Genomic DNA, 115,343 nt, shown 5'->3' with positions numbered 1-115,343 from the left:
CTGACCGGCGGCGGCAGCAACAGCGAAGAGTGGCGGCAGCTGGTGGCCGATGTGTTCGGCCTGCCGGTGGACGTACCGACCCAGCCCGAAGGCGCGGCGTTCGGTGCGGCCTTGCAGGCGCTGTGGGCCGTCGCTCACGCGCGCGGTGACGCCACCTCGATCGCCGCGATCACCGACCGGCACGTTGCGCTCGACCCGCTGCGGTCCGCGCGCCCGGACCCCTCGCGCAGCGAAGCCTACGCCACGGCCTACGCCCGGTTCCTTCGACATCTCGACGCCATCACGCCGCTGTATCGCGGCTGATTCCTCTTTCCGCGACACCTCGCACAACGACAGGAAGACGCACCATGAGCACGCAACCCTTCATCGGCGCCAAGGAGTACTTCCCCGGCATCGGCCGCATTCCCTTCGAAGGACGGGGCTCGGACAACCCGCTCGCCTTCAAGGTCTACGACGCCGACAAGGTCATCGGTGGCAAGACCATGCAGGAGCATCTTCGCTTCGCGGTCTGCTACTGGCATACCTTCTGCAACGCCGGGCATGATCCGTTCGGCCCGGGTACCCGTCACTTCCCCTGGGAGACCGGCTCGCCGATGGCAACCGCCGAGGCGAAGGTGGATGCAGCGTTCGAGTTCTTCACCAAGCTGGGCGTGCCGTACTGGTGCTTCCACGATATCGACCTGGCGCCGGACGCCGACGACGTCACGCAGTACGAAAAGAACCTGAAGCACATGGTGGGCCTTGCCAAGGCGCGCCAGGATGCCACCGGCATGAAGCTGCTGTGGGGCACGGCCAACCTGTTCTCGCACCCGCGCTACATGAACGGTGCGTCCACCAACCCGGATTTTGCGGTGGTGGCGCGTGCCGCCGTGCAGGTGAAGGCGGCGCTGGAGGCCACCGTTGAACTGGGCGGCGAACATTACGTGTTCTGGGGCGGCCGCGAAGGCTATGCCGCGCTGGCCAATACCCAGATGAAGCGCGAAGTCGACCACCTTGCGCGGTTCCTGACCATGGCGCGCGACCATGGCCGCAGCATCGGCCTGAAGGGCAACTTCCTGATCGAGCCCAAGCCGATGGAACCGATGAAGCACCAGTACGACTTCGACAGCGCCACCGTGGTGGGCTTCCTGAAGGAGCATGGCCTGGACAAGGATTTCAAGCTCAACATCGAGGCGAACCACGCTACGTTGTCCGGCCATACCTTCGAGCACGATCTGCAGGTCGCCTCGGACCACGGCCTGCTCGGCAGCATCGACGCCAACCGCGGCAATGCACAGAACGGCTGGGATACCGACCAGTTCCCCACCGACCTGTACGACACCGTGGGCGCGATGCTGGTGGTACTGCGCCAGGGCGGTCTGGAAGGCGGCTTGAACTTCGACGCCAAGGTGCGCCGCGAATCGACCGACCTGGAAGATCTGTTCATTGCCCACGTCGGCGGCATGGATGCCTTCGCCCGCGGGCTCGAAGTGGCCCATGCACTGCTGAACGATTCGCCGCTGGAGCAGTGGCGCCAAGAGCGTTACGCCAGCTTCGACAGTGGTGCCGGCAATGACTTCGCGCGCGGCGCGCTCAGCCTCGCAGAGCTGGCTGCGCTGGGTGCCAAGGGCGGCGAGCCACGGCAGATCAGCGGCAAGCAGGAGCGCTACGAGAACCTGATCAACCAGTACCTGCTGCGTTGAGCGCGACGGCTCGCATCGATGACACCGAACCGGGGAGGGGCAGGGCAATGCAGCAGGCAATGAGCGGTGGAGAGAACACCCGATTGATCGTACTGATCAGCGTGGTGGCGACGATTGGCGGATTCCTGTTCGGGTTCGACAGCGGCGTGATCAACGGCACCCAGGACGGCCTGCACCAGGCGTTCAGGTCCGGCGAGTGGATGCAGGGGTTCGAGATCGCCTCGATGCTGCTGGGCTGTGCCGTCGGTGCCTTCAGTGCCGGCCGCCTGGCCGACCGTCTCGGTCGCCGCAATGTGCTGATCGTCTCGGCGGTGCTGTTCCTGCTGTCGGCGATCGGCGCAGGCGCCGCATCGTCCTCGGTGATGTTCGTCGCCGCGCGGGTGTTGGGAGGCTTCGCGGTGGGGGCCGCGAGCGTGATCTCGCCGGCCTACATCGCCGAAGTGGCACCGGCACGCTACCGTGGCCGCCTCGCCACGGTCCAGCAGATCGCCATCATCAGCGGGCTGACCGTCGCGTTCCTGTCCAACTACCTGCTGGCGGCCACCGCCGGTGCCTCCACCGAGGCGCTGTGGGGCGGCTATGCGGCGTGGCGCTGGATGTTCTGGATGCAGGCCGTGCCTTCGCTGCTGTTCCTGGCATTGCTGCTGACCATTCCGGAAAGCCCGCGCTACCTGATGGTGAAGCGCCGCAAGGACGAGGCACTGCAGGTGCTTGCGCGGCTGTACGGCGGTGCCGAGGCGCAGGCGAAGCTTGCCGAGATCGACGCTTCGCTGTCGACCGACCACCATCGGCCGCGGCTGTCTGACCTGCGCAGCAAGAGCACCGGCCGGATCCGCTCCATCGTCTGGGTGGGTATCGGCCTGGCCACCTTCCAGCAGCTGGTCGGCATCAACGTGGTCTTCTACTACGGTGCCGTGCTCTGGCAGGCCGTCGGCTTCTCCGAGAACGACGCATTGCTGATCAACGTGCTGTCCGGTGCGCTCAGCATCGGTGCGTGCATCGTCACCGTGCTGCTGATCGATCGCATCGGGCGCAAGCCGTTGTTGTGGGTGGGCTCGGCCGGCATGGCGGTGTCATTGGCGGTGCTGGTGGCGGCATTCGCCAGCGGCTCGTTGGTCGATACGCACCTGCAGCTGCCTGCAGGCATGGGCACGCTGGCGCTGGTGGCGGCCAATGCCTATGTCGTGTTCTTCAACATCTCGTGGGGACCGGTGATGTGGGTGATGCTGGGCGAAATGTTCCCCAACCAGATCCGCGGTTCGGGCCTGGCAGTGGCCGGTGCGGCGCAGTGGACCGCCAACTTCGCCGTTACCGTGACCTTCCCCATCCTGCTGGCCGCCACCGGGCTGGCAGCCACGTACAGCATCTACCTGGTGGCAGCGGTCATTTCGGTGTTCTTCGTGCTCAGGTACGTGCACGAAACCAAGGGCAAGGAACTGGAGCAGATGGAAGGATGAACGCAATGACCCATCGACACGTTGGCCGCGCCCATGCTGGCGTGCTGCTGACCACGCTGCTGCTGGCACTTACGGCCTGCGGCAAGGATGAGAAGGTTGCCGGACCTGCGGCCGCGACGGCGGATCCGTGGCCGCAGGTCGCCTGGCCGTTGGCCGAGGACCCCGCGCTGGAGAAGCGCATCACCGACCTGATGGCCACCCTGACGGTGGAGGAAAAGGTCGGCCAGCTGGTGCAGGGCGATATCGCCAGCATCACGCCCGACGACGTGCGCCGCTATCGGTTGGGCTCGGTCCTGGCCGGCGGCAATTCCGATCCCGGTGGCCGTTACGATGCCGCGCCGGCCGAATGGCTGGCGCTGGCCGATGCGTTCTACGCAGCGTCGATGGACACCTCCGCCGGTGGCAAAGCGATTCCGGTGCTGTTCGGCATTGATGCCGTGCACGGGCAGAGCAACATCATCGGCGCGACACTGTTCCCGCACAACATCGGCCTGGGCGCGGCCCGCAACCCGGATCTGCTGCGCCGGATCGGCGAAGTCACCGCACTGGAGACCCGCGCGACCGGCATGGAGTGGGCATTCGCACCGACCGTGGCGGTACCGCAGGACGACCGCTGGGGGCGTACTTACGAGGGCTATTCCGAATCGCCCGAGGTGGTGGCCAGCTATGCCGGTGCAATGGTCGAAGGCCTGCAGGGCAAAGTGGGTACGCCCGCGTTCCTCGATGGTCGTCATGTGATCGCTTCGGTGAAGCACTTCCTCGGCGACGGCGGCACCACCGATGGCAAGGACCAGGGTGACACCCGGATCAGCGAAGCAGACCTGGTGCGCATCCACGCGGCCGGGTATCCACCGGCGATCGCGGCAGGCGCACAGACCGTCATGGCGTCCTTCAACAGCGTCAACGGCGAAAAAATGCATGGTCACAGGCAGTACCTGACCGATGCGTTGAAGGGCCGCATGCACTTCGGTGGGTTCGTGGTGGGCGACTGGAACGGACATGGACAGGTCAAGGGATGCACGACCACCGATTGCCCGGCCACCATCAATGCGGGCCTGGACATGGCCATGGCCTCGGACAGCTGGAAAGGCTTCTACGAAACCACGCTGGCTGCAGTGAAGAACGGCACCATCAGCCAGCAACGGCTGGATGAAGCCGTGCGCCGGATCCTGCGGGTGAAGATGCGACTGGGCCTGTTCGAGGCCGGCAAGCCATCCGCCCGCGCGGTCGGCGGGCAGTTCGCCCTGATCGGTGCACCGGAACATCGCGCCCTCGCGCGGCAGGCCGTGCGCGAATCACTGGTAATGCTGAAGAACCAGGGTGGTGTACTGCCGTTGTCCCCCCGCCAGCGCATCCTGGTCGCCGGTGATGGTGCCAACGACGTGGGCAAGCAGGCCGGTGGCTGGACGTTGAACTGGCAGGGAACCGGCACCACGCGCAAGGACTTCCCCAACGCAGACACGATCTACGAGGGTATCGCCCAACAGGCGTCCGCCGCAGGTGGCGAGGCAGTGCTTGCCGTCGATGGGAAATATGTGACGAAGCCGGACGTGGCCGTGGTGGTATTCGGCGAGAGCCCGTACGCCGAGTTCCAGGGCGATCTGCCGACCCTGGCGTACAAGCCGGGGGACGACGCGGATCTTGCCCTGATCAAACGGCTGAAGGCCGACGGCATCCCTGTGGTGGCCGTGTTCCTGAGCGGACGCCCGCTGTGGGTCAACCGCGAGATCAACGCCGCGGATGCGTTCGTTGCAGCGTGGCTGCCCGGCTCGGAAGGTGCCGGCGTTGCCGACGTGCTGCTGCGCGGGCCTGATGGCAGCGTGCAGCACGATTTCAAGGGCAGGTTGAGCTTCAGCTGGCCGCGCACGGCCACGCAGTACGCCAACAACGTGGGGCAGCAGGGTTACGACCCGCAGTTCGCTTTCGGCTTCGGACTGTCCTACGCCGACAACGGCGATCTGGCAGCCCTGCCGGAAGTCTCCGGCGTGACTGGCAACGAAGGCGCTACCGGCGTGTTCTTCGCGCGCGGCGAAGCCGGTTCAGGCATGGCCCTGCGCCTGCAGAAGGGCACGGGGCAGGGCGTCACGGTCACCAAGGTGCCGGAGGCCCTGGAGGGCGATCTGCTCAAGGTCACTGGCGTGGACCATCTGGCGCAGGAGGACGGTCGCCGCCTTGCATGGTCGGGCAAGGCTGAGGCAGTTGCCATGCTGCAGTCGCACACAGCGCTGGACCTGCAGCGTGAAAGCAACGGCGACCTGATGCTGCTGACCACACTGCGGGTGGAGTCTGCACCCCGCGGCGAGGCCTGGTTGGCAGTGGGCTGCGGCACCGGCTGCTCGGCCCGCATTGCGCTCACGCCGACGCTGGCAACGCTGCCGGTGGGCCAATGGACGCGCGTGGGCGTGCCGCTGAAGTGCCTGCTGGCCGCTGGTGCGGATGTCGGCAAGCTGGATCGCCCTTGGTCGATCGGAACGGCGGGGGCGATGACACTGTCGGTGTCACGTGTCGCACTGGGCGCTCTGAATGAAGCAGAGACCACCATCGGCTGCGCGGGCGAGTGACCGTGACGCCGCGCCCTGCGCTATCGGGAACCAGGCGGGCGCGCGACCGAGTCGCGTACCACCAGCCGGTGCGGCACCACGTGGTCGATCAGCACCCGCTCGCCGTCGGTGCGGCGGCGGATGGTGCGCAGCAGGATATCGATGGCCGCGTCGGCCATCGAGGCGATCGGCTGATGGATGGTGGTGAGCTCAGGCCAGACCGTGGTGGCCGCCGAGCTGTCATCGAAGCCCACCACCGACAGATCGCGGGGTACCTCCAGGCCACGGCGGTGGGCAACGGAGATTGCCGCCGCGCCCATATCGTCGTTGCTGGCGAAGATCGCAGTGGGCGGCCGGGGCTGGCACAGCAGCTTTTCAGCAGCGGCGAGCCCGGAGCGGTAGGTGTAGTCGCCCTGTTCGACCAGGGCGGGGTCGACCTCCAGCCCGGCGTCGTGCAGCGCGCTGACAAAGCCGTCATAGCGCCGCGCGCTCGCGCTGAGATCGGTACGCCCGCAGATGAAGCCGATGCGGCGGTGACCATGCTGGATCAGGTGTTCGGCCAGTTCCCTGCCAGCGTGGAAGTCGTCGATGCGCACGCAGGAAACGCCGTTGCCAAGGTGACCTGGCGCGATCGCCACCACCGGGATACCGGCCCTGACCAGCTCGGTCACCACGGGCTTCGATTCGCACAGCGGCGGCGGCAGGATGACGCCGTCCACCCGCCCGGCAAGGGCACGCGCGGCCTTGCGCTGGGCGGCGGGGCCCGGCTCGTCCCAGTAGTCGATGACCAGCTGGATGGCAGCGTTGGACGCTACCCGCAGCAGGCCGACCAGCAGTTCGCGCAGGTAGGCACCGCTGGGGTCGGTGTAGATCAGTGCAATACGCGTGTGCTGCGCGGCGGCCAACGAACTGGCGGCGAGGTTGGGCGTATAGCCCAGTTCACGCACTGCGCGCATCACGCGCTCGCGGGTGACGTCGCGCACCTTGCCCTGGTTGATCGCCCGCGACACCGTCATCGGCGACACTCCGGCCAGGGCTGCCACCTCGTCGATCGTCACGCCACTTGTTTTGCGGCGGACCGATTTCTTCGGCTTGTCCAATACGCGCTCCCGTTCTTCTCTGTGACGCTGCTGCATCCAGCGCACGCGCCGAGCTTACAAGGTTTGCTGGCCACCCTGCGGTTCCGTTTCGATGGCGAGCGGTGTCATTGGATGTTCGCCAGCGTGCTGGCGTTGCTGGCCTGCATGGGCAACGCACGCGCAGAGGATGGCTACGCGCTGTGGATGCGTTACGCCCCGCTCGAGCCGACGCTCGCTGCCCACTACCGCATCCGCCTGGGGCAGGTGGTGGCCCCTGATCAGACGGCCACGCAGCGCGCCGCGCGCGATGAGCTGGAGCGTGGACTCGGCGGACTGCTCGGCAGCGCTACGCAGGCACCGGGGACGGCGGCCATCGGTCCCGCGCTGGTGCTGGGTACCCCGCAGTCGTCAGCGTTGATCGCACCGTTGCGGGCGCAGCTGCAGTCACTGGGCGAGGAAGGCTACCTGCTCAAGCGCACACGGGTGGGCGAGCGCGATGTGCTGCTGGTCGCCGCATCACGGGATATCGGCGTGCTGTATGGCGTGTTCCATCTGCTGCGGCTGCTGCAGACGGGCGCGAGGATCGATGCCCTCGATGTGCGTCAATCGCCACGGCTTCGGCTGCGCGTGCTCAACCATTGGGACAACCTGGACGGGTATGTGGAGCGCGGCTATGCAGGCCAGTCACTCTGGGACTGGCAGACGCTGCCGGAGTGGCACGACCCGCGCTACACCGACTACGCACGCGCCAATGCGTCCGTAGGCATCAACGGCACCATGCTCAACAACGTGAATGCAAACGCACAGAGTCTTGCGCCGCAGTATCTCGACAAAGCGGCAACACTGGCGGATCTGTTCCGGCCGTACGGCATCCGCGTCTACCTGAGCGCACGCTTCAGCGCACCCATCGAGCTGGGCGGGCTCGACACCGCCGATCCGCTCGACCCGGGCGTGCAGCGCTGGTGGCGGGACAAGGCCGCCGAGATCTACGCACGCATTCCCGACTTCGGCGGCTTCCTGGTGAAAGCCAATTCGGAAGGGCAGCCCGGCCCGCAGGACTATGGCCGCTCGCACGCCGACGGCGCCAACCTGCTGGCCGATGCACTGGCCCCGCACGGTGGCGTGGTGATGTGGCGCGCCTTCGTCTATGCGCACGACGTTCCCGCCGACCGGGCCACGCAGGCCTACAGCGAATTTGCCGGCCTGGACGGCGCCTTCCGCCCGAATGTGGTCCTGCAGGTGAAGAACGGGCCCATCGACTTCCAGCCGCGTGAGCCGTTCCATCCGCTGTTCGGGGCCATGCCGCGCACGCCACTGATGATGGAAGTGCAGATCACCAAGGAATACCTGGGCTTCGCCACGCATCTGGTTTACCTGGGGCCGCTGTACGAGGAAGTGCTGCGGGCCGACACCCGCGCACGCGGCAAAGGTTCCACCGTGGCGCAATCCCTGTCCGGCATGGCCGGCGTCGCCAACATCGGCACCGATCGCACCTGGAGTGGATCGCATTTCGACCAGGCCAACTGGTACGCCTTCGGGCGCCTTGCGTGGGATCCGCGGCAATCGGCCGGGGACATCGCGGCAGATTGGGCGGCGCTGACCTTCTCGGCCGATCCCGGCGTGGTGCAGCCCATCGTCGGCATGATGATGGCTTCGCGCGAGGCCGCGGTGAACTACATGACCCCGCTGGGCCTGCACCATCTGATGGCGCGGGGACACCACCATGGTCCGGGTCCGTGGGTCGATGGCGGCCCACGCGCGGACTGGACGTCGGTGTACTACCACCGTGCGGATCACAGCGGCATCGGGTTCGACCGCACCGCAGGCGGCAGCAATGCCGTGGCCCAGTATTCCCCCGGCGTGGCTGAGCAGTATGGCGACCTGGCGCGGGTTCCAGCGCCGCTGCTGCTGTGGTTCCACCACGTGCCGTGGGACCACCGCATGGCCTCGGGGCGGACACTGTGGGACGAGCTGGTCGCGCGCTACTCGCAGGGGGTACGGCAGGTGCAGGGCATGCAGGGCACCTGGGCAGGGCTGCAGGGCAGGGTGGATGCACAACGGCATGCGCAGGTCGCGGCCTTCCTGCGTATCCAGCTGCGCGAAGCACAGTGGTGGCGCGATGCCAGCGTGGCGTACTTCCAGTCGGTGAGCGGCAGGCCGTTGCCCGCAGGCGAAGCCGCGCCGCCGCATCCGCTGGCCTGGTACCAGGCGTTGCAGTTTCCGTCCGCACCGGGAGATGGGCGATGAAGCCGACGTCGTGGGTGGGCTTGATGCTGGTGGTCGCCATGGGCGGCTGTGCCACGAATGCAGCGGCGCAGGAACCAGGGATGGCGCTGCTGCATCCGCTGTTCCAGGATCACGCCGTGCTGCAGCGTGAGCAGCCGGTTCCGGTATGGGGCCGGGCCGCGCCAGGTGCCACGGTTTCGGTGACCGTTGCAGGGCGGACGGTCAGCACCCACGCGGCGGCCGACGGCCGCTGGCAGGCAACGCTGCCGTCCATGGCCGCCGGCGGCCCCCATGCAATGTCGGTGCGTGCGGGGGACGCAACCCAGATCGTGCACGACGTGCAGATCGGCGACGTCTGGTTGTGTTCCGGGCAGTCGAACATGGAACTGCCGGTGCGGCGCACGCTGGACGCAGACAGCGAGATCGCCAGCGCCACGCAACCGAAGATCCGCCTGTTCACCGTACCGAAGGCGGCGGCGGTTTCACCTCAGAGTGATTTTCCGGCGTCTGTGGCATGGCATACGGCGGCGCCGGACACGGTGCGCGACTTTTCCGCTGCGTGCTTCTACTTTGCGCGCGAACTGCAGAAGACGGTCGATGTCCCCATGGGCTTGATCCAGGCGGCGTGGGGCGGTTCGCGCATCGAGGCCTGGACCAGCACCTATGCCCTGCGCATGCAGGGCGGCATGGGCCCAGCACTGGACGTGCTCGCCTTGTCTGCCCGCGATCCCGCAGCGGCAAACGCCCGCTGGGGCCAGCACTGGCAACACTGGTGGACAACACGCGAAGGTGCCGCCGCCGATACGCCCTGGCAGCCCGGCACCGACAGCAGCGGATGGCAACGCGCACCGGCCACGCTCGGCGCGTGGGAGCGCTGGGGTGTGCCGCCGCTGGCCGGCTACAACGGCATGGTCTGGTACCGCACCCAGGTGACCTTGACGGCCGCGCAGGCCGGCAAGCACGCGTGGCTTGAGCTGGGTCCCGTCGACGAGACGGACATGACCTGGGTGAACGGCGTCGCCGTGGGCAGCCAGTACGGCGCGGGTGAGCGGCGGACGTATGCGCTGCCGCCCGGGTTGCTGAAGGCCGGTGCCAACACGGTGGTGATCAATGTCCTGGACACCTACGGTGAGGGTGGGCTTGCAGGGCCCGCAAGTGCGCACGCCATCGGCCTGGATGACGGTACGCGCATCGCGCTGGATGCGCACTGGCAGTATCGGATGGCGCCCGGTGTACAGGCGCCGCCGCTGGCACCGTGGCATGCCGCTACAGGACTGTCGACGCTGTACAACGGCATGATTTCGCCACTGGGCGCCTATGGCCTGCGCGGCGTGCTGTGGTACCAGGGTGAATCCAATACCGGCGACGCAATGGCATACCTCGCACGCCTGCGCAGCCTGCGTGACGACTGGCGGAGACGGTTCGGCGCGCACACGCCGCTGCTGCTGGTGCAACTGGCCGGCTATGGCCAGCCAGCCGTGGCGCCGGTTGAAAGTGGCTGGGCGCAGGTGCGCGAAGCGCAGCGGCTCGCTGCGGTGGAAGACCCGCGCACCGGGCTGGCGGTGGCCATCGACATCGGCGATGCCTACGACATCCACCCGCCGAACAAGCAGGAACTGGGCCGGCGGCTGGCGCGGGCAGCGCGTCATGTGGTCTACAGCGAGCGCGGCGTAGCGCCGTCCGGCCCGATAGCGCGCCAGGCATCGGCCACGCGGGCCGGTGTACGCATCGCGTTCGACGACGTGACCGGCGCTCTGGTCACGACCGGCGCGAACGGTCCCATCGGCTTCGAGCTGTGCGACGCCGATGCGCGCCACTGCCACTACGCCGACGCGGTGCTGGACGGTCACGACGTCGTGCTGCGCAGCGCCGAGGCCGGTTCCGCCGCCCGCGTGCGCTACTGCTGGGCCGATGGCCCGGTGTGCACCCTGCACGACAGCAGCGGCGCGCCCGCCGGTCCCTTCGAGCTTTCCATTTCTCCTGCGGAGGTTCCCTGATGCGCCTGCTGCTGGCCACACTGCTCGTGTTGTCTTCATTCCTGCCGCAGGCGTGGGCAGCGGCGCCTGCGCCGCCGGTCTACTTCGACTGGTTCGAGTACCGCGGTCGCGACGCGGCATTCGATGCGCCGTTGCCGGCCGGACACTATCGCAACCCCATTCTTGCCGGGTTCCATGCCGACCCCAGCGTCGTCGCCGCAAACGGGCGCTTCTATCTGGTCAACTCCAGCTTCACCTACTTCCCGGGCATCCCGGTGTTCGAAAGCGTGGACCTGGTGCACTGGAAGCAGATCGGCAACGTGATCGACCGGCCATCGCAGCTGGACTTCGACGGCCTGGGCGTGTCGCGTGGCATCTTCGCACCGGCCATCAGTTACCACGACGGCATGTTCTACGTGGTCACCACGGCCGTCGACAGCGGCGGCAATTTCATCGCGACCGCGCGCGATCCCGCCGGTCCCTGGTCCGATCCGCACTGGCTGCCCGGCATCGACGGCATCGATCCGTCGTTGTTCTTCGACAATGACGGCATCGTGTATCTGCTCAACAACGATGTACCGCCCGGCCCACCACGCTACGAGGGCCACCGTGCCATCTGGATGCAGCAGATCGATCTGGAGCGTTTCACCCCGGTGGGACCGCGCAGGGTGTTGATCGACGGCGGGGTGGAGCCGGCCAGGAACCCGATCTGGATCGAGGGGCCGCACCTCTACAGGCGCGATGGCTGGTACTACCTCTCCGATGCGGAAGGCGGCACCGGCCCGCAGCACTCGCAGGTGGTGCTGCGCAGCCGCGAGGTGTGGGGGCCTTACGTGCCGTATGCGGGCAATCCGATTCTCACCCAGCGCGACCTGCCCGATGGCAGGCCACTGCCGATCACCAATGCCGGGCATGCCGATCTGGTGGAGGGTCCGGACGGCTCCTGGTGGGCGGTGTTCCTTGCCAGCCGCAACTACGACATCCGCCACTACAACACCGGGCGCGAGACCTATCTGCTGCCGGTGCAATGGCAGGACGGCTGGCCGGTGATCCTGCCGGCCAACCAGGCCATTCCGTATGCGGCCAGAGCGCCCTCGTGGATGCAGGGCGAGGCGTCGCAGGCGCCGTCCACCGGCAACTTCACCGAGCGCGACGAATTCGATGCGCCGACACTCGGCAGCGGCTGGCTGCGCGTGCGCGTCCCCACGCAGCCGTGGGCCGACCTGCGCGAGCGGCCGGGGGCGTTGGCCGTGCATCCGCTGGCGGAGAACCTGGACACACTGCGCAACCCCGCGTTCCTCGGCCGACGCCAGCAGCACCTGCGCTTCGAGGCCAGTTCCGATATGACCCGCCCGGCAGCAGGCGTGGCCGCCGGCCTGGCAGCTTTCCAGAACGAGACGCACTGGTACTTCCTGGGCGTCCGCAGCATTGGCGGTGACCGCGTGGCGGTCTTCCTCGAAGCGCGCGACGGCAGCGGCGATGCCCGCACACTGGCAACACGTGAGGCGATGGCGACCGCGTCGCTGCGCCTGAAGATCGCCGGTGACGAAGGCCGCTATGCGTTCGCCTTCGACAGCGGCGACGGGCGTGGCTGGCAGACACTGGCCGATGACGTGGACGGAACGGTATTGAGTACGGATCGTGCAGGCGGCTTCGTCGGCGCCCTGCTGGGACCATTCGCGCGCGACGAGCGTGCCCTGAGGAGCAAATGATGACGCGCACTCCCATCTTCCGCACGCTGGCCCTGTGCGCTGCCATCGCGCTGGCAACGACCGGTCACGCTACCGGGCCTGCGCCCTGGCTCGACACCTCGGCCAGCGTTGAAACCCGCGCCGCCGCCCTGGTCGCACGGATGACCCTGGAGGAGAAGGCAGCGCAGATGCAGAACGCCGCGCCCGCAATCGAGCGCCTGGGCGTTCCCGCCTACGACTGGTGGAACGAGGGCCTGCATGGCGTGGCGCGGGCAGGGCAGGCCACCGTGTTTCCGCAGGCCATCGGCCTGGCGGCCACGTTCGATGTGCCGCTGATGGGGCAGGTTGCCAGCACCATCAGCGACGAGGCCCGTGCCAAGCACCACCAGTTCCTCCGCGAAGGCTCGCATGGCCGCTATCAGGGGCTGACCTACTGGTCACCGAACATCAACATCTTCCGAGACCCGCGATGGGGCCGCGGCCAGGAAACCTACGGCGAGGACCCGTACCTCACCGCCCGCATGGGCGTGGCCTTCGTGCACGGCCTGCAGGGTGACGACCCGGTGTACCGCAAGCTCGACGCCACCGCCAAGCACCTGGCCGTGCACAGCGGCCCCGAAGCTGATCGCCACCACTTCGATGCCCGCCCCAGCAAGCGCGACCTGTATGACACCTACCTGCCGGCGTTCGAGGCGCTGGTGAAGGAGGGGCAGGTGGACGCAGTGATGGGGGCCTACAACCGGGTGTATGGCGAGTCCGCCAGCGCCAGCCGCTTCCTTCTGCGTGATGTGCTGCGCCGCGATTGGGGCTTCAAGGGCTACGTGGTATCCGACTGCTGGGCCGTCGTCGACATCTGGAAGCATCACCGGATCGTTCCCAGCCGCGAAGCAGCAGCCGCGTTGGCGGTCAGGAACGGCACCGACCTGGAGTGCGGCCAGGAATACGCCACGCTGCCAGCCGCCGTACGGCAGGGCCTGATCAGCGAGGCGGAGATCGACGATGCGGTGACCCGCCTGTTCGCCGCGCGGATGCGGCTGGGCATGTTCGACCCGCCCGAGCGCGTGCGCTGGGCGCGGATTCCCGCGTCGGTCAACCAGGCCCCGGCGCATGATGCGCTGGCCCTGAAGGCCGCCCAGGAATCGCTGGTATTGCTGAAGAACGATGGCGTGCTGCCGCTGTCGCGCACCCTCAAGCGCATCGCCGTGATCGGCCCCACCGCCGATGACACCATGGCACTGCTGGGCAACTACTTCGGCACCCCAGCCGCGCCGGTCACCCTGCTGCAGGGCATCCGCGATGCCGCCAAGGGCATCGAGGTGAGCTACGCACGCGGCGTGGACCTGGTTGAAGGGCGCGACGATCCCAGCGCCACGCCCTTGATCGAAGCGACCTACCTGCGGCCCTCGGCCGATTCCCCGGAGCGCGGCCTGCGTGGCGAGTACTTCCGGACCGCTGATCTTTCCGGCACGCCGGCGCTGGTGCGCACCGATGCCCAGATCGGATTCCGCTGGGACCGGGGCTCTCCCACCGACAACCTGCTGGCCCGTGGTGAAGCCGCGCCGGGGCAGGGCATCCCCAGCGATGGTTTCAGCATCCGCTGGAGTGGCCAGCTGCTGCCGCCCGTCTCGGGGCGCTACCGGATCGAGGCGGCCGCCGACGACGGCTTCCGCCTCTACGTGGACGGCAAGCGGGTGCTCGACCACTGGGCCAACAGCGATCGCCTGCGCGGCGATGGCGTGGACCTGGACCTGCAGGCCGGCCGCGCCTATGACCTGAGGCTTGAGTACTTCGACGCCGAGCGCGACGCTGGTGTCCGCCTGGGGTGGCGCATGCCCGGTGCCAAGCCGCCCTTCGAAGCGGCGCTGGAGGCCGCGCGCAACGCCGATGTGGTGGTGTTCGTTGGCGGCCTCACCGGCGATGTCGAAGGCGAAGAAATGAAGGTCAACTACCCGGGCTTCGCCGGCGGGGACCGTACCGACCTGCGCCTGCCCGCGCCACAGCGCACGCTGCTGGAAGCGCTGCACGCCACTGGCAAGCCGGTGGTGATGGTGCTCACTGGTGGCTCGGCGATGGCGGTGGAATGGGCGCAGCAGAATCTGTCCGCCATCCTGATGAGCTGGTATCCCGGCCAGCGCGGTGGCACCGCCGTCGGCCAGGCGCTGTTCGGCGAAGTCAATCCCGGCGGGCGCCTGCCGGTGACCTTCTACAGGGCGGATGACACATTGCCCGCGTTCGACGATTACACGATGGAAGGCCGTACCTACCGCTACTTCCGCGGCACGCCGCTGTATCCATTCGGTCATGGGCTGTCCTATACCCGGTTCGACTACGGCAGGCTGCAGCTTGATTCGGCGCGCATCACCCACGACGGCAAGCTCAGGGTGCAGGTCGAGATAGCCAACACCGGCAAGCGTGCCGGCGACGAAGTGGTCCAGCTGTATGTACGGCGGCTGGAGGCGGGTCCCGGCGACGCACGCCAGACATTGCGCGGCTTCCAGCGCGTCCACCTGGCCGCCGGCGAGCGGCGCACCGTAGCGTTCGATCTGCAGGCACAGCAGGACCTGCGCCAGTATGACGAAGCGCGCGGCGGCTATGCGGTGCCGGCGGGTGCGTATGAAGTGAGGGTGGGAAGCTCCAGCGCCGACATCCGTGCGAAGGTCGGGTTCCGCGTGGAGGCCAACCGTGACTGATGCACGTCGCATGGAAAGCACCGAGCACACGCTGTCCATCCGGGAGAAGCTCGGCTACAGCCTGGGCGACCTCGCGGCGAACCTGATCTTCCAGACGCTGATCACGTACCTCGCGTTCTTCTACACCGATGTGTTCCGGCTGCCGCCGGCCACGGCCGCAACGATCATCTTCGTGATCGGCGTGCTCGGGGCGTTCGTGTTCACTCCATTGATCGGCATCGCCGCCGACCGGACGGCCAGCCGGTGGGGCAAGTTCCGGCCGTGGATCCTGTGGACCGCACTTCCATTCGGGGCGCTGTCGCTGCTTGCTTTCAGCACCCCCGACCTGGCGCCGCGCGGCAAGATCATCTACGCCGTGACCACCTACGGCCTGCTGATGCTCGTGTATGCGGCCAACAACCTGCCGTACTCGGCGCTCAGCGGCGTGCTCACCGGCAGCATGGCCCAGCGCAACAGCCTGTCGGCCTACCGCTTCGTGGCGGTGATGGTCGCGCAGTTCATCATCCAGGTGCTGCTGTTGCCGCTGGTGTTGATCCTCGGCGACGGCGACCGCGTGCTGGGCTTCGAGCGGGTCATGACCGTGTTCGCGGCAGTGGGGACGGTGCTCTTCCTGATCACCTTCGCCACCACGCGCGAGCGCATCGTACCGGCGAAGGAACAGACCGCCGGCGTGCTGCAGGACCTGTCCGACCTGCTGCGCAACCGTCCTTGGAAGGTGATGCTGGCCCTCACCATCCTGGTTTTCATCAACCTGTCCCTGAAGGGCGGCACCTACGTCTACTACTTCCAGTACTACATGAGCGAAACCGCCCTGGCGGGTTTTCTCGACAGCTCCGGGTTCAACCCCTTCATCGCTGCCGTCAACGCGGCGCTCAACGGCATGGGCCTGTCCGGGTTCGCCTGGCCGAAGGACCCGGCAACGTCGGTGTTCAGCCTGTTCAACGCCTGCGGCATCGTCTGCATGATCCTGGGCATCGGCGTATCGCGCCGCCTGGCCGACCGGTTCGGCAAGCGTGATGTCTTTGGTGGTGCACTGCTGGTGTCCACCGTATTCCTGCTGGCGTTCTATTTCTTTCCGCCCACGGCGGTTGCCGTGGCTTTCGCTGCCTTCATGCTGCACGGGCTCTGCTACGGCATCACCATCCCGCTGCTGTGGGCGATGATCGCCGACGTCGCCGACTATTCCGAATGGAAGAACCACCGCCGTGCCACCGCGATCGTCTTCTCGGCAATGCTGTGTGGCCTGAAGATCGGGCTCAGCATCGGTGGTGCGCTGGTCGCCGGCATCCTCGCCCACCATGGCTACCAGGCAGGCGCGCCGCAGCAGCCGCAGGCCGTGGTGGAAGGCATCCGCCTGACGGTGAGCGTCTACTGCGCTATTCCGTTCCTGGCTGCAGTAGCGCTGCTTTTCCTCTACGAGATCAACAAGCGCATGGAAACCCGCATCGAGCAGGACCTGCAGTCGCGGCGACAGGGCAGCCGTCTGGACCAGCTGGCAGTACACGCCATCGCGCAACCACTGGTAACGCACATCTACACCGCCGACCCTTCGGCGCACGTATTCGAGGGGCGGCTGTACATCTATCCGTCGCACGACATCGACAGCGGCGCGCCCTTCGACGATGAGGGCGGGCACTTCGGCATGCAGGACTACCATGTGCTGCGGATGGACACGCCCGACGGCGAGGCCAGTGACTGCGGCGTGGCGCTGCATGTGCGCGACGTGCCATGGGCCAGCCGGCAGATGTGGGCGCCGGACGCCGCCTGCCGCGATGGCCGCTACTACCTGTACTTCCCGGCCAAGGATGCCGACGGCATGTTCCGCATCGGCGTTGCGGCGGCGGATCGGCCGGAGGGCCCGTTCACTGCCGAGTCCGAGCCCATCGAGGGCGCGTACTCGATCGACCCGGCCGTGTTCGAGGACGACGACGGCACGCACTACCTCTGTTTCGGTGGCATCTGGGGTGGCCAGCTGCAGAAGTACCGGGACAACCGCTACGCCCCGGCGCATGAAGAACCTGCCGGCGACGCGCCGGCACTGGGCCCGCGTATCGCGCGACTGGACGCGAGCATGACCCGGTTGGCCGAAGCCACGCGCGAGATCGTCATCCTGGACGGGCACGGACAGCCACTGCGCGCCGATGACCACGCACGCCGTTTCTTCGAGGGGCCCTGGCTGCACAAATACCAGGGCCGGTATTACCTGTCGTACTCCACCGGCGATACGCATCTGCTGTGCTACGCCACCAGCGACAGCCCGTACGGGCCGTACACCTATCGCGGCGTGATCCTCACCCCCGTGGTGGGCTGGACCACCCATCACTCCATCTGTGCGTTCCGGGGGCAGTGGTACCTGTTCTACCACGACGCGCTGTTGTCTGGCGGGGTCACCCACCTGCGTTCGGTCAAGTGCACGCCGCTGCACATGGAAGCAGACGGCAGCATCCGGACCATCGATCCCTATGGCGCCTGAAACATCTCCGCAGGATGATGCGCAGGCCGCGATGCCTGCCGGTCCGCTGCACTGGTTGCGGGCGGGCAGCCTGGAAGTGGCAGTGGCACCGGAGGCCGGTGGTCGCATCGCCCGAATCCGTTTCGACGGTGTGGAATGGCTGATCGGCGAACAGCAGGAGGCGGCCGCCATCGGCTGGGGGTGCTATCCCATGGTCCCCTGGGCCGGGCGCATCCGGCAGGGACGCTTCAGCGTCGACGGCAGGTGCTATCAGCTACCGGTGAACTTTGGCGTGCACGCCATTCATGGCGTTGGCTTCTCACGGCCCTGGCGCATCGACCGCCTTGAATCGGACGGCGCGTCGCTGTCGTTGGACCTTCCCGAGGATGGCTATTGGCCCTTCGGGGGCAGGGCATCGCAGCACATCCACGTGCAGCCCGACTGCCTGCAACTGCGCCTGGCCGTACAGGCAGGCGACACGCCGATGCCGGCCGTGCTCGGCTGGCACCCGTGGTTCCGCAAGCCGGACCGGTTGCTGTTCGCGCCAGCCGCGATGTACCCCCGCGACGGAGAGGGAATCGCCGTCCTGCCCTGCGTCGATCCGGCGCAAGGCCCGTGGGACGACTGCTTCATCAACCATCGCGAGGTCACGCTGGTTTCCGCCGGCCAGCGGCTGCGACTGCGCGCCGACACCGATCACTGGGTGGTCTATGACGGCGCCGCGCACGCCACCTGCGTGGAGCCACAGACCGGCCCGCCGGATGGGTTCACGTTGGCGCCCACCCGGTTGCAGCCGGGACAGCAACTGGAACTGCACTTCGAGTTGCGCTGGGAGATCGACACCGGTGGCAAGCACCGGCCATTGACCTGTTGTTGACGTGCAGATGCCAGACTCGCAGGCAAACGGATGTCTGGGCGCATGGCAGGGGAGATGATCGGGAGAGCCGGCAATGCCGTTCTTCACTGATTCAACGGAAGTCGCGGTCGAGGGCGTCGGCGCTGCACGGCGCATCGGCTGGATGCGGTTCGTGGGAAATGGGTTGGGGGCGCTTCCGATTGCCTCGATCATCCTGGAGCGTCAGGCGGATGCGTCGGCGTGGGTACTGCTGCTGCTCAATGCCGTCGCATGGCCTGCAGTGGCGCTGGTGCTGACACGCCGCGCGCGCGCGCCGGCCGCGGTGCAGTTCCGCTGCATGATCGTCGACTCCCTGCTCGGAGGCGCGTGGATCGCCTTCATGGCCCTCAGTACCGTGCCCAGCGCGTTGTTTGCCGCGCTGCTGGTGGCCGACAAGATCGCCGCCGGGGGTATCCGCCTGGCAACGCGGGCGACCCTGGCATTGGTGGCCGGATTCGTGGTCGCCTGGCTCGCCCTGGGCTTGCCGTTTCAGCCGGTCACCTCGCAGCGCACGATCGTCCTCAGCCTGCCTTTCCTGTTCGTCTATGGCATCGGTCTGAGCGTGCTGAGCTGGCGACTGGCGCGGCGGGTGAAATCACAGAATCGCCAGCTGCAGCGGCTGAGCCGGATGGATCCATTGGTCGAACTGGCCAACCGCGGCTTCCTGATCCAGCGCGCCCAGCAGGTGCTGGAGAAGGGGCCGTACCAGGGCGCGGGCGCGTGCCTGCTGATGCTCGATGTAGATGATTTCAAGCAGATCAATGATTCGCACGGCCATCGCGCCGGCGACGAGGTGCTTCGCCGCATCGCGGCAGTGCTGCGCCAGCTGGCCCAGCCGGGCGACATGCCGGCGCGCTTGGGCGGCGATGAGTTCGCCGTCCTGCTGGGTCAGCGCACAGCAGCGGAGGCCATGAATGTGGCCGAGCAGATCAGGCAGCATCTGCAGGAACCGGGCACGGCCGAGGCCGCCGACATCGACTTCAGCGTCAGCATCGGGATCGCCGCCGCCGCTGGCACAGGCACCGCAGAGGACTGGCTGGCGAAGGCGGACAAGGCGCTCTATCACGCAAAACGGCACGGCAAGAACACCGCAAGCTGCGCCGAGTGATGTGCACCTGGCGGGGGCACTGGCAGGGCAGGTGGACGCCCATTTCACCGGATACCGCAGCGCCAACCGCCACACTCGCCACTTCCCTGGGCCCATCGGCGCTCACAGAATCAACCGATGTTCGATCTTCAACCTCTCCGCGCACGCCTGTCAGCGATGGTGCTGACCGAAGGATGGCGCCGGCGCGCGGCCTTGTGGAGCGGCGCGGTGGCCGTGGCACTGGTTGCCATCGTGTTCGCCAAGGCCAGCGATGCCGCCTTCCATGTCTTCCAGCGCGTCATTGCCCATTCCCCGTGGTGGGCGTTGCTGCTCACGCCGGGCATCTTCGCGCTGCTGGCCTGGCTGACCGCCGGTGCGTTGAGGCCAACCCGTGGCAGCGGCATTCCGCAGGTCATCGCATCGCTGGAACAGCCGGACCCGGAATTCCGGCAGGTCAACCTCTCGCCTGCGGTTTCGGCGGGCAAACTGCTGCTGACCTCGCTGTCGCTGCTGGGCGGCGCGTCGGTCGGCCGCGAAGGCCCCACCGTGCACGTGGGCGCCAGCCTGATGTACCTGTTTGGGCGCTGGTTCGGGTTCAAGGATCCCCGCGAGCTGTCGCATTTCCTGCTGGCAGGGGGCGCAGCGGGCATCGCCGCGGCCTTCAATACGCCGTTGGCGGGCATTGTGTTCGCCATCGAAGAGTTGAGCGGGCGGTTCGAGCACCGCTTCTCGGGCACCCTGCTCACGGCGGTCATCGTGGGCGGCGTGGTGTCCCTCGGCCTGCTGGGCAACTACACCTACTTCGGCCACGTCTCGGCGCTGCTGCCGCTGGGCCAGGCGTGGGGCGCCATTGTGCTGTGCGGCGTGGTCGCCGGCCTGCTGGGCGGACTGTTCGCCCGGGTCGTGCTGCTGACCATGTCCGGTCATCCGCGTTGGCTGGGCCGGCTCAAGCGGGACCATCCGGTGGCACTGGCCGCGGCCTGTGGCTTGATCGTGGTGGTGCTGGCGCTGCTGTTCGGCGACGGCGCATTCGGTACCGGCTACGAGCAGGCGCGCAGCCTGGTGCAGGGCCAGGCAATCGTCGGTCACGAGTTCGGCCTGATGAAGCTGCTCGCCAACCTGGCGTCCTACGTGGCGGGCATCCCCGGCGGTCTGTTCTCACCCGCCTTGGCGGTGGGGGCAGGGCTGGGGCACAACCTGGCGGTGCTGATGCCGGCGGTGGACCCGAAAGCGTTCGTGCTGCTGGGCATGTGCGCCTACCTGACCGGCGTGACCCAGGCGCCGCTGACCTCGGCAGTGATCTCGCTGGAGCTGACCGACAGCGGCGATCTGCTGCTGCCGATCCTGGCCACCGTGCTGATTGCCCGGGGCGTGTCCGGCATGGTCTGCCGGGTGCCGATCTACCGCGGGCTGGCCGAGCAGCTGCTGGCCAACAGCGCCGTTGCTGGCGGCACCACAGCCACAGCGGGAACGCGCCCTGCGGACTAGGCCGCGCTCAGGTCTGCGCGCGCCACTGGCTCATCAGCATCTGCAGGAACCGCTCTGCGGTGGGCGAGAGCAGGGCACCGCGACGGCGCACGATACCGATGGTGCGCGACACCACCGGATTGCCGATCGAACGCGTCACCAACGTCGGATGATCGCCGTCGGGGGTCGCCATTTTCGGCAGCACCGATACCCCGATGCCGGCCTCGACCATGCCCAGTGACGTGGACAGGTGGGTCACTTCGTAGTGCCAGCTCAGCTTGAGGTTCTCGCGCGCCAATGCGCCGTCCAGCAGCGTGCGATTGCCACTGGTGCGATGCACGGTGATCAGCTGGTGCTCGGCCAGATCGGCCCATTCCACCGTGCGCTTGCGGGCCAGCGGATGATCGCGCCGGCACGCCAGCACGAACGGATCCTCGGCCAGCACGTCGAAATCGAGATTGGGGTCATTGGCGCCCATGAAATTGATGCCGAATTCGACTTCGCCGCGCTCCACCGCCTGCAGGCCTTCGGTGGCCGGGATATCCAGGATGCGGAAGCGCACGTTCGGATGCGCCTCGTGGAAACGCGCCATCACGCTGGGCAGGAAATAGAACGCCGCCGTAGGCAGGCAGGCGATGGTCACGGTAGCGCCGCGGGTGTCTTCGCGGCCGCGCAGTGAGAACAGCGACCCATCGAATTCTTCCAGCATGCGCCGCACCAGCGGCAGCAGGTTCTCGCCCACGGCCGTGGTGCTGACGCTGCGCGTGGTGCGCTCCAGCAGCGGCGAGCCCACCGCCTGCTCAAGCTTCTGGATGCGTCGGCTCAACGCCGGCTGGGAAACATGCAGGATCTCGGCAGCGCGATGGAAGCTGCGGGTTTCCGACACCAGCAGGAACGCGCGCAGATCCAGAATTTCGCAATTGATGCTCATCAGGTATCAATCATCCAAAAATCAGCAATTCACAGATCAATTGGGGTCATGCCAGTATCGAATCACAGAGGGGTCATTCATCCCCTATACGCATCAATCTATCACACGTATGTCCAACGATCTGCTCAGCATTCCCTGCGTGCTCATGCGCGGCGGTACCTCCAAGGGCCCGTTCTTCCTGGCCAGCGATCTGCCGGCCGATCCCGCCGAGCGTGACCGCCTGCTGCTGGAGGTGATGGGTTCGGGCCACCCGCTGCAGATCGACGGCATCGGCGGCGGCAACGCACTGACCAGCAAGGTGGCCATCATCGACCGCTCCAGCCGCCCCGATGCCGACGTGGACTACCTGTTCGCCCAGGTGCGGGTGGAGCAGCAGGTGGTCGATACCTCGCCCAACTGCGGCAACATGCTGGCGGCCGTGGGCCCGTATGCGATCGAGCGCGGGCTGGTACAGGCACAGGACCCGCAGACCGAAGTGCGCGTGCACAACGTCAATACCGGCAAGCTGATCATCGCCACGGTGGAAACCCCGGGCGGCAACGTGGTCTACCGGGGTGATACGCGCATTGCCGGCGCACCGGGCTCGGCCTCGCCGGTGCGGCTGTCCTTCCTGGACGCCGCCGGCGCACGCACCGGCAAGCTGCTGCCCAGTGGCCATGCCCGGGAAATCATCGACGGCGTGCCGGTCAGCCTGGTCGACTGCGCGATGCCGCTGATGCTGGTGCAGGCCGAAGACCTGGGCATCCGCGGCGATGCCTCACCTGCCGAACTGAATGCGGATGCTGCGTTCATGGCGCGGCTGGAGGCGTTGCGCATCGAGGCCGGCGCCCGCATGGGCATCGCCGACGCCGGCAACAAGGTCATTCCCAAGCCGGTGCTGCTGTCCGCACCGCAACACGGCGGGCAGCTGCAGGTGCGTTATTTCATGCCGCACCAGTGCCACACCGCGCTGGCCATCACCGGTGCGGTGGGCATCGCGACCGCCGCCGTCACCCCGGGCACGCTGGCCCACACTTTGGTCGGGTGCCTGCCGCTGCCCGGCAGCATTACCCTCGAACATCCGAGTGGGGCCCTGGAGGTGGGCCTCAGTCGCAGCTCGGACGATGCGCCGGTGGTCGCCAGCGTGGTGCGCACCGCACGTCGTCTGTTTGAAGGTCGCGTGTTCGCCACGTCGCCCGCGCCCGCCAGGGCCAGTGCCAATCAAGCCCGCCAATGGACGTCAGCGGCATGATCTGAAACCGGTCGGGCCGGCACAGCCGTGCTTGCCCGCCACCACAACGTAGATGCTTCACTCCTGGGAGGGATGATGTACAAGCAGTTCTTCATGGCCGCGCTGTGCGCGGTCGGCCTGGCCGCGGCCGGATGCAGCAAGCCGGATGCCACTGCCGCCGGTGGCGACAATGCGCCGGTGCGCATCAGCGTCGGTTCCTACAACCTCAACAACCTGCCGTTCTTCATCGCCGACGCCAAGGGCTACTTCAAGGACGTCGGCCTGGACGTGAAGACCGAGAACTTCGCCCAGGGTGGCTCCAAGGTGCTGCAGGCGCTGGTTGCCAACTCCACCGACGTGGCCGTCGGCTTCTACGACCACACCATCCAGATGCAGGCCAAGGGCAAGGACGTGGTCGCCTTCGTGCTGCTCTCGCGCAATTCTGGCCTGGTGATGGCCGGCCGCGAAGACGCCACGTTCGATCCGGCGCGCCCGCAGACCATCAAGGGCCAGAAGGTCGGCATCACCGCACCGGGCTCCTCGTCGGACTTCTTCGTGCGGCATTTCCTGGCCCAGCATGACATCCCGGTCGACAGCATCTCGCTGATCGGCGTGGGGTCCGGTGCCGCCGCAGTCGCCGCGCTGGAGCAGGGCAAGATCGACCTGCTGGTGAACTACGACCCCGCCGCCACCCTGATCACCGAACGCAAGGTCGGCAAGATCATCCTCGACGCACGCAGTGATGAAGGCGCACGCCAGGTCTATGGCGGCCTGTACCCGACCTCGGTGATGTACGCCAACCAGAGCTTCCTGGACAAACGCCCGGAAGCGGCCGAGAAGATCGCCCGTGCCGAGCAGATGGCGCTGAAGTTCATCGCCGACAACAGCGCCGAGGACATCGTCGCGGCCCTGCCTGACAGCTATGTCTCCGGCGACCGCGCCACCTATGCGCGCGCCGTGGAGAACGCCCGCGCGATCTTCACCACCGATGGCCACTTCACCGCGGCCGATCTGGAAACACCGCTGAAGGTGCTGCGTGAATTCAACACGGACGTGGCCAAGGCCAACATCGATCTGTCCAGGACCTACACCAATGCCTTCGTCGAGCGTGCACACGCTGCGGCGCCGGCTGCCCAACGTTAAGCGGAGGTAACCCCATGGCCCTCAATGCCACCGTGCGCCAGCTCAACGGCGCGCCGCAGCTGGAGCCTGCACAGACCATGGTCGCCATCAACAAGGTGACCATGTCCTTCGGCGAATTCACCGCCGTGCGCGATGTCGACATCCAGGTGGGCGACGGCGAGTTCCTCGCCATCGTCGGCCCCACCGGCTGCGGCAAGAGCACCATCCTCAATTCCGTCGCAGGCCTGCTGACCCCGTCGTCCGGCGACGTCGCCATCGATGGCCGCAAGGTCAGCGGCGTGCAGGAATCGGTCGGCTATCTGTTCCAGCAGGATGCACTGCTGCCGTGGAAGACCGCCTACCAGAACGTCGAACTGGGCCTGCGCTTCCGAGGCGTGCCTGAAGCCGAGCGCAAGGCCAAGGCCAATGCCTGGCTGGCCAAGGTTGGCCTGAGCGGCTTCGAGCACCGCTACCCGCACCAGCTGTCCGGCGGCCAGCGCAAGCGCGTGCAGATGGCGCAGGCGTTGATCGTCGAGCCGAAGGTGATCCTGATGGACGAGCCGTTCTCGGCGCTGGACATCCACACCCGCCACCTGATGCAGAACGAACTGCTGCGGCTGTGGCAGGAGGATCGCCGCTCGGTGATCCTCATCACCCACGACCTGGAAGAGGCGATCGCGCTGGGTGACCGCGTGGTGGTGCTGTCCTCCGGCCCGGCCAGCCGCGTCGTGCGCAGCTTCGACGTGGACCTGGAGCGGCCGCGCAACGTGGCCGAAATCAAGCTGGACGAACGATTCACCGACCTGTACCGCGACATCTGGGCCTGCCTGCGCGGCGAAGTGGAGAAGAGCTATGCACGCCAAGACTGACAAATTCATCCAGCTGGCCCTGGTGGTCGCCGTGTTCGGCGGCTGGGAAGGCGGCATCGCGCTGGGCGTGATCGATCCGTTCTTCTTCCCCGCGCCAACGGCGATCGTGCAGCAGGCCTGGACCTGGCTGTCCGATACCTCGTTCTACCAGCACGTCTACATCACCCTGACCGAAACCGCGCTGGGCTACATCATCGGCACCGGGCTGGGCGTGGCCGGCGGCGTGTGGCTGGGCCTGAGCCGCCGTTCGGCACGCATCCTGGACCCCTTCATCAAGGGCTTCAATGCGATTCCGCGCGTGGTGCTGGCGCCGATCTTCGTGTTGTGGCTGGGCCTGGGGCTGTGGTCGAAGGTGGCGCTGGCGGTCACGCTGGTGTTCTTCACCACCTTCTTCAACGCCATGCAGGGCGTGCGCGAAGTGAACCCGGTGGTGCTGGCCAATGCCCGCATCCTCGGCGCAGGCCGCAGCGACCTGCTGCGCCACGTGTACTTCCCGGCGGCGGCCAGCTGGATCCTGTCCTCGCTGCGCACCTCGGTCGGTTTCGCCGTGGTCGGCGCGATCATCGGCGAGTACCTCGGTGCCTCGGCAGGGCTGGGCTACCTGATCGCCCAGGCCGAAGGCAACTTCAATGCCGTGGGCGTGTTCGCCGGCATCATCATCCTGGCCGCCTTCGTGCTGGTCATCGACGCAATGCTGGATGTGGTCGAGAACAAGCTGATCACCTGGCGCCCGAACGCGCAGACGCAGGCCACCAGCTGAGCGCGGCCGCCTGAGCCCGCTTGCCGCGCCGCCGGGCTGATCCGGCGGCGCGCGCCTCCTTCCCCGATCTTCCCCCGCACCACCGCAACAGGCCAGCGCCCGGCCAGGGGGCCGGCTGGCCGGAGAGAGAGAGACCATGAACCATTCCACCGTGCTGCCGCCGGCAGCGCTGTCGGTCGCGCTTGGCCTGCTGTTGGCCAGTGGCCATGCCGGCGCCCAGTCCACTTCGCCACCGCCTGCGCCACTGAGCCAGGCCCAGCTCTCGCAACTGGTGCAGCAGCAGGCCGTGCAGATCCAGCAGCTGGAGGCGCGCCTGCGCGCTGTCGAGGGTGGGCAGGGCACTGCAGCCCAATCACCGGAAACGGCAACGCCCGCGGCTGCGCTGGAAACCCGGGTTGCCGCGCTGGAATCGGGCCAGTCCAAACAGCCCAAGGTGTCCTGGTCGAAGGGCGCGCCGGAGTTCAGCAGCGCCGACGGCAACGTCACCTTCCGGCCGCGCGGGCGCCTGTTTGTTGATGCCTCCAGCACCGACGGCTCCGCGGTGAACGACCGCAATCTGTCCGGCACCGAAATCCGTTCGGTGCGCCTGGGCGCCGAAGGGCGCTACGGCATTCTGGGCTGGGCCGTCGAAGGCGATTTCGCCGACAACGACGTGGCCTGGAAGTCGGTCTATGCCACTGTCGATCACCGCCTGTTCGGCCTGCCTGCCGATCTCACCGTCGGCAACCGCCTCAACGATCGCGGCATCGACGGCTCCAGCAGCACCTCCAACACACCCTTCCAGGACCGCAACGTGGTGGGCACCTTGATGCTGCCGCAGCGCGGGCTGTTCGGTGTCGGCCTTACCGAGCGCGTGTACGGCAAGGGCTGGCACGCCAGCCTTTCGGTGGCGGGCAATGACCTCAACAACGCCGGTACCGACAACGACAGCCAGACCTGGGCCACGCGCGTGCACTGGAACCCCATCGAGAGCTCCACCGCGACGGTGCATCTGGGCGCATGGGCCTTCCACGAGGAAATCGCCGCCGGCGCCAGCAGCGTGGTGCGCAGCTCGGCCATCGCCGGGCATTTCAACGACCTGGTCAAGATCACCCCGGGCACGCTGCTGGGCGCCGAGCGCAGCACCGGCTATGGCGCAGAGCTGGCGGGCTTCTTCGGCCCGGCCTGGGCGACCGGCGAATGGGGCACCCGCAACCTGCGCGGTGCCGATGCCAGCGGTCGCTACGACCTCGACCACCAGGCCTGGGCCGTCTCGGCCGGTTGGTTCCTGGCCGGCGCCACGCCGGCCTATTCGGGCAAGGCCGGCACCTGGGGCCGGGTGAAGGTGGCCGACCCGGTCACGCGCGGCGGCAGGGGCGCGTGGGAGCTGAAGGCACGCTATGAAGACGTGGATTACGCCGAACTGCCCAGCGGCGGTACCGGCCACGCGTGGACGCTGGGCACGAACTGGTACCTCAACGATTTCAGCCGCGTGATGTTCGAGGCCATCCGCTGGCAGACAAACAACCGCAGCGGCACCGGGCCAGGTAAGGACGAAGGCACCACCTTCAACACCCGCCTGCAGGTGGCGTTCTAGGCCAGCGCTGCGCCCGCGCCCCGATCAGAGCAGCAGCAACGCTCCGATCAGCGCGGGTGGCATCACCAGCGCGCCGACCCGAAGGAAGTCGAGCGCGCTGACATGCTCGCCTTCGCGGCGCAGCGCCACCAGCCACAGCATGGTGGCCAGCGAACCGGTCACCGACAGGTTCGGGCCCAGGTCCACGCCGATCAGCAATGCCGCACGCGTCTGCGCCGGCAGCTCGGCCATCTGCCCCAGTGAGCCGGCCGCCAGACCCACCGGCAGGTTGTTGGCCACGTTGCTGAGCAGTGCGGCTGCGGCGCCGGCCAGCCAGCCGGCCTGGTGCGGCGAGGTCTGCGCCAGCACCTGCAGGTTGCTGGCCGCTGTCTGGATGACACCGGTCTGCGACACCGCTTCAACCAGCACGAACAGGCCGGCCACCAGCGGCAGCACGCCCCACGACACGTGGCGCAACAGCGGCAGCGGGCTGTGGCGCTGGCGGATCGCCACCACCGCGACGCTCAGCGCGCCTGCACAGAAGGTGGCCAGGCCCAGCGGGCCGTTCATTGCCGAGGTCACCAGCAGCACGGTGCCGGTGAACAGCACGCCCAGCGCACTCAGCCGGCCACCCTCGGTAAGCGGGCGATGCTCGGGCGCGGCGGCCAGCGGCTGTGCGATCTCACGCCGATGCACCCAGCGCAGCACCAGATACGTGGCGCCGATCGCAGCCAATGAAGGCAGCGCGAACTGCGCCAGCCACTGCAGCAGCGAGGGCATGTGGTTGCCGTACACCACCAGGTTGGCCGGGTTGGAAATGGGCAGCACGAAGCTGGCCGCGTTGGCGATGAACGCACAAACAAACAGATAGGGCAGGGGGTTGGCGCGGGCCGCCTTGCATGCTGCATAGACAGCGGGCGTCAGCACCACCGCCGTGGCATCGTTGGACAGGAACACCGTTACTACCGTGCCCACCAGGAACACCAGATCGAACAGGCGCCGCCCCGAACCGCCGGCATGCCGCACCGCATACAGCGCCAGCCAGTCGAACAGGCCCTCGCGCCGCGCCAGCTCGGCCAGCACCATCATGCCGATCAGGAACAGATAGACGTCGCGCCCTTCGGCTACTGCATGCCAGGTCGTGCCGAGCGACACGGCGCCGAGCAGTGGAAGCAGCGCGGCTGCGCCCAGCGCCCACACGTATTCCGGAATGCGGAAGGGGCGGAACAGCAGGCCGACGGTGGCAACGGCCACGGCCGCCCAGATGATGATGGGGGAATAGGAAGCGAGCATGGAGTAAGTGGGGTCTCAGCTGCACCGGCACGTAGCCAACAGCAACGCGCGCGCTGCACCGCGGCAAGTGCGAGAAAGTCGGCATCATACCCGGTCGATGGTTCACGCCATTCACCGTGACGCGTCACGGTAATTGCGATTCCGGACTCCCGCAGCGCAAGGGATATTGCCGGCCGCTGGCCGGCAAGACGCCATGCGATGCCCGCCGCGAGTCGAATTTCCCCGCATCCTTTCTGCCCGTTGGATTCAGAGCAAATTCACTCGCAGTCCAGCGTAATCCGGCCACCCGCCACCTCTCTCGATCACCATCCTATGCAGACGTTCTCAGTGAACCAGCGGAGATCTTTCGGTGGCTGAATTCCTGCGGACAGGCGCACTCCTGGCATCACTGCTACTGATCTCGGGCGCGGCAATATCCTCGACGCCTCCTCGTATCGCAATCTATCGTGGCGACGCCGGATGCGATGACTGCTCAGAGACCGTTCGACGTTCGATCGAAGCATCGGGAAGGTACCAGGTGGAGTACGTCGGGCCGGATGAGCCGCTGGACGTTACCCCTGAAAACCTGAAGCGCTTCGACCTCTACATCCAGCCTGGTGGAGGCCAGAACATCCCAGCGGCGCTTCGAGCCTTAGGTGGGCAGCGTTCCAACGCCATCAGGGAGTACGTAGATCAAGGCGGTCACTACCTTGGCTTATGTATGGGCGCGTACTTGGCGGACGCGAACAATCTCGGCTTGATTGACGAGGACCTGGACAGTGCCGTCGGCCGTCCCGGCTTCCCGGTGCATTCGATTGACGACGCTGCCGTTGCCGTGGAGTGGCTTGGGCATCAGGATCAGATGTTCTTCCAGGACGGGCCCTATTTCCCTGCATCCCCCTCAGCTGGGTTCAAGGCGCTTGGGCACTATGAAAATGGCGACATAAGCGCCGCCTCGTATCGCTACGGTTCGGGAAAAGTTGTTCTGACTGGCCCGCACCCGGAGGCAGGCCGGGCGTGGTTTGAGCAATCCGAAATCCCAGTGCGCCGAATGCCAAAGTCTGACGTGATGGGGAGCGTTCTAGCCGATGCTCTGGCGCGATAGCTTTCGTTACTCACAGCGCTCCTCCTCAGGCACGCCGCCAGCGACCATCAGCAATAATCGATCCTGCACGGTTGGCTCCTGCACGCCCGCCAGGAACTGCTCCAGATAGCTCAATGGGTGCAGTGGCCACTGCAGCGTGGCCTGCAGGTAGAAGATCGCAGGCGCCCGTCGCCCGGCCCCAAGTGGCAGCCTGATCAACAGCAGAGGGTGCTGCCTCTCTACGTACAGAACCGGCACACCCCTGCACTCGATGTGGAAGGACGCTGCTGCGTTCGGCCCATCCAGGAACTCGAAACCGTCCCGTGCTCGCGCCTCTGCGAATCGGAGTGCGTGGCGGCGCAGCATCGAGAACACCTCATCGGATACGCCCCGGTACGCGAGGATCTCTGGCTCTTCAGGCTCTGGCCAATGAATCAGCGCTGCAACGACCAGCGCCAGAAGAAGCACCCACATCACCCCGTGGTGCACCTTCACCAGCGGAGTGCGCACAACCAGCGTGCACTTCACCAGGGGAATCCTTCAGCCTTCAGGCTGCAGCCGTTCGCTTGCGTGGGCCGCGAGCCCCATGCCGGCCATGATCAGCCCTTCCATCACCCGGTCGCCGACGTACTGGTCCGGCTCGCCGTTCTGGCGGGTGCGTTCGGCGGCGAGCAGCACTTCCAGCACAACTCGTAGGCCCGTCAGCGAGCAGTCGACATCAGCCAGTGCCATCTGCCGGCCACGCAGTTGATGCCGCTCTGGCCAAGGCTGGCCGTTGGCGGCGACGCCAGAGCCAATGCTGTGCAGCAGCGCGATAAGGGTATTGGGATCCACGGCAGGCCCGGCCGAGGGCGCCTCGTGGATGGGCTGTGGGGCAGGGGAGTAGGGCGTGGTCATGGCAGGGCTCCTTGCGTGCAGGCAGAAGCCGCCACCGATAAAGGTGGCGGACGATGCGTGGTTCGAAATCCGGAACACGACTAAGCCCGGGCGGGCACGAGGCCCCCACGCACCGCCCGCCATAGCCGGCAGACGGATTGCCAGCCGGCACCACGCGGGGTGATGCCGGCTGACAAGCGTAAACAACAGTCGTGTTACCGGGATTTCGAGCCCCGACCACCGGTTCTCGGTGGCGCGGCTAGGATTACGCCCGGTTGCACGAGTTGCCAATACAGTAAGGGCAATGCCGTCACCGTTTTCGACGTTTTCAGAATCGTTGCATAGCAGGGAAGGGTGGGAGACGCTTGGCCTGCAGGGGCTGTCGGCAGTTTCGACTAGGCAGGTGCTTTCTTGCCGCGGCGCCAATAGCGGGAGCAATGGCAGGGCATATGCGTCATGCTGGTGACCGAGCTGAGATCGTCAATGCCCCTGCGAGGCCAAGCTTTGCGATGAGTTGCGGGCCAGGCATGGCTTGGATAGAGTTCTTCTAGCCCCACTAACTGGGCTGAAGAGCGTTCGACGGCAGGGACGGGCACAAAGCAGCCCGTTACGCGCCGAACCTATCGCCAGCATTGACAGCAAAGGAGGCAGTCATGCGCGACAAAATAATATCGGCAATCGAAGGGCGTCGCTTAATTGCATTCACATATGATGGCATCGCGCGCGAGGCGCGACCGTGTGCCATTGGCATCTCACGAGCGGGTAACGAAGTCATGCGTTGTTATCAAGTTCGGGGCGGCCACGTTACGCCCGGTCATGAATGGGACTTCTGCGACCTCTCCAAGATCCGCGATCTAGTGATCACTGAAGAGATCTTCCATGGAGAGCTTCCGGGCTATCGCAGGGGTGATCGTGGCATGACTCAAATATTCGCGCAGCTCTAGGGCGTCTCACCTTCGCAGATGCTCGGGAGGGGGCGAGCCGCCGCCCTCTCCCTTGCCCGGATCGATAGACCTAACCAGAATTCGCCACTCCGCTCGTCTTCTTCAACCATCCTCATTGATTTGATCAGGCTCGCTGCCAGGTGAGCCTTTGGTCTGCAGCTCCGCAAACTTGGCTGCCATCGTCGGGTTTCCTCGAGTGAGCTTTTTGATTGTCACATCTTGTGCCTTATCATTTGCGAGGCGAAGGTTCCGATCCGTTCCTAGTAAAGCATCCTTCGTCTTCTGAAGGTGATCAATCGACTTATCAATCTCCTCAATTGCCGCTTTGAAGCGTCGGGAGGCGAGATCGTAGTTCTTCGCAAAAGCGGACTTGAAGCCCTCAAGCCCGGCTTCGAAATTTGTGATGTCAATATTCTGCGCTTTAACCAGCGCAAGCTCTGACTTGTACTTTAGCGAGTTCATCGCTGCATTTCGAAGCAGCGTAATGATCGGAAGAAAGAATTGCGGCCGGACCACATACATCTTCGGATACCGATGAAATACGTCGACAATTCCGGTATTGTAAAGCTCACTGTCCGGCTCGAGGAGGGATACCAATATCGCGTACTCACACCCCTTCTCATTACGATCCTTGTCGAGCTCTTTTAGAAAGTCCTCATTCTTGCTCTTCGTGGCGGTATGGTCATTCTCATTCTTCATTTCGAACATGATCGATACGATTTCAGTCCCTGAATCGTCTGAGTCGCGAAAAATATAGTCGCCCTTGCTTCCGCTCCGGGCATCATTGTCTTTCTCGAAGTACGCCATAGGGAATGCTGTTGACCGAATACGGTTGAACTCGGTTTCGCAGTGCTGCTCTAGGGTTTCGCCGACCATCTTTGTTGACAAACGCACCTTCATGTCTCTGAGGCGCTCGATCATGTCATCCCGATCTTTAATCTGCGTCTCGTACCTGTCTTTGAGCGATTTTTCGGAAATCTGTTGCTGAAGCTCCGCTCGCTCTAGACCACTCTTCAGTTCGTCGCGCTCCTTTTCAACGCCACTGACGGCCTGAGTAATCGCCAGCCTCTGAGCAAGCTCGATCGCATCGAGTTTAGCCGTCAGCCTCTGTATTTCTGCATCTTTTGTTGACGCAGTCTTATGCAGTTCGCTTGACAGCTTCGCCTCGGCCAGCGCAGATGCGGCTTGCCCGTCTTGTTTTACCCGCGCCAGCTCATTGACTAACTCGTCGCGCTCTTTCTGCACCGCACCAAGGGCCTCGGAAACTGCAAGCTTCTTCGTAACCTCACCTGCATCCAGGCGGGCCTTCAAGTGTTGGATTTCAGCATCCCTAGCTGCTGCAGCACCCTGCAACTCACTGGCAGCCTTTGCTCGGGCAAGCTCAACGGCGTTCCGCTTGTCATGTTCAGCCAGCTCGAGTCGCTCACGAAGCTGCTTCTCAAACTCGCCGTCGCGGACTTGCTTCAAGATGTCAGCGTATCCCGCCTCGTCAATCTTGAATGCCTTTCCACAGTGCGGACAGATGATTTCGTGCATGATTACTTGCCCTCCGCTTTGGTCAAAATATGATTGAATGTTCCCGGGGCGGTATCGTGTTGAGTAGAGCAGGGTAGTGATGCAGGGCTGTTCAAAGTCGGGATATTCGCGACTTGACGCAAGGCATCAGCAGGGATCGTTGGAGCCATCCCGTCAGCCGCCTTCAATTCTCTGGAGCCTTCGTCCATAAATGCAGCGCTCATCCCGGCCCAGCGGCCGAATCCACCTATTTGACGGAATGCTCCCGCTGGCTGCAGAAACGGACATCTTGTAGGTCCGCCGCACTGAATGCGGGCTCTTGTCTCTCGCGTTCCATGTTTCCCCCAGGGCGTCCTTCGCGCATTGTAGCCGGGGCACAGGGGGGGGCGCCTCGGCGGAATCGCCTCCATTGAATCGATACTCTCTCAGACCCGGCGGGCCGTCCTGCCTGCAAAACCGAACCCCGACTCAGGATGGCGGGCACACCTCCAATTAGAACGACCTCGTTAAACGTCCTCGCGAAGCACACTTACCAGCGTCCTCAGCCTATTGCCCGCCTCTGCGAGGTGCCTGCCCGCGTCAACCAGAGGCTCAAGCGGCTCCAGGTCGGCGGGGTCGAAGCTGTCAGGGTCGGACTCGTAGTGAGCGATGGTCGACTGTGCAACGTCCTCAAACTGCATGAGACGAAGCTCAAGCGCACTGAGAGCGTTCAAGGATGCGTCGTCGAGCAAGCTGCGTTCCAAGCCAGCCAAATCGTGGCGGCTGAGCGACTTCCGGATCACATGGAGCATTACCTTCATCAGCTCGAAGGTGGGCTCATCATCACCATCCGGCATGACGAAGTCCTCCATCCTGCTTCCAATCACGCCCGCGGTATTGGCCACTGCCAGAATTAACGCAAGTCTAGCGTTTTTAGCCATCTTCTCTTTGAGCTCTTGTCGCGCCATCTCGTCACGCCGATGCTGGTTGGCTTCGAAGGCGAACCAGCACGCACCGATCCCAACCATTCCCGTACAAATCGCGGCCACCCAATCAGCCGTACTGCCGGTGTCAGCTGCCAAGTCAACGCCTCTCGGCACTCCGAATGCCCACCAACTGGCGATAGCTCCAGCCGCAAACACCCCAATCGTCCACAGTACAACCCCAAGCGTACTGATCGTGTGGTTTACGATGCTTTTCATGCCCCCCCCCCCTGCGGCGCCCCTGTCGTCCGGAGGATTCTCACATGACCGAGCCCCCTCTTGCCCTTGTTGTGGCCGTTGCGTACATCTTGGCACTGATGCTCCTGCTGGCGATTCTGATTGTTTCGGTCGCTCCGATCAGTCTTCTGATTCAGTTCGTATGGGTCGAGACTCGCCAGAGGTGGACCGAGCGTTGCCCGAAGAGCGGGGAGGGCAATCATGGCTGCTAAGGTCAAACCCCGCATCTACGAGCCGGGGCGCTCGATTTCTCCGCTCGAAGCAGAGACTCGCTGCCATATCCCTCGCGGCCACTGGGCCTTGCGGCCCTGGGTGCGATTGCCCTTATAGTCCACCCATGAGCCGACTGTTCGATATTCGCTACTGAGTTGCCCAATGGTTGGATCGAGCTTTTCGGCGTCATAGCCAAGGTTAAAGCCAGAACGTAAGATCAGTTTAAGGGGGGAAGAAGTGATGCTCACAAGGATTGCGGCAGGATTGCTGCTAAGTGCAGTTGCTGGCTCGGTTGCCGCCCAGCAGCAGATTTACAAGTGCGTTACCAAGGCCGGGACTGAGTATCAGTCGATGCCATGCGCCGATGGTGCACCTGCAAAGACGTGGGACGTTGAAGTCGCGCCCAGGTCAGATGCAGTCACTGCCAATGAGCAACGCATAGACGCCATGCGGCAGCAGAATGCGGCGGCCATCCAATTCCAGCCGCCTCAGCAGGTCTATCGCCGCAACAGCCGCAACAACGGCGGCGCCCAGCTTCACCACATTTCGCAGTACCGCGACCCCGGTGCGTGCGAAGTGGCTAAGGCCGAGCGTGCGCGAGCCTACGAGGCGGCAGGCATGAGGCGGTCCTTCGAAATTAGCCGCCGCATGGATGACAAAGTTTGGGCCGCGTGCAAGTAGTCCTTCAACGAGTGGAGTATTGAAATGGAGAGCGCGTACGAGCTCATACGCCAGGCGCAAGAGACCATCGGCCAAGTGATTTCGAGCATCTTGGAGAAGGACTATCTTTCAGCGATCGCCACGGTCGCGGCGTCTTTCTTTGGTGCCATGTTCGCATTTCGGCTCCAGCAAAAGGAGAAGGATAGGGACAGGCGGCAGCAGGAGATTGCACAAGCAGGCGCCGCGCTTCAGTGCCTATTCCGAATGATGGATATCGTTGGTGGCTACAAGGCAAGCTACGTAGATCCGATTCGTGATCGGCGGCCTGCCGCCGGAATAATGCTGGCGCCGAGCCTTCCAGAGGATGTGGATCGAGAGAGATTCAACTTCGACGGCCTCAGCTTTCTTTCCGACAAAGAGGGCCAACAGACAGTCGCTGACTTATGGCTAGAGGAGCGACGCTTCCATAACCTTATGAAGGCAATCGACCGCCGCTCCAGGGTTCATCTGGAGCAATACCAGCCGGCAGCTGAAGCTAAGGCTCTTCACGAGCGACCGGGAATTACCTTCGGGGAATTGCGTAACGAAGTCGGACCGCGCGTGGTTGATGAGCTTGTACGAACTACGGAGTTCATCATTAAAGATGTAGACGACACGCTTGCATCATTGCAAAGGGCCAAGTCCCAATTTCATGCCGTTCTGCGGAAGCGATTCCCCAATCAGAAATTTGTCGATTTTGAGCTGATCAGCATTGCCGGGGAGCAAGATTCAAGCGCTGTTCTTCACGCGCCTGACGTCGAAACTAGCACTAGGGAAAGTGGCCCCGGCCCAAGGGCTGGTTAGATCTATGCGGTCATGGGGATCGATCTTGCTCATGCTGCAATCTCATCCTTGTCCGGGGAGCCGACAGGGAGGCAAGTGGCGGGCCCGAGCCGCAGGCATTGCCATGCAGAGCCGACGAACCCAGTCACGACGGATGTTGCATTTCGCATAATGTATATTATGTTCATAGCAGCGAGGCATCCGGTCCGTCATCCACCCAGCCACTCCAGGACACCCCCAGCATCACCGCAGCTTCTATCCCCAGCCATCCCAGCCACCCAGCTGCTGCACACCTCGGTCTCCGGCAGCATCCAGACTCACCACAACTCGTCCTTACAGCGCACGCCGACCACCGGTCGCACGCTCACCCCCAATCAACCAAGCATGCATCACCGGGCGAACGTTGAATTCTGAGAGTCATCCAAGCCCTCAGCCCTGCAGAATTCACCGCCCAGCAATCCAGTCACCGTGACGCGTCACGTTAATTGACTCCCTAAGACCCATCAGCCGCTTCGGCTTTGAGCGTCCCGTACTCAGCGCCACCCTCAATGCTGGCGTCCTGCCAGCGCCGCGCATTGTCAGCATCCGCTTCACACGCAACCCGCGCACTCCTGCGGACGCAACTCAGAAGCCGGCAGACGCATCAGGCTACTGCACCACACGCACCCCGTGCCATTGCCGACACAACAGTCCAACTTCTGCCAACCACGCTCTAAGAAAAGTCTCAAAAATCGAACGTTTTCGATGCTCGACGCGACAGCAGCGCCAGAATGAGCGCCACGCCACTCGGCGCTGACAACACTCCTGCGCATGAACGGATTCCCTGCACCGCGCCGGCTTCGCCTGGCCCTGCTTGATGACCATGACGTCGTCCGCCGTGGCACGGCCTTTCATCTCGGCAGTGACAGTCGCTTCGAGATCGTCGCCAGCCACAGTGACAGCCAGGCCTTCGTGCTGGGCCTGCAGCAGTGCCACGCGGATGTGGCCATCATCGACATCACCCTGGCGCCCGGCGATATCAGCGGCGCCGAGCTCGTCCAGCATCTGCGCCAGGCGCTGCCGCAGGTAACGCTGCTTGGCTTCGCGGGGCAGAACTCGGTAGCGATCATCAATCACCTGCTGGATGCCGGACTCAGTGGCTTTGTCGGCAAATCCGAGCCTTTGGCCGAACTTTCCGACGCGGTCGTGCGCGTCGCGCAAGGGCTTTGCCGGATACCGCCGACGTGCAAGCTGCTGACACCCTGCGATGCGCTGAGCCGGAACGAGCGCGAGGTCATCCGGCTGGTCCTGGATGGGCTGACCGTTTCCGAGATTGCCTTGCACCGGCACCGCAGCGTCAAGACCGTCAGCACGCAGAAGATTGCAGCCCTGCGCAAGCTGGGCCTGCGCAATGATGCGGAGATCTTCGCGATGCGCCAGCAGTTGGAGGCACTGTGACTGCGCTGTTCAAGCGCGCACGCAGGTTCATGCTGCTGGCGCTGTTTACCCTGCTTCCCTGCACGTCCGCAGGCGATGTCCAGCACGGAGTATGGGCGCCTGGACGCGAGGTCCGGGTGGCCGCGGGCCCCACACTGCATCCCGCCCCCGAAGATGCGACCGACCCCGAGGTGCTGCAGACGCTGGCGCATGGCTATGCTGCGCTCGTCGCCCGCCATTCCGGCCTGGCCTTCGTCGAAGTCCCGTTTCCCAGCACCCTCGCAGCGATGGCAGCCGTCTGTGACGGCCGGGCGGACCTTGTACTGGTGCAGGGCGATGGCGATGGCGCGCGCCTGCCCTGCCCCAGCCTGGCGCCCTCGCGCAGCTTTCATGGTGGCGCGAGCGTGCTGGCTGGCCGCATTGGTGAGCGCTTGCCGCGCCGGGTTGCCGATGTCGGCACGCTGCGGATCGCAGCCGTTGAAGGCGGCCCCTATCCAGCGTGGCTGGCCGAACACCACCCTGCAGTAACCGTCCTGCCCCAGCCCAGCATGCGCTCGGCATTGGCGGCAGTGGATGCCGGCATCGCCGACGTGGCGATCGGCCTGGAATCCACTGCACGCGCGATGACGCGACGGCACTTCTCCCACAGCCTGCGCCTGCAGGTGCTTGATGCCAGTTTTCCAACCCAGCTGCACCTGCTTGCCAGGCGCGAAGACCAGAAGCTGCTTGAGCGCATCGAGGCGGCACTGGACGACATCACCATCGAAGAACATGCCCAGCTGCTGCAGCGCTGGGCCCAGCAGGCGCTGCCGGCCGCGTTCGCGCAGACGCTGCGGTACCAGTTCAGTGCCGCCACACTCTGGCTGTTGCCTGCGGTCGCTGTTCTGCTGACGCTTCCATTGCTGGCCACACGCAGACTACGCCTGCAGCAGGGGCTTGATCAGAAGCAGATCCAGATGGCCGGCATGCTCAGCCATGAGGTGCGCAATTCGGCCCAGGCGGTCATGGCGTCAATCGATCTGCTGGGCCAGGCACCATTGCCGGCTGGCCAGCGCGAGCTGGTGGCCGCCGCTGCAAATGCGGGCCGGGCACTGCGCGGACTGCTCAATCGCACAGTGGATTTTTCCCTTCTGGCCAGCGGCACTTTCCGGCCGAAGCTGCTGCCCTGCGACGCTCATGCGGTATGCGCGCAGGCGCTGCAGGCCATTGCACCCGAGGCGCAGAAGAAAGCGCTGCGCCTGCAGCTGTCCGCGCCCCAGGCGCCATTTCCACTGCTGGCAACGGACCCGGACTGCCTGCGGCAACTGCTCGACAACCTGCTCGGCAACGCCGTCAAGTTCACCGACGTAGGCGGCGTTGAACTGCGCCTGCAGCTGGATACGCCGGCAAAGCCCGCATCACTGCTGATCGAGGTCATCGATAGCGGCATCGGCATCGCGCCAGCGCAGATGAAAGGGCTGTTCGCCCCCTTCCAGCAGGCCGACGCGGGCAGGCAGCGCGGCGGCAGCGGGCTGGGCCTGTCGATCTGTCGCACGCTGGCCGAAGCGATGGGCGGCACTCTGGATGTTCATAGCGTGCATGGCCGTGGCAGTCGTTTCATTCTTCGCCTACCCGTGCAGCGGGTGCGGGAGGATCCGCCGATCCCCGCAGCCGCACCCACCCTGCCCCAGCTGACCGGTACGCGCATCCTGCTGGTCGAGGACCACGCACTGAACCGCCGGGTTATTGCAGCCCAGCTGCGCTGTTGGGGCGCGACGGTGCAGGAAGCTGCCAATGCCGACGAGGCATTGGCCCTGCAGAGGGAAGCGCCCTGCCCGCTGGTGATGCTCGACATCGGCCTGCCGGGAATGGATGGCTATGCGCTGGCCCGGCAATTGCGGCTGTGTGAGACGGAAGGAGCACCTCGCACTTGCCTGCTTGCGCTCTCCGCCTTCACCGGTGTCGACCACGCGCTGCGCTGCCAGGCGGCCGGCATCGACGCGGTGCTGGTCAAGCCGCTGCAGGTCGATGCGCTGCTGGAAGTGCTGGATCAGCTTGTGGCGGCCAGCACCAGCGCGGGTGGTGCCGACGAACTGGTGGTCGCCTACGAAGACGATATCGATCGTGAAGTGCAATGCCTGCTGGAGGTGATCGATCAATGCGATGCCGCTCGACTGCGCCATCACGCGCATCGACTGCAAGGCGTGTTGCAGATGCTCGGCGAGGGCGGCATGGCGGCGCTTGCCGGTGAGCTCTGGGAGTTGGGCGACTGCGTGCCACCCAGGTGGGACGATGCGCGCCAGGCACTGGCAGAGATGCAAAGCTGGCGTGGCTCCCGGAGTACGGAAGCCACGCCGGCGGCCTGAATCAGGCGGCGTTACGGCCCGCCTGGCGGCGGGTCAGGTCGTTGAAGCGACCCAGCGACATCAGGTGCTGGTGAATCAGCGCCAGCCAGCCATTGCGATGCCATTCGACGACGGTCGCGTCCGGCAGTGCAATGAACTTCTCCACGTCGACCACGAAGAAGCCGTTGAGGTTGAACTCGCGGCCATCGGGCAGGCGCACGGTGGCGTTGCGCTCGACCAGCAGGCCGTTGTCGACCAGCGCCTTGGAGAACGCCTGGGTCTGTTCGTGCTCGCGGGTGAACTGGCCGCAGAACTCGAGTGCCTGCTGCACCATGTCGGTGGCCTTGCCATCGACGAACAGCGGCTGACCTTCTTCGCCGCCACGGACGATGCGCGGGCTCTCTTCGTCGATGCCGAGCAGGAAGTCATTGTCCGCGCCGGTGTCGATGAAGATGAAGGGATGGCGGCGCAGGTAGGCCGGGATGTAGGTCTCGTCGTCCCACAGGCCATCGGTGATGAACAGGTTGTCGGTGGTCACACCCACGGCGGCCATCGGCACCGCGCTCGGGCCTGCGAACAGGATCGGGAAGTGGTGCAGCGCCAGCGAGAATTCGCCCAGCACCAGCGGGATCGAGTTGCTGCTGGCAGCGAACTCGAGCTTGCCCGGCAGGATGCGCAGATCGGCGTGCAGATCCGCCTGCAGCGGCACCGGACGGGTGTAGAACAGGGGCGCGCTGCTCGGCGCAGCTTCGGTGGTGGTGTCGCTGGTGGTGGTCATCGTGGAAACCATGTCGATCATGCGCGCCTGCCATCCCGGGCGCGCCAGCGGGAACAACCTGAATCCCGCATTATCAACAAGGCAGGTGACAACGGCCACCCCGCAGCCGACTTATTTCAGCTGCAACGGGTAACGCTGCCACAGAACGTGGACCAGGAAGCCGGCCAACTCGGTGTCGCGCGCACTGACTGCTGCGCGGATCTTGTCCAGCAGGACCATGTCGCTGCAGTGCCGCACGTCGGCGTGGTTGGCCTGCCCTGCGCGGCGCGCCCGATAGCGTGCAGCCCGCTGCGCGTCGCTCATTGCGTACCCGAACTTGGGCGGCCGACCGCGTTTGCGCGGCAGGGGCAGCTCCAGGGTTCCGGGATCATTGTCATCACGCATGGGCAGGGTGCGGGCGGCGGCAAGCAACGGGGGGTGCGCAATTTATCGTGAGGCATCACTTTAATCCAGCTTTTTCTGCAGTTTTGTTGCAATGCAGTGCAGGTGCGTGGCGCACGGATGGCACCCATCCACGCATGGCGTGGATCTACTTCCATGGGTAGATCCACGCCATGCGTGGATAAGCCCCCGCCAATACGCAAAAAGGGGAGCCCGCGAACGGGCTCCCCTGCTCCTTCCTTACGACGCGCGCACCGGCTCGTAGCCGTGCAGATGCGATTCGCTGCTGGCCCGTCCCTGGCTCAGCGAACGCAGCGAGGTCGTGTAACCGACCAGCTGTGCCAGCGGCGCGAACCCGCTCACTTCGGCGCGACCGTCCTGGTCGTCGATGCGGGCCACGCGGCCATGGCGACGATTCAGATCGCCCACCACGTCACCCACCGAGGCGGACGGCGAATGCACCGTCACCGCCATCACCGGTTCCAGCAGCTGCGTGCCGCTGGCCGCCAGCGCGGCCTTGATGCCCTCGCTGCCTGCCCGGTGGAACGCCATCTCCGACGAATCCTTCGCGTGGGTCTGGCCATCCACCAGGCTGACCTCGATGCCGACCACCGGATGGCCCTGGGGGCCTTCCGACAGCGCGGCACGAACGCCCTTCTCCACCGCAGCGATGAAGTTGCGCGGCACCACGCCACCAACGATGCGGTCATTGAACACGACCTCGCCGTCGTCGCGCGGCGCCACGTCCAGCACCACGTGCGCGAACTGGCCCTGGCCACCGGTCTGCTTGACCAGCCGGCCAACCACACCTTCAACGGCACGCTGCGGCGTCTCCTGGTACGCGACGCGCGGCGCACCAATGCCGATGTCCAGCTTCCATTCGCTGCGCAGGCGTTCGACCATCACTTCCAGGTGCAGCTCGCCCATGCCCCAGGCCAGGGTTTCACCGGTGTCGCCATCGGTTTCCACCCGGAACGAGGGATCTTCCTGGGCCAGACTGGCCAGGCCCTGCGCCAATCGGATCAGGTCGGCCGCACGCGCCGGCTCCAGCCGCCACGCCAGCACCGGGGCCTGCGCCTGGATGCTCTCCAGACGCAACGGCTGCCCTCGCCCGCTCAGCGTTTCACCGCTGACCGCATCCTTCCAGCCCAGCACCGCCACGATGTCGCCGGCCACGGCCTGCGCGATGTCCTGGGTCTGGTCGGCCTGCACGCGCACCAGCCGGCTGATGCGGCGCCCTTGCGGGTGCTGCGAGCTGGCCACGTTGTCGCCCACCTTCAAGGTGCCCGAGTACAGCCGCACGAAGCTCAGTGCGCCGTGCTGCTGGTGGGTGATCTTGAACAGCAGGCCCGCCAACGGGCCGTCCGGGTCCGGCCGCAGCAGGACGTCCCCGCCCTCGCCTTCGGCCGTAACCGCAGGACGATCCAGCGGCGACGGCAGGTAATCGACCACCGCATCCAGCAGTGTTTCGATGCCCTTGTCCTTGAACGCGGCACCGGCCAGCACCGGCACGCCGGCGCCAGACAGCGTCGCGCGACGGATCGCTGCGCGCAGCATCGCCGCGTCGATGTCACGGCCTTCCAGCCACGCCGTTGCCAGCACATCGTCATGGTCGGCCACGGCCTCGACCAGCGCATTGCGCTGCGGTTGCCACTGCGCGCGCTCGGCCTCGCTCCATGCCGTCACTGTCGCCGCGCCACCGTCCTGCCAGTGCAGCACGCGGCCATCGACCAGGTCGACCCAGCCATGGAAGTCACCTTCACTGCCCAACGGTACGCCCAGCGCCCAAGGGCGCGCCCGCAGCTTGTCCTGCAGCTGCTCCAGCACGCGCTCGAACGACGCGCCGATGCGATCCATCTTGTTGACGAACGCAATCAACGGCACGCCATGCCGGCGCGCCTGGCGCCACACGGTTTCCGACTGCGGCTGCACGCCGTCCACGGCCGAGAACACGGCCACGGCACCGTCGAGCACGCGCAGCGAGCGCTCGACTTCGATGGCGAAGTCGATGTGGCCGGGGGTGTCGATCAGGGTCAGCTGATGCAGCGGCAGATCGCGCGGCGCCCATTGCGCGTGTACGGCGGCGGCGCCGATGGTGATGCCACGCTCGCGCTCGATCGCCGAGAAGTCGGTGGTCGCGTTGCCGTCGTGCACTTCGCCGACGCGGTGGATCTCGCCGGTCTTCCACAGAAGGCGTTCGGTAAGGGTGGTTTTGCCAGCGTCGATGTGGGCAATGATGCCGAGGTTGCGAAGACGCGACAGAGTCTGGGTATTGGTGTTCATGAGGTGGGTTCCTGCTGGGCCAACTTCGGGGGGCCGCACACCCCGGTTGGCTACAGGGTGTGCGGCTGACGTTCGGTCTCGGCGATCTGGTGCATGGCACGTTCTCCTTGCGATGGAGCGGGTTGAGGGATGGAAGGCGGAAACGAAAAGAGCGCCCCGAAAGGGCGCTCTGTGGATGGTCCAGCGAAGGCCGCGATCAGCGGCCTCGTGGGGCTCCAGGCAGACACGCCCGTTCCGCGCTTGCGCGGGTCAGGGTGAAAAACTTCAGGAGCGGCATCCGGTTCATGCGGCGCATTCTAGACCTGTCTGTCTGGCGTGCAAGTGAATATTGCGCACATGAGTGGAACGATGCGGCGCATCGGGGTGGAAATATCTCAAGAACAATCACTCACAACCGTTGATACGCCGCGCCTCACCCACCGTCGCGGCGTGATCCCCCGTCACCGACACCCAGTCCTTCAGCGGGAAGGCGGCATTGATCTCGCCGCGACGGGGCGTGTCGTGGATCGTCACTTCGGTCCAGCTGCCCACCGCCCCCAGCTCACGCAGGCGGGCCGCCTGGTCATCTTCGGTACTGAAGGTGTCACCCGGCTTCGACGGCTTTGCGTTGTTCACCGTGGCGGTCTTCAGTGCGCGCACGCGCAGCGCACCATTGGGCATGCGCTGACTGATCACGTCGTAGCGTTCAACGCCGTAGGCCCACGACCGCTCGGCCTGGCGGCGGACTTCACTGCCGTCATCGGCAACTTCGATCTTGCCATCCACCAGTCCACCCACGGCAGCGATGCCGCCGTAGCCCGCCATCATTGCTTCGTAGCCGATCATCTGCCGCTTCTCCAGCGGCAGTTCGCTGGCCGCAGGCTTCATGCCCGGCAGCTTCAGATACGCCGACTTCTTGCAGAGCAGTAGCACGCTTTGATTGCCCCAGGCCATCAGCATCGCGCCACCGGTGTAGTAATGCGTGGTGAACAGATCGGAGGCGGCGCCGGCACCCTTCGCATGACGGATTTCGATCGAGGTCGCCTGGTCAGCCACCTTGTCCAGCACAACCGTGCGGACGGGAGCGGCGTGCGCCGTGCACGATGCAGCAATGATCGAAGCCAGCAGTGTCGCGCGCGGGAGGATGTATTTCATGGGGGTCATTCCGTTGAGAAAAACGAACCGCCAATGATACGTCGCGCTGCGCAAGGAAGCTTTACTGCATCAGGTCACGATCAACAACAATCAGTCAGCTGTACTTTCCCGGATTCTGAATGAAGTCCCAGCTTGCCTCTACTTGCTCCCTGACACGACGGCTCCTGTCCTGCGACAGCAACATATGTATTCGACAGGCTAGGCTTTCAGGCATATCCGCAAGATGACACGCTGCACGAAACCTCACTTGTGCGTCGCTGCTAGCGGCGAGTTCGAACCACAGGGATGCTGACGAGGGCTCCGCTCCATTCAACTTAAGAAGCCAACTACCCGCTGATTCCCAGGTCCCAGAGGCACCCTCGATCAATCCATGCCGAAGAGAATCAAGAACAGCCTCAGCTGGAAGCAAGCCATCTTTGTAATCGTGAATAGCATTGATGATGCTGACCAGCAGGCGCGCCTCAGCAGGGCTGGAGGCATGATGCATGGCCCACTTGATCTCGTGATCGCGTCCGAACGTGAACATATGGATTGCCGTTTCGATCAGCTCGCCATGCTGACATCGCCAATGCCCCTGGCTCAAGGAGGCTCTACCGATCCCACTGCTACCAATAAGCATCACACACACGAAAATGGTTGAAGATCGTTGGCTATCCCAGTGCTCACTCAGCCCAGCGTGGCAGAGCATCAGCGTGTGAAATTCATTGTGTACGGCTGAACGACGGGGCATTTGCGACACTTGGCGGCATCAGGCCACCACCACCAACGGCACACCGCGGCGCGGATGCTGCAGCACCACCACGTCCTGCTGGTAGACGCGCCGCAGGTTGGCCTCGGTCAGCACCTCCGAAGGCGTGCCGTCAGCGGCCACCCTGCCCTGTTCCAGCAGCACGATGCGATCGGAGTAGCCGGCTGCCAGGTTGAGGTCATGCAGCACCACGATCACGCACGCGCCCGCTTCGGCGCAGGCACGCACGCTGCGCAGGGTGCGCTCCTGATGGCGCAGATCCAGCGCAGCCGTAGGTTCGTCCAGCAGCAGCAACGGCGTGTCCTGTGCCAGCACGCGGGCGAAGGTGGTCCGCGCCGATTCACCGCCCGACAGCTGCTGCACTTCGCGCAGGCGCAGCACCTGCAGTTCGGCAGCATCGATCGCGCGTTCCACCTGCGCATCGTCCACCTGCGGGTCCGGCGGATGCGGCAGGCGCCCCATCGCCACGACTTCTTCCACGCTGAAGGCGAAGCGCACACCGTGTTCCTGCGGCATCACCGCACGTTCGCGTGCCAACGGCCCGGCCTTGTAGTCGCGCAGCGGGCACCCGTGCAGATGCACGTCGCCACCGTCGGCGCGCAGATCGCCGGCCGCCACACCCAGCAGGGTGGACTTGCCGGCGCCATTGGGCCCCACCAGCGCGGTCACCGTGCCCGGCTGGAACGCAAGGGTGATGCCATGCAGAATCTCGCGCTGTTGACGGCGCACCACCACGTCGCGCAATTGCAGAAAAGCGCTCATGCGACTGCCTTGCGGCGCTGCTGCAGCACCAGCCACAGGAAGAACGGCGCGCCCAGCGCGGCGGAGAACAGGCCCAGCGGGATCTCCGCCGGGGGATCCAGCGTGCGTGCAGCGGTGTCGGCCACCACGATCAGCAGCGCCCCCAGCAGGCCCGACAACGGCAGCAGCCAGCGATGGCCGGGGCCGACCAGCAGGCGCGCCACGTGCGGCACCACCAGGCCGACGAAACTGATCGAACCAGCGAATGCCACCGCAGAGCCCACCAACAGCGCACTGAACGCCACCAGCAGGCGCCGTGTACGCGCCACATCCAGCCCCAGGTGCTGCGCCTGTCGTTCGCCCAGCGCCAGCATGTCCAGCGGCGTGGCCAGGCGCTGCAGCGCGAATGCACCGATGGCAAACAGCGGCAACACCGCGACCACATCGGCCCAGTTGGCGCGCGCCAACGAGCCCATCTGCCAGAACACCAGCGATTGCAGCTCGCTTTCGTTGGCGATGTAGGTGAGGAAACCGATCAATGCCGAGCAGAATGCGGCCATCGCAATGCCCACCAGCAACAACGTGGCATTCCCGCTACCCTTGCCCGGCCGCGCCAACGCGTAGGTCAGCCCGATCGCGGCGGCACCGCCGCCGAACGCCGCCACCGGCACCAGCCAGCCGGCTGCACCCGCGGCACCGAGCACGATCGCCGCCACCGCGCCCAACGCAGCGCCCTGGCTGACACCGACGATGCCCGGATCGGCCAGCGGATTGCCGAACAGTCCCTGCAGGCTGGCGCCGGCCATCGCCAGCGCCGCGCCCACCATGGCCCCCAGCAGCGCACGCGGAATGCGCAGCTGCCACACCACGGCCAGGTCACGACTGCTGACCGATTGCGGATCGAGCAGACCCAGTTTTACCGCCAGCGCCTGCATCACTTCCAGAGGCGGCAGCCGCAGCGGGCCCACGGCGAACGACGCCAGCACCGCACCCAGCAGTGCGACCAGCGCAATCAACAACATCGTCCGCCCGCGACGGCGGCGTCGATCCGCAGGACTCATGCCTTCGGCAGCGCCGCCAGCGCCTTGGCCAACGCCTGCGCACCTGCACCAGAACCGATGCTGGCGTACTTCAGCTGCGCATCCGGCATCACCCAGACCCGGTTGGCCTGTCCGGCCGGGGTCTGCTTCAGCGTCGGGTAGGCCTTCCACAGGCCTTCGGCACCACCGAACAGCTGAAGGTCATGCTCGGTCACCAGGATCACTTCCGGTGCCGCCGCGACCACGCCTTCGTTGCTCAGCTGCGAATAGTTGGCCACGCCGGCCTCGGTGCCGATGTTGATGCCGCCGGCCAGCGCGATCAGCTTGGCCGATGCGCTGTCGGCACCGGCCACGGTCGGTGAACCGCCTGCACCCGTCGCCGACACATGGATCACCCGCGGCGCATGCCCCAGGCCCCTGCCGATCGCGGCCGCCTCATCCAGCTGGCGCTGCACCTGCGTGGCCAAGGTCTGCCCTGCATCGGCCACACCGAGCACGGCGGCAATCTTGCGCACCTTGTCCGGTGCCGGCTGCAGGTCATCGATCACCACTGCGGGCTCGCCCACTTCGCGCAGTTTCTTGGCCAGTTCGGTGTGGCGACGCAGGCTGTTGCCGATGAACAGCGAGCCCTGCAGGCTCAGCACGCCCTCCACGCCGGTGGTGCGGTTGAACAGGAACTGGTGCGGCGCGGCCAGGCCTGCCTGAGTCGTGGTGTTGGTCGGCGCGGCGAACACCTGCTTGCCCAGCCCCAGTGCTTCAATCACCGCGATGATGTCGTCACCGCCGGCAATGATCCGGCTGGTGTCATCCACTTCCACACCGGCGCCATCGTCGGACTGTACCTTGCTCGGCAGAACCACCTGCTGCCCCGGCAGGGTTGGCACGTCATTGCCCGCCACCCGCTGCCAGCCTGCGGGCAGCGCCCCGGCCTCGGCGGTGGCGGCAGTCGGCGCAGCTGCGTCGGGGTTGCCCGAAGACGGCGATGCCTTGTCGCCACAGGCGGCCAGCACCAGTGAAACGGCAAGCGGGAGCGCGCACAGGCGCAGGCGGGAAGCGATGTTCATGCAGGTTCTCCTTGCTGGCAGGGCGACGGGGTGCCGCCCTGCCCTGTGGCTTACGGCTGGCGCAGGCTGATCCGGGTGATGCGGTCACCCTTCGGATCCTCAGCGCCACGCGACTTGTTCACGGCGAAGACATTGCCCTTGCCATCGGCGCGGACGTGATTGGGGAAGGTGCCGCCATCGAGGTTGCCGACCACCTTGCCATCACGATCAACCGCGGTGACCGTGCCTGCGCCGCGATTGGTGACATAGGCCAGGCCGCTCTTCGCATCGAAGGCCACGTTCAGTGCGCCAGCGCCGACCGGCACGTCGTGCACGACCTTGCCGCTGGCCACGTCGACGATCAGCAGGTTGTCGGTGCCCTGCGAGGCCACGTAGAGGCGGTTGCGCTGGGCATCGAACGCCACGCCCGAGGCGCTGATCGAATTGCCCAGGTCGATGACCTTGTCGACCTTGCCGCTGGCCACATCGATCACCGCCGCTTCCGGCGTACCGATACTGACCGTGAACAGCTTGCCGCTGGGCTCATCCAGCACCAGGCTCATCGGCACGAACTTCTCGTCGTCCACGCCGGAGGCCAGGGGGATCGGCGCCAGCGGCTTCAGCGTCTTCGCATCAAACACCGACAGGTGGTCTTCGCCGCTGGCCGAGGCGAACACCTTGCCGTGCGTGCTGTCGACCACGACGTCGCGGGCATGCGGCACGGTGCCGACCGGGAACTGGTGGACCAGCGACAGATCCGCCTGGCGATAGACGGCCACCGTGTCCTGGCGGGTGTTGCTGACCCAGACGTTGCCGTTGGCATCATCCACGCCCACGCCGTACACCGCGAACACCGCACCGTTGGTGCTGCCCGGCACCTGCGCCGGGGTGATGGCCTTGGTCACCTTCAGCGACTTCGGGTCCAGCTTCAGCAGCTGCGACTGGGTGACCGGCGGGCGACCGACGGCCGAGGTCACGAACACTGCGTTGCTGGCGGCGCTGTAGGCCGACTGGTACAGGCCCGGCACCAGCTTGTTGGACTGGGTGGCGAACTGCGCCTGGCCCGACAGCGGCAACTGCGGCGACACGCGCAGCTTCAGCACGGTTGCGGCGGCCGGCTGGCTGGCGCGCACCACCACCGGGTGGGTGCCCGGCACCGCATCGGCCGGAATGGCCAGCTGGGTCTTGAAGTTGCCATCGGCATCGACCACCACCGGCTGGCTGTTGAGCACGGTATCGCCGCGCAGCAGGCTGACCTGCTGGCCCGGCACGAAGCCGCGGCCGGTGACATCGGCGGTGCTGCCGGGAACCACGTTCTCACCGCGTGAGACAACCTGGCCCTTGAAGGTGGCGCTGGCCGGCTGGTCGAACACCGGCTGTGCGGTGGCGGTCACTGCCAGCAGCAGGCCGGCGGCCAGGGAAGTGAGGCGGAAAGACGGACGGAACGACATGGAAGGCTCCTTGCACACGTAGGCCGCGCCTGGTGGCGCGGGATTCATCGGTTGCCTTGGCCGCTGCACATCGACAGTCCGCCTGGGTAGTGGGGTCGCACGGCACTGCCGTGCGGGGGATTCATTCGGCGGCGTTGTCACCACCGGTCGGTTGGCCGTCATCGGCGCTGCGGTCGGTCACGCCATACAGCTCATGCAGGGCCGCGTGGAAGGACGCAGGCAGCATCGGGCCATGGCCGAGGCCGGGAAACTCGCGGTACTGCACGCTCAGCCCCGGCACCTTGTCCAGGCGTTCGGCCAGCTGCATCGCCGCATCCGGGGTGGCGCCACCAATACGGCGCAGATGCGCGACCACGCGCGGATTGCTCATGTCACGCTTGCCGCGGTCGCCGACGCGCTCGGCACCGCCGAGCATCAGCCACACCTTCGCGGGCTGACCGTGTGCGTTCTGCACGAACTGCTGCTCGACGTCACCCAGCGGCGCGCCCTGGCTCCACCACAATGACGGGCTGGCGCTGAGGTAGTACTGGAAGGCGGCCGGACGGGTGTACAGGCTGCTGAGCACGAACAGGCCACCCAGCGAATGCCCCCACAGCGCCTGCTGCTGGGTGTCGATCTTTGCCCGGCGCTCGACTTCGGGCTTGATGCGGCGCTCGATCATGTCGAGGAAGGCAGCTGCGCCGCCGCCAACGGCCTGGGTCTTGCCGCTTTCATCATCGGCGCGATCGATCCAGGCGGTGTAGTCGCGGGTGCGCGCGGCCGAATCGATGCGCAGGTCGTTGTCGTAGCCGATCAGCACCAGTACCGGCGGCGCCTTGCGTGCGGCCAGCTCGGCCAGCAACGGCTGGTCCAGCACCATTGCCACGGCGTTGCCGTCCAGCGCGTACAGCACCGGCGCTGCGGTCGTCGAGGCCTTGGCCGGGATCGCGACATTCACCCGCCAGCGGCGCTGCTGGTCGGGGCTGTCGATCACGAAACGCTCGAAGCGGTAACTGGCCGCCGGCTCATCGAGCACGGTCTGGCCCATCTTCTGCAGCGGATTGCGTTGCTGCGCGTATGCGTACGGAGTAGCCAGGAGCAGGCCCATCATCAAGGCGGCCAGGCCGGACAGCAGCGGGCCACGGCGCGGAGGCAGGACGGAAGACTTCATCAGTAACGGCGAAAGCGGCACACGGCCACCGGTTCACAAGGGACCGCAGTCTACCTTAAACGCGAATGATTATCACATCGATCAAACGTCACGCTGTGTATCACGCGCGCGCCAGCGCTTGCGCCGGAAGTCCGTGTTCATCTACTTTTCCCGCCATCGGGGCGCAGGAATCGCCCCGCCCTCGCGGGCGCCTGCGTGGCCCCTGCCCATCAGCTCCACAACCGCCATGGGATCGGATCCCATGATTGTGAGAACACCTTGAAGCACAAAGCACTGATCGCACTCGTTGCCGGCCTCCTCGCTCCGCTGGCAGGCCACGCCGCGCCAAGCCTTGCCGGGCTGTATTCGGCCTATGAAGAGGCCGGCTATTCCTCCCTTGGGCTGGAAGAGCTCAACCAGACCGTGCAGTTCACGGCGGTGAGCCTGGGCGCCTCCAGCAACCTGCAGGGCGAGCCGGTCCTGGGAGCCGGCGACGAGGATGGCCAGGTGCTGGCCCGCCTGACCGCTTCCGATGACGAGCAGAACGCCAAGCTGGCAGCGATGGAGGAAGGCGTTTCCTTCACCGCCAGCTGCACGCTGCAGTTCAGCTCGGGATCGGACTACCTGGCGTTGGGCGACTGCGTACTGCAGTAATCGGTCCGGCAGCGCTGACAGCAGCGCGCAAACGACGAAGCCGGCTCAAAGCCGGCTTCGTTGTGTGAGGCGACGTTGGCGACATCAGGGGCCGGCGGGCACCGGGCCATAGGAATTGTCCTGCGGCGTACCCGGCAGCAGCGCGAACACCAGGATCACCAGGCCACCCATCGGCACCAGCGCCAGCAGGTACAGCCAGCCCGACTGGTTGCAGTCATGCAGGCGGCGCACGGTCACTGCGATAAGCGGCACGATCGTGGCCAGCCAGAGCAGACCTACCAGCGCCAGTGCCCCGATGGTGATCCCGGCCATCCAGCTGGAATCGGCCTGCAGGAAAACCGCAGCAACGAATGCCACCATCATCGAAATCGCGCCTACCGCGGTAGCCGCAAGCAACAGGAACAGCTGGAACATCCAGTACTCGCGGCGATTGGCGCGGCCTTCGAACTGGGCGTAGCGCTTCAACGGCAGAATCATTTCCTGCACGGCGTCGTTCCTTGAAAAAAGAGCCGCGCAGTCTGCCAAATGCACACGAGCGGGGCAATGTAGAGCCGAGCCATGCTCGGCTGCCTCACTGGGGAGGAGGCCTCCATACGACCCTTTTGATCTTCACAGTGGCATTTGCGTCAGCGCCATTTGACGAGCGCGGCAACACCACTACGCTCGGGCAAATGAAGAGCATCCTGATTGCCTTACTCCTGACGTCCGCACCGCCCTCAACAGAACCCGGCTACATAGAGCCCGGCTACATGATGGGCAGCCTCAAGGCAAACCCGCCTCCAATGCCTGGCGCGCTCAAAGCAATGGGTGCGCGATGGGAAATGGACTACAAAACGCTGCGTCGTGCCCTGTTAAAGGCTGGATGGGTCGCAACGCCACGCGAGTACTCTCACCCAACCGTCTACGGATTCCCCGAGGTCAATTGTGGCCAGGGTTGGCAGGCGGTCTGCTCGTCCGGCTATCGGAAGGGCAAGCAGGAAGTCTTTCTCTGGCTTCATCCCACAGGCACCAACCTGATACTGATCGGCGCAGGTTGACGTATCCGCCACTATGGGGGGGGTGTGCGTAAACGGTGGTCTCGGTCGTCAAAAGCAGTCGAGCATGGCTCGACTCTACAGAAGCGGAGCTCAGCGGCCCTTGGCCGCCCTCGCCGCCTCGCGCTCGGCGCGCAGCCGGTCCAGCTTTTCCTTCAGCTTGATCTCCAGCCCGCGCGGCACCGGGTTGTAATACACCCGTTCGCCCATCGCATCGGGGAAACCGGTCTGGTCCAGCGCTATGCCGCCCTCGGCGTCATGGTCGTACTGGTACTCGGCGCCGTAGCCCAGTTCCTTCATCAACTTGGTCGGTGCGTTGCGCAGGTGCAGCGGCACTTCTTCGGTGCCGCTGTCGCGCACATCGGCCTTGGCCTGGTTGAAGGCCGCATAGCCGGCATTCGACTTGGCGGTGCTGGCCAGGTACAGCACCAGCTGGGCGAAGGCGAGCTCGCCTTCCGGGCTGCCCAGCCGCTCGTAGATGTCCCATGCCTCCAGCGCCATGCTCTGCGCGCGGGGATCGGCCAGACCGATGTCTTCGATGGCCATGCGGGTCAGCCGGCGTGCCAGATACGACGGATCACAGCCGCCGTCGAGCATGCGCGTGAGCCAGTACAGTGCGGCATCGGGATTGGAACTGCGCACGGATTTGTGCAACGCCGAGATCTGGTCGTAGAACTGCTCACCGCCCTTGTCGAAACGGCGAGTACGGTCGGCCAGCACCTGGGTCAGGGTCTGCGGCGTGATACGCCCACCCTCCCCGCCCGCCAGCTCGGCGGCGATTTCCAGCAGGGTCAGTGCACGACGCACGTCACCATCAGCGGCAGTGGCGATTTCCAGCAGCAGCTCCGGTGCGACCTCGATGCGCTCCTCGCCCAGGCCGCGTTCGCGATCGCCCAATGCACGTTCCAGCGCTTCAACGATGTCGGTCGGCGAGACGCCTTCCAGCACGTGCACGCGGCAACGCGACAGCAGCGCGGAGTTCAACTCGAACGACGGGTTCTCGGTGGTGGCACCAACGAACAGGATGGTGCCGCGCTCGATGTGCGGCAGGAACGCATCCTGCTGCGCCTTGTTGAAGCGATGCACTTCGTCGACGAACAGCACCGTGCGACGGCCTTCGGCGAAGCGCTGCGCCGCCTCGGCCAGCACCTGGCGCACCTCCGGCAGGCCAGACAGCACCGCGGAAATGGCGCGGAATTCGGCGTCGGAGTATTCAGCCAGCAGCAACGCCAGCGTGGTCTTGCCGCAGCCGGGCGGCCCCCACAGAATCATCGAATGCACGCGCCCGGATTCAACGGCGCGGCGCAGCGCGCTTTCCGGCGCGAGCAGACGCTTCTGCCCGACCATTTCGTCCAGGGTTCGGGGGCGCATGCGCTCGGCCAGCGGGCGCATGTGTTCCCGATCGACACTCAGCAGATCGGGACCGGGGAATGAAGTGGAGCGATGTCTTGGCACGCGATCATTGTACCGCGAGAGCGTGCCAACCAAGGTTGGCACCTGCCAAGGGCGGTAGCGCCGGGCCGTGCCCGGCGGCCACGATCAGTTGCCGATGACGTCGGTGCCGGCCGGCGGGGTGAAGCGGAAGGTGTTGGCGGCGAAGCTGGGGTTGCGCTTCCAGCCGCTGAAGCTGATCACGGTGCGCTGACCCACGGCGTCGGTGATCTCCATCTTCGCCAGGCCCTGCGCGTTGAAGCCCAGTGCGGCGTACTGGAAGCTGGCTTCGGTATCGCGCTTCGGCGACAGCGACAGCCACTGCAGGCCGTCACGCTGTGCAGCCTCTTCACTGACGTCGTACTGCTGCTCCAGCAGCGCCGGGTTGATCAGCGCGGTCAGCGGGCTGTTCTGCTCTTCCTTGCCCTGCTCGCGCACGGTCGCCTGTTCCAGGTCCGGCTCGAACATCCAGACCTTCTTGCCGTCAGCCACGATCAGCTGCTCATGCGGGCGCACGTATTCCCAGCGGAACAGGCGCGGCGCCGACAAGGCGACGCGGCCGCTGGTGGATTCCTTGACCTTGCCGCGGCTGTCGAACACCTGCTGGCTGAACTGCCCATCCAGGCCCTTCAGGCCGGTGGTGAAGGTCTTCAGGTCATCACGGGCGCCGGCCCAGGCACTGCCGGCGGCGGCGCAGGCCACGGCCAGGGTGGTGGTGGCAAGGAAACGACGGAGGCGAAGGTTCATGCAGGAATCCTGTGGGCGCGCGGCCAGGAAAGTTGGGTGCCAGTGTGCCCGGCAAAAGATGAATGGGCGATCAGGACGCCATTATGACGCCCTGATCGCTGATCGGCGATTCAGCCGCCAGCGCCGGGCAGCTTGCCGTACAGCACCTGGCCACGGAAGCCCCGGCGCACCTCGCGGAACAGCGCGCGGAATGCGGCGTAGTCCTGAGGTTGGCACAGCGCCTCGGCGCCGCGCACCGCGTTCTGCTGCAGGCGGTGATGCACGGTCACTTCCTGCCCCTGCCGGCTCCAGTCGACCCGATACTCGCCGGCCGCATTGGCAAACCGCTGGCTGCCGGGAATCGCGATGATCGGGGCATTGGTCGGGAATTGCAGGCGATAGGTTTCCTCGCGCAGGCTGGCATTGCAGTAGAACGGCGTCTCGTTGTCCGGTGCCGAGGCACTGGCATACAGCCCACGCACCGATTCGCCACCCGGCGGATCGGGTACGGCCATACCGCCGGCCACGTCGAAGTCCACGTAGTCCTCGGCCTGAAACGCCATGCGATAACCGAACGGCCGGGTCAGGTCGACCGGCACCCCCTGCAGCTGCAGCTGGCCGCGGCCATCGAAACCGGACGCGGCCATGATCGATTCTTCAGCGCGCGCGCGGTTCTGCGCATTGAGCTGGGCGAACTGCGCGCGCATGCCGATCTCGGCGTTGTCGCTCAGCTGCGGCACCGTCTCGCCACGCAGATTGCCCTGCGCGTCAAAGCTGAAGCGCACGTCCATCACCGTCGCGTTGCGCTGCGGGTCGTTGGCAGGTGTGCGCGCCAGAGTGGCATCGCGGGTGTGCAGCACCGGCGCGCCGAGGTCGCCATCGGGCAGCTGGCCGAAGCGCGCCCAGGCACTGGTCGAATCCAGGTACAGATCGAACTCGGGCACATAGGTGATGGCGTGGTTGAAGCGGCCCAGCAGCGGAATCTTCGGCAGCGTTGGTCCGCCACCGGCACCGATCAGCACCGGCGAACTGGTGATGCCCTTGGCCGCCAGCAGCGCTTCCAGGATCGTTACGTGGTCCTTGCAGTCGCCGTAGTGGTTGTCGAGGATGCTCTGCGCACTGTTCGGCTCCAGGCCGCCATTGCCCAGATACACCGCCACGTAGCGGATGTTCTGCGCGACCCAGCGGTACAGCGCATCGGCCTGCGCGCGACGGTCACTGACGCCGGCGGTGACTTCGTCTGCCAGCGCCTGGATCTCCGGGGTGACCTGCGCGGCCGGCCCTGCCTTCAGTTGATAGGCGCGGCCCATCTGCGCCCAGTCGCGGTAGGTGCTGGCCATGATGTTCGGCCCGAACTCCCACACCGCCGCCGACCAGTTCTGCGCCTGCATCGGCTCGCGGCGCTGGTAGCGCCAGCGCCACTGCGCCTGGCCGTTCTTCAGCACCGGGCGATCGCTGCCCTGCACGCCACGGCTGTCCACGAACATGGGCAGATTGGCCGGCGCGCTCAGGGTCACCTCGGCGTCGTCGTACTGGGTGAACACATTGAAGGTTTCCCACAGGCCGAAGTAGCCCGGGAAGTACGGCGTCAGCTGGGTCCGCCGCACCTGGTAGAACAGCCGCGTACCCGGCGCCAGGTTGGGGAACACGATCACCCGCACCTTGCGGTCGGCATACATCGCCGCCGAGGCACTGGAATAGCTTTCCTGGGTGTAGATGCGATCGGCCGGGACCTCGCGGCGCTGGCCGTCGGCGGTCAGCGTATAGGCGTTGACCACGTCCAGCGTTTCCATCTTCTCGCTGTAGCTCAACCGCACCTGGCTGAACTGCTCCACCGCTGCCTTGGTCTTGAGCAGGATCTCGTAGGTTTCGGTCTGTACGTTGCCGGCGTCGGCACGCACCTGGTAGTCGGCGCGGTAGCGGACGAAGCTGAAGTTGTTGCTGGCCTCGGCATCGCTGCCGGTGGATGGCGGCGCGACCGCGGGTACGGCTGTCGCTGCGGCATCGGCCAGCGCCGGGCCGGCTGCCAGCAGGCAGGCCAGCGCCAGCGCGCAGGAAACGGGTTGAAGCATGCGTCGGTTCCTTGGACGTCGGGAATGCGGCAGGGCTTACTTCGGCGGCGGCGGTGCCAGCACCGTGCGGTCGCCGTTGTGCTCGGGCGAACTGACCACACCGGCCGCTTCCATGGCCTCGATCAGTCGCGCTGCGCGGTTGTAGCCGATCTTCAGGCGACGCTGCACCCCGGAAATCGAGGCACGACGGGTCTCGGTGACCACACGCAGCGCTTCGTCGTACAGCGGGTCGGACTCATCGCCGCCGCCGGAACTGGTCTCCGGCAGGCCAGTCGCACCGACCACCACGCCATCGCCCATCGTCTGCACTTCATCCAGCACGCCGTCGACATAGTCGGCCGGGCCCATCGCCTTGAGGTGCTCGACCACGCGATGCACTTCTTCATCGGACACGAAGGCGCCGTGCACACGCTCGGGCATCGCCGTGCCGGGCGGCAGGTACAGCATGTCGCCGTGACCGAGCAGCGTCTCGGCGCCGGACTGGTCGAGGATGGTGCGCGAATCGATCTTCGAGCTGACCTGGAAGGCGATGCGGGTAGGAATGTTGGCCTTGATCAGGCCAGTGATGACGTCCACCGACGGGCGCTGGGTGGCCAGGATCAGGTGGATGCCGGCCGCACGTGCCTTCTGCGCCAGGCGCGCGATCAGCTCTTCGACCTTCTTGCCGACGATCATCATCATGTCGGCGAATTCGTCGATGAAGATGACGATGAACGGCAGCGTCTCCAACGGCCGCGGCGCCTCGCCCAGCTCCGGGTTCGGCTTGAACAGCGGGTCCATCATCGGCTGGCCGGCGTCCTGCGCGTCCTTCACCTTCTTGTTGAAGCCGGCCAGGTTGCGCACGCCCACCGCGCTCATCAGCTTGTAGCGGCGCTCCATCTCGGCCACGCACCAGCGCAGGCCGTTGGCGGCCTCCTTCATGTCGGTGACCACCGGCGCCAGCAGGTGCGGGATGCCCTGGTAGACGCTCAGTTCGAGCATCTTCGGGTCGATCATCAGCATCCGCAGGTCTTTCGGCGACGCCTTGAACAGCAGGCTCAGCACCATCGCGTTGACCGCCACCGACTTGCCCGAACCGGTGGTGCCGGCCACCAGCAGGTGCGGCATGCGCGCCAGGTCGGCCACGGTCGAGCGGCCGGCGATGTCCTTGCCCAGCGCCAGGGTCAGCGAACTGGCCGACTTGTCGTATTCCTTCGAGCGCAGCAGCTCGGACAGGTAGATCATCTCGCGGGTGACGTTGGGGATTTCCAGGCCGATCACCGACTTGCCCGGGATCACATCGACCACACGCACCGACTTGACCGACAGGCCGCGGGCGATGTCCTTGTCCAGCGAACTGATCTGGCTGACCTTGATGCCCGGCGCCGGCTCGATCTCGAAGCGGGTGATGACCGGGCCGGGGTTGGCGCCGACCACCTGGGCATCGATGCGGAAGTCCTTGAGCTTGAACTCGATCTGGCGCGACAGCGCGTCCAGGGTGTCCTTGTCATAGCCCACGGGCTGCGGCTTGGGATCATCCAGCAGGGCCAGCGGCGGCAGGTCCGAGCCGTCGCCATTGACGCCGCGGAACATCGGGATCTGGTTGTCGCGCTTGGCCCGGTCGCTCTTTTCGATCACCGGCTCGGGGCGCGGCTCGATCTTCACCGGCTCGCGCTTGGCGCGCACTTCGGCATCGGCCTTGCGCACTTCCTGGCGCTCCTCGCGCATCACGCGGGTCTGCTGCCATTCGGTGGCCTGCTCCTTCTTGCGCTCCAGCAACGGTGCCAGCGACATCACGCCGCGACCGATCTTCTCCATCACCACGAACCAGGACAAGCCTGTCGCCAAGGTGATGGAGGCCAGCAGCAGCACCAGCACGAACAGGTTGGCGCCCAGCGCGCCAAAGCCCACGCTGAGCGAATTGCCCACAAGCTTGCCAAGGATGCCGCCGGCACTGGAGACATCGCCACTGAACAGGCGCACGTGCAGGAAGCCGGTGCCAGCAATCAGGAAGCCGACCAGCCCGACCAGCCGCAATGCGGGGTCCAGATCGTTCTCGCCCTTGCTCTCGCGCTTCAGGCCGAACATCGCAATCCAGGCCAGCGCGCCCAGCACCACCGGCAGCAGGAAGGCGATATAGCCGAACAGCTGCAGCAGCACGTCGGCGATCCACGCACCCGCGCGGCCGCCCATGTTGTGGACCGGCGCGACCACGCTACCGGTGTGCGACCAGCCCGGGTCGGTCGCTGAATAGGTGAAAAGGCTGGCAGCCAGATACAGCAGCGCCGGCGCGATGGCGATCAGACCCAGGTCGCGCCATAGGCGCTGACGGCGTGGATTGTCGGTCGTGGCCGCTGCCGCCGTGCGACGCGATGCCTTTTTGTCGTCGGACTTGGAGCGTTCGGGGACCTGCTTCGCCACCTTAGACCATACCTTTGGAATGCGCTGTTAGTGTTTGATAATAAACGAGACGGCGTCAGTTTTCAGTTATCCGTTGCCGCACAAGCGGGGACAGGGCCCGAAACCGCCCGTGGATGGCGCTGTTCTGTTCATCGGCTTGAATCGCCCTGCCCCAGCCGCCACTCTATGACCAGCCAAGGATGCTGTGCAAACATCGCCGCGCCTTGTCCCATCTACCTTTTCGCGAGTCTACATGAGCACCAGCCTGCCCTCCCGCCACCAGCGTCTTGTCATCCTCGGTTCCGGCCCGGCCGGTTGGACCGCTGCCGTCTACGCTGCCCGCGCCAACCTGAAGCCGGTCGTCATCACCGGCCTGCAGCAGGGTGGCCAGCTGATGACCACCACCGAAGTGGACAACTGGCCGGGTGACGCCCATGGCCTGATGGGCCCGGACCTGATGGCGCGCATGCAGGCCCACGCCGAGCGCTTCGAGACCGAGGTCATCTTCGACCACATCCACACCGCGGACCTGTCGCAGCGCCCGTTCAAGCTGATCGGCGACAGCCACGAGTACACCTGCGATGCCCTGATCATCTCCACCGGCGCGACCGCCAAGTACCTGGGCATCCCGACCGAAGACGAGTTCAAGGGCCGCGGCGTCTCCGCCTGCGCCACCTGCGACGGCTTCTTCTACCGTGACCAGGACGTGGTCGTGGTCGGCGGCGGCAACACCGCCGTGGAAGAAGCGCTGTACCTGTCCAACATCGCCCGCAAGGTCTACCTGGTCCACCGCCGCGACACCCTGAAGGCGGAGAAGATCATGCAGGACAAGCTGTTCGCCAAGGTCGAAGCCGGCAAGATCGAGACCGTCTGGCACCACCAGGTGGAGGAAGTGCTGGGCAACGAGGCCGGCGTGACCGGCGTGCGCGTGAAGTCGACCCTGGATGGCAGCACCCGCGACATCGATGCGCACGGCTTCTTCGTGGCCATCGGCCACCACCCGAACACCCAGCTTTTCGACGGCCAGCTGGCCATGAACAACGGTTACCTGGAAATCCGTTCGGGCCTGGGCGGCAACGCCACCCAGACCTCGGTGGAAGGCGTATTCGCCGCCGGCGACGTGGCCGACCAGCACTACCGCCAGGCGATCACCTCGGCCGGCTTCGGCTGCATGGCCGCACTGGATGCAGAACGTTACCTGGATGCACAGGGCAAGGCCAGCTGAGGCCTGCGTTGCACGCTGCTTGACCTTGAAGGCCGACGCGAAAGCGCCGGCCTTTTCTTTTCAGTAGTGCCAGGCCATGCCTGGCAATCAAGGTCACGCTCTCCGCCCCCCCCCCCACGTTGCCCCACCTGCCCTATCCTTACCCCCATGCCCTCCGCCCGTTTTCTCGACTCTCTGCAGTCCATTCCCGCCACCGACTGGGATGCCCTGCACGACGGCCGCAACCCGTTCGTCAGCCACGCATTCCTTGCCGGCCTGGAAACCTATGGCTGCCTGCGCGAGGACTGGGGCTGGCAGCCGCAGCATTTCACCCTTTGGGACGGGGACACCCTGGTCGGCGCCCTTCCCGGCTACCTGAAGACCAACTCGCACGGCGAGTTCGTTTTCGACCATGCCTGGGCCAATGCCTATGCGCGCCACGGACGCGACTACTACCCGAAATGGCTCGGCGCTGTGCCGTACTCGCCGGTGACCGGCCCGCGCCTGCTGGCCCGTGACGATTCGCAGCGCGCTGCGCTGCTGACGGCACTGCGCGAACAGATGCCCGCACTCGACGTGTCGTCGGCACACATCAATTTCCACACTGCTACTGACGAGACCGCCTTCGGCGACGACTGGCTGCTGCGCGAGGACATCCAGTTCCAGTGGCAGAACCCGGGTGACTGGAGCACGTTCGAGCAGTTCCTCGACGCCATGAACCACAAGCACCGCAAGAACATCCGCCAGGAGCGGGCCAAGGTCACCCGACAGGGCATCAGCTTCCGGGTGGTGCATGGCGACGAAGCGAGCCGCGCCGATCTGCAAGCCATGTACCGCTTCTACCTGCAGACCTTCCTGGAATACGGCAACGCGCCAGCGCTGACCGAGGCATTCCTGCGCCATCTGGCAATTTCACTGGGCCGTGGGCTGGTGCTGTTCCTGGCCGAACAGGACGGCGAACCCATTGCCGGTGCGCTGTGCCTGCGTGGTGGCGACACGCTCTACGGCCGTTACTGGGGCGGCGCCACCCTGCCCGGTCTGCACTTCGAGGCCTGCTACTACCAGGGCATCGAATACTGCCTGCGCGAGGGGATAGCCCGCTTCGAGCCTGGCGCGCAGGGCGAGCACAAACTGGCGCGTGGCTTCCTGCCGACCATCGTGCGAAGCCGGCACTGGGTGGCCGATGCGGAGTTTGCCGAGGCGCTGCGCGACTGGTGCCGGCAGGAGCGGCGGGATGTGCGGCGCTACCAGCAGGAACTGCAGGGGCATAGCCCGTTTCGTGCGGAACCGTAGCGCCGGAGAAGCGTGCCAACCAAGGTTGGCACCTACCAGAGCAGTTCAGGGCACTGCGCTCAGGTGCACTGCCAGAAGTGCCCGCTCACCCGGCACTTGCCGCACCAGAAGCTGTAGAGCATGCCGCCACTCCCCCACAGCAACATGCCTTCATTGGTGGTCGGCAACGTTGAGTCGAGCTGCATCACGAAAGGCATCTGCTCGCCGCAATCGACGCACTCCGGATAGTGCGCGCTCTGCACCCAGCTCGGCGCACCACCCACGCGCGACAGGTTCTGCCGATGATTGGACTGGCCCCAGTCCTGCTGCTGCCAGCGAGGGCTGCCCATCGCAGCAAGACCGACCTCGGCCTGCATCAGGTCGCCGCTGTCGGTGGGATTGATCGGCACTTCGCAGTGCTGGCTTGGGTGGCAGCTCGGCACACCTTCCGCATCGTGGCGATAGAAGCGCACGGGCGGATCTTCCGAGCCGCAGCAGTCCAGGCACAGGCCCAGGGTGATCGAGCCGGCCGCGCCCTCCTCCAGCGCCGCAGTGTCGGTCTGCAGCAGACGCTGCAGCGGTGCATGACAGCTGCCACACACGGCATCGAGCGGGCCGCCCATGTGCCCGGCATGCTGTACCTGACCGCCATTCCAGGTGGGATGCAGCCGCCAGATCCGTTTGCGCCAGCTCGGCTCTTCGGCCACCTGCGCGCGGTGCTGCCTGCTTCCAAAACGCAGGTGCAGCGGTTGCTGGCCATGCAGGCGGTGCAGCCGGGGACCATCGGCCAGGCCCGCCCAGTGCGCCCACACCTCCGCATCCAGGTCGCTCCAGTCGGCCAGGTAACCACGGGCGGCGGCATGGGTTTCCGGCTGGGCGGCCAACAGCAGTGCCTTGGCGCGTTCCAGTTCGCGATCGTCATCGGCGTCGGTCAACCGATGCGCCCAGTCCGCCGCGAGCGGCGGCGGCAGCGCCTGCCAGATCTGCGGGGCCAGTTGGATGTCATCTTCGATGGCGACCGTCAGCAGCGCGTCCCAGTCGTCCTGCAGCACCTGCGGCGCCTGGTAGCTGGCGAACTCCAGCACGCTGGTCAGCAGCTCACTGCGCTCGCCCTCACGATAGCGCCGCCAGGCATCGATACAGACCGGCGCGACAGCTTCATCCGGCAGCAGATCCAGCGCCGTATCGAGAAAGGTGGAGCTGGGCGAGCGGCGCTCCAGCGCCTGCAGCAGCAGCGCGCCAAGTCGGGGGCGGTCTTCGCTGGCCAGGGTCAACAGCATGCCCAGGCTGTCATTGCGTGTGCGCGGCGCATCGTGCGCATCGAGGATGGCGGTGATGGGGTCGCTCATGCGGGGCTCCTTGCCGGTGAAGCGTGATGGTGCCAGACATCGCGTATCGCCACGACGAATACAATGCCGGCATGACCCGTCAGTTGCCCTGGCGCCTGGCCGATGCGCCGGATGCCCCCTTCCCGCCGGCCGAGACCGCGCTGCGCCAGCCCGATGGCCTGCTGGCCGTGGGCGGCGACCTGCACCCGCTGCGCCTGCTCAACGCCTATGCCGGCGGCATCTTTCCGTGGTTCAGCGAGGGCGAGCCGATCCTGTGGTGGTCGCCGGACCCGCGCATGGTGTTCCGTACCGACGGTGTGCACCTGAGCAGCAGGTTCCGCCGGCAGCTGCGCGGCAGCACCTGGGAAGTGACCGCCGACACCGCCTTCAGCCAGGTGATGCGTGCCTGCGCCAGCGCGCCCCGTCCCGGCCAGGACGGCACCTGGATCAGCCCGGCGATGGTGGATGCCTACAGCCAGCTGCACGACCTGGGTTTCGCGCATTCCTTCGAAGTGTGGGACCGGCAGACGCTGGTCGGTGGCATCTACGGCGTGGCCATCGGCGCGATGTTCTTCGGCGAAAGCATGTTCAGTGGCGCCAGCGGCGGCTCCAAGGTGGCGCTGGCGGCACTGGCACGCACGCTGCACGGCTGGGGTTGGCCACTGATCGATGCGCAGGTGGAGAACCCGCACCTGCTACGCATGGGCGCCGAGCACCTGCCGCGCGCGCCGTTTCTGGAGCAGGTCCGCAGCGCGGTGCAGGCGCCGGGCCGGGAAGGTGCCTGGACCCGGCTGGTCGGGCGCGTGCCGGCAGCGGATTTTGCCGGGGAATAACGCAATCTTTGCAAGCTGGGCGTTTGACGCGTAAAATGCTGCGCCTTAGGCCCAACGTGGCCGTTTTCTGAACCGCACAGGACTACATGTCGAAAGACGATTCCATCGAGTTCGAGGGCACCGTCAGCGAGACGCTGCCGAACACCACTTTCCGCGTTCGTCTGGAAAATGGGCACGAAATCATCGCCCACATCTCCGGCCGCATGCGCAAGAACTACATCCGCATCCTCACCGGTGACCGGGTCAAGGTTGAAATGACCCCGTACGACCTGACCAAGGGTCGTATCACCTACCGAATGAAGTAAGCGGCTGGCGCGTTGCGCCACCCCGACAAGGCCAGCCCTGGACGCTGGCCTTTTGTCATGCCTGGAATCCGGCCCTGCCGGACGGCACCCTGACCGAATGCACCGTGACATCGGTCAGCCATCCTTGCGGCAGATTCGCATTCGCAGCGGCGGCGTCATCGTGGCACCCGATCCAGTCCGGATCGCCACCCTGCCCCCGCCATGAACATGTCTTCCCTGCCCGCCGGCTTCGCCGCGCTCGCACTCATCACTGCTGCCCTGATCGCACCCGTCGCCCAGGCCGCCGACACGCCGCCAGCCACCACTGGCGACAGCTGCATTGCCTTGAGCGAGGATCAGCAGATCGTCCGCGCCGGCGCCGATCGCGATGTGCTGCTGCGCAATGGTGACCAGCACTACCGCGTCGTGTTCACTCGCACCTGCAGCAGCGCCGTGACCTCGCGCCGGCTGGCGTTTGAAACCCAGGGCGAGAGCAACCAGCTGTGCGGCGATTCACGCAGCGAGCTGAAGACCGACCGCGCCAGCTGCACGGTCGATCGGATCGAACCTTTGGAAGCCGCTACCTTCACGCGCATGGCCCGCCAGCGCGGCCGCTGAAGGACTGACACGACAAGGGCGGCCTGCGCCGCCCTGTCGTTGCTTCCGCCGCCAGGCAATGCCCGGCACAGCCTTACTCCACCGTGGCCGGCAACAGTCGTTCCGGCTCGGCCTGCGCCTCGACCACCAGCTCGTCGTTGCGCACGTCGATGCTGACCTTGCCGCCGTTGACCAGCTTGCCGAACAACAACTCGTCGGCCAGCGGGCGCTTGACCTTGTCCTGCAGCACCCGCGCCATCGGGCGGGCGCCCATCAGCGGGTCGAAGCCGTGGTGGGCCAGCCAGTCGCGCGCGGTCGGGGTGGCCGACAGGCTGACGTGCTTCTCCTGCAGCAGCATCTCCAGCTCGATCAGGAACTTGTCCACCACGCGCAGGATGTGCTCGAAGCCCAACGGCTGGAACTGCACCACCGCATCGAGGCGGTTGCGGAATTCCGGCGTGAACGCGCGACGGATGGTCTCCATCGCATCGGTGGCGTGGTCCTGCTTGGTGAAGCCGATCGAACGCCGCGAGGCCTGCGCCGCGCCGGCATTGGTGGTCATCACCAGCACCACGTTCTTGAAGTTGGCTTCGCGACCGTTGGTGTCGGTCAGCACGCCGCGGTCCATCACCTGCAACAGGATGTTGAAGATGTCCGGGTGCGCCTTCTCGATTTCATCCAGCAGCAGCACGCAGTGCGGCGTCTTGACGATCTTCTCGGTCAGCAGGCCGCCCTGGTCGAAGCCGACGTAGCCCGGAGGCGCACCGATCAGGCGGCTGATCGAATGCGGCTCCATGTACTCGGACATGTCGAAACGGACCAGCTCGATGCCCAGCTGCAGCGCCAGCTGCTTGGTCACCTCGGTCTTGCCGACACCGGTGGGACCGGCGAACAGGAAGTTGCCGATCGGCTTTTCCGGATTGCCCAGGCCCGAGCGCGCCAGCTTGATGGCCGAGGCCAGGGTGCCGATGGCCGGATCCTGGCCGAAGATCACCATCTTCAGGTTGCGCTCCAGATGCTGCAGCACATCCTTGTCAGTGGCACTGACCTGCTTGGCCGGGATGCGCGCCATCTTGGCGACGATGGCCTCGACTTCTTCGACGTCGATCAGCTCCTTGCGCTGCCCTTCCGGCAACAGGCGCTGGCGGGCACCGGCCTCATCGATCACGTCAATGGCCTTGTCCGGCAGCAGGCGGTCGGCGATGTGCTTGACCGACAGGTCGACCGCAGCCTGCAGCGCTTCATCGGCGTAGGTCACGCCGTGGTGGGCTTCGTACTTGGACTTCAGGCCCTGCAGGATCTCGTAGGTCTCGCCCACGGTCGGCTCGACGATGTCGATCTTCTGGAAGCGACGGGCCAGCGCCCGGTCCTTCTCGAAGATGCCGCGGTATTCCTGGAACGTGGTCGAGCCGATGCAGCGCAGCTCGCCCGACGCCAGTGCCGGCTTGATCAGGTTGGAGGCATCCATGGTGCCGCCCGACGCCGAACCGGCGCCGATGATGGTGTGGATCTCGTCGATGAACAGCACCGCATTGGGCACCTTCTTCAACGCGGTCAGCACACCCTTCAGGCGCTTCTCGAAGTCGCCACGGTATTTGGTGCCGGCCACCAGCGCGCCCAGGTCGAGCGAGTAGATGACCGCATCGGCCAGCACGTCCGGCACCGAGCCTTCGACGATGCGCCGGGCCAGGCCCTCGGCAATGGCCGTCTTGCCGACGCCAGCCTCGCCCACGTACAGCGGGTTGTTCTTGCGGCGGCGGCACAGGACCTGGATGGTGCGTTCGATCTCGTCGGCACGGCCGACCAGCGGGTCGATGCGACCGGCGCGGGCCTGTTCGTTGAGGTTGCTGGCGAACTCGGTCAGGGCATCGCCCTTCGGCTCGCCCTCGCCCCCTTCCATGCGGCCCTCGCCCTCGGACGAGGACGGCTGCTCGCCTTCCTCACCCAGCTTGGCGATGCCGTGGGACAGATAATTGACCACATCCAGCCGGGTGACGTCCTGCTGGTTGAGGTAATAGACGGCGTGGGAGTCCTTTTCGCCGAAGATGGCGACCAGCACGTTGGCGCCGGTGACCTCCTTCTTGCCGGAGGACTGCACGTGGTACACGGCCCGCTGCAGCACGCGCTGGAAGCCCAGGGTCGGCTGGGTATCGCGGCCATCATCTTCGGCCAGGCGGGACACGGAAGCCTCGATGGCCTGCTCCAGCTCCTGGCGCAGGCGGTCGGCGTCGGCACCACAGGCCTTCAGTACGGCCTGAGCGGACGGGTTGTCGAGCAGTGCCAGCAGCAGGTGTTCGACCGTCATGAACTCATGTCGGGCCTCACGGGCGCGCTTGTAGCACTGGCCGATGGTGTGTTCGAGGTCTTTGCTGAACATGGATTACTCCGGCGGCAGTTGGGGACAATATGCGGCCTGACTACGCGATTTCCATCACCCTAGCGGATTGCGACGTTCAGATGGCGTTAGCAGTGCGAACCGCTTGATCATCGTTCACTCCAGGACAGCACCCTCACCATGAGCGAACCCTACCTGAGCCGCTGGCGATTGCGACGTGATGGTCCTTCGATCCGTACCCCCCATTCCCGGCTCTGCCCGGTGCTGACCGCCTCTGGCGAGGCGGCCATGTTGAAGGTGAGCACGGAGACAGAGGAACAGAACGGCCATCGCCTGCTGCGCTGGTGGAATGGCGACGGCGCCGCACGCCTGCTGGCCCACGAGGGACCGGCGATCCTGATCGAACGGGCGCACGGCGACTCCCTGCGGCAACGTTCGATCAAGGGCGAGGACGACGCCTGCACCATGATCCTGTGCCAGGTCCTGCAGCAGCTGCACCGGCCACGGAGCGCGCCGCCAGAAGATCTGGTCTGCCTGCGTAGATGGTTCGCTGATCTGCTGCAGGCAAGGGCGCCGCTGCCGCCATTGCTGGAACAGTGCAGATCGCTGGCGATGGCACTGCTGGAGGAGGAGCAGGAGATACGGCCGCTGCACGGCGACCTGCATCACGACAACGTGCTCGATTTCGGCACGCGGGGCTGGCTGGCGATCGACCCGAAGCGGCTGCTGGGTGACCGCGCGTTCGACTACACCACGATGTTCAGCAACCCGGACCTGTGCGGGCCAGGCATCCACGTGGCAACGCGGCCCGAGCGCTTCCACGCCCGGCTGGAACAGGTCTGCCGGCTGGCCGATATCGAGCGCACGCGACTGCTGCGCTGGATCGCGGCCAGTGCCGGGCTGTCAGCGGTGTGGTTCCGGGATGACGGCGACCCGGCCGACATCGATGAGGCGGTAGCCGGGATGGCCCTGCAGGCGCTGGCGGGGGCGTGACACTCTGCCTGCCCTGGTAGGTGCCCACCTTGGTAGGCACGCTCCATCCGGGGTCGATACGCCCGGGCAGAAAGCAGCCGAGCATCGGCTCGGCTCTACAGATCGTGGGCGGTCAGGCCTTTTCCATCGTGCACAGCAGCGGATGCTGGTTCATCCGCGCGTACTCGTTGACCTGGGCCACCTTGGTCTCGGCCACTTCACGGGTGAACACACCGCAGACGCCACGGCCACGGGTGTGGACGTGCAGCATCACCTGGGTGGCCTTGTCCAGGTCCATGTTGAAGAACTGCTGCAGGACGTCCACGACGAAATCCATCGGGGAGTAGTCGTCATTGAGCAGCATGACCTGATAGAACGGCGGCGGCGCCACTTCCGGGCGCGCGGGCTCCACGGCAACGCCGTGCTCGTGGTGGGAATCGGGGGCGGACTCGCGAGGCATCTGCCGATTATAAGGGGTGAGTCGGCCTTGCGCAGGCCCTGCGCGGAATGGACGGCACGGACGCCCGCCGTCACAATTGCACCTTCCCACACTCTTGGTTTCACAGGATCTTCATGAAAAGGACCCTTCTCTGCGCCCTGCTGATCGCCCTGGCTGCCGCTGGCACCGCTGGCGCTGCGACCACCACTGACAGCGCGAAGGCCGACAAGGCCGTTGCCCGTCATCTGGAAAAGCTGGGCTACACCTACGAGGTGGATGAAGACGGCGATTACCAGATGGTGTTCGACGTCGAAGGCGATCGCACCCAGATCGTCTACGTGCGCTCGTCGGTGGAAGACTTCGGTACCCACAACATCCGTGAGATCTGGTCGCCGGGTTACACATCGCAGACCAAGCAGTTCCCGATGGCCGTGGCCAACCGCCTGCTGGAAGACTCGCAGGATGCCAAGATGGGCGGCTGGGTGAAGCAGGAGTCGACCGCGATGTTCGTGGTGAAGATCGATGCCGACGCCACCTCCGACCAGCTCAGCGACGCCATCGATGCGGCCATCCGCACCGCCGATGCGATGGAGCTGGAGCTGACCAAGAAGGACGACCTCTGAGTTGAACACCTCGCCGGACCCGCGCTGGGCACCGCACGCAACCGTCGCCACCGTGGTGGTCGACGGCGGCCGGGTGCTGCTGGTCGAAGAGACCATCGAAGGCCGGCAGGTGCTGAACCAGCCGGCCGGGCACCTGGAGCCGGGCGAAAGCCTGGCTGCGGCCGCCCTGCGCGAGACCGTCGAGGAAACCGGCTGGACGGTGGAGCTGACCGCCTTCATCGGCTGCTACCAGTGGACCGCCGGGGACGGCACCCCGTTCCTGCGCTTCTGCTATGCCGCGCGCCCGCTCTCGCATGACCCGGCGCGGCCGCTGGATGCCGGCATCGATCGGGCGCTGTGGATGACCCCGGCCGAACTGCAGGCCGCCGCTGGACGCCAGCGCAGCCCGCTGGTCTGGCAGGTGCTGGCCGACTACCTGGCGGGCCAGCGCTACCCGCTTGCACTGGTCCGGGAGGTCGCATGAGCAGCCCACGGGTGATGGTTGGCGTGTCTGGCGGCGTGGATTCGTCCGTGGCCGCCTGGCGCCTGGTACAGCAGGGCGAGGCCGTGGCCGGTCTGTTCATGCAGAACTGGGCCGACGACGGCAGCGGCGACTGCCGCGCCGAGGACGACCGCCGCGATGCGGTGGCGGTGTGCGGGCTGCTGGGCATCCCGTTCCATTTCCGCGATTTCTCCAACGAATACTGGCAGGGGGTGTTTGAGCACTTCCTGGCCGAGTACGCCGCCGGCCGCACGCCCAACCCGGACGTGCTGTGCAACCGCGAAGTGAAGTTCAAGCACTTCCTCGATGCTGCCCGCGAGCTGGGCGCCGAGCGCATCGCCACCGGCCACTACGCGCGCATTGCCCAGCGCGGGCATCAATGGCTGCTGCTGCGCGGTGCCGATCGCTCCAAGGACCAGAGCTACTTCCTGCACCAGCTGGGGCAGGAACAACTGGCGGCCACCCTGTTCCCGATTGGTGATCTGGAAAAGAGCGACCTGCGCCGGATTGCCCGCGACGTGAGCCTGCCGACCCACGCCAAGAAGGATTCCACCGGCATCTGCTTCATCGGCGAGCGCGATTTCCGCGAATTCCTCGGTCGTTACCTGCCGGCCAAGACGGGGCAGATCCTCGACCCCAGCGATGGCAGCGTGATCGCCGAACATCCAGGCGTGTTCTATTTCACCCTGGGCCAGCGCGAAGGCCTGAACATCGGCGGCGTGCGCGGCCGCCCTGCCGCTCCCTGGTATGTGGTCGGCAAGGACGTGGCCAGCAACGTGCTGTACGTGGACCAGGATCGCGACAGCCCATGGATGCTGTCCAACCGGCTGCGCTCGGAGACCGCGCACTGGATTGCCGGCGCGCCACCGGCACGGCGTTTTGAATGCACCGCGCAGACCCGCTACCGCCAGCCGGACGAGCCGTGCACGGTGGACGTGCTCGACGACGGCAGCGTGCAGGTTTCCTTCGCCCGGCCGCAGCGTGCAGTCACCCCCGGGCAATCCCTGGTGCTGTATGACGGTGAGGTCTGCCTGGGTGGCGCGGTGATCGCCGCCACCGACGCGCCGCTGGAACAGCGCCTGCGCACCACCCCTTCTCCTTTTGAGGTACTCGCTGCATGAGTTTCACTGTCGACGACCGCGTTCTGGCTTTGGCCGGCATTGCCCAGGCCCTGCAGCAGGTACGCCGTATCGCCGATACCGGCCATTCCGACGCCGCTGCCGTGCGCACCGCCGTGGACAGCGTGTTCCGCATCGATGCATCCTCGCCGCAGGCAGTGTTTGGCGATCGGCACGCGCTGAAATCCGGCCTGCGCCTGCTGCACAATTATTTCCGCAGCCAGGGCCAGGATCCGATCCTGCCCAAGCTGGCCCTGTCGGTACTGCAGCTGGAGCGCCGCTTCGTGCAGGACGGCGCCACCGTGAACAAGGTCGCCTCGGGTATCGAGCGCGCCCAGCGCCAGGCCACCGAGCTGGGTGACAGTGGCCACCCGGAAGTACTGGCCGCGCTGGGCGGGCTGTATGCAGACACCATCAGTCACCTCAAGCCGCGGGTGATGGTGCAGGGCAACCCGCACTACCTCGGGCAGGCCGGCGTTGTGGCCGAGATCCGCGCGCTGCTGCTGGCCGCCGTGCGCGCAGCGGTGCTGTGGCGGCAGCTGGGTGGCAGCTACTGGGACTTCCTGCTCAGCCGCAAGGCGATGGTCGAGGCCGTGGATCGCCAGCTGGCCTGACGCTGTGGGTCAGAGCCCTTTTCCGTGGAAAAGGGATCCGACCCCGCCAACCGACCGCCCGGGGTCGGATCCCATTCCCGCAGGGAAAGGGCTCTGACCCCAGACCGCCCGACCGCGCCGGAAAACCGGCGCATTCAGAATGCATTTCAAAGCACATCGACGTTAAAGAGAAAGGGGGTACGGCCGATACATCCTCCGTGCACCTCCCGAGAACGTCCATGTACTCACGCATTTTCATCCGTCTGGCCGCCCCCCTGGCTCTGACCCTGCTGCTCCCCTTCGCCATCGGTTTCGAATGGCCGGTCGCCCTGCGTTGGGCGATCCTGACCACGATGACGCTGAGCTGGCTCGGCTTTGCGTGGTGGACCGCCCGCGCCCAGGCGCACCGCTCCCCGGAACATGCCCGTGTCCTGCGTGAGCAGGACCAGCTGCTGACCGAGCTGCGCAACTTCGTCGGCAACGAGATCGACGGTTCGCGTGGCGAAGTGGAACGCGCCCGCGACCTGATCCGCCAGGCCGTCTCCAGCCTCGGCGGCAGCTTCGATGCGATGAACCGCAAGTCGCGCCAGCAGAGCCAGGCGCTGTCGCGCATCGTCGACCGCGCCGGTGACGAAGGCGGCGCCGGCCTCGACGTTGCCCGCTTCGCCCAGCACGCCAGCCACCGCATGGAACAGCTGGTGGAAGCGCTGGAACAGGTCAGCGGCCAGAGCAGCACCACCGTGCAGCACATCGACCAGATGGCGCAGCACCTGGACGGCATCTTCGCGCTGCTGGAAGACGTCAAGTCGATTGCCGACCAGACCAACCTGCTGGCCCTGAACGCCGCCATCGAAGCGGCGCGTGCCGGTGAAGCCGGTCGTGGCTTCGCGGTGGTGGCCGACGAAGTGCGTAACCTGTCCGAGCGCTCGACCACCTTCAACGAGCAGATCCGCAAGCTGGCGCACAGCTCCAAGGACGCCATCGCCAAGGTCCGCGAAACGGTTTCGCACATGGCCTCGCGCGATATGGACCGCTCCCGTGAAGCGCGCCAGGAAGCGGCGGCGATGCTGGACAACGTGGCGCAGATCAATGCGTCGCTGGGCGACAGCATGCGCGAAGTGTCCGACTGCGCCCGCTCGATTGATGGCAGCGTGGCCGAAGCCGTGCGCGCCCTGCAGTTCGAGGACATCGCCACCCAGGCGCTGGGCGGCGTGCATACCCACCTGGACCGCCTGACCGCGATCAACCGCGAAGCGGTGGCCCTGCAGGAACTGCTGCATCGCAATGGCGGCGTGTTCGACGAAGAAATCGCCTCTGCCCTGCAGCGCACCGGCAACCGCCTGCGCGAACTGCGCAGCGAATGGGAACGCCCGCCGCACAAGCCGGTTGCCCAGCAGAGCATGGCCGCCGGCGCGGTCGAGCTGTTCTGATCCTGATGTCCGCTGCCTCTCCCGGCAGCGTGCAAGGCCCCGGTTCCGCCGGGGCCTTTGCGTGTGACCCGCCTTTGGATGCATCCTGCAAGCGCACCATGACCCTGATCCGTGCCCTGCCCCCGATCAACGAGAACGAGCGTCCGCGCAATGCGGGCGTACGTGAGCAGCTGCGACAGCTGGAAGATGTGGCCCGGGAAGAAATGCAGGAGCTGCAGAAGCTGGCCGACGCGCGCCCTGCCCCGGTTGTAGCCGGCGACGACCTGCTGGGGTTGGCCTGGGACCTGGGGCTGGATGGGGATGCGCTGAAGTAGATCCACGCCATGCGTGGATGCGACTTCCCCGTGGCATGATGCGCCGGTCCCGTTCATGGAAGACCGATGGCCATCGCCTTGATTACCTTGCTGCTGGTCGAGGTCCTGCTGCTGGTGATGTGGGCGCCATTCTTCTTCCGTACCGGCATCGCCTTGTTCAACCAACGCATCGCCGCTACGCCGACCGAGCTGGCCCAGCTTTCGCTGGCCGGCTTGGAGCATGACCTGCCCACCGACACATGGTTGCGTCTGGTGTTCCATGCGCTGCCTGATGGCAGCATCGCCTTTCGCGAGAGCTTCGCACCCAGCTTCGGAGGTCGCTATTTTCCGCTGATGCGCGGTCGGGTGGTGATCGACGCGCGGCGCCGGGAGGTGCGGGTGGTCGGGCTGTGCAGCTGGTTCGCGCTGGGCCTGACGCTGATGCTGGTACCGATCATTCTGGCCCGGCCAGCGGCGTGGCCGATGCTGGTGGCCCTGCTGCTGTTCTATATGGGCTTTTACATCCAGCGGCGACGCTATGCAGGCGTGGTCGAAGCGGTGCGCGCACGGCTGCGGTCCGAATTCCCGCAGCGCTTGATTGTCGCGCCGCAGTAGATCCACGCCATGCGTGGATGAACGCTCGCGCAGGCATCAGCGCCGACCAAGGTCGGCACCCACCAAGACCTGTTCCACCGTGCGGGCACCCACCAAGGCAGGGTCGCGGCGCCTCAGCGAACCAGCACCACTTCGCTGGCGGCGTCGGTGCGGCCTGGCGCGAGGTGCTGCTGGCGCAGCCACTGCGCCAGGTCGCGCGGGCTGAGCGGGCGTGAGTACAGGTAGCCCTGGATCTCGTCGCAGCCCTGCCGGCGCAGCATGTCCTCTTCCTGGTGCGTTTCCACGCCCTCGGCCACCACCTTCATGCCCAGCGCGTGGCCCAGGTGCACGATCGCCTGGGTGACTTCGGCGGTACCGGAATCATGCAGCATGCCCTGCACGAAGCTGCGATCGATCTTCAGCCGGCCGACCGGGAAGCGGTTGAGGTAGTTGAGGTTGGAGAAGCCGGTACCGAAGTCATCGACCGCCAGCGGCACGCCATGCCGTTCAAGCACGTCGAAGCAGTGGCGCAGGATGTCGGTGTCACGGATCAGGGCAGACTCGGTCAGTTCCAGCTCCAGCCGCTGCGGTGGCCAGCCATGCGCGTGGCAGATTTCGATCACGCGTTCGGCGAAACCGCGATCACGCAACTGCACCGCCGACACGTTCACCGCAATGCGCTCGAAGTGCAGACCAGCACGGTCCCACGCTGCCGCTTGGCGACAGGCTTCGGACAGCACCCAGTCGCCGATGCGGACGATCTCGCCGCACTTTTCGGCAATCGGAATGAACTCGGCCGGGCTGCAGTAGCCGATGCCCGGACGATGCCAGCGCAGCAGCGCCTCGATCGCCGGCGGCTCGCCGTGGTGGGCGTGCAGCAGCGGCTGGTAGGCCAGGCTGAACTCGTCGCGCTCGATGGCGCCATGCAGGCCGTGCTCGATCTCCAGCCGCCGCTGGATCCGCGCCAGCGCGTCCTGGCTATAATACTGATAGGTATTGCGGCCGGCCTCCTTGGCCGCGTACATCGCCGCGTCGGCTGCGCGCAGCAGGGAATCGAAGTCGGTCTGGTTCTCGCCGAGCATGGCGATGCCCACGCTGGCACCCACCTTCAAGGTGGTGTCGCCACGGCGCAGCGGTTCGGCCAGCGAATTGATCAGCTTGCGGGCTACGTGCCCGGCATCTTCCGGCTCGGCCAGGTCGCGCAGCACCACGATGAACTCGTCGCCGCTGAAGCGGCCGAACAGGTCGTTGTTGCGCAGGTTCTGGTGCAGCCGGGTCGCGGCGGCCTTCAGCAGCGCATCGCCGGTGGCATGGCCGAAGCTGTCGTTGATGTTCTTGAAGCCGTCCAGGTCGATGAACAGCATGGCCAGCGAGGTGCCGCGATCGCGCGCCTCCTCGATGGCCTCGGAGGTCTGCTCGCCCAGCAGCACCCGGTTCGGCAGCCCGGTCAGCAGATCGTAGTGGGCGAGCAGCTCGATGCGTTCGTTGGCTTCGCGCTCGCGGGTGATGTCACGGAACAGGACCACGAAGCGCGGCGGCAGGCCATCGCGACGGTCCAGTTCGATCAGCACCTGTACCCATACGCGCAGGCCGGATTGGCGGTAGAAGCACAGATCCAGCTGTTCGGGCAGGCCGCCTCCAGCGATCCGCCCCAGCGCCGCCTCAAAGGCTGCACGCGAGTCCTCGGCATACAGCGCGAGCGCCTGGTCGAGGGTGATCGGCTCCTTGCGCAGGCCGTGGATGCGATAGCACTCCTCGGTCCATTGCATGTTGCGCGTGGCAACTTCGATCTCGCAGCCGCCGATCCGGCCCAGCGCGGATACGCGGTTGAGCAGTTCGGTGCGCCAGCGGATGAGCGCGTCGGTCTGGTGCTGCTCGGTGATGTTCTGCACCTGCCCCAGCAAGCGCTTGGGCTGGCCGTCCATGTCCAGCAGCGGTTGCATCCACAGCCGCAGATGCTGCGAGGGTTCGTTGCCGCGGGTCAGTTCCAGTTCGATGTTGGCAGCCCGGCCATCACGCCACAGCCGGCGCCAGGCAGCACGCAGTGCACCGCGTGAGCGCGGGTGCAGCTGCTTCAGCCAGCGTCGCTGCCCCGGAATGCTGCTGTGCTGCAGCGCCAGCAGCGAGCGCAGCTCCGGCGACCACCAGAAATGGCGGCTGTGCGGATCGAACGACCAGCTGCCCATGCTGGCGATGCGCTGGGCTTCGCGCAGATGCAGCTGCTGCTCCTGCAGCAGGGCTTCCAGCTGCTTCTGCTGTTCGATGTCGGTATGGGTGCCGACCATGCGCAGCGGCTGGCCATCGGCGGTACGCGCCACCACCCGGCCACGGTCCAGCACCCATCGCCACTGGCCATCGGCCTGGCGGAAACGGAACTGGGCGCTGTACTGCTCACTGACGCCCTGCAGATGTTCATCCAGCGCGGCACGCACCTGGGTGATGTCGTCGGCGTGCACGCGCGCCAGTATCTGGGTGGCGGTTTCCTCGCCCAGCGCAGGCGTGCGGGACACCCGATCGCTGGGGATGTCCCAGTCCCACAGGCTGTGGCCAGCGCTGTCCAGCGCCAGCTCCCAGCGACCACCGCCGTCGATCGGTACCGGCTCGGGCACGCTGAGGGTGAAGGCGAGCAGATTGCCGCTGCCGTCATGCACGGCGCGCAGGTGGCCATCGTAATGGCCGCGTGGGCCGCCCGGCAGCGTGCAGGCGACGATGCCACCGTCGGCGGCCAGCAGGCGCAGGTCCTCCAGCATCGGCGCGTAGGCGGCCACCGTGGCCGGCAGGCCGTGCTCGCGCGCGGCCGGATTGGCCGCGAGCGGGCGACCACTACGGTCGACGATGACCAGCGCCGAGGCGAGCGGATGCTGCAGCAGGCTGGCGATGATCCCTTGGTCCACGCGATCTTGCTCCGGATGAAACGCCCGACAGCGGGGCACGCAGTGGTTAACGGCGCCTGCGGCGGATAATTGAGTGGCCAGGGCACACCTGCGCGGTAAGATGACCGGCACCCCCTCATCCCTGCCCTCCTGCCTGCCCTGTCCATGCCCGTAGAACCGACCGGCACTGCCCCTGTTCCCGACCCGCGGATGGCGCAGGCGCTGGGTCGCGACCGTCGGCGCGTGGTGCTGAGCTACCTGGCAATGGCGCTGGCGTGGATGATCGCCAGCGACGGTGCGGTGACGGCCCTCGTGCCGGACCCGCAACAGGCAGCACTGTGGCAGAGCGTGAAGGGCGCATTCTTCGCCCTGGCCAGCGCGGGCCTGCTGTACCTGCTGCTGCGGCCGCTGGCCGAGCATGTGCTGCACACCCATGCCCGCCTGCAGGCCTCCGAGCTGCGCCTGCGGCAGATGTTCGAAGGCAACCCGGGCCCGATCCTGGTCTATGACCTGGACACGCTGGCCATCCTCGATGCCAATCCGGCCGCCTGCAGCACCTTCGGCTGGGACCGCGATTCGCTTCTGACGCAGACCATCGATGTGCTCTGGCCACCAGGCCAGGACCAGGCGTTGCAGACCAAGCTGGAGGAGATCCGCGAGGCACCCGAGCAGCTGTGCATCCTGCGCGCGCAGTTGCAGCTGCGCGACGGCAGCCTGCGGCAGATGGAACTGCGCTCGAACGCGATCGACTACGACGGGCACACTGCGCGCCTGCTGATCGCCATCGACCGCACCGCCGAAGACCTGGCCCAGCTGCGGCGCGACCAGGCACTGGCGCGGGTGGAAGAAGCCCACGAACTGGCCCGGATCGGCGCGTGGGAGCTGGACCCGTCCACCGGCCAGGGCCGCTACTCCAACCAGGTCTATCGCCTGCTCGGCCGTCGCCCGCCCGAAGCGCGACGCTGGCACCGTTTCGACGAACTGCTGGTGGCAGCCGACCCGGCCACCGCGGCACAGACCGAGCAGGTGCTGGCCGAGCTGTGCTCGGGTGAGCAGGTGCAGGTGGATGTGCTGCTGCCAGTCCTGGCAATGGATGGCCGCGCGCTGATGGTGCACCTGCGTGCCGCCAGCGGTGTGGATGAGGCCGGCCGTGACCGGATCCTGGGCACCCTGCAGGACGTAACCGAGCGCGAACAGTCGCGGCGCCTGCTGCGCGAACGCGAGGAGCAGTTCCGAGAGCTGGTGCGGGTACTGCCCGATGGCGTGGTGATCCTGTCCGACGAACATGTGCTGTATGCCAATGCATGGGCGGCCAGCCTGTTCGGCTACGGCAGCCACACGCTGCTGGGCGAACCGCTGTCGGCCCTGGTGGCAGGCGCCGATCTGGCCCGCACGCGCGCGCAGATGCGCGCCGGACAGCCCCAGCACAGCCCGGGCCACAGCAGTGTGGTGGCGATGCAGCGTGCCGATGGCCGCAGCTTCCAGGCGGGCCTTGCAGTGGGCGACGTGCGCTATGGCGGGCGCGACTGCAAGCTGCTGATCGTGCGCGACCTGAGCGAATCGGAACAGACCCGCAGTGCGCTGGAGACCAGCAACCGCGAGCTGCAGGCGATGGCCGGCCGCTTGTTCTCGCTGCAGGAGGACGAGCGGCGGGCAATCTCGCGCGACCTGCACGATGACATCGGCCAGGCGATCACCGCGATCAAGCTTTCGGCCTATGCGGCGCAGGACGAGGACGATGCGCAACGGCGCGGCGAGGACCTGGCGCAGATCGTCAGCCTGGCCGATACCACCGTCGCCAAGCTGCGCGACATCTCCACCCTGCTGCGGCCGCCGCAGCTGGATGCACTGGGCCTGGAGGCAGCATTGAGCTGGCAGGCGCGGGTGCTGTTCCGCTCGTCCAGCGTCGAGCTGCAGGCCGAGATCGAATCGCTGCCCACGCGCCCGGACAACAGCATCGAACAGGCCTGTTTCCGCATCGCTCAGGAAAGCCTGACCAACGTGCTGCGCCACGCGCGCGCCAGCCAGGTGGTGCTGCAGCTGCGCGATGTCGACCAGCGCGGGCTGCACCTGATGATCCGTGACGATGGCGAAGGGTTCGACCCGGATGGCCCGCGCGGCCTGGGCCTGATCGTGATGCGCGAGCGCGCGCAGAGCGTGGGCGGCCATGTGCGGATCGAGTCGGCGCATGGCGCCGGTACCCTCGTCGATGTCCACCTTCCTTACCAGGCCGCTGTTACGGCGGCCGTCGAGTCAGCGGAATACTGAGCCCATGTGGAACCCCAACCTGCCCCCGGTCAGCATCGATGATGCGCCTGATCGCCTCGGCGCCGGCAACCCCGAGCTGCAGGCGATGGTCGCCGAAGCCGCTTCCGGAGGCACCCCGCTGATGCTGATGCATGTGGACATCGACCACTTCGCCTCGGTCAACGAGAACATGAGCGCGGAGGTCGGTGATCAGGCCCTGGTGCTGGTCGCCCAGCGTCTGCAGTCCTATCTGCGCGGACGCGGCATGCTGTGGCGGCATGGCAGCGATGAGTTCCTGATTGCCGTACCGCGCACCGCCGATTTGCCGCTGGCCGAGGATTTCGCCGAAGAGATCCGCCAGCAGATGGAGCTGCCCCTCTCGGTACTGCCCTACACGCTGTTCATGACCGGCAAGCTGGGCGTGAGCCTGTGCCCGGAGCACGCCAGCAATGCCTCGCGCCTGCTCGACCATGCCGAGGACGCGCTGTACCAGGCCGCCCGCGAAGGTGGCAATGCGGTGCGCATCCATGCGGTGGACACGCCGCCGAGCGCGCACAGCGAGAGCATCATCGCGCGGCAGATCGTCGATGCCATTCCCAATGGCGAACTGAAGCTGCGCTACCAGCCGCTGGTCAGCGCCCGCGATGGCCACGTGGTGGGCATGGAGGCGCTGCTGCGCTGGCAGTCACCGACCTTGGGCATGCTGGTGCCGGAGCGCTTCATGCGTACCGCCGAGCGTCTGGGCATCATCGTGCAGATCGGCACCTGGGTGCTGGAAGGCGCGTTGAAGCAGGCCCGGCTGTGGCGCGACCAGGGCTTCGATGACTTCACCATCGCGGTGAATGTTTCCACCCTGCAGCTGCTGCGGCCGAACTTCTTTGCCGAGGTCATGGGCGTGATCCAGGCCTCTGGCGTGCCGGCGCAGATGCTGACGCTGGAGATCAACGAAAGCGCCCTGACCAACAACGTCAACTTCGTCCACGAAACACTGGCCAACCTGCGCAACGAAGGCATCAGCCTGAGCCTGGACAACTTCGGTACCGGTGATTCCAGCCTGAGTGCGCTGGTGCGCTACCCGGTGGACAAGCTGAAGATCGACCGCAGCTTCATCAAGAGCGCGCCTGCCGGCAATCGTGAAGCGGCGATCGCCCGCGCGATCATTGCGATGGGCCACCAGCTGGGCATGACGGTGATCGCCAACGGCGTGGAATCGCAGGCGCAGCTCGGCTTCCTGCGTCGCAATGACTGCGATGTGTTCCAGGGTTATCTGTTCGGCGAGCCGATGTCGGCCGATGCCGCGGGCATGACCCTGCGTCGCCGCTACCTGCGCCCGGAAGCATTCGCCGAAACCCGCCCTGACCGCACCCTGCTGCTGCTGGACGACGAGGAAAACGTGCTGCGCTCGCTGGTGCGCCTGTTCCGCCGCGATGGCTACCGCATCCTGGCCGCAGGCAACGTGCGCGATGCGTTCGATCTGCTGGCGATCAACGACGTGCAGGTGATCCTGTCCGACCAGCGCATGAGCGACATGAGCGGCACCGAGTTTTTGGGCCGGGTGAAGATGCTGTACCCGGACACGATCCGTCTGGTGTTGTCTGGCTATACCGATCTGAACACGGTGACCGATGCGATCAACCGTGGTGCGATCTACCGGTTCCTGACCAAGCCGTGGAACGACGACGAGCTGCGCAAGCACATCCACCAGGCGTTCCGCACCTACGAGGAACAGCGGCGCAGCAACGGTGGGCCGGTTGCCGCCGAGCCGGCCGACGGCGGCGAGGATCGTTCACCGCTGCGCTGATCCTGCACACGGATATTGCCGGCCGCTGGCCGGCACTACCGTTACCGCGGCTGCTTGATCGGCAATACCAGGCGGAAGCGCGAGCCGACGCCCGGGGTGCTGTCCAGGTCGATGCGGCCGTGGTGCTTGTTGATGATGCTGTAGGAGATCGACAGGCCCAGGCCGGTACCGCTGCCCACCGGCTTGGTGGTGAAGAACGGATCGAAGATGCGCTGGCGCAGTTCCGGCGAGATGCCACCGCCGGTGTCTTCAAATTCCACCCACACCGTGTCGCCGTCCACGCCGGTACGCACGGTGATCGTGCCGCGCTCGGCGATGGCGTGGCCGGCGTTGAGCAGCAGGTTCATGTAGACCTGGTTCAACTCCGACGGCAGGCATTCCACCAGCGGCAGCTGGCCGAACTCGCGTACCAGGTGCACCTTGTACTTGAGCTCGTTCCAGATGATGTTGATGGTCGATTCAAGGCCGGAATGCAGGTCGACCAGCTTCCACGACTCATCGCGGCCGGAATAGGAGAAGTCCTTCAGGTCGCGCACTATACGGGTGACCCGCTCGATGCCTTCGCGTGATTCGGCCATCAGCTGCGGCAGGTCGCGGCTGATGAAATCGATGTCCAGGCGGTCACGGATATCGTCGATTTCCGGAATCAACGCCTTCGGGTCCGGCGCCCGCAGGGCACGCTCGTAGGCTTCGATCACCGTGAACAGGCTGCGCAGGTATTCCTGCAGGCTGCCCAGGTTGGAATGCACGTAGCCGATCGGGTTGTTGATCTCATGCGCCACGCCGGCAGCCAGCTGGCCGATGGAGGCCATCTTCTCCGACTGCAGCAGCTTTTCCTGGGTGCCGTTCAAGCGCAGGTAGGCCTGGCGCAGTTCGGCATGGCGCTGCTGCAGTTCGCGTTCGTAGTCTTCCTGGCCTTCGATATGGCGGAACAAGGCCAGGTAGTGCCCCGAACCGGGCTCGCCATGGAAGTACAGATGAGCGATGACCACGCCCTCGCCCAGCGGCAGGCTGCCGTTCCAGTGACCGTGCTGGCGCGCATGTTCGAGGGCATCCGGCGGCAGCAGTTCACGCAGGCGCTGCGGCGGCGGCAAGGCGCCTTCGTCGCTGCCCAGCAGGCTCTGTGCGGCCGGGTTGGCCAAGGCCACCTGTCCATCTTCGGTGAACAGCAACAAACCTTCGCGCAGGCGCTCAAGCAGGGCCTGCAGCACCGGTTGCGGCGGAAGGGGGGCGGTAACCAGAACGTTGGCGGCGGACACGGCGACTCGAGGCGATCAAACAGGCGCCCAATATACGCGCTCGTGCGGCGGCCGACAGCCGCCATCGGGCAGTCAGCCGACCGCCGGCAGGTCAGGCGACGGCGAGCGGCCGGCGCGCAGTGACGGTATGCGACTGGCCCTTGGCATCGTATGCCGAGGACTCTTCGGTGCGGCCCATCTGGCGCAGTGCCCAGTTGACCTCGCGCCGACGCCGCGACAGCAGCACGCCGTTGGCACGGTTGCGCTCGGCCAGTTCCTGCAGCTGCTCGCCCTCGCCCACCGGTGGCGCGCCTTCCAGCGCACGCAGTGCTTCCAGCTTCGCACCGGTGGCACGGATCAGGGCGTGCACGTCGTGCTCGACCAGGGCCTGGCGTTCAACGTCCAGGGCCTGGGCAAGGCGCTGCAGCGGCTCGCTCATCGCCGCGGTCATCCTTGCAGCTGCTGGTCCAGTTCAAGCATGCGCGAAGCGATCGCGTCCGGATTGATCTTGTAGGTGCCGTTCTGCAGTGATTCGCGCACCGCTGCAACACGCTGGGCGTCGATCGCCGGGGCGGTGCTCAGCTCACGCTCGATGGCCTGCAGGTTGGTGGCTTCGCCGGTCAGGCGCAGGCTGTCAGCCGCCTCGACCGGACGTGCCGCCGAATCGGTGCTCACGCCGGGCTTGGCGGCCGGGGTGGTCACGCTGCGCAGTGCCTGGGGGACCTGCAGGTTGCCGTCGATTTTCTGGCTCATGGGGTGTCCTGGAGTTGCCGTACACAAGGGATAACGGCCGCAGGGCCGTGATCTTTAGGGGAATTCTGCATTATTTCAACGCGCCACGATTACGTCACCGGCCGCGTCCACCGTGCCCTGCACGATACGGCGCGAGGACAGGTTTTCCACCGAGACGCGCTCGTTCTGCCCGGCATCGCCCAGTGCGCGCCCGGCGATACGGACCTCGACCGAGCCACGCCGCGATACCAGTGCCACACTGTCTCCTCGCTTGATGAGACGCTGTGCCACCAGATCGTTGCTGGACAACAGGGTTCCCGCCGGCAACGGCCGACGGGCGATGCGGCCGATCGCTGCGGCAGGATCGGCCAGCACTGCGCCGGCAATCCGTGCCGCGTCACGCTGGGCAGTACTGATATCGGCGGCGGCGATGGATTCTCCAGTGCCAATGCCACGGGTCAGCACCAGTACGGTCTGGTTGCGGCGCACCTTCACCGGCACGAACAGGCGCCAGCCGCCGGCATCGGGGCAACTCACCTCCACCGTGGTGTTGGCCGTGGGCTGCACCTGCAATGCGCCGCCACATTTGGGAAGACGCAGCGCATCGGCGACGACCGCCTCACCTTCGGTACCTGCGGCCAGGGTCGACAGTGCCGCGGCGCGGATGCTGGCCACCGGCTGCCAGTCCGCTGCGGTTGCCCACGGCGCGGCCACGGCCAGTGCAATGGCAAGGAAAGAAGCAATGCGGCGCATGGCGCCTCCTGTCGGTAAGACCTGGCCCAGACGCGTGCAAGCTGCGTGCCACTGGCAAAGGGTGGACACCTTGCCGGCCCGCCTCTGCACTCGCCCTCAAGTTCCACCCTGCCCGCGCCGATACAGCAGCCATGTCCCATGACCTGCTCAACCGGATCGACCAGCGAACCCGACTGGCCGGCCACAATCGCCTGGCGCTGCTGCTGTTCCGCCTCGGCGGACGTCAGCTTTTTGGCGTCAACGTCTTCAAGGTGCAGGAAGTGCTGCGCCGCCCGGAGCTGTTCCAGGTGCCCGGCCTGCCCGGCCAGTTTGCCGGCGTGGCCGATGTACGCGGCCGCTCGGTGCCGGTACTGGACCTGGGCCTGGCCATCGGCCACCCCGAGCGCGAGCCGGATGCGGACACTGCACCTGGCTATCTGGTGGTGACCGAGTTCAACCGCTCGATCCAGGGCTTCCTGGTCAGCGGCGTGGAGCGCATCGTCAACATCGCGGTGGAAGACATCCACCCGCCGCCGGAACTGGGCGCCGAATCCAGCTACCTGACCGCAGTGACCCGCTTCCAGGGCGAGCTGATCCAGGTGATCGACGTGGAAAGCGTGCTGGCCGACATCGCCCAGGTGCGCGGTGAAGCGGTGCTCGACCCGGCCATGGCGATGCCCGCCGATGCCCCGCAGCTGCAGGTGCTGGTGGTGGATGATTCACGCGTGGCGCGGCAGCAGATCCGCAGCGTGCTGGACCAGCTGGGGGTGGGTGCGACCCTGCTCTCGGACGGCAAGCAGGCACTGGACCACCTGCTGCAGATCCATGCCTCGGGTGAAAACCCGGCCGAACGCTACGCCATGGTGATCTCGGACATCGAGATGCCGGCGATGGACGGCTATACGCTGACGACGGAAATCCGGCGGCACGCCGGCCTGTCCGGGCTGTACGTGCTGCTGCATACCTCGCTGTCGGGCGTATTCAACAATGCGATGGTCGAGCGCGTGGGTGCCAATGCCTTCGTCGCCAAGTATTCGCCGCACGAGCTGGCCGACTTCGTGCTGGACCGCCTGCGCAAGGTGGCGATGGCGGCGTAAGGCCGCCCGTGGGGTCGGACCCCGAATGGGCTCCGACCCCATACATCGCAATGCGTGACCCGCGGGGTCAGAGCCCCTGCGGGGATCTGACCCCGCGCCTTTGGCACACCACTTGCAGCTTCCCGGGCAACGTTCCCGTGGGAGTGCACCGTGCGCAACCTGATTACCGACTACCTGGGCGTCCATGCCCAGGCAATGCCGTTGCGCGAACAGCGCATGAAGCTGATCGCCAGCAATCTCGGCAATGCCGACACCCCCGGCTACAAGGCCCAGGACCTGGACTTCGATTCGGCCCTGCGCCATGCCCAAGGGCTGGATGCCAACGGCCTGATGACCACCACCAACGAGCAGCACTACGAAATCGGTAGTGGCCTCAATCCGTTCCAGGTGGCCCGCGAGGGCGTGCAGCCCAGCATCGACGGCAACACCGTCGACCCCGATGCCGAACGCGCCGCCTATGGCCGCGCTGCACTGGAATACCGCGCTTCGCTGAGCTTCGTCGAAAGCAAGGTGCGTTCCATGCTCACCGCGATCACGGGGCAATAAGCCATGAGCAACCTGCCGATCTTCGACATCGCCGGCTCCGCACTGCAGGCGCAGTCGGTGCGCATGAGCACCATCGCCTCCAACCTGTCCAACGCTGACAGCATCGCCGGCTCCGCCGACGCGGTGTACAAGCCGCTGGAACCGATCTTCCAGGCGGTCACCAGCAAGACCGATCCGAACATCACCTCGGTGCAGGTCAAGGAAATCACCCAGAGCAACGCGGCGCCGATCAAGCGCTACGAGCCGGGCCATCCGCTGGCCGACGGCGATGGCTACATCTACCAGCCCGACGTCGATCCGGTGGCGCAGATGGTCAACCTGATCTCCACCTCGCGCAATTACCAGGCCGGCGTGGAGATGTTGACCACCGCCAAGGAACTGGCCCTGGCCACCCTGACCATGGGCCGCTGAGGCCCGCTGCACCGGACACTGCCATGACCACTGCCGTCAACAACCAGAGCAACCAGGACGTCTACGCCGCCCTCGGCCTGAACGCCCCCAACAGCAACGCCACCAAGAAGAAGAACACGCTGGACCAGGCCGATTTCCTGCGCCTGATGACCGAACAGCTGCAGCACCAGGATCCGCTGAAGCCGATGGACAACACGCAGATGGTCTCGCAGATGGCGCAGATGTCGACCGTGCAGGGCATCACCGATCTGAACAAGTCGGTGAAGGGCTTCCAGGAGTCGATGGCCAGCGACCAGGTGCTGCGTGGCGCCGCGCTGGTCGGCCACCAGGTGCTGGTGCCGTCGGAAAAGCTGGTGCTGGAAAAGGAAGGTTCGGTGGAAGGCACGGTTGCCGCACCGGCCGCCGGCATCGTCACCGTGGACGTCACCGATGCCAACGGCGCCAAGGTCACCTCGATCAGCGTGGAAGCCAAGGCTGCCGGCGAGACCGCGTTCACCTGGGATGGCAAGGATGCCAACGGCAAGCGCATGGAGCCGGGCAAGTACAACATCGTCGCCAACCACGTCGACACCACCGGCAAGAGCACCAAGCTGTCCACCTTCGTGCAGGCGCCGGTGGAAAGCGTGACCGTCGGTTCCGACGGCCTCTACCTGAATCTCAAGGGCCTGGGCACGGCCCCTCTCGACTACGTGCTCCGCGTCAGCTGAGCCGCACCCACCGCATCCAACAGGAGCATCCCATGGGCTTCAACATTTCCCTGTCCGGCATCAACGCTGCCAACTCGGACCTGAGCGTCACCGCCAACAACGTCGCCAACGTCAACACCACCGGCTTCAAGCAATCGCGTGCGGAATTCGCCGACCTGTTCGCCGCCACCAGCTACGGCCTGTCCAAGAACGCGATCGGTTCGGGCGTGCGCGTCTCCAACGTGGCCCAGCAGTTCATCCAGGGCAACAACGAGCAGACCGGCCGCAGTCTGGACATGGCCATTTCCGGTGAGGGCTTCTTCACCATGAACATGAACGGTGCACGCGTCTACTCGCGCGCCGGCAACTTCCAGACCGACGCCGCCGGCTACGTGGTCAACCCGCAGGGCGCACGCCTGCAGGTGTTCGCACCGAACGCCGACGGCACCAACTTCGACGCCGGCCGCCTGGTCGACCTGCAGCTGCTGACCACCGACAGCCCGCCCAAGCAGACCAGCGAAGTCAAGGTTGGTTTCACCCTGCCGGGCAATGCCAAGCAGCCGACGGTGACCACCTTCGACCCGACCAATTCCAACAGCTACAGCCACTCCAGCGGCGGCATCACCGTGTATGACTCGCTGGGCGTCAGCCATACCCAGGTGTCCTACTTCGTGAAGGAAGCGGCCACCAACGCCTGGACGGTGCACAACTACGTCGATGGCCAGCCGGCCGGCACGCCGACCCCGCTGACCTTCGACAACGCCGGCAAGCTGACCGCACCGGCCAACGGCAAGATCAGCCTGGGCACCTTCACCCCGACCACCGGCGCTGGCGTGCTGAACATGACGCTGGATGTGAGCGGCTCGACCCAGTACGGCGAGAAGTTCGCCCTGCGCAACACCCAGCAGGATGGCTACGCGGCCGGCAAGCTCAACGAGATCACCGTGTCGGAAACCGGCGTGGTGTTCGCCCGCTATTCCAACGGCGACGACAAGCCGCTGGGCCAGGTGGCGCTGACCAGCTTCAACAATCCGCAGGGCCTGGAGCAGAAGGGCAACAACCTGTGGGTGGAGACCTTCGATTCGGGCACGCCGCGCACCGGCGCCGCCGACACCTCCAACCTCGGCAAGATCCAGGCCGGTTCGCTGGAATCCTCCACCGTCGACCTGACCGAACAGCTGGTCAACATGATCACCGCGCAGCGTAATTTCCAGGCCAACGCGCAGATGATCACGACCCAGGACCAGATCACCCAGACCGTCATCAACATCCGTTGATGACCTGCTGACCCTGTCACGGAACTCCCCGCATGGATAAAGCCCTTTACGTGGCGATGACCGGTGCCCGCGCCTCCCTGCAGGCGCAGGGAACGCTCAGCCACAACCTCGCCAACTCGGACACCCCCGGCTTCAAGGAAGCGCTGGCCAACACCGAAGCCTTCCCGATCCGTGGCCCGGGCTTTGCCTCGCGGGTGGATGCGCTGCACGTCGATGCGGGCTTCAACCGCACCGCCGGCGCGCAGCACATCACCGGCAAGCCGCTGGACCTGTCATTGCAGACCGGCACCTGGCTGGCCGTGCAGTCCACCGATGGCAGCGAGGCCTACACCCGTGGCGCCGCGCTGACGGTGACCCCGAACGGCCAGCTGGTGACCTCCAGCGGCCGTCCGGTACTGGATGACAACAACAACCCGATCGCGATTCCGCCCTACCAGGCGATGGAGATCGGCAACGACGGCACGATCTCGATCATCCCGCAGGGCGAAGGCCCGCAGACGATGGCGATGATCGGCCGGATCAAGGTCGTGCAGGCGCCGGATGAGCGCCTCGAACGCGGCCTGGATGGCCTGTTCCGCAATACCGATCCGCTGCAGCCGTTCGCCCAGGCGCAGGGCACGGCGGTGCACAGCGGCCAGCTGGAAGGCAGCAACGTCGATGCCGCCGGCGCGCTGGTACAGATGATCCAGCTGCAGCGCCAGTACGAAATGCAGGTGCAGGTGATCAAGCACGGCGATGACAACGCGCGCAGCGCTAACAGCCTGTTGCGCCTGGGCAGCTGACGGAATTCCGGCACCGGCCTGAGCCGGTGCTGGCACGCCGCTTGCACTCCCTACCCCATGGGCCGCATCGCGCGGCCGGCTTCACCCAGACAGGACTCCGAAGATGAACCAGGCATTGTGGATCGCGAAAACCGGACTGGATGCGCAGCAGATGCGCATGTCGGTGGTTTCCAACAACCTCGCCAACACCAACACCACCGGCTTCAAGCAGGACCGCGCCAGCTTCGAGGACCTGTTGTACCAGCAGGTGCGCCAGCCCGGCGGTTCCTCTTCGGCACAGACCCAGCTGCCCACCGGCCTGCAGATCGGCACCGGCGTGCGCGTGGTGGCCACCGCCAAGAACTTCGAGCAGGGCAGCCAGCAGCAGACCGGTCGCGCGCTTGACGTGATGGTCAACGGCCGCGGCTTCTTCGAAGTGCAGATGCCCGACGGCAGCTCGGCCTACACCCGCGACGGCTCGTTCAAGATCAACCAGGACAGCGAGCTGGTCACCAACAGCGGCTACCCGGTGCAGCCGGGCATCCAGATTCCCGAAGGCGCGCAGTCGGTGACCATCGGTACCGACGGCACCATCAGCGTGAAGATGGCTGACGGTGCGGCATCGGTGGAAGTCGGTGCGCTGACCCTCACCGACTTCGTCAATCCGGCGGGCCTGCAGGCACGCGGTGAAAACCTGTTCCTGGAAACCACGGCCTCCGGCCCGGCACAGAACGGCAACCCCGGCCTGAACGGCCTCGGCACCGTGGTGCAGGGTGCGCTGGAAGGCAGCAACGTCAACGTGGTGGAAGAGCTGGTGTCGATGATCGAAACCCAGCGCGCCTACGAGATGAACGCCAAGGCGATCTCGACCACCGACTCGATGCTCGGCTACCTCAGCAACAAGCTCTGACCGCCCTCACCGGGAAACTGCCATGTCGCCCCTTTCTTCCTTCGCCCGTACTGCCCTCGCCTGCGCCGTGGCTGCCCTGCTCGGTGGCTGCGTGATCGCTGGCGACGTGCGCCCCTATCCGACGATGGCGCCGCTGCAGCCGATCATGCCGCCGCAGGCCGAACCGACCGCCGGCGCGATCTACGCCGCCGGCCCGACGCTGCAGCTATATTCGGACCGCCGTGCGCGCGATGTCGGCGACCTGCTGACCATCACCCTGCTGGAAAACACCACCGCGCAGACCAGTGCCAACACCGCCACCAACAAGGAATCGAACCTGAGCCTCGGCACGCCGTCGATTCTCGGTGCACCGGTCACCCTGGGCGGCAAGGACATCCTGAGTGCGACGGCCAAGGGCGCGCGCGACTTCACCGGCAAGGGCAACAGCGCGCAGAGCAACCGCCTGCAGGGCAACGTGACCGTGACCGTGGTGCAGCGCCTGCCCAACGGCAATCTGGTGGTGCAGGGGCAGAAGAACCTGCGGCTGAACCAGGGTGATGAGCTGGTGCAGGTACAGGGCATCGTGCGCCCCGGCGACATCAGCGCGGACAACACCGTGCCCTCCAGCCGCGTGGCTGAAGCGCGCATCGTCTATGGCGGCCGCGGCCCTGTCGCGCAGTCCAATGCGATGGGTTGGCTGAGCCGCTTCTTCAACTCCGGCCTGACGCCGTTCTGAGTATGGCCATGAAGATTTCATTCCGATATTTCCTGCAGCGACGCATGGCGTCGCTCTACTGCTTGGTCCTGCTGCTGATGGTGATGGCCCCGGCCAGCGCCGAGCGCATCAAGGACCTGGCCCAGGTGGGCGGCGTGCGTGGCAATGCGCTGGTGGGCTACGGCCTGGTGGTCGGCCTGGATGGCAGCGGTGACCGCACCAGCCAGGCGCCCTTTACCGTGCAGAGCCTGAAGAACCTGCTGGGCGAGCTCGGCGTCAACGTGCCGGCCAACGTCAACCCGCAGCTGAAGAACGTGGCGGCGGTGGCGATTCATGCCGAGCTGCCGCCGTTCGCCAAGCCCGGCCAGCCGATCGACATCACGGTGTCTTCGATCGGCAACGCCGTGTCGCTGCGCGGTGGCTCGCTGCTGATGGCGCCGTTGCGCGGTGCCGATGGCCAGGTCTATGCGATTGCGCAGGGCAACCTGATCGTCGGCGGCTTCGGCGCGCAGGGCAAGGACGGTTCGCGCGTGTCGGTGAACGTGCCCAGCGTCGGCCGCATTCCCAACGGTGCGACCGTTGAGCGCGCCCTGCCCGATGTGTTCGGTGCCAGCGGCGAGATCACCCTGAACCTGCACAACAGCGACTTCACCACCATATCGCGGATGGTGGGTGCACTGAACAATGCCTTTGGCGAGGGTTCGGCCCGCGCCGTGGACGGTGGCACGGTGGCCGTGCGTGCGCCGACCGATGCCGGTGCGCGCATCGGCCTGTTGGCACGCATCGAAAACCTGGAACTGACCCCGGGCGCTGCGCCGGCCAAGGTGGTGGTCAACTCGCGTACCGGCACCGTGGTCATCGGCCAGCAGGTCCGGGTCGGCCCGGCCGCGATCTCGCACGGTTCGCTGACGGTGACCATCCAGGAAAACACCAACGTCAGCCAGCCCAACGCCTTCGCCGGTGGCCAGACCGTGGCCACGCCGCAGTCGACCATCACTGCCACCAACGATGGCAGCCGCATGTTCAAGTTCAATGGCGGCACCACCCTGGACGAGATCGTGCATGCGGTGAATGCCGTTGGCGCGGCACCAGGCGACCTGATCGCGATCCTGGAAGCACTGAAGCAGGCCGGCGCCCTGAGCGCCGAGCTCGAGGTGATCTGACATGCGCATCACTCCCGCATTCGAACTGAGCCCAGCCCAGCAGAACGACCCGGCCAAGATCGACAAGGTCGCGCGCCAGCTTGAAGGCCAGTTCGCGCAGATGCTGGTCAAGAGCATGCGTGATGCCAGCTTTGGCGATTCGCTGTTCCCGGGTGAAAACAAGATGTTCCGGGAGATGTACGACCAGAAGATCGCCGAGGCGATGACCCGCGGCAAGGGGCTGGGCCTGTCGAGCATGATCACCCGCCAGTTGTCCGGTGCGCAGGCCGATGGCCCGGCGCTGGATACCCGCGTGGATCCGGCCAAGGCCAGCCGCGCCTACCAGCTCAATGCGCCGGCGGCGCCGTCGCTGCCGCTGCAGGATGCCGGCCAGGCCGTGCGCATGCTGCAGCAGATGGCGGCCGGTGTGCAGGAGGGCGCGCAGTCTTCGGTCGCACCGATGGAGCAGGCGCTGGACCTGATTGCAGGCCGGGAAAGCAGCGGCATGCACCGTTCGCTGGGCACCGACGATCCCTATGCCGGCACCATCGGTAGTGCCGATTGGGCCGCTGCCAGCGACCAGTGGGCGCCGACCGCCAGCAACCGCGGCAGCAGCGGCACTCCGGCCGATGCGCTGGCCACCCGCACCGCCGTCGCCCAGCTGGGCGCGCACACACCCGAAGGCTTCGTCGCCAGTATCTGGCAGCACGCGCAGAGCGCGGCCAAGGAACTGGGCGTGGACGCCCGCGCCCTGGTGGCGCAGGCAGCGCTGGAAACCGGCTGGGGCAAGCGCCAGATCAAGCATGCCGACGGCAGCACCTCGCACAACCTGTTCGGCATCAAGGCCACCGGCTGGAAGGGCCAGAGCGCCACCGCCGGTACCCATGAGTACGTCGATGGCGTGCGCCGCAATGAGACCGCCAGCTTCCGCGCCTACACCTCGCCCGCGGAGAGCTTTGCCGACTACGTGCGCCTGCTGAAGACCAGCCCGCGCTACCAGCAGGCACTGCAGGCCGGCACCGATGTGCAGGGCTTCGCGCGCGGCCTGCAACGTGCCGGCTACGCCACCGACCCGCGCTACGCGGCCAAGATCGCCGCGATCGCCGGCGGCCCGACCATCGAGCGCGCCGTGGCCGCCGTGGCCGACGCCGGCTCACGCATCGGTCAGACCTTCGCCAGCACCGCAACCGCGGCGCTGGGTATCACTCGTCGTTGAGGAACCCCATGTCCAGCGTACTTTCCACCGGTACCAGTGCCCTGCTCGCCTTCCAGCGTGCGTTGGCCACCACCAGCCACAACGTGGCCAACCTCAACACGCCCGGCTACAGCCGGCAGAAGGTCGACTTCGCCACCGCCACCCCGCAGAACTATGGCTACGGTGATGTTGGCAACGGCACCCGCATCGTCGACATCCGCCGCGCGGCCGACCAGCTGGCGATCTCGCGCCTGCTCGACAGCAGCGGTGAGCTGGCGCGCCTGAAGCAGCTTTCGGGCATGGCCGACCGGGTCAATGCCCTGTTCTCCGACGCGGCCACCAACGTGGCCGGAGTCTGGTCGAACTTCTTCGACACCGTCAGCGGCCTGTCCTCCAACGCGGCCGGCACCGCCGACCGGCAGAACATGCTGGATGGTGGCAAGGCGCTGGCCAACCGCTTCAGCCAGCTCAACACCCATCTGAACAACCTCAATGGCGAGGTCAACAACGGGTTGATGGCCGGTGCCACCGAGGTCAACCGGCTGGCGTCGGAGATCGCGCAGATCAACGGTGCCATCGGAACCAACATCGCCAACGCCGCGCCCGACCTGCTCGATCGCCGCGATCAGCTGATCTCGCAGCTGGTGGGCTACACCGGCGGCACCGCGGTGGTCCAGGACGGCGGCATCATGAACGTCTACACCGCCGGCGGCCAGGCGCTGGTGGTAGGCACCACGGCATCGAAGGTCACCACAGTGGCCGACCCGTACCAGCCCGAGCGCCTGCAGCTGGCGCTGCAGACCCAGGGCGGCACCATCACTCTGGACCCGAAGGCCGTGGGCGGCCAGATCGGCGGCCTGCTCGAGTTCCGCGACACCGTGCTGACCCCGGCCCAGGCCGAACTGGGCAAGCTGGCCGTCGGCCTGGCCGAGACGTTCAACAGCACCCATCGTCAGGGCGTCGACCTGTACGGCCAGATGGGTGGCGACTTCTTCAATATCGGCACGCCGCGTGTCACCGGTAATGCCGGCAACACCGGCACCGGCGCGATCACCGCCAGCTACGGCGATCTCGGCAAACTGGAAGCGCAGAACATCGTGCTGAAGTTCGATGGCAGCAACTGGGCTGCCAGCCGCGCCGACACCGGCGCCAGCGTGCCGCTGACCGGCACCGGTACTGCCGCTGACCCGTTGGTCATCAACGGCGTGAAGCTGGTGGTCGGCGGTACCCCGGCAGCCAACGACCGCTTCCTGCTGCAGCCGACAGCCGGCGTGGCCGGCAGCCTGGAGATGGCGATCACCGATCCCTCGCGCATTGCCGCGGCGGCCGCGATCAAGGGTGCGGCAGCACTGGCCAACACCGGTACCGGCAAGCTGAGCGGCGTGACCGTGACCGACTCAGCCAACGCCAACCTGCGCAACCCGGCTGCAATCGTGTTCACCTCTGCCACCACCTACACCATCGATGGTGGCCCGCCGCAGACCTACACGCCCGGCCAGACCATCAGCGCCAACGGCTGGAGCTTCGTGCTCGATGGCGTGCCTAAGAATGGCGACACCTTCAACATCACCCCGACCCCGGCCGGCTCGTCGGACAACAGCAACGCGACCAAGCTGTCCAAGGTGGAATCGGCCAAGGCGTTCAACGCCGGCACGGTGACACTGGGCGGCGCATTGGGCGGGCTGACCACCCAGGTCGGCGCGGCGGCGCGTTCGGCGGAATACTCACTGGGGGCGCAGCAGGTGATCGCCGACCAGGCGCAGGCCGCACGTGACGAAGTCTCCGGTGTCAACCTCGATGAGGAAGCGGCCGACATGCTGCGCCTGCAGCAGGCCTACCAGGCCGCCTCGCAGCTGATTTCCACTGCCGACTCCATGTTCCAGACCATCCTGGGAGCCGTGCGCCGATGAGCAACCGCATTTCCACCGGAATGATGTACAGCCAGTCGGTCGCGCTGATGATGGCCAAGCAGGCCAAGCTCAGCCATCTGGAACAGCAGATCGCCACCGGCAGCAAGATCGTCAGCGCCAAGGACGATCCGGTCGCCGCAGGTGCCGCGGTTGGCCTGGACCGCAGCCTGGCCGCACTGGAGCGCATGAAGCTCAACGGCAACAACGTGCAGAACCGCCTGGGTGTGCAGGAAAACACCCTCGCCCAGGTCAACGACCTGATGGCACGCGTCAACGATCTGACCATCCAGGCCAGCAATCCCGCCTTGAGTGCGCCTGACAAGAAGACCCTGATCACCGAGTTGAACCAGATCCGCGAGGGCTTGCTGTCGCTGGCCAACAGCAGCGATGGCACCGGCCGCTACGTGTTCGGTGGTACCAACGACAGCGATCCGCCGTTCGCCAAGATTGACGGCAAAGTTGTCTATCGCGGCGACCAGACCCAGCGCCAGGTGGAAGTCGGCCCGGACACCTACGTGCGCGATGCCCTGCCCGGCAGCGAGATCTTCCTGCGCATTCCCACCGGCGATGGCTTCGTTGATGGCAGCGCAGCGGCAGGCAACACCGGCAACGGCGTGCTGACCAACATCACCCGCGATGGCAGCGACAGCTGGAACGGGCAGTCGTTCAGTGTGCGCTTCACTGCCGCCGACCAGTACGAAGTGCTCGACGGTGCCGGCAACGTGACCAGCACCGGCACCTACAAGGCCGGCAGCGAACTGGAGATCAACGGCGTTCGCCTGCAGATCGCGGGCGCGCCAGCGACAGGTGACAGCTTCAACGTGCAGGCGGCCAGCAGTCGCGACATCTTCGGCACCATGGACAAGCTGATCGCCGCGCTGGATGCCGATACCGGTACGCCGGCGAAGATGGCCGCGCAGCAGAACGAACTGCAGAGCGCATTGCGTGATGTCGGCCGTGCTGCGGAACGGATGATCGATTCGCGTGCTGCCGGCGGTGCGCAGCTGAAGGCGCTGGACAATGCGGCGGAAATGCGTGAGGCCAATGGCGTGACGCTGAAGACCACGCTGTCGCAGATGCGCGACCTGGACTACGCCGACGCGTTGAGCCAGTACCAGCTGGAAAGCACCGCATTGCAGGCGGCACAGACACTGTTCTCGCAGATGCAGTCGATGTCGCTGTTCAACAAGATCCGCTGATTCCACGCGCCCGCGTTGGAGCCCAAGGCCGCGATGCCCTGCATCGCGGCCTTTTTCGTTTCCGCGGTCATGTACCGCTGCGCTCGCCGGGCACCGCCCGGCGCCACCCAAAGGTTGGCCCTGGTAGCGCCGGGCCATGCCCGGCGGATGTGCCGAGATCGCCCATCAAGCCCAGCCGCCCCGCGCCGATACCTTCATCAGCGTGGGGCGGGCATGACTGGCCGCCCCTTCCAGGGTTCACCCCGCCCCTTCCGGGCCGGCGGAAATCCCCGGGAAAACAGCTTTCAGCGACGAAATTCGGCTGCAACGAAATTCCCCGCTAAAGGTTGTTGACAAAGCGCCGTTATTCATTTGGCAACGGCGAAGCACACAGCCAAACAAAAAAATCAGGCGGCGCTTCGTTTCATTCACCAACGGGTTCCACATAAGAGGAGACGACCCCATGGCACAGGTAATCAACACCAATACGATGTCGCTCAACGCTCAGCGCAACCTGAGCACCAGCGGCAGCTCGCTCGCTACCACCATCCAGCGCCTCTCGTCCGGCCTGCGCATCAACAGCGCGAAAGACGACGCCGCCGGCCTGGCCATCAGCGAGCGCTTCACCACCCAGATCCGTGGTCTGGACGTGGCCATCCGCAACGCCAACGACGGCATCTCGCTGGCCCAGGTCGCCGAGGGTTCGCTGAACGAAGTCGGCAACAACCTGCAGCGCATCCGCGAACTGGGCGTGCAGGCCTCCAACGCCACCAACTCGGCCAGCGACCGCAAGGCGCTGCAGGCTGAAGTGACCCAGCTGGTCAGCGAGATCGACCGCGTCGCCAAGCAGGCCGACTTCAACGGCACCAAGCTGCTGGACGGTTCGTTCACCAGCCAGCTGTTCCAGGTGGGCGCCAATGCCGGCCAGGCCATCGCCATCAACAGCGTGGTCAACGCCAAGGCCGATTCGCTGGGCGCGGCCAACTTCGCCAACGGCTACACCGGCACCGCTCTGGCCGTCGACAAGGCCACCGCCGATACCACCTACTCCGGTCTGCAGATCTCGGTGACCCCGCCGGGCGGCACCGCCACCACGGTCACCGTCAGCGACTTCACCGTGAAGGCAGGCGAGTCGATCACCTCGGCCACCGCTGCTGCGATCAACAACAAGCTGGGCGAAACCGGCGTGGTCGCCTCCGTCAACGCCGGCGTGGTCAGCCTGGCGTCGGTCAAGGACGGACAGACCTTCACCCTGGGCGTCAGCGCGGCCACCCCGCCGGCCGGCGTCACCGCCGCCACCATCGCCGGCCTGGGCCTGACCGAGACCAGCACCAACGGCGGCACGCTGACTGGCGCAACGACCAGCTTCGTCAAGGACCTGAACGTCACCACGGCCGAGGGCGCACAGAAGGCGATGTCGATCGTCGACAAGGCCCTCGAATCGGTCAACAGCGTGCGCGCCGACCTCGGCGCCATCCAGAACCGCTTCACCTCGGTGGTCGCCAACCTGCAGACCTCCTCGGAGAACCTGTCCGCATCGCGCAGCCGCATCCGCGATACCGACTTCGCCAAGGAAACCGCCGAGCTGACCCGCACCCAGATCCTGCAGCAGGCCGGTACGGCCATGCTGGCCCAGGCCAACCAGGTACCGCAGAACGTGCTCAGCCTGTTGCAGCGCTGACATGAGCCGCCCCCGGGGCACGTCGGGGGCGTCTAACCCAACTCACGTGCAACCGCTCAAGGACCTCTCCTCATGGCACAAGTAATCAACACCAACACGATGTCGTTGAATGCTCAGCGTAACCTGAGCACCAGCGGCAGCTCGCTGGCCACCACCATCCAGCGCCTGTCCTCCGGTTCGCGCATCAACAGTGCCAAGGACGATGCGGCCGGCCTGGCCATCTCCGAGCGCTTCGGCACGCAGATCCGCGGTACCGACGTGGCCATCCGCAATGCCAACGACGGCATTTCGCTGGCCCAGGTCGCCGAAGGTTCGCTGACCGAAATCGGCAACAACCTGCAGCGCGTCCGCGAGCTGTCGGTGCAGGCCTCCAACGCCACCAACTCGGCCAGCGACCGCAAGGCGCTGCAGGCCGAAGTGACCCAGCTGGTCTCGGAAATCGACCGCGTCGCCAAGCAGTCGGACTTCAACGGCACCAAGCTGCTGGACGGTTCGTTCTCCAGCCAGCTGTTCCAGGTCGGCGCCAACGCCGGTCAGGCGATTGCCATCGACAAGACCATCGATGCCAAGGCCAATGCCCTGGGTGGCGCCAAGTTCGACACCAACGCACTGGCCTTGGCCGACCCGGGCACCAACGCTGATTTCAGCACCACGGGCCTGTCGATCAACGGTGTGGCCATCGCCGACGTCTCGGTCAAGCAGGGCGCCGACGCCGCTGCCACCGGTAAGGCCTCGCGCGAAGCACTGGTGACTGCGATCAACGCCAAGATCGGCGAAACCGGCGTCTATGCCGAAGTGAACGGCACCACCGGCGTGACCCTGACCTCGGTCAAGGACAGCACCAACGCTGACGGTTCGTTCAAGGCCATCACCGCAACCCCGGGCACCTGGACTGGCGCCACCGCGCCGACCTTCACCGCCACCACCGCTGCGGCGGCACCGGCTTCGAAGTACGCCAGCAACCTGGACGTCAGCACCGTGAAGGGTGCGCAGCAGGCCATGGAAATCGTCGACAAGGCCCTGGGTGCGATCAACAGCACCCGCGCCGACCTCGGTGCGATCCAGAACCGCTTCACCTCGGTCGTTGCCAACCTGCAGACCTCGTCGGAAAACCTGTCCGCGTCGCGCAGCCGCATCAAGGACACCGACTTCGCCAAGGAAACCGCCGAGCTGACCCGCACCCAGATCCTGCAGCAGGCCGGTACGGCCATGCTGGCCCAGGCCAACCAGGTGCCGCAGGGCGTGCTCAGCCTGCTGCGCTGATCCGCTATCTGATCGACCTCCGGGCGTCGCATGACGCGGCGCCCGGATCCTGAAATACGTTCCACCTTCGCCAAAGGAAAAGCACCATGGCACAAGTCATCAACACCAACACCATGTCCCTGAATGCTCAGCGCAACCTGAGCACCAGCGGCAGCTCGCTCGCTACCACCATCCAGCGCCTGTCCTCCGGTTCGCGCATCAACAGCGCCAAGGACGATGCGGCCGGCCTGGCCATCTCCGAGCGCTTCGGCACGCAGATCCGCGGCACCGACGTGGCCATCCGCAATGCCAACGACGGTATCTCGCTGGCCCAGGTCGCCGAAGGTTCGCTGACTGAAATCGGCAACAACCTGCAGCGCGTCCGCGAGCTGTCGGTGCAGGCCTCCAACGCCACCAACTCGGCCAGCGACCGCAAGGCACTGCAGGCCGAAGTGACCCAGCTGGTCTCGGAAATCGACCGCGTCGCCAAGCAGTCGGACTTCAACGGCACCAAGCTGCTGGACGGTTCGTTCTCCAGCCAGCTGTTCCAAGTCGGCGCCAACGCCGGCCAGGCCATCGCCATCGACAAGACCATCGATGCCAAGGCTGGCTCGCTGGGCACCTCGACCTTCGCCACCGGCGCGACCGCTGCGCTGGCCGCCAGCACCGACGGCGCCCGCTTCTCCGGCACCGTGATGGGCGTGGACATCGGCACGGTTGAAGTCAAGGCCGGTGCCACCACCGCTGACGCCTCCAAGGCCGTCGCCACTGCGATCAACGCCAAGATCGGCGAGGCCGGCATCTACGCCGAAGCCAATGCCGACGGCACGCTGAAGCTGAGCTCGGTGAAGGAAGGCAAGGCCGTTGCCGCTGCCGATATCGCCCTGATGCGCAGCGACTACGACGCCACCGGCAAGACCTGGGGCACCGCGGCAGCCGCTGGCGCCTACACCGCCGGTACCGATACCTCGGCCAACGTGCAGAAGCTGGACGTGAGCACCGTGCTCGGCGCCCAGCAGTCGCTGGAAGTGGTCGACAAGGCCCTGGGTGCGATCAACAGCACCCGCGCCGACCTCGGTGCGATCCAGAACCGCTTCACCTCGGTGGTGGCCAACCTGCAGACCTCGTCGGAAAACCTGTCGGCGTCGCGAAGCCGCATCAAGGACACCGATTTCGCCAAGGAAACCGCTGAGCTGACCCGCACCCAGATCCTGCAGCAGGCCGGTACGGCCATGCTGGCCCAGGCCAACCAGGTGCCGCAGGGCGTGCTCAGCCTGCTGCGCTGATCCACGGCAAGAAGGCGCCGCTACCGTCGGATTGAACCGACGGTAGCGGCAACCCGACAGCCACGGCGTACACAGATGCGGGCCATGCCCGGCCCGGGAAGCGTCCCGAACCGGCTTGGCATCGCCCGCCCCTGCGGACCTCTCTTTCAGCGTTGTGCATTTTGACTGTACGTACCGGGCGGCTTCGTCTCCCCCCGATTGTCAGTAGCCTGATCCCTCCCCTGCATTGGGGGAGGGTTTTTTACAGACCCCCGGCAGCCCGCGGTGAACCAACCCGCACCCTGCCCCAGACCTCCTGCAACCGGCGTGCCAGAACTGCCCCAGCGGCCAGTGGCACGGCGCATGCATCAACGAAGTCCTCAAGACCCAGCGGCGCAGGCCGCTATTTTCGTTGACGACGGGCCGCCGCACGACGGCCAGGCCCGTATACCAGGAGAAACGACGTGGCAGACTTTGGATACGGTGGCATTGGCTCAGGGCTGGACATCTCCAGCATCGTGAACCAGCTGGTCGCGGCGGACCGCAAGCCGGCCGACAATGCGCTGAACCTGCAGCAGTCCAAGACCAAGATGCAGCTGTCGTCGCTCGGCACGGTCACCTCGGCCTTCGACAAGCTGAAGACCGCACTGACCGCTTTGAAGGCCACCACCGCCTTCGACACCCGCACCGTCACCGCCACCGGCAAAGCCGGCCCCAACAACGCCAACGATGTGCTGACCGCGTCGGTAGCGCTGTACGACGTGGGCACCAGCAAGGCCGCCGCGTCCAACGGCACCCATCTGATCGAGGTGAAGAACCTGGCATCGGCGCACAAGCTGATCGCCGACACCTCGGTGCCCAAGACCGACACCTTCGGTGCCGGAACCTTGACGCTGACCGTCGGCGTGGGTGACAAGGCCAAGACGATGAACGTGCAGGTGGAGGAAGGCGACACGCTTACCACCGTCCGCAACAAGATCGACGCCGCTGGCCGCAAGGAAGGCGTGCAGGCCACGCTGATCAGCTCCGGCGACAACCAGCACCTGTCCATCGCCCAGGAAAAGACCGGTGCAGCCAGCGCCATCAAGCTGGAGTACGCCGGCAGCGATCCGAAGCTGGGCGCGCTGGTCGGCAGCCTGAAGGAAAACAGCCCCGCCAAGGATGCGCTGCTGACCATTGATGGTGTGGAAGTAGTGAGTGCCAGCAACACCGTGGCCGATGCCGTGCCAGGCCTGACCCTGAACCTGAAGGAACAGGGCAAGAGCACGGTGGTCATCAGCACCGACACCACTGCCGCGACCAAGGTGATGCAGGAGTTCGTGACCGCCTACAACGCGGCCGTCGCGGCGATCAACACCGAAACCAAGTACGACCCGAAGACCAAGGAAGCCGCCGCACTGACCGGCGACGCACAGATGCGTGGTGCGATCGCGCAGCTGCGTTCGACGATGTCCGGCGTGCTCAAGGACCTGGCGGGCGACCAGCTGGACGCCAAGGCGCTGGGCCTGCAGACCCGTGGCTACCCCAACGCCGATGGCACCCTGGTGCTGGACAGCACCAAGTTCGCCGCCGCCCTCGCCGCCCAGCCGGAGAAGATCCGCCAGGCGGTCACCGGCGATACCGGTGGTGCCGGCCGGCTGTATTCACTGGTGGACGGCTACGTCAGCACCACGGTCGGCAAGGAAGGCGCCTTCGTCGCCCGCACCAAGGGACTGAACACCACGCTGGACAACATCGACAAGCGCCGCAAGGACCTGGACGCGCGCATGGTCGGTGTCGAGGCCCGTTACAAGAAGCAGTTCGTGGCATTGGACAGCCTGATGGGCAAGCTGCAGCAGAGCAACACCGCGCTGCAGCAGCAGCTGGCCCAGTTGAACCGCTGAGGAAACACGCACGGCGCTCAAGTTTGGCGCCGTACGCACCGATAACGGACGCAACAGCAATCATCGCAGTGCCGGCATCAACGGTCCCTTCGACCGCACCCCGGCACCCCGCGCAAGGGAGAATCACGAATGTACGGTTCCAGCCGTCAGTACGCCGAGCAATACCGCCAGGTGGGTGTGACCAGTGCGGTCGCCGATGCCGATCCGCACAAACTGGTGGCGCTGCTGCTGTCCGGCGCACTGGAGCGCGTACGCCGTGCCCAGGCCACCCTCGAACAAGGCGATCAGGCCGGCAAGGGCAAGGCGATCGGCGAAGCATGCGCGATCGTCGCCCACCTCAACGGCTCGCTGGACCATGAAGCCGGCGGCGAGATCGCCGGCAACCTGTCGGCCCTGTACGACTACCTGCTGCAGCGCCTGACCGAGGCCAACCTGCACAACGATCGCGCTGCACTGGACGAATCGCTGCAGCTGCTGGGCGAAATCGACGGTGCCTGGAATGCCATCCCGCACGAACAGCGCCGTCCCGCGGCGGTGGCGCCATGAGCCTGCTCGAGCTCAATGCGCAGCTGGATGCCTTCGAGAAGGCCCTCGACGAAGAGGCATTCGAACAGGCCGACAGCCTGCTCGACGGCCATGACAGCACCCTGCATGCCCTGCTGAGCCAACCGTTGACCAGCGCCGACCACGCACCGCTGTCGGCGCTGCTGGAACGCCAGCAGAGCCTGATTGGCCTGCTGCGCCAGCGCCGCGATGCCGTATCGGTGCAGATGCAGGACGGCCGCCGCTCCCTTCGCGCCGCGCATGCCTACCTGCAGGCAGAATCGCTGGCATGACCGTCCTGCCGACCACGTCCCTGCACCACCCTGCCGAAAGCGAGCTGTTCGACGAAACGCTCAGCTGCGAACTGGCCCTTCCCGCCGAGTTCCAGGCCGGCAGTGCAGTGGGCCGGACCAGCAGTGCCGAAGGCCTGCTGCGCAGCCTGGCGCTGGTCGAAGACAGTCGCATCGACGAGCACGAAGAACGCAGCGAAGCCAGCCTGCAGCTGCAGCGCCTGGAAGCCAAGGTGGACCTGACCATGGTCCTGCTCGGGCGCCTGATCCGCCAGCAGGGCCAGGAACCAACGCTGCGTCCGGTGCGCTGGTCGCGCCGTGGCATCCGCCTGCAGCTGGGCCCACGCAGCGGCAGCACGCCCGGCCAGGCCGGCGTTGTCCGCCTGCAACCCAGCGACTGGCTGCCCGACCATATCGACCTGCCGGTGGAAGTCATCGCCGAAGCAGCCGATGGCGGCGGTGGTCACTATCTGTGGCTGCGCTTCCATCGCCTCGGCGATGGCCTGGAAATGGCGATGGAACGGCATCTGTTCCGGCTGCACCGCCGGCAGGTGGCCGAGGCCCGCCGCGCACGCTGAAATCTGCCACCATGCAGGCGGACGGACAGCCCTTGGCGTGCCCGTTCAGCTAAGTTAAGGTGGACCCCCCTCCCCAACCTCCAGCGTGCCTGTGCGAGTTCTCATCGTCGACGATCACACCCTGGTTCGCGCCGGCCTGGCGCGGCTGCTGCAGGGGTTTGCCGACGTGCAGCTCGTCGCCGAGGCCAGCAATGCCGAACAGGCGCTGCAGATGGCCCTGCAGCACGCACCGGACGTGGTGTTGATGGACCTGTCGCTGCCCGGCCGTACCGGCCTGGAAGCACTGAGCGACATCCACCTGCGCGCACCCGGTACGCGCATCGTGATGATGACCATGCATGATGACGCCGCCCACGTGCGCGATGCACTCGATCGCGGCGCCGTCGGTTTCGTGGTGAAGGATGCCGCGCCGCAGGAACTGGAACTGGCGCTGCGTGCCGCGCATGCCGGCCAGGTATTCCTGAGCCCGCAGATCTCGGCCAAGATGCTGGCGCCGATGCTCGGCCGCGAAAAGCCGACCGGCATTGCCGCACTGTCGCCACGCCAGCGCGAGATTCTTCGCCGCATCGGCAAGGGCGAGAGCAACAAGGAAATCGCCGCCGACCTTGGCATCAGCGTCAAGACGGTGGAGACCCATCGCGCACGCATGATGGAATCACTCGGCTGCCGCCGCGCCAACGATCTGCTGCTGCTGGCTGCACGCCACCAGCACGAGCTGGAATGACGCCCGCGCGCCACGGGTAACGCCGTGGTGCCGCCCACGGGGCTGGTGACGAAATACCGTCACCCACACGTGCCCCGACGGGATTCCGTACAAGGAGCGCGGGCGAGCAGCACGGCGATCGACCACGAATCAACGAGTTATCGACCGGAATCGTCAAAATCCCGCGCTCGTGTAGGGAATTTCCTTACGTGCTGTCGGGAGCACCACCAACGCCCTCAGGAACCCCCTGATTCCGCCCCTGCCGGATCAAAAGCAAGATGTGTTCCACAAGGCGTCGGGGAGCGGCGCCGGGGAATCACGATGAAGGCTTCACTTTCGACCCAGCTGGGTCAACAGCTTCACCTCACCCCGCAGTTGCTGCAGTCGATCCGGCTGCTGCAGCTCGACGGCCTGCACCTGGAGCAGGAAATCCAGCGCCTGCTGGAATCCAATCCGCTGCTGGAAATCGAAGACGCCGAAGCGCCCGCCGCTGAAGCCACCGATGCAGCCAGCACCACGCTCGATACGGCTGCGTTCGACGAGCTGCCCGAATCCTCGATGTGGGATGTGTCCGGCGCCAACTGGCAGGACGGCGACGACGACCGCATGGCGCGCATTGCCGCTGGCGAGTCGAGCGACCCCCAGCTGCGCGTGCTGCAGCGCCTGGCGCTGGACCTGGACGAGCGCGAACTGGCCGTGGCCGCCTTCTGGCTGGAACACTGCGACGATGCCGGCTATCTGCAGGCACCGCTGGCACAGCTGCAGCTGCTGGCCAGCGCGCAGTTCGACATCGATGCCAACGGCGTTGAAGCGATCCGTCAGCACCTGCTGCAGGGCGAGCCGGCCGGCATGGCCGCGCAGGACCTGCGCGAATCGCTGCTGGCCCAGCTGTGCAGCCTGCATGGCGTGGTGCCGGCCCGTCATCTGGCCGCGCGCATTCTGGACGGCGCGCTCGATGCCCTGGCCGCCCACGACTACCCCGCCCTCGCCCGCCAGCACGATGCCGAGATCGAGGACGTGCGCGAAGCCGTTCGCCTCATCCTGTCGCTGCAGCCGCGCCCGGGCGACAGCCTGCTGCCCGAGCGCAATGCGGTGGTGGTGCCCGACGTGGTCGCCTGGCACGCCGATGAACAATGGAAGGTGGCATTGAACCCGGCCACCAGCCGCCGGGTGTCGATCAACAGCCAGTACGAACAGGCCCTCGCCGAGACCAGCGACGCCGCCCCCGCGCTGCGCGAGATGCTGCAGGAGGCGCGTTGGTTCAGCCGCGGCCTGTCGATGCGCTACGACACCCTGCTGCGCACCGCGCGGGTGATCGTCGAGCGCCAGGCGGCCTTCCTGGTGCGTGGCGAGGAAGCCATGGCACCGTTGACCCTGAAGGAAGTGGCCGAGGAAATCGGCATGCACGAATCCACCGTTTCGCGCATCACCACCGGCAAGTACCTGCAGACCCCGCGCGGCACCTTCGAACTCAAGCACTTCTTCGCCGTGCGCCTGGAAGGGGCCAGCGTGTCCGGCCAGGCGGTCAAGGCCATGGTCCGCCGCCTGATCGACGCCGAGCCCGCCGGTCGCCCGCTGGCCGACGAGGCCATCGCTGGCCTGCTGTCCCGCCAGGGGGTGAACATTGCCCGTCGAACCGTCGCAAAATACCGCGAACAACTGGATATCGCCCCGGCCCGCGAACGGCGCCGGGTCAACGCCAGGCAACCGCAGCTGGCCCGGGTGGGCTGAAAAGGATGTTGGACATGAACAAGCTCACAGTTCTGCTGGTCGATGACCACGAGGGCTTCATCAACGCGGCGATGCGCCACTTCCGCAAGATCGACTGGCTGCAGATCGTCGGCAGCGCCGGCAACGGCCTGGAAGCGATCGAACGCTCGGAAAGCCTGCGCCCGCAGGTGGTGCTGATGGATCTGGCGATGCCGGAAATGGGCGGCCTGCAGGCCACCCGCCTGATCAAGTCGCAGGACGATGCACCGTACATCGTGATTGCCAGCCACTTCGACGACGTCGAGCACCGCGAACACGCGCTGCGCGCCGGCGCCGACAACTTCGTCAGCAAGCTGTCCTACATCCAGGAAGTCATGCCGATCCTGGAAGGCCTCAGGGAGGATCGGTCGTGAGCGAATCGCGCATCCTGGTACTGGACAACGATGCGGTGCGTGCCGAGCGCACCGTCGCCCTGCTGGAATTCATGGACTTCAACCCGCGCTGGGTTTCCGACGCCGCCGATTTCGACCTGGCCCGCCAGCGTCAGAATGACTGGATGGCGGTGATCGTCGGCAACCTGGACGACAGTGCCGCCAGCACCGCGCTGTACGCCTGGCTCGGTGGCAGCAGCCTGCCGCCGCCGGTGCTGCTGGCCGACGGTGACGCCACTGCGTTCGCCCACCGGCATGGCCTGCATGAAGCCAACATCTGGCCGCTGGAAGCGCCGCTGCGCCATGCGCAGATGGAAGCCCTGCTGCGCCGTGCCAGCCTCAAGCGCCTGGATGCCGAACACCAGGCCGGTGCCGTGCAGGACCAGGGCCCGACCGGCAATGGTCCGGCGGTCAGCGCACTGCGCACGATGATCGAACAGGTCGCCGCGTTCGACACCACCGTGCTGGTGCTGGGCGAATCGGGCACCGGCAAGGAAGTGGTATCGCGCAGCATCCACCAGCGCTCGCCACGCCGCGACGGTCCGTTCGTGGCGATCAACTGCGGCGCGATTCCGGCGGAACTGCTGGAAAGCGAACTGTTCGGCCACGAGAAAGGCGCCTTCACCGGCGCACTGACGGCGCGCAAGGGCCGTTTCGAAATGGCCGAGGGCGGCACCCTGCTGCTCGACGAGATCGGCGATATGAGCCTGCCGATGCAGGTCAAGCTGCTGCGCGTGCTGCAGGAACGCAGCTTCGAGCGCGTCGGCGGCAACCAGACCATCCGCTGCAACGTACGGGTGATCGCCGCGACCCATCGCGACCTGGAAAGCCGGATCGCCGATGGCAAGTTCCGCGAGGATCTGTTCTATCGCCTCAACGTGTTCCCGATCGACGTGCCGGCGCTGCGCGAGCGTCGCGAAGACCTGCCGGCGTTGGTGGAAACCATCGCCACCCAGCTGGCGCGTACCGGCCGTGGCGAAGTGCGCTTCACCCCGGAAGCGCTGCAGGCGCTGGCCGCTTATGAGTGGCCAGGCAACGTGCGCGAGCTGACCAATCTGGTCGAACGCCTTGCGGTGTTGCACCCGGGTGGCTCGGTGCGCGTACAGGATCTGCCGGCACGTTATCGCGGCGACGCCGCGCTGGCCGCTGTCGCTGTTGCCGCAGCGCCGCCGGTGGTCGCCAGCGAAGAGCGCCTGGACCTGCGCAGCTTCTCGTTCCACACCCCGGGCAGCGGCAACCAGCCGTCGCTCGAACACGGCATCGCCGTCAACCGCGCCGCAGCGCCCGCCGCGTTGCCGGACGACGGCCTGGACCTGCGCAACCACATGGCCAACATCGAACTGGGCCTGATCAACGAAGCACTGGAACGCACCCAGGGCGTAGTTGCCCACGCCGCCCAGCTGCTCGGCCTGCGCCGCACCACCCTGGTGGAAAAGCTGCGCAAGTACGGCATCGAACGCGAGCCGGCCGAACTGGCCAGCTGACCCGCGTTGCCAGCATGAAGGGGGCACGAACGCCTGGGCTTGCCCGGGCGTTGGTGTTTGTGGGGCCGCTGTATGACGTCAGTAGATCCACGCCATGCGTGGATGAGGGATCCACCCGCAGAACTGCGTTTGCAACTTCTCCTAAAGGCACCTACGAAACATATCGGTAGCCTTATCCGGATGGAGAATTCAATCAGACCGCCAACGCTTGAGCTCATGGCAATCAGCCAGGAGGAGATCGATCACTCTGACCTGCTACTCGAAGCCCAGCAGCTAGCTGATCACCTTGAGCCTTATCCCAACAACAATACGATGTTCCATTCGCGCCTCCAGCGATACAAGGCTGATGATCGCAACCTGGCAATCTTTGGACAGGTGTTGGGCGGGCTCTTCTTCGTGGACCTCAAGGATGGCTCTGTAGGACTGCTTCCAGTCGACTCTGAGCCCTTGCTCCAGTACTGCAATTCAGACCTGAAGAACTTCGCAGCCTTCCATGCCTCGTTCATGGCAGCAATCCAATCTGCACTGAACTCCAACGGCTGCCTTGCGGAGTCCACTCTCATGGAACTTGAGGCCGCGTTCCGCCACTGCGATGCCGCCTCAATGGCGAACGAGAGCAACTTCTGGCCCACATGCCTTTACGAGATATCAGAGGGGTTCTTTCCTCTTTCATCCGGGAAGGTGGAACTACACCGTTCGCTCGGGATCGATCTCAACTATCCCTGGTAGCACCTGGCTCAACCAGGCGCTGGCCCGAATTGGGCTTGGATCCCTTTCTGCAGGAAAGGGATCCGACCCCGAAGCATTTGAAAACTCTTGATGAGCTTGGAATTGAAAACATTTGAAGGTGACTCTTGAGCCGCGACATCAATAAGCACGTTGCGCGAGCCATTGTTGAGCTTGCTGTATTCCTTGAGTTTTCGGGAGATGACGCATTACATCCAGATGCCGCAATGCAGGCGCTTGAACAATTGGCTTCGACATTGCGAATGATGGACTTGGATTCCAGATCATCTTTGTGCTCACTCTTTAAGAGCATCGCATTAGAGTATTCAAATGAGCAGGCGGAGTTTGTGGATAGCTTGGGCGAAGCGCTGGGGTTGATCGATGAGTAGTTTACTCATCAGCAGGCCCCCAGTTTTGCTGACATGCAATGACTATGCATCGCGCTGACACCGACCTTACGTCGGTGTTTTTGCACCCCGCCTAAATCATGATCGCGCCTGGCTACATACATGGCCGAGATCAAGATGATCGAGGCCCACCCCGCGGACCCTCCCGCTACGCAGTGCTGCTGACCTACCTGACCGTCAGCCAGGGCCGCTTCTACATCCAGCACGACGGCCCCATCGCGCCGCGCCAGCGCCAGAATTCCCGCCGCGGGCCCCTGCAGCCATAGGCCAAAAAACCGACGCCGGTGAAATGACGCGTCACACATCCCCAGGAACGCCCCATCCACGCATGGCGTGGATCTACTGTGTCGACCAAGGTCGACACCCGCGAGCAGCACGGAACGCCATTCCGACACATCGCGGAGATCTGTCGAAGGCGGGGTGGGTCCGGTTGCGGGGGCGTGAGCGCCATGGATGGCGCGACCGAGCCTACAGGGACGTATTCACGGCGTCCCCCGCAACCGGACCCACCCCGCCATCCCACGGAATGCAGGTTTTTGACGTTGACGTTGCCGTTGCTTCGGCAGGTGCAGGGCGCAGCCCTGCCGAACACCCCCCAACCCTCACGTCACTGAACCGATCAGCGATTTCGGCACGGCACTTGCACTAGCTCCAGCAGACACCCCCATCCCTGTTTCTGGAACCGTTGCAGATGTCCCACTCCGTCACTTCGATCCTTTCCCAGATCCGCTCCTACCAGACCCAGGTGGGACAGCCCGCGCTCAACCCGCTGGCCGAAGCGCCGCGTAGCAATGCCCTGCCGGGCACGGTGCTGGATGCGCCGCAGGTCCAGCCTGCCAGCTTCACCGAAACCCTGCGTGGTGCGATTGCCGGCGTCAACGATGCGCAACAGAAATCCGGCGCCCTCGCCAAAGCCTTCGAAATGGGCGACCCCAGCGCCGACCTGGCCAAGGTGATGGTCGCCTCGCAGCAGTCCCAGATCGCCTTCCGCGCCACCGTGGAAGTCCGTAACCGTCTCGTCCAGGCTTACCAGGACGTGATGAACATGCCGCTGTAAGGATAGAAACGCATGGCCCTGTCGCTCTCCAAGGAATCCCTGAACGCCGAAAAGGCGGGCCAGTGGTTCGACCGGCTGCAAAGCCTGCAGATCACCCGTCGGCTCGGACTGATGGCGATGATCGCCGTGGCCGTGGCGGCAGGCCTGTTCGTGTTCTTCTGGTCGCAGAAGCCGGGCATGGTGCCGCTGTACACCGGCCTGGACCAGAAGGCCACCGCTGAAGCGACCGACCTGCTGCGTGCCGCACAGATTCCGTTCCAGCTGGACCCGGCCACCGGTGGCATCACCGTGCCGGAAAAGAACCTGCACGATGCGCGCCTGAAACTGGCGGGCTCGGGCCTGACCGATAGCGGCAAGCTCGGCTTCGAGCTGATGGAGCGCGATCCGGGTTTCGGTGTCAGCCAGTTCGTGGAAAGCGCGCGCTACCAGCACGCGCTGGAAACCGAGCTGTCGCGCACCATCAACACGCTGCGCCCGGTGCGTGACTCGCGTGTGCATCTGGCCATTCCCAAGCCCAGCGCGTTCACCCGCCAGCGTGACGTGGCCAGTGCCTCGGTCACCCTGGAACTGCGCGGCGGCCAGCAGCTGGAACGCAGCCAGGTCGATGCGATCGTGCACATGGTGGCTGCCGCCATTCCCGATCTGGCGCCGGAACGCGTCACCGTGGTCGACCAGAGCGGGCGCATGCTCAGCGTCAGTGACCCGAACAGCGAAGCGGCGGTCAACGCTGCCCAGTTCGAACAGGTGCGCCGCCAGGAAACCTCGTTCAACCAGCGCATCCGCGAACTGCTGGAACCGATGACCGGCCCCGGCCGGGTCAATCCGGAAGTCAGCGTGGACATGGACTTCTCGGTGACCGAAGAAGCGCGCGAGCTCTACAACGGCGAGCCGCAGAAGCTGCGCAGCGAGCAGATGAGCGAGAACAGCAGCAGCACGCCGGGCCCGCAGGGCGTACCGGGTGCCACCAGCAACAGCCCGCCGGGCCAGGCCGCGGCACCGGCGACCGCGCAGGCGCCAACCGAAAGCAGCAAGAACGCGACCCGCAACTACGAGCTGGACCGTACCCTGCAGCACACCCGTCAGCCGGCCGGCCGCATCAAGCGCGTATCGGTCGCGGTACTGGTGGACAACGTGCCGCGCGCCGGCGTCAACGGCAAGGTTGCACCGCAGCCGCTGTCGGCGGCCGAACTGACCCGGGTCGAGGCACTGGTCAAGCAGGCCGTCGGCTTCAGTGCCGAGCGCGGCGACACCGTGTCGGTGATGAATGCCCCGTTCGTGCGTGATACCACGCCGGTGGAAGGCCCGGCCTGGTGGGAACTGCCGTGGGTGCACGATGCCGGCCGCATGCTGCTGGGTGCGCTGGTGGTGATGGCGCTGCTGTTCGGCGTGCTGCGCCCGGCACTGCGCGGCATCACCGGGCAGAACCGCAAGAACGAAGAACTGGCGCTGGAGCCGCATACCGCGGACGTGCAGCTGGTCGATGACGATGGCACCCCGCTGCCGGCGCTGGGCGCCGACCGGGCAAGCCTGGGCGGGCCGGAAGCATTGGCCCTGCCGGTGGATTCTTATGAGGAACGACTGCGGATGGCGCGTGAAGCCGTGAAGACCGACTCCAAGCGCGTGGCCCAGGTGGTCAAGGGCTGGGTGGCCAATGACTGAGGTCGCTCCCCTGACCGGCGTGCAGCGCGCCGCCGTCCTGCTGCTGTCGCTGGGTGAACTGGACGCGGCCGAAGTGCTGCGCCACATGGAGCCGAAGGAGGTGCAGAAGATCGGCATCGCCATGGCCACCATGTCCGACATCACCCGCGAACAGGTGGAACGGGTGATGGACCAGTTCAGCCAGGAACTGGGCTCGAAGACCTCGCTGGGCGTGGGCTCGGACGACTACATCCGCAACATGCTGGTGCAGGCGCTGGGCAGCGAGAAGGCCGGCAACCTGATCGACCGCATCCTGCTGGGCCGCAATACCACCGGCCTGGACGCACTGAAGTGGATGGACCCGCGTGCGGTGGCCGATCTGGTGCGCAACGAGCACCCGCAGATCATCGCGATCGTGATGGCCCACCTGGAAACCGACCAGGCCGCCGACGCGCTGAAGCTGCTGCCCGACCGCACCCGTGTGGACGTGCTGCTGCGCATCGCCACCCTCGACGGCATTCCGCCCAATGCGCTGAACGAGCTCAACGAGATCATGGAACGCCAGTTCGCCGGCAACCAGAACCTGAAGTCGTCCAACATCGGCGGCGTGCAGTGTGCGGCCAACATCCTCAACTTCATGGACAGCGGCCAGGACCAGGCGATCCTGGGCGAGATCGCACGCATCGACGCACCGCTGAGTGGCCGCATCCAGGACCTGATGTTCGTGTTCGACGACCTGGTGGACCTGGACGACCGCGAGATGCAGCTGGTGCTGCGCGAAGTCAGCGGCGAACGACTGGGCCTGGCCCTGCGCGGCGCCGACATCAAGGTGCGCGACAAGATCACCCGCAACATGTCCCAGCGCGCGGCCGAGATCCTGCTGGAAGACATGGAAGCGCGCGGCCCGGTGCGCCTGTCCGACGTGGAAGTGGCGCAGCGCGAGATCCTGGCCATCGTCAAGCGCATGGCCGATGAGGGCACCGTCACCATCGGTGGCAGCGCGGAGGCGATGCTGTGAGCAACGTCGTGCGCTGGCTTGCCCCGGATCTGCTGGCCCAACCCGAACCGGTGCTGGACCACGACGATGCCTTCGAACTCACCGAGCCGGACCCGGAGCATGAGCCGGAGCCGCCGCTGCAGCTGCCCACTCTGGAAGAAATCCAGGCGATCCAGGACAGCGCCGAGAAGGAAGGTTTCGACCATGGCCATGCCGATGGTTTCAGCCAGGGCCAGGCCGAGGTGCGCCGGCTGGTCGCGCAGATCGAGGGCATCCTCGACAACTTCGGGCGGCCGCTGGCGCGCCTGGAAAATGAAGTAGTCGGCGCGCTCGGCGAACTGGCGGTACGCATCGCCGGTGCGCTGGTCGGCCGTGCCTACGAGGCCGACCCCGCACTGCTGGGGCAACTGGTCGGCGAGGCGATTGACGCCGTCGGCGGCAGCAACCGTGAGGTGGAAGTGCGCCTGCATCCGGATGACATCACCGCCCTCGCCCCGTTGTTGACCCTGTCGCCGCAGCAGCGCCTTGTTCCTGACACCAGCCTGAGCCGTGGCGATCTGCGCGTGCATGCTGAAGCGGTGCGCATCGACGGCACGCTGGAAGCGCGCCTGCGCGGCGCCCTGGATGCCGTGATCCGCCAGACCGGAGCCATCGCATGAACACCGATACCGCCGCGACACCGTCGCCGCCGGCCGACTGGGCCGTTGCCCGCAATCTGCGCCTGGGCAACCGCCTGGACAGCCTGAAGGTCGACACCGCGCACGGCCGCGGGCTGATCCGCGAGGGCGTGTTGCGCCGGGCGGTCGGCCTGACCCTGGAAGCGGTCGGCTGCGAAGCACCGCTGGGCGCCAGCTGCAAGGTGGAAGTGGTCGATGGCGGCTGGGTCGATGCCGAAGTGGTTGGCTTCGCCGGCGAACGCACCTACCTGATGCCCAGCGCCGAACTGCACGGCCTGCTGCCGAATGCGCGGGTGGTGCCATCGGCCCGGCGTGGCGGCGTGGAAGTGGGCGAAGGCCTGCTCGGCCGCGTCATCGACAGCGATGGCGTGCCGTTGGACGGCAAGGGCCCGATCCGTGCGGAAGGCCACGTCGGCATGGCCGGCGTCTCGATCAATCCGCTGGCACGCGAACCGATCACCCAGCCGCTGGACGTGGGCGTGCGCGCGATCAATGCACTGCTGCCGATCGGCCGTGGCCAGCGTGTCGGCCTGTTCGCCGGTTCCGGCGTCGGCAAGTCGACGCTGCTGGGCATGATGACCCGCTACACCGCCGCCGACGTGATCGTGGTCGGCCTGATCGGTGAGCGTGGCCGCGAAGTGCGCGATTTCGTTGAAAGCACCCTCGGCGAGGAAGGCCTGCGCCGCGCCGTGGTGGTGGCCAGTCCGGCCGACCGTCCGCCGCTGGCCCGCCTGCATGGTGCCTACCGCGCCACCGCCATCGCCGAGTGGTTCCGCGACCAGGGCCTGAACGTCCTGCTGCTGATGGATTCGCTGACCCGCTTCGCCCAGGCGCAGCGCGAGATTGGTCTGTCGGTGGGCGAGCCGCCGACCACCCGCGGCTATCCGCCCTCGGTGTTCGCCAAGCTGCCGGCACTGGTCGAACGTGCAGGCAATGGCGCTAAGGGCCGCGGTTCGATCACCGCCTTCTACACCGTGCTGACCGAGGGCGACGATCCGCAGGATCCGATCGCCGATGCCGCGCGCGCAATTCTTGACGGTCACATCCTGCTCTCGCGCCGCGTGGCCGACAGCGGCCTGTACCCGGCGATCGACGTGGAATCGTCGGTCAGCCGCGTGGTCACGGAAATCGCCGACGAACCGTGGCGCCTGCGCATCCGCAAGCTGAAGCGGCTGGTCTCGGCCTACTCGGCCAACCGCGACCTGATCGCCATCGGCGCCTATCAGCGCGGCAACGACGCGGCGACCGATGAAGCCCTTGAGCGCTGGCCGGAAATCATGGAATTCCTCGGCCAGGACGTGGCCAAGGCCGCAGATCTACCGCACAGCCAGGCGGCGTTGCAGCGCCTGGTGGAACAAGAGAATGAGAGGCTGACATGATCCAGTCCAAGCGCATTGATCCGCTGCTGAAGCGGGCCCAGGAACACGAAGACGCGGTCGCCCGCGACCTGGCCGAGCGCCAGACCGTGCTCGACACCCATCTGTCACGCCTGGACGAACTGCGTCGCTACGCCGAGGAATATGCCTCGCAACAGATGGCCGACGCGCAGATGGCCGCGACCAGCCCGGCGCAGCTGCTGAACCGGCGCGCCTTCCTGGACCGGTTGGACAGCGCGGTGGAACAGCAGCAGCAGACCGTCAACGGCAACCGCGAAAAAGTGGAAGCGGAGCGTGCGCGCCTGATCCTGGCCAGCCGTGACAAGGCGGTGCTGGAACAGCTGGCCGCCAGCTACCGCGCGCAGGAAAAGGTGGTGACCGACCGCCGCGACCAGCGCGAGATGGATGACATCGGCGCACGCCGCGCGCGCCTGGCACAGACCGAAGACCAGGATGATGGCGAGCAGGGAGGCCGGTCGTGATGCCTTCCCCCCTGAGCAGCAACGCCAGCGCACCGACGCCCGGCGGCAGCGGCAATGCCAGCAGTACGCGCACCTCGAGCAATGATTCCGGCAAGGATTTCGGCCAGATGCTGCAGGGCGGCAGCGCGTCGACCGCCACTACCGGCGCGGCGGCCACCGCCAGCAGCCCCGCGAAGCCGGCCAACGCCACGTCAACCTCCGATGGCAATCCGGGCAAGGCGACGCCGCGACCGGCCGACGGCGAAGCCGCCGCCACGGACGCCACGACATCGACACCCGCTGTACCGGCAACGTCGGCAGCGGCCGATGACAAGGACGCGCCGGCCAGCGCGGACGACGCGCCCTGGCCACCACTGGGGTTGGCCGGCCTGATGCTGGCCGTGCCCACCGGCGTCGATCCGACACCGGCGCTGCCGCCGCCAACCGCCAGCGATCCCGAAGCGCTGCCGTCCGCTGCACCGGCACTGTCGGCCGCCGCAGTGGCCGCCAACGCGGCACAGGGTGCGGCAGCGCCAGCCACCAATGCATCGGCATCCGCTGCCGGCGACGCTGAGGCCAGCGGCCTGCCGTTGCCCGAGCTGGTGCTGGGTGGCAAGGCATTGGATCGGGCCGAGGATGGCGACAGCCTGCAGATCGGCGACCGCGCGCCGCCGGCGCCGCTGCAGCCCCCGCTGCCCGCCGCCCTGCAGGATCTGAAGGCCGCACTGGCCAGCAATGCCGTCTTCAATGGCGAACCCACACCGAAGCCGGTGCTGGGCGACGATGGTTTCGACCAGGCCATCGGCGCGCGCATCGGCTGGCTGGCTGACCAGAAGATCGGCCATGCCCACATCCGCCTCAACCCGGAAGACCTGGGTCCGGTGGACGTGCGCCTGCAGATGAACGGCGACAAGGTGCATGCCAGCTTCAGCAGCCCGCATGTGGATGTACGCCAGGCGCTGGAAAGCAGTCTCCCGCGCCTGCGTGAACTGCTCGGCGAGCAGGGCTTCCAGCTGGCCCATGCCGATGTCGGCCAGCAGCACAGCGGCGACGGCAATCCGGGCAGCCAGACGGCCGGCGGCGGTCGCGGTGGTGACGGAGAACCGTCACTGGGCGACACCACGGTGTCGGCGTCGCAGCTGATCCGCCAGCGCGGGTTGTTGGACGCTTACGCCTGACAGGCGTGCCAACCAAGGTTGGCACCTACCAAGAGCGGGACGGTTGGCAACCGCCAATCGGTAGCGCCCCTCCCCGGCCACTCCGGCACACCCCTTGCATATCCCGGTGAAGCAACCCTCAGGAGCTTCACCCCGTGGCCGCAGCCGCTGAC

103 protein-coding genes and 1 pseudogene (1 of these 104 only partly in view) are annotated in these 115,343 nt (G+C 66.1%); 75 read left to right on the top strand and 29 right to left on the bottom strand.

The window, feature by feature from the left end; genetic code table 11:
• The 4 genes in view from xylB to AC13GI_RS03035 are tightly spaced (at most 47 nt apart) and all read left to right on the top strand, a layout consistent with a single transcriptional unit that may run on beyond the window.
• Positions 1-303, top strand: the 3' end of a protein-coding gene (gene xylB / locus AC13GI_RS03050; RefSeq protein WP_482995451.1) for a xylulokinase. 1,191 nt of this gene lie to the left of the window's left edge; 303 of the gene's 1,494 nt are visible here — the last part of the coding sequence; its start codon lies beyond the left edge, outside the window; the stop codon is at positions 301-303.
• Between the two features lie 44 nt (positions 304-347).
• Positions 348-1,682, top strand: a complete 1,335-nt coding sequence (gene xylA / locus AC13GI_RS03045; RefSeq protein ID WP_099818470.1) for a xylose isomerase — start codon at positions 348-350, stop codon at positions 1,680-1,682.
• A 47-nt stretch (positions 1,683-1,729) separates the two neighbouring features.
• A complete protein-coding gene (locus AC13GI_RS03040; RefSeq protein ID WP_482995450.1) occupies positions 1,730-3,139 on the top strand; it encodes a sugar porter family MFS transporter in 1,410 nt (469 codons plus the stop codon).
• Between the two features lie 5 nt (positions 3,140-3,144).
• Positions 3,145-5,700 carry a glycoside hydrolase family 3 N-terminal domain-containing protein gene (locus AC13GI_RS03035; protein WP_482995449.1) on the top strand — a complete coding sequence of 852 codons (2,556 nt, stop codon included), beginning with the start codon at positions 3,145-3,147 and terminating at the stop codon, positions 5,698-5,700.
• Between the two features lie 20 nt (positions 5,701-5,720).
• On the opposite strand, the gene AC13GI_RS03030 is transcribed toward AC13GI_RS03035, so the two are convergent.
• Positions 5,721-6,779: a LacI family DNA-binding transcriptional regulator gene (locus AC13GI_RS03030; protein WP_265951399.1), complete on the bottom strand. Its 1,059-nt coding sequence runs from the start codon at positions 6,777-6,779 to the stop codon at positions 5,721-5,723.
• Positions 6,780-6,890: 111 nt separating this feature from the next.
• On the opposite strand from AC13GI_RS03030, the gene AC13GI_RS03025 reads away from it, so the two are divergent.
• The 9 genes and pseudogenes from AC13GI_RS03025 (at position 6,891) to AC13GI_RS02985 (ending at position 21,263) form a co-directional block, all read left to right on the top strand.
• Entirely contained in the window at positions 6,891-9,005 is a 2,115-nt protein-coding gene (locus tag AC13GI_RS03025; protein ID WP_482995448.1) for an alpha-glucuronidase family glycosyl hydrolase, read from the top strand.
• Complete coding sequence (locus AC13GI_RS03020; protein WP_482995447.1) at positions 9,002-10,981, top strand: sialate O-acetylesterase; 1,980 nt, start codon at positions 9,002-9,004, stop codon at positions 10,979-10,981. The genes AC13GI_RS03025 and AC13GI_RS03020 overlap by 4 nt, the downstream gene beginning before the upstream one ends.
• The gene (locus tag AC13GI_RS03015) at positions 10,981-12,672 is read left to right on the top strand and encodes a glycoside hydrolase family 43 protein (protein WP_482995446.1); all 1,692 of its coding nucleotides are present in this window, start codon (positions 10,981-10,983) and stop codon (positions 12,670-12,672) included. The genes AC13GI_RS03020 and AC13GI_RS03015 overlap by 1 nt, the downstream gene beginning before the upstream one ends.
• Positions 12,669-15,341: a glycoside hydrolase family 3 protein gene (locus AC13GI_RS03010; RefSeq protein ID WP_482995445.1), complete on the top strand. Its 2,673-nt coding sequence runs from the start codon at positions 12,669-12,671 to the stop codon at positions 15,339-15,341. The genes AC13GI_RS03015 and AC13GI_RS03010 overlap by 4 nt, the downstream gene beginning before the upstream one ends.
• 10 nt (positions 15,342-15,351) lie before the next feature.
• A pseudogene (locus AC13GI_RS03005) lies at positions 15,352-16,821 on the top strand (MFS transporter); the annotation flags it as partial.
• A complete protein-coding gene (locus tag AC13GI_RS03000) occupies positions 16,798-17,814 on the top strand; it encodes a glycoside hydrolase family 43 protein (RefSeq protein ID WP_482995603.1) in 1,017 nt (338 codons plus the stop codon). The pseudogene AC13GI_RS03005 and the gene AC13GI_RS03000, both read left to right, overlap by 24 nt.
• A complete protein-coding gene (locus AC13GI_RS02995; RefSeq protein WP_380652161.1) occupies positions 17,804-18,670 on the top strand; it encodes an aldose 1-epimerase in 867 nt (288 codons plus the stop codon). The genes AC13GI_RS03000 and AC13GI_RS02995 overlap by 11 nt, the downstream gene beginning before the upstream one ends.
• A gap of 73 nt (positions 18,671-18,743) precedes the next feature.
• Complete coding sequence (locus tag AC13GI_RS02990) at positions 18,744-19,796, top strand: sensor domain-containing diguanylate cyclase (RefSeq protein ID WP_482995444.1); 1,053 nt, start codon at positions 18,744-18,746, stop codon at positions 19,794-19,796.
• Positions 19,797-19,913: 117 nt separating this feature from the next.
• Positions 19,914-21,263: a chloride channel protein gene (locus tag AC13GI_RS02985; RefSeq protein WP_482995443.1), complete on the top strand. Its 1,350-nt coding sequence runs from the start codon at positions 19,914-19,916 to the stop codon at positions 21,261-21,263.
• Positions 21,264-21,270: 7 nt separating this feature from the next.
• On the opposite strand, the gene AC13GI_RS02980 is transcribed toward AC13GI_RS02985, so the two are convergent.
• The gene (locus tag AC13GI_RS02980) at positions 21,271-22,173 is read right to left on the bottom strand and encodes a LysR family transcriptional regulator (RefSeq protein WP_099818458.1); all 903 of its coding nucleotides are present in this window, start codon (positions 22,171-22,173) and stop codon (positions 21,271-21,273) included.
• Positions 22,174-22,282: 109 nt separating this feature from the next.
• Here AC13GI_RS02980 and AC13GI_RS02975 point away from each other — a divergent pair, with 109 nt between their 5' ends.
• The 5 genes from AC13GI_RS02975 (at position 22,283) to AC13GI_RS02955 (ending at position 27,710) form a co-directional block, all read left to right on the top strand.
• Complete coding sequence (locus AC13GI_RS02975; RefSeq protein ID WP_482995442.1) at positions 22,283-23,404, top strand: 4-oxalomesaconate tautomerase; 1,122 nt, start codon at positions 22,283-22,285, stop codon at positions 23,402-23,404.
• A gap of 75 nt (positions 23,405-23,479) precedes the next feature.
• A complete protein-coding gene (locus AC13GI_RS02970; RefSeq protein ID WP_482995441.1) occupies positions 23,480-24,526 on the top strand; it encodes an ABC transporter substrate-binding protein in 1,047 nt (348 codons plus the stop codon).
• A gap of 14 nt (positions 24,527-24,540) precedes the next feature.
• Positions 24,541-25,374, top strand: coding sequence for an ABC transporter ATP-binding protein (locus AC13GI_RS02965; RefSeq protein ID WP_340569161.1), 834 nt, complete (start codon positions 24,541-24,543; stop codon positions 25,372-25,374).
• Positions 25,358-26,134 carry an ABC transporter permease gene (locus AC13GI_RS02960; RefSeq protein WP_482995440.1) on the top strand — a complete coding sequence of 259 codons (777 nt, stop codon included), beginning with the start codon at positions 25,358-25,360 and terminating at the stop codon, positions 26,132-26,134. Before AC13GI_RS02965 ends, AC13GI_RS02960 begins: the two co-directional genes overlap by 17 nt.
• Positions 26,135-26,270: 136 nt before the next feature.
• The gene (locus tag AC13GI_RS02955; RefSeq protein WP_482995439.1) at positions 26,271-27,710 is read left to right on the top strand and encodes an OprO/OprP family phosphate-selective porin; all 1,440 of its coding nucleotides are present in this window, start codon (positions 26,271-26,273) and stop codon (positions 27,708-27,710) included.
• 24 nt (positions 27,711-27,734) lie between these two features.
• Here the strand turns inward: AC13GI_RS02955 and AC13GI_RS02950 are convergent, their stop codons facing one another.
• A complete protein-coding gene (locus tag AC13GI_RS02950; RefSeq protein WP_482995438.1) occupies positions 27,735-28,982 on the bottom strand; it encodes an arsenic transporter in 1,248 nt (415 codons plus the stop codon).
• A gap of 349 nt (positions 28,983-29,331) precedes the next feature.
• Here AC13GI_RS02950 and AC13GI_RS02945 point away from each other — a divergent pair, with 349 nt between their 5' ends.
• Complete coding sequence (locus AC13GI_RS02945; RefSeq protein WP_482995437.1) at positions 29,332-30,066, top strand: BPL-N domain-containing protein; 735 nt, start codon at positions 29,332-29,334, stop codon at positions 30,064-30,066.
• 6 nt (positions 30,067-30,072) lie between these two features.
• On the opposite strand, the gene AC13GI_RS02940 is transcribed toward AC13GI_RS02945, so the two are convergent.
• Together AC13GI_RS02940 and AC13GI_RS02935 are read right to left on the bottom strand one after the other, a co-directional pair.
• Positions 30,073-30,573, bottom strand: a complete 501-nt coding sequence (locus tag AC13GI_RS02940; RefSeq protein ID WP_482995436.1) for a hypothetical protein — start codon at positions 30,571-30,573, stop codon at positions 30,073-30,075.
• Positions 30,574-30,585: 12 nt separating this feature from the next.
• Entirely contained in the window at positions 30,586-30,942 is a 357-nt protein-coding gene (locus AC13GI_RS02935; protein ID WP_482995435.1) for a hypothetical protein, read from the bottom strand.
• A 632-nt stretch (positions 30,943-31,574) separates the two neighbouring features.
• On the opposite strand from AC13GI_RS02935, the gene AC13GI_RS02930 reads away from it, so the two are divergent.
• Positions 31,575-31,865, top strand: coding sequence for a hypothetical protein (locus AC13GI_RS02930; protein ID WP_482995434.1), 291 nt, complete (start codon positions 31,575-31,577; stop codon positions 31,863-31,865).
• Between the two features lie 102 nt (positions 31,866-31,967).
• Here the strand turns inward: AC13GI_RS02930 and AC13GI_RS02925 are convergent, their stop codons facing one another.
• Together AC13GI_RS02925 and AC13GI_RS02920 are read right to left on the bottom strand one after the other, a co-directional pair.
• A complete protein-coding gene (locus tag AC13GI_RS02925; RefSeq protein WP_482995433.1) occupies positions 31,968-33,401 on the bottom strand; it encodes a DUF2130 domain-containing protein in 1,434 nt (477 codons plus the stop codon).
• A gap of 485 nt (positions 33,402-33,886) precedes the next feature.
• Complete coding sequence (locus AC13GI_RS02920) at positions 33,887-34,561, bottom strand: hypothetical protein (RefSeq protein WP_482995432.1); 675 nt, start codon at positions 34,559-34,561, stop codon at positions 33,887-33,889.
• Positions 34,562-34,605: 44 nt separating this feature from the next.
• Between AC13GI_RS02920 and AC13GI_RS02915 the strand changes: the two genes are divergently transcribed.
• The 5 genes from AC13GI_RS02915 to AC13GI_RS02895 all read left to right on the top strand — a co-directional run bounded on the left by AC13GI_RS02915 (position 34,606) and on the right by AC13GI_RS02895 (position 40,035).
• Complete coding sequence (locus tag AC13GI_RS02915; RefSeq protein ID WP_482995431.1) at positions 34,606-34,791, top strand: hypothetical protein; 186 nt, start codon at positions 34,606-34,608, stop codon at positions 34,789-34,791.
• A 241-nt stretch (positions 34,792-35,032) separates the two neighbouring features.
• Positions 35,033-35,473 carry a hypothetical protein gene (locus AC13GI_RS02910; RefSeq protein WP_482995430.1) on the top strand — a complete coding sequence of 147 codons (441 nt, stop codon included), beginning with the start codon at positions 35,033-35,035 and terminating at the stop codon, positions 35,471-35,473.
• Positions 35,474-35,497: 24 nt separating this feature from the next.
• A complete protein-coding gene (locus AC13GI_RS02905; protein ID WP_482995429.1) occupies positions 35,498-36,295 on the top strand; it encodes a hypothetical protein in 798 nt (265 codons plus the stop codon).
• A gap of 789 nt (positions 36,296-37,084) precedes the next feature.
• Positions 37,085-37,711 carry a response regulator gene (locus AC13GI_RS02900; protein ID WP_380652228.1) on the top strand — a complete coding sequence of 209 codons (627 nt, stop codon included), beginning with the start codon at positions 37,085-37,087 and terminating at the stop codon, positions 37,709-37,711.
• Positions 37,708-40,035, top strand: a complete 2,328-nt coding sequence (locus tag AC13GI_RS02895) for an ATP-binding protein (RefSeq protein ID WP_482995428.1) — start codon at positions 37,708-37,710, stop codon at positions 40,033-40,035. Before AC13GI_RS02900 ends, AC13GI_RS02895 begins: the two co-directional genes overlap by 4 nt.
• Before the next feature lies 1 nt (position 40,036).
• Here AC13GI_RS02895 and AC13GI_RS02890 read toward each other — a convergent pair whose 3' ends face one another.
• From AC13GI_RS02890 to AC13GI_RS02875, 4 genes are all read right to left on the bottom strand, one after another.
• Positions 40,037-40,792 carry a SapC family protein gene (locus AC13GI_RS02890; protein WP_099818768.1) on the bottom strand — a complete coding sequence of 252 codons (756 nt, stop codon included), beginning with the start codon at positions 40,790-40,792 and terminating at the stop codon, positions 40,037-40,039.
• A 111-nt stretch (positions 40,793-40,903) separates the two neighbouring features.
• On the bottom strand, positions 40,904-41,176 hold the full coding sequence (locus tag AC13GI_RS02885) for a hypothetical protein (RefSeq protein WP_099818767.1): 273 nt from the start codon (positions 41,174-41,176) through the stop codon (positions 40,904-40,906).
• Positions 41,177-41,413: 237 nt separating this feature from the next.
• Entirely contained in the window at positions 41,414-43,456 is a 2,043-nt protein-coding gene (fusA, locus tag AC13GI_RS02880; RefSeq protein ID WP_482995427.1) for an elongation factor G, read from the bottom strand.
• 384 nt (positions 43,457-43,840) lie between these two features.
• Complete coding sequence (locus tag AC13GI_RS02875; RefSeq protein ID WP_099818440.1) at positions 43,841-44,590, bottom strand: hypothetical protein; 750 nt, start codon at positions 44,588-44,590, stop codon at positions 43,841-43,843.
• Positions 44,591-44,960: 370 nt separating this feature from the next.
• Here AC13GI_RS02875 and AC13GI_RS02870 point away from each other — a divergent pair, with 370 nt between their 5' ends.
• Positions 44,961-45,230, top strand: a complete 270-nt coding sequence (locus AC13GI_RS02870) for a hypothetical protein (protein WP_482995426.1) — start codon at positions 44,961-44,963, stop codon at positions 45,228-45,230.
• 108 nt (positions 45,231-45,338) lie between these two features.
• Here the strand turns inward: AC13GI_RS02870 and AC13GI_RS02865 are convergent, their stop codons facing one another.
• From AC13GI_RS02865 to AC13GI_RS02845, 5 genes are all read right to left on the bottom strand, one after another.
• The gene (locus tag AC13GI_RS02865; protein WP_482995425.1) at positions 45,339-46,100 is read right to left on the bottom strand and encodes a heme ABC transporter ATP-binding protein; all 762 of its coding nucleotides are present in this window, start codon (positions 46,098-46,100) and stop codon (positions 45,339-45,341) included.
• On the bottom strand, positions 46,097-47,140 hold the full coding sequence (locus AC13GI_RS02860) for a FecCD family ABC transporter permease (RefSeq protein ID WP_099818438.1): 1,044 nt from the start codon (positions 47,138-47,140) through the stop codon (positions 46,097-46,099). The genes AC13GI_RS02865 and AC13GI_RS02860 overlap by 4 nt, the downstream gene beginning before the upstream one ends.
• The gene (locus AC13GI_RS02855; RefSeq protein ID WP_482995424.1) at positions 47,137-48,183 is read right to left on the bottom strand and encodes a heme/hemin ABC transporter substrate-binding protein; all 1,047 of its coding nucleotides are present in this window, start codon (positions 48,181-48,183) and stop codon (positions 47,137-47,139) included. Before AC13GI_RS02855 ends, AC13GI_RS02860 begins: the two co-directional genes overlap by 4 nt.
• Positions 48,184-48,233: 50 nt before the next feature.
• Positions 48,234-49,613, bottom strand: a complete 1,380-nt coding sequence (locus AC13GI_RS02850) for a YncE family protein (RefSeq protein ID WP_482995423.1) — start codon at positions 49,611-49,613, stop codon at positions 48,234-48,236.
• A 121-nt stretch (positions 49,614-49,734) separates the two neighbouring features.
• Positions 49,735-50,763: an alpha/beta hydrolase gene (locus tag AC13GI_RS02845; RefSeq protein WP_482995422.1), complete on the bottom strand. Its 1,029-nt coding sequence runs from the start codon at positions 50,761-50,763 to the stop codon at positions 49,735-49,737.
• 258 nt (positions 50,764-51,021) lie between these two features.
• Here AC13GI_RS02845 and AC13GI_RS02840 point away from each other — a divergent pair, with 258 nt between their 5' ends.
• A complete protein-coding gene (locus tag AC13GI_RS02840; protein WP_482995421.1) occupies positions 51,022-51,396 on the top strand; it encodes a hypothetical protein in 375 nt (124 codons plus the stop codon).
• Between the two features lie 84 nt (positions 51,397-51,480).
• Here AC13GI_RS02840 and AC13GI_RS02835 read toward each other — a convergent pair whose 3' ends face one another.
• Positions 51,481-51,882, bottom strand: a complete 402-nt coding sequence (locus AC13GI_RS02835) for a DUF805 domain-containing protein (RefSeq protein ID WP_099818433.1) — start codon at positions 51,880-51,882, stop codon at positions 51,481-51,483.
• Between the two features lie 185 nt (positions 51,883-52,067).
• On the opposite strand from AC13GI_RS02835, the gene AC13GI_RS02830 reads away from it, so the two are divergent.
• Positions 52,068-52,433, top strand: coding sequence for a hypothetical protein (locus AC13GI_RS02830; RefSeq protein WP_482995420.1), 366 nt, complete (start codon positions 52,068-52,070; stop codon positions 52,431-52,433).
• Between the two features lie 90 nt (positions 52,434-52,523).
• Here AC13GI_RS02830 and AC13GI_RS02825 read toward each other — a convergent pair whose 3' ends face one another.
• The 4 genes from AC13GI_RS02825 to AC13GI_RS02810 all read right to left on the bottom strand — a co-directional run bounded on the left by AC13GI_RS02825 (position 52,524) and on the right by AC13GI_RS02810 (position 59,059).
• Positions 52,524-53,822 (bottom strand): replication-associated recombination protein A, encoded by a 1,299-nt coding sequence (locus tag AC13GI_RS02825; protein WP_261311913.1) that lies wholly within the window; start codon positions 53,820-53,822, stop codon positions 52,524-52,526.
• A gap of 147 nt (positions 53,823-53,969) precedes the next feature.
• Positions 53,970-54,608: an outer membrane lipoprotein periplasmic chaperone LolA gene (lolA, locus tag AC13GI_RS02820; protein ID WP_100552505.1), complete on the bottom strand. Its 639-nt coding sequence runs from the start codon at positions 54,606-54,608 to the stop codon at positions 53,970-53,972.
• Positions 54,609-54,718: 110 nt separating this feature from the next.
• Entirely contained in the window at positions 54,719-56,659 is a 1,941-nt protein-coding gene (locus AC13GI_RS02815) for a DUF3857 domain-containing protein (protein ID WP_380652637.1), read from the bottom strand.
• 36 nt (positions 56,660-56,695) lie between these two features.
• Positions 56,696-59,059, bottom strand: coding sequence for a DNA translocase FtsK (locus tag AC13GI_RS02810; protein ID WP_406779874.1), 2,364 nt, complete (start codon positions 59,057-59,059; stop codon positions 56,696-56,698).
• Positions 59,060-59,291: 232 nt separating this feature from the next.
• On the opposite strand from AC13GI_RS02810, the gene trxB reads away from it, so the two are divergent.
• Both trxB and AC13GI_RS02800 read left to right on the top strand, forming a co-directional pair.
• Positions 59,292-60,263, top strand: a complete 972-nt coding sequence (gene trxB / locus AC13GI_RS02805; RefSeq protein ID WP_099818427.1) for a thioredoxin-disulfide reductase — start codon at positions 59,292-59,294, stop codon at positions 60,261-60,263.
• Between the two features lie 147 nt (positions 60,264-60,410).
• The gene (locus tag AC13GI_RS02800) at positions 60,411-61,535 is read left to right on the top strand and encodes a GNAT family N-acetyltransferase (RefSeq protein WP_482995419.1); all 1,125 of its coding nucleotides are present in this window, start codon (positions 60,411-60,413) and stop codon (positions 61,533-61,535) included.
• Positions 61,536-61,594: 59 nt separating this feature from the next.
• Here AC13GI_RS02800 and AC13GI_RS02795 read toward each other — a convergent pair whose 3' ends face one another.
• Positions 61,595-62,863, bottom strand: coding sequence for a hypothetical protein (locus AC13GI_RS02795; protein ID WP_482995418.1), 1,269 nt, complete (start codon positions 62,861-62,863; stop codon positions 61,595-61,597).
• A 71-nt stretch (positions 62,864-62,934) separates the two neighbouring features.
• Between AC13GI_RS02795 and aat the strand changes: the two genes are divergently transcribed.
• The 3 genes from aat (at position 62,935) to AC13GI_RS02780 (ending at position 64,577) form a co-directional block, all read left to right on the top strand.
• Positions 62,935-63,675, top strand: coding sequence for a leucyl/phenylalanyl-tRNA--protein transferase (gene aat, locus AC13GI_RS02790; RefSeq protein WP_482995602.1), 741 nt, complete (start codon positions 62,935-62,937; stop codon positions 63,673-63,675).
• Positions 63,676-63,761: 86 nt separating this feature from the next.
• Positions 63,762-63,980 carry a translation initiation factor IF-1 gene (gene infA / locus AC13GI_RS02785; protein ID WP_005409596.1) on the top strand — a complete coding sequence of 73 codons (219 nt, stop codon included), beginning with the start codon at positions 63,762-63,764 and terminating at the stop codon, positions 63,978-63,980.
• A gap of 201 nt (positions 63,981-64,181) precedes the next feature.
• Positions 64,182-64,577 (top strand): hypothetical protein, encoded by a 396-nt coding sequence (locus AC13GI_RS02780; protein WP_482995417.1) that lies wholly within the window; start codon positions 64,182-64,184, stop codon positions 64,575-64,577.
• A gap of 73 nt (positions 64,578-64,650) precedes the next feature.
• Here AC13GI_RS02780 and clpA read toward each other — a convergent pair whose 3' ends face one another.
• Entirely contained in the window at positions 64,651-66,933 is a 2,283-nt protein-coding gene (clpA, locus tag AC13GI_RS02775; protein WP_049467362.1) for an ATP-dependent Clp protease ATP-binding subunit ClpA, read from the bottom strand.
• A gap of 138 nt (positions 66,934-67,071) precedes the next feature.
• Between clpA and AC13GI_RS02770 the strand changes: the two genes are divergently transcribed.
• Positions 67,072-67,884 carry an APH(6) family putative aminoglycoside O-phosphotransferase gene (locus AC13GI_RS02770; RefSeq protein WP_482995416.1) on the top strand — a complete coding sequence of 271 codons (813 nt, stop codon included), beginning with the start codon at positions 67,072-67,074 and terminating at the stop codon, positions 67,882-67,884.
• A gap of 112 nt (positions 67,885-67,996) precedes the next feature.
• Here the strand turns inward: AC13GI_RS02770 and clpS are convergent, their stop codons facing one another.
• Positions 67,997-68,323: an ATP-dependent Clp protease adapter ClpS gene (gene clpS, locus AC13GI_RS02765; protein ID WP_025879127.1), complete on the bottom strand. Its 327-nt coding sequence runs from the start codon at positions 68,321-68,323 to the stop codon at positions 67,997-67,999.
• Positions 68,324-68,436: 113 nt separating this feature from the next.
• Here clpS and AC13GI_RS02760 point away from each other — a divergent pair, with 113 nt between their 5' ends.
• The 7 genes from AC13GI_RS02760 to AC13GI_RS02730 all read left to right on the top strand — a co-directional run bounded on the left by AC13GI_RS02760 (position 68,437) and on the right by AC13GI_RS02730 (position 73,455).
• Positions 68,437-68,925 (top strand): hypothetical protein, encoded by a 489-nt coding sequence (locus AC13GI_RS02760; protein ID WP_482995415.1) that lies wholly within the window; start codon positions 68,437-68,439, stop codon positions 68,923-68,925.
• 1 nt (position 68,926) lies between these two features.
• Positions 68,927-69,388 carry an NUDIX hydrolase gene (locus AC13GI_RS02755; protein ID WP_482995414.1) on the top strand — a complete coding sequence of 154 codons (462 nt, stop codon included), beginning with the start codon at positions 68,927-68,929 and terminating at the stop codon, positions 69,386-69,388.
• Positions 69,385-70,527, top strand: a complete 1,143-nt coding sequence (mnmA, locus tag AC13GI_RS02750) for a tRNA 2-thiouridine(34) synthase MnmA (protein ID WP_089241078.1) — start codon at positions 69,385-69,387, stop codon at positions 70,525-70,527. The genes AC13GI_RS02755 and mnmA overlap by 4 nt, the downstream gene beginning before the upstream one ends.
• Positions 70,524-71,138: a high frequency lysogenization protein HflD gene (gene hflD, locus AC13GI_RS02745; RefSeq protein ID WP_099818418.1), complete on the top strand. Its 615-nt coding sequence runs from the start codon at positions 70,524-70,526 to the stop codon at positions 71,136-71,138. The genes mnmA and hflD overlap by 4 nt, the downstream gene beginning before the upstream one ends.
• Positions 71,139-71,356: 218 nt before the next feature.
• Positions 71,357-72,547, top strand: a complete 1,191-nt coding sequence (locus tag AC13GI_RS02740) for a methyl-accepting chemotaxis protein (protein WP_482995413.1) — start codon at positions 71,357-71,359, stop codon at positions 72,545-72,547.
• A 98-nt stretch (positions 72,548-72,645) separates the two neighbouring features.
• A complete protein-coding gene (locus AC13GI_RS02735; RefSeq protein ID WP_099818416.1) occupies positions 72,646-72,861 on the top strand; it encodes a hypothetical protein in 216 nt (71 codons plus the stop codon).
• A 66-nt stretch (positions 72,862-72,927) separates the two neighbouring features.
• A complete protein-coding gene (locus AC13GI_RS02730) occupies positions 72,928-73,455 on the top strand; it encodes a hypothetical protein (RefSeq protein WP_482995412.1) in 528 nt (175 codons plus the stop codon).
• A gap of 113 nt (positions 73,456-73,568) precedes the next feature.
• On the opposite strand, the gene AC13GI_RS02725 is transcribed toward AC13GI_RS02730, so the two are convergent.
• Positions 73,569-76,328, bottom strand: a complete 2,760-nt coding sequence (locus AC13GI_RS02725; protein ID WP_482995411.1) for a bifunctional diguanylate cyclase/phosphodiesterase — start codon at positions 76,326-76,328, stop codon at positions 73,569-73,571.
• Between the two features lie 144 nt (positions 76,329-76,472).
• Between AC13GI_RS02725 and AC13GI_RS02720 the strand changes: the two genes are divergently transcribed.
• The gene (locus AC13GI_RS02720; RefSeq protein WP_482995410.1) at positions 76,473-78,575 is read left to right on the top strand and encodes a sensor histidine kinase; all 2,103 of its coding nucleotides are present in this window, start codon (positions 76,473-76,475) and stop codon (positions 78,573-78,575) included.
• Between the two features lie 4 nt (positions 78,576-78,579).
• Positions 78,580-80,355: an EAL domain-containing protein gene (locus AC13GI_RS02715; protein WP_099818411.1), complete on the top strand. Its 1,776-nt coding sequence runs from the start codon at positions 78,580-78,582 to the stop codon at positions 80,353-80,355.
• Positions 80,356-80,396: 41 nt separating this feature from the next.
• Here the strand turns inward: AC13GI_RS02715 and AC13GI_RS02710 are convergent, their stop codons facing one another.
• From AC13GI_RS02710 to flgA, 4 genes are all read right to left on the bottom strand, one after another.
• Positions 80,397-81,614, bottom strand: a complete 1,218-nt coding sequence (locus tag AC13GI_RS02710; RefSeq protein ID WP_099818410.1) for an ATP-binding protein — start codon at positions 81,612-81,614, stop codon at positions 80,397-80,399.
• A 91-nt stretch (positions 81,615-81,705) separates the two neighbouring features.
• Positions 81,706-82,044: a flagella protein gene (locus AC13GI_RS02705; RefSeq protein ID WP_025879114.1), complete on the bottom strand. Its 339-nt coding sequence runs from the start codon at positions 82,042-82,044 to the stop codon at positions 81,706-81,708.
• Positions 82,041-82,346, bottom strand: coding sequence for a flagellar biosynthesis anti-sigma factor FlgM (flgM, locus tag AC13GI_RS02700; RefSeq protein ID WP_025879113.1), 306 nt, complete (start codon positions 82,344-82,346; stop codon positions 82,041-82,043). The genes AC13GI_RS02705 and flgM overlap by 4 nt, the downstream gene beginning before the upstream one ends.
• A 75-nt stretch (positions 82,347-82,421) precedes the next feature.
• Entirely contained in the window at positions 82,422-83,078 is a 657-nt protein-coding gene (gene flgA / locus AC13GI_RS02695; protein ID WP_099818409.1) for a flagellar basal body P-ring formation chaperone FlgA, read from the bottom strand.
• 131 nt (positions 83,079-83,209) lie between these two features.
• Between flgA and AC13GI_RS02690 the strand changes: the two genes are divergently transcribed.
• From AC13GI_RS02690 to AC13GI_RS02535, 32 genes are all read left to right on the top strand, one after another.
• A complete protein-coding gene (locus tag AC13GI_RS02690) occupies positions 83,210-84,154 on the top strand; it encodes a chemotaxis protein (protein WP_025879111.1) in 945 nt (314 codons plus the stop codon).
• 150 nt (positions 84,155-84,304) lie between these two features.
• Positions 84,305-84,700, top strand: a complete 396-nt coding sequence (flgB, locus tag AC13GI_RS02685) for a flagellar basal body rod protein FlgB (protein ID WP_025879110.1) — start codon at positions 84,305-84,307, stop codon at positions 84,698-84,700.
• 3 nt (positions 84,701-84,703) lie between these two features.
• Positions 84,704-85,111 carry a flagellar basal body rod protein FlgC gene (gene flgC, locus AC13GI_RS02680; RefSeq protein WP_025879109.1) on the top strand — a complete coding sequence of 136 codons (408 nt, stop codon included), beginning with the start codon at positions 84,704-84,706 and terminating at the stop codon, positions 85,109-85,111.
• 23 nt (positions 85,112-85,134) lie between these two features.
• Positions 85,135-85,818 carry a flagellar hook assembly protein FlgD gene (locus tag AC13GI_RS02675; protein ID WP_025879108.1) on the top strand — a complete coding sequence of 228 codons (684 nt, stop codon included), beginning with the start codon at positions 85,135-85,137 and terminating at the stop codon, positions 85,816-85,818.
• Positions 85,819-85,850: 32 nt separating this feature from the next.
• The gene (gene flgE, locus AC13GI_RS02670; protein ID WP_032974827.1) at positions 85,851-87,074 is read left to right on the top strand and encodes a flagellar hook protein FlgE; all 1,224 of its coding nucleotides are present in this window, start codon (positions 85,851-85,853) and stop codon (positions 87,072-87,074) included.
• Between the two features lie 32 nt (positions 87,075-87,106).
• Entirely contained in the window at positions 87,107-87,856 is a 750-nt protein-coding gene (locus AC13GI_RS02665) for a flagellar basal body rod protein FlgF (protein ID WP_482995409.1), read from the top strand.
• A 103-nt stretch (positions 87,857-87,959) separates the two neighbouring features.
• Positions 87,960-88,745, top strand: a complete 786-nt coding sequence (flgG, locus tag AC13GI_RS02660; protein ID WP_025879105.1) for a flagellar basal-body rod protein FlgG — start codon at positions 87,960-87,962, stop codon at positions 88,743-88,745.
• 22 nt (positions 88,746-88,767) lie between these two features.
• Entirely contained in the window at positions 88,768-89,460 is a 693-nt protein-coding gene (gene flgH / locus AC13GI_RS02655; RefSeq protein ID WP_025879104.1) for a flagellar basal body L-ring protein FlgH, read from the top strand.
• 2 nt (positions 89,461-89,462) lie between these two features.
• Positions 89,463-90,602 (top strand): flagellar basal body P-ring protein FlgI, encoded by a 1,140-nt coding sequence (locus AC13GI_RS02650; protein WP_380652586.1) that lies wholly within the window; start codon positions 89,463-89,465, stop codon positions 90,600-90,602.
• Between the two features lies 1 nt (position 90,603).
• Positions 90,604-91,797, top strand: a complete 1,194-nt coding sequence (flgJ, locus tag AC13GI_RS02645; RefSeq protein ID WP_482995408.1) for a flagellar assembly peptidoglycan hydrolase FlgJ — start codon at positions 90,604-90,606, stop codon at positions 91,795-91,797.
• Positions 91,798-91,805: 8 nt separating this feature from the next.
• Positions 91,806-93,686 (top strand): flagellar hook-associated protein FlgK, encoded by a 1,881-nt coding sequence (flgK, locus tag AC13GI_RS02640; RefSeq protein ID WP_482995407.1) that lies wholly within the window; start codon positions 91,806-91,808, stop codon positions 93,684-93,686.
• Complete coding sequence (gene flgL, locus AC13GI_RS02635; RefSeq protein ID WP_482995406.1) at positions 93,683-94,885, top strand: flagellar hook-associated protein FlgL; 1,203 nt, start codon at positions 93,683-93,685, stop codon at positions 94,883-94,885. Before flgK ends, flgL begins: the two co-directional genes overlap by 4 nt.
• Before the next feature lie 442 nt (positions 94,886-95,327).
• Positions 95,328-96,545 carry a flagellin gene (locus AC13GI_RS02630; protein ID WP_099818404.1) on the top strand — a complete coding sequence of 406 codons (1,218 nt, stop codon included), beginning with the start codon at positions 95,328-95,330 and terminating at the stop codon, positions 96,543-96,545.
• A 72-nt stretch (positions 96,546-96,617) separates the two neighbouring features.
• Positions 96,618-97,808, top strand: coding sequence for a flagellin (locus tag AC13GI_RS02625; protein ID WP_482995405.1), 1,191 nt, complete (start codon positions 96,618-96,620; stop codon positions 97,806-97,808).
• Positions 97,809-97,894: 86 nt separating this feature from the next.
• Positions 97,895-99,073, top strand: a complete 1,179-nt coding sequence (locus AC13GI_RS02620) for a flagellin (RefSeq protein ID WP_482995404.1) — start codon at positions 97,895-97,897, stop codon at positions 99,071-99,073.
• Between the two features lie 443 nt (positions 99,074-99,516).
• Positions 99,517-100,935, top strand: coding sequence for a flagellar filament capping protein FliD (gene fliD / locus AC13GI_RS02615; RefSeq protein ID WP_482995403.1), 1,419 nt, complete (start codon positions 99,517-99,519; stop codon positions 100,933-100,935).
• 129 nt (positions 100,936-101,064) lie between these two features.
• Positions 101,065-101,481: a flagellar export chaperone FliS gene (fliS, locus tag AC13GI_RS02610; RefSeq protein ID WP_089241027.1), complete on the top strand. Its 417-nt coding sequence runs from the start codon at positions 101,065-101,067 to the stop codon at positions 101,479-101,481.
• The gene (locus tag AC13GI_RS02605; RefSeq protein WP_099818402.1) at positions 101,478-101,771 is read left to right on the top strand and encodes a hypothetical protein; all 294 of its coding nucleotides are present in this window, start codon (positions 101,478-101,480) and stop codon (positions 101,769-101,771) included. Before fliS ends, AC13GI_RS02605 begins: the two co-directional genes overlap by 4 nt.
• On the top strand, positions 101,768-102,346 hold the full coding sequence (locus tag AC13GI_RS02600) for a PilZ domain-containing protein (protein WP_025879003.1): 579 nt from the start codon (positions 101,768-101,770) through the stop codon (positions 102,344-102,346). Before AC13GI_RS02605 ends, AC13GI_RS02600 begins: the two co-directional genes overlap by 4 nt.
• Before the next feature lie 91 nt (positions 102,347-102,437).
• Positions 102,438-103,070 carry a response regulator gene (locus AC13GI_RS02595; protein WP_482995402.1) on the top strand — a complete coding sequence of 211 codons (633 nt, stop codon included), beginning with the start codon at positions 102,438-102,440 and terminating at the stop codon, positions 103,068-103,070.
• A 300-nt stretch (positions 103,071-103,370) separates the two neighbouring features.
• A complete protein-coding gene (gene rpoN / locus AC13GI_RS02590) occupies positions 103,371-104,780 on the top strand; it encodes an RNA polymerase factor sigma-54 (RefSeq protein ID WP_205404040.1) in 1,410 nt (469 codons plus the stop codon).
• A gap of 14 nt (positions 104,781-104,794) precedes the next feature.
• Complete coding sequence (locus AC13GI_RS02585) at positions 104,795-105,172, top strand: response regulator (RefSeq protein ID WP_049460600.1); 378 nt, start codon at positions 104,795-104,797, stop codon at positions 105,170-105,172.
• Positions 105,169-106,674 (top strand): sigma-54 dependent transcriptional regulator, encoded by a 1,506-nt coding sequence (locus AC13GI_RS02580; RefSeq protein ID WP_482995401.1) that lies wholly within the window; start codon positions 105,169-105,171, stop codon positions 106,672-106,674. The genes AC13GI_RS02585 and AC13GI_RS02580 overlap by 4 nt, the downstream gene beginning before the upstream one ends.
• A gap of 216 nt (positions 106,675-106,890) precedes the next feature.
• Positions 106,891-107,403: an SUKH-4 family immunity protein gene (locus tag AC13GI_RS02575; protein WP_482995400.1), complete on the top strand. Its 513-nt coding sequence runs from the start codon at positions 106,891-106,893 to the stop codon at positions 107,401-107,403.
• A gap of 125 nt (positions 107,404-107,528) precedes the next feature.
• Entirely contained in the window at positions 107,529-107,789 is a 261-nt protein-coding gene (locus AC13GI_RS02570; protein ID WP_482995399.1) for a hypothetical protein, read from the top strand.
• 709 nt (positions 107,790-108,498) lie between these two features.
• Positions 108,499-108,864 (top strand): flagellar hook-basal body complex protein FliE, encoded by a 366-nt coding sequence (gene fliE, locus AC13GI_RS02565; RefSeq protein ID WP_482995398.1) that lies wholly within the window; start codon positions 108,499-108,501, stop codon positions 108,862-108,864.
• 12 nt (positions 108,865-108,876) lie between these two features.
• Complete coding sequence (gene fliF, locus AC13GI_RS02560) at positions 108,877-110,523, top strand: flagellar basal-body MS-ring/collar protein FliF (RefSeq protein ID WP_482995397.1); 1,647 nt, start codon at positions 108,877-108,879, stop codon at positions 110,521-110,523.
• A 10-nt stretch (positions 110,524-110,533) separates the two neighbouring features.
• Positions 110,534-111,520 carry a flagellar motor switch protein FliG gene (gene fliG / locus AC13GI_RS02555; RefSeq protein WP_099818764.1) on the top strand — a complete coding sequence of 329 codons (987 nt, stop codon included), beginning with the start codon at positions 110,534-110,536 and terminating at the stop codon, positions 111,518-111,520.
• A complete protein-coding gene (locus AC13GI_RS02550; RefSeq protein ID WP_099818397.1) occupies positions 111,517-112,158 on the top strand; it encodes a FliH/SctL family protein in 642 nt (213 codons plus the stop codon). Before fliG ends, AC13GI_RS02550 begins: the two co-directional genes overlap by 4 nt.
• Entirely contained in the window at positions 112,155-113,555 is a 1,401-nt protein-coding gene (locus AC13GI_RS02545; RefSeq protein WP_099818396.1) for a FliI/YscN family ATPase, read from the top strand. The genes AC13GI_RS02550 and AC13GI_RS02545 overlap by 4 nt, the downstream gene beginning before the upstream one ends.
• Positions 113,552-114,034, top strand: coding sequence for a flagellar export protein FliJ (fliJ, locus tag AC13GI_RS02540; RefSeq protein WP_089241011.1), 483 nt, complete (start codon positions 113,552-113,554; stop codon positions 114,032-114,034). Before AC13GI_RS02545 ends, fliJ begins: the two co-directional genes overlap by 4 nt.
• Positions 114,034-115,191: a flagellar hook-length control protein FliK gene (locus AC13GI_RS02535; RefSeq protein ID WP_482995396.1), complete on the top strand. Its 1,158-nt coding sequence runs from the start codon at positions 114,034-114,036 to the stop codon at positions 115,189-115,191. Before fliJ ends, AC13GI_RS02535 begins: the two co-directional genes overlap by 1 nt.
• Positions 115,192-115,343: the final 152 nt, after the last annotated feature.

This window comes from Stenotrophomonas sp. 82F1 (assembly GCF_056861525.1).
This window is presented reverse-complemented; position numbering and strand designations above follow the sequence as displayed.

Coding starts and splice junctions, on each gene's coding strand:
- mnmA (WP_089241078.1), top strand. CDS start 69,385: ATGAGCAGCCCACGGGTGATGGTTGGCGTGTCTGGCGGCGTGGATTCG.
- xylA (WP_099818470.1), top strand. CDS start 348: ATGAGCACGCAACCCTTCATCGGCGCCAAGGAGTACTTCCCCGGCATC.
- AC13GI_RS02740 (WP_482995413.1), top strand. CDS start 71,357: ATGTACTCACGCATTTTCATCCGTCTGGCCGCCCCCCTGGCTCTGACC.
- trxB (WP_099818427.1), top strand. CDS start 59,292: ATGAGCACCAGCCTGCCCTCCCGCCACCAGCGTCTTGTCATCCTCGGT.
- rpoN (WP_205404040.1), top strand. CDS start 103,371: ATGAAGGCTTCACTTTCGACCCAGCTGGGTCAACAGCTTCACCTCACC.
- AC13GI_RS02870 (WP_482995426.1), top strand. CDS start 44,961: ATGCCGAAGAGAATCAAGAACAGCCTCAGCTGGAAGCAAGCCATCTTT.
- AC13GI_RS02770 (WP_482995416.1), top strand. CDS start 67,072: ATGAGCGAACCCTACCTGAGCCGCTGGCGATTGCGACGTGATGGTCCT.
- AC13GI_RS02730 (WP_482995412.1), top strand. CDS start 72,928: ATGGCCATCGCCTTGATTACCTTGCTGCTGGTCGAGGTCCTGCTGCTG.
- AC13GI_RS02545 (WP_099818396.1), top strand. CDS start 112,155: ATGAACACCGATACCGCCGCGACACCGTCGCCGCCGGCCGACTGGGCC.
- AC13GI_RS02720 (WP_482995410.1), top strand. CDS start 76,473: ATGCCCGTAGAACCGACCGGCACTGCCCCTGTTCCCGACCCGCGGATG.
- AC13GI_RS02760 (WP_482995415.1), top strand. CDS start 68,437: ATGAAAAGGACCCTTCTCTGCGCCCTGCTGATCGCCCTGGCTGCCGCT.
- AC13GI_RS02905 (WP_482995429.1), top strand. CDS start 35,498: ATGGAGAGCGCGTACGAGCTCATACGCCAGGCGCAAGAGACCATCGGC.
- AC13GI_RS02845 (WP_482995422.1), bottom strand. CDS start 50,763: ATGAAGTCTTCCGTCCTGCCTCCGCGCCGTGGCCCGCTGCTGTCCGGC.
- AC13GI_RS03035 (WP_482995449.1), top strand. CDS start 3,145: ATGACCCATCGACACGTTGGCCGCGCCCATGCTGGCGTGCTGCTGACC.
- AC13GI_RS02950 (WP_482995438.1), bottom strand. CDS start 28,982: ATGCTCGCTTCCTATTCCCCCATCATCATCTGGGCGGCCGTGGCCGTT.
- AC13GI_RS02910 (WP_482995430.1), top strand. CDS start 35,033: ATGCTCACAAGGATTGCGGCAGGATTGCTGCTAAGTGCAGTTGCTGGC.
- flgE (WP_032974827.1), top strand. CDS start 85,851: ATGGGCTTCAACATTTCCCTGTCCGGCATCAACGCTGCCAACTCGGAC.
- AC13GI_RS02980 (WP_099818458.1), bottom strand. CDS start 22,173: ATGAGCATCAATTGCGAAATTCTGGATCTGCGCGCGTTCCTGCTGGTG.
- AC13GI_RS02855 (WP_482995424.1), bottom strand. CDS start 48,183: ATGAACATCGCTTCCCGCCTGCGCCTGTGCGCGCTCCCGCTTGCCGTT.
- AC13GI_RS02705 (WP_025879114.1), bottom strand. CDS start 82,044: ATGACCGCGGCGATGAGCGAGCCGCTGCAGCGCCTTGCCCAGGCCCTG.
- flgA (WP_099818409.1), bottom strand. CDS start 83,078: ATGCGCCGCATTGCTTCTTTCCTTGCCATTGCACTGGCCGTGGCCGCG.
- AC13GI_RS02900 (WP_380652228.1), top strand. CDS start 37,085: ATGAACGGATTCCCTGCACCGCGCCGGCTTCGCCTGGCCCTGCTTGAT.
- AC13GI_RS02675 (WP_025879108.1), top strand. CDS start 85,135: ATGACCACTGCCGTCAACAACCAGAGCAACCAGGACGTCTACGCCGCC.
- AC13GI_RS02865 (WP_482995425.1), bottom strand. CDS start 46,100: ATGAGCGCTTTTCTGCAATTGCGCGACGTGGTGGTGCGCCGTCAACAG.
- flgM (WP_025879113.1), bottom strand. CDS start 82,346: ATGAGCCAGAAAATCGACGGCAACCTGCAGGTCCCCCAGGCACTGCGC.
- clpA (WP_049467362.1), bottom strand. CDS start 66,933: ATGTTCAGCAAAGACCTCGAACACACCATCGGCCAGTGCTACAAGCGC.
- AC13GI_RS03025 (WP_482995448.1), top strand. CDS start 6,891: ATGTTCGCCAGCGTGCTGGCGTTGCTGGCCTGCATGGGCAACGCACGC.
- AC13GI_RS02955 (WP_482995439.1), top strand. CDS start 26,271: ATGAACCATTCCACCGTGCTGCCGCCGGCAGCGCTGTCGGTCGCGCTT.
- AC13GI_RS02665 (WP_482995409.1), top strand. CDS start 87,107: ATGGATAAAGCCCTTTACGTGGCGATGACCGGTGCCCGCGCCTCCCTG.
- AC13GI_RS02585 (WP_049460600.1), top strand. CDS start 104,795: ATGAACAAGCTCACAGTTCTGCTGGTCGATGACCACGAGGGCTTCATC.
- AC13GI_RS02885 (WP_099818767.1), bottom strand. CDS start 41,176: ATGCGTGATGACAATGATCCCGGAACCCTGGAGCTGCCCCTGCCGCGC.
- lolA (WP_100552505.1), bottom strand. CDS start 54,608: ATGAACCTTCGCCTCCGTCGTTTCCTTGCCACCACCACCCTGGCCGTG.
- AC13GI_RS02975 (WP_482995442.1), top strand. CDS start 22,283: ATGTCCAACGATCTGCTCAGCATTCCCTGCGTGCTCATGCGCGGCGGT.
- AC13GI_RS03040 (WP_482995450.1), top strand. CDS start 1,730: ATGCAGCAGGCAATGAGCGGTGGAGAGAACACCCGATTGATCGTACTG.
- AC13GI_RS02920 (WP_482995432.1), bottom strand. CDS start 34,561: ATGAAAAGCATCGTAAACCACACGATCAGTACGCTTGGGGTTGTACTG.
- flgL (WP_482995406.1), top strand. CDS start 93,683: ATGAGCAACCGCATTTCCACCGGAATGATGTACAGCCAGTCGGTCGCG.
- AC13GI_RS02535 (WP_482995396.1), top strand. CDS start 114,034: ATGCCTTCCCCCCTGAGCAGCAACGCCAGCGCACCGACGCCCGGCGGC.
- AC13GI_RS02625 (WP_482995405.1), top strand. CDS start 96,618: ATGGCACAAGTAATCAACACCAACACGATGTCGTTGAATGCTCAGCGT.
- AC13GI_RS02960 (WP_482995440.1), top strand. CDS start 25,358: ATGCACGCCAAGACTGACAAATTCATCCAGCTGGCCCTGGTGGTCGCC.
- fliS (WP_089241027.1), top strand. CDS start 101,065: ATGTACGGTTCCAGCCGTCAGTACGCCGAGCAATACCGCCAGGTGGGT.
- AC13GI_RS03015 (WP_482995446.1), top strand. CDS start 10,981: ATGCGCCTGCTGCTGGCCACACTGCTCGTGTTGTCTTCATTCCTGCCG.
- AC13GI_RS02890 (WP_099818768.1), bottom strand. CDS start 40,792: ATGACCACCACCAGCGACACCACCACCGAAGCTGCGCCGAGCAGCGCG.
- AC13GI_RS02575 (WP_482995400.1), top strand. CDS start 106,891: ATGGCAATCAGCCAGGAGGAGATCGATCACTCTGACCTGCTACTCGAA.
- AC13GI_RS02735 (WP_099818416.1), top strand. CDS start 72,646: ATGACCCTGATCCGTGCCCTGCCCCCGATCAACGAGAACGAGCGTCCG.
- AC13GI_RS02990 (WP_482995444.1), top strand. CDS start 18,744: ATGCCGTTCTTCACTGATTCAACGGAAGTCGCGGTCGAGGGCGTCGGC.
- AC13GI_RS02795 (WP_482995418.1), bottom strand. CDS start 62,863: ATGAGCGACCCCATCACCGCCATCCTCGATGCGCACGATGCGCCGCGC.
- infA (WP_005409596.1), top strand. CDS start 63,762: ATGTCGAAAGACGATTCCATCGAGTTCGAGGGCACCGTCAGCGAGACG.
- AC13GI_RS02995 (WP_380652161.1), top strand. CDS start 17,804: ATGGCGCCTGAAACATCTCCGCAGGATGATGCGCAGGCCGCGATGCCT.
- hflD (WP_099818418.1), top strand. CDS start 70,524: ATGAGTTTCACTGTCGACGACCGCGTTCTGGCTTTGGCCGGCATTGCC.
- AC13GI_RS02850 (WP_482995423.1), bottom strand. CDS start 49,613: ATGTCGTTCCGTCCGTCTTTCCGCCTCACTTCCCTGGCCGCCGGCCTG.
- AC13GI_RS02815 (WP_380652637.1), bottom strand. CDS start 56,659: ATGCTTCAACCCGTTTCCTGCGCGCTGGCGCTGGCCTGCCTGCTGGCA.
- clpS (WP_025879127.1), bottom strand. CDS start 68,323: ATGCCTCGCGAGTCCGCCCCCGATTCCCACCACGAGCACGGCGTTGCC.
- AC13GI_RS02605 (WP_099818402.1), top strand. CDS start 101,478: ATGAGCCTGCTCGAGCTCAATGCGCAGCTGGATGCCTTCGAGAAGGCC.
- AC13GI_RS02970 (WP_482995441.1), top strand. CDS start 23,480: ATGTACAAGCAGTTCTTCATGGCCGCGCTGTGCGCGGTCGGCCTGGCC.
- AC13GI_RS02930 (WP_482995434.1), top strand. CDS start 31,575: ATGCGCGACAAAATAATATCGGCAATCGAAGGGCGTCGCTTAATTGCA.
- flgC (WP_025879109.1), top strand. CDS start 84,704: ATGAGCAACCTGCCGATCTTCGACATCGCCGGCTCCGCACTGCAGGCG.
- fusA (WP_482995427.1), bottom strand. CDS start 43,456: ATGAACACCAATACCCAGACTCTGTCGCGTCTTCGCAACCTCGGCATC.
- flgK (WP_482995407.1), top strand. CDS start 91,806: ATGTCCAGCGTACTTTCCACCGGTACCAGTGCCCTGCTCGCCTTCCAG.
- fliE (WP_482995398.1), top strand. CDS start 108,499: ATGTCCCACTCCGTCACTTCGATCCTTTCCCAGATCCGCTCCTACCAG.
- AC13GI_RS03010 (WP_482995445.1), top strand. CDS start 12,669: ATGATGACGCGCACTCCCATCTTCCGCACGCTGGCCCTGTGCGCTGCC.
- flgJ (WP_482995408.1), top strand. CDS start 90,604: ATGCGCATCACTCCCGCATTCGAACTGAGCCCAGCCCAGCAGAACGAC.
- AC13GI_RS02860 (WP_099818438.1), bottom strand. CDS start 47,140: ATGAGTCCTGCGGATCGACGCCGCCGTCGCGGGCGGACGATGTTGTTG.
- AC13GI_RS02935 (WP_482995435.1), bottom strand. CDS start 30,942: ATGACCACGCCCTACTCCCCTGCCCCACAGCCCATCCACGAGGCGCCC.
- AC13GI_RS02830 (WP_482995420.1), top strand. CDS start 52,068: ATGAAGAGCATCCTGATTGCCTTACTCCTGACGTCCGCACCGCCCTCA.
- AC13GI_RS02915 (WP_482995431.1), top strand. CDS start 34,606: ATGACCGAGCCCCCTCTTGCCCTTGTTGTGGCCGTTGCGTACATCTTG.
- AC13GI_RS02925 (WP_482995433.1), bottom strand. CDS start 33,401: ATGCACGAAATCATCTGTCCGCACTGTGGAAAGGCATTCAAGATTGAC.
- aat (WP_482995602.1), top strand. CDS start 62,935: ATGACCCGTCAGTTGCCCTGGCGCCTGGCCGATGCGCCGGATGCCCCC.
- AC13GI_RS02875 (WP_099818440.1), bottom strand. CDS start 44,590: ATGAAATACATCCTCCCGCGCGCGACACTGCTGGCTTCGATCATTGCT.
- AC13GI_RS02650 (WP_380652586.1), top strand. CDS start 89,463: ATGGCCATGAAGATTTCATTCCGATATTTCCTGCAGCGACGCATGGCG.
- AC13GI_RS03020 (WP_482995447.1), top strand. CDS start 9,002: ATGAAGCCGACGTCGTGGGTGGGCTTGATGCTGGTGGTCGCCATGGGC.
- AC13GI_RS02690 (WP_025879111.1), top strand. CDS start 83,210: ATGTCCCATGACCTGCTCAACCGGATCGACCAGCGAACCCGACTGGCC.
- AC13GI_RS02715 (WP_099818411.1), top strand. CDS start 78,580: ATGTGGAACCCCAACCTGCCCCCGGTCAGCATCGATGATGCGCCTGAT.
- AC13GI_RS02825 (WP_261311913.1), bottom strand. CDS start 53,822: ATGCGCCCGCTGGCCGAGCGCATGCGCCCCCGAACCCTGGACGAAATG.
- flgH (WP_025879104.1), top strand. CDS start 88,768: ATGTCGCCCCTTTCTTCCTTCGCCCGTACTGCCCTCGCCTGCGCCGTG.
- AC13GI_RS02630 (WP_099818404.1), top strand. CDS start 95,328: ATGGCACAGGTAATCAACACCAATACGATGTCGCTCAACGCTCAGCGC.
- fliF (WP_482995397.1), top strand. CDS start 108,877: ATGGCCCTGTCGCTCTCCAAGGAATCCCTGAACGCCGAAAAGGCGGGC.
- AC13GI_RS02620 (WP_482995404.1), top strand. CDS start 97,895: ATGGCACAAGTCATCAACACCAACACCATGTCCCTGAATGCTCAGCGC.
- AC13GI_RS02800 (WP_482995419.1), top strand. CDS start 60,411: ATGCCCTCCGCCCGTTTTCTCGACTCTCTGCAGTCCATTCCCGCCACC.
- AC13GI_RS02780 (WP_482995417.1), top strand. CDS start 64,182: ATGAACATGTCTTCCCTGCCCGCCGGCTTCGCCGCGCTCGCACTCATC.
- fliJ (WP_089241011.1), top strand. CDS start 113,552: ATGATCCAGTCCAAGCGCATTGATCCGCTGCTGAAGCGGGCCCAGGAA.
- flgG (WP_025879105.1), top strand. CDS start 87,960: ATGAACCAGGCATTGTGGATCGCGAAAACCGGACTGGATGCGCAGCAG.
- AC13GI_RS02600 (WP_025879003.1), top strand. CDS start 101,768: ATGACCGTCCTGCCGACCACGTCCCTGCACCACCCTGCCGAAAGCGAG.
- AC13GI_RS02965 (WP_340569161.1), top strand. CDS start 24,541: ATGGCCCTCAATGCCACCGTGCGCCAGCTCAACGGCGCGCCGCAGCTG.
- AC13GI_RS02985 (WP_482995443.1), top strand. CDS start 19,914: ATGTTCGATCTTCAACCTCTCCGCGCACGCCTGTCAGCGATGGTGCTG.